Source organism: Candidatus Bathyarchaeota archaeon (assembly GCA_026014725.1).
In the GTDB taxonomy this organism is placed as follows: domain Archaea; phylum Thermoproteota; class Bathyarchaeia; order Bathyarchaeales; family Bathycorpusculaceae; genus Bathycorpusculum.
This window is the reverse complement of sequence record JAOZHV010000044.1, coordinates 57,672-173,014: the sequence shown is the minus strand read 5'-3', so window position 1 is coordinate 173,014 and position 115,343 is coordinate 57,672. Positions and strand designations below refer to the sequence as shown.

The 115,343-nt window shown below is 43.7% G+C and carries 116 protein-coding genes and 3 tRNA genes (2 of these 119 cut by a window edge); 58 read left to right on the top strand and 61 right to left on the bottom strand.

Translation table 11 applies throughout. From position 1 onward, the window contains the following. From NWE95_08385 to NWE95_08370, 4 genes are all read right to left on the bottom strand, one after another. On the bottom strand, positions 1-498 hold the 5' end (the start) of the coding sequence (locus NWE95_08385; protein ID MCW4003912.1) for an inositol-3-phosphate synthase. It extends 546 nt beyond the left edge of the window; the window shows 498 of its 1,044 coding nt (coding positions 1-498); it begins with the start codon at positions 496-498; the stop codon falls past the left edge of the window. A gap of 86 nt (positions 499-584) precedes the next feature. Then, entirely contained in the window at positions 585-983 is a 399-nt protein-coding gene (locus tag NWE95_08380) for a Zn-ribbon domain-containing OB-fold protein (GenBank protein ID MCW4003911.1), read from the bottom strand. Next, positions 983-2,158, bottom strand: a complete 1,176-nt coding sequence (locus tag NWE95_08375; protein MCW4003910.1) for a thiolase domain-containing protein — start codon at positions 2,156-2,158, stop codon at positions 983-985. The genes NWE95_08380 and NWE95_08375 overlap by 1 nt, the downstream gene beginning before the upstream one ends. A gap of 118 nt (positions 2,159-2,276) precedes the next feature. Then, positions 2,277-3,077, bottom strand: coding sequence for a hypothetical protein (locus tag NWE95_08370; protein ID MCW4003909.1), 801 nt, complete (start codon positions 3,075-3,077; stop codon positions 2,277-2,279). Positions 3,078-3,288: 211 nt separating this feature from the next. On the opposite strand from NWE95_08370, the gene NWE95_08365 reads away from it, so the two are divergent. From NWE95_08365 to NWE95_08355, 3 genes are all read left to right on the top strand, one after another. Continuing rightward, positions 3,289-3,651 carry a hypothetical protein gene (locus tag NWE95_08365; GenBank protein MCW4003908.1) on the top strand — a complete coding sequence of 121 codons (363 nt, stop codon included), beginning with the start codon at positions 3,289-3,291 and terminating at the stop codon, positions 3,649-3,651. Between the two features lie 256 nt (positions 3,652-3,907). Then, positions 3,908-4,237, top strand: a complete 330-nt coding sequence (locus NWE95_08360) for a hypothetical protein (protein MCW4003907.1) — start codon at positions 3,908-3,910, stop codon at positions 4,235-4,237. Between the two features lie 14 nt (positions 4,238-4,251). Continuing rightward, positions 4,252-4,710: a YkgJ family cysteine cluster protein gene (locus tag NWE95_08355; protein ID MCW4003906.1), complete on the top strand. Its 459-nt coding sequence runs from the start codon at positions 4,252-4,254 to the stop codon at positions 4,708-4,710. Here NWE95_08355 and pyrI read toward each other — a convergent pair. Continuing rightward, positions 4,707-5,171 (bottom strand): aspartate carbamoyltransferase regulatory subunit, encoded by a 465-nt coding sequence (gene pyrI / locus NWE95_08350; GenBank protein MCW4003905.1) that lies wholly within the window; start codon positions 5,169-5,171, stop codon positions 4,707-4,709. The genes NWE95_08355 and pyrI overlap by 4 nt on opposite strands. Positions 5,172-5,228: 57 nt before the next feature. After that, positions 5,229-5,951, bottom strand: a complete 723-nt coding sequence (locus NWE95_08345; protein MCW4003904.1) for an RDD family protein — start codon at positions 5,949-5,951, stop codon at positions 5,229-5,231. Between the two features lie 168 nt (positions 5,952-6,119). Between NWE95_08345 and NWE95_08340 the strand changes: the two genes are divergently transcribed. After that, entirely contained in the window at positions 6,120-7,019 is a 900-nt protein-coding gene (locus NWE95_08340; GenBank protein MCW4003903.1) for an AarF/UbiB family protein, read from the top strand. Here the strand turns inward: NWE95_08340 and NWE95_08335 are convergent. The 5 genes from NWE95_08335 to NWE95_08315 form a co-directional block, all read right to left on the bottom strand. Further along, positions 7,016-7,261: a ribonucleoprotein gene (locus NWE95_08335; GenBank protein ID MCW4003902.1), complete on the bottom strand. Its 246-nt coding sequence runs from the start codon at positions 7,259-7,261 to the stop codon at positions 7,016-7,018. The genes NWE95_08340 and NWE95_08335 overlap by 4 nt on opposite strands. A 184-nt stretch (positions 7,262-7,445) precedes the next feature. Next, positions 7,446-7,700, bottom strand: coding sequence for a hypothetical protein (locus NWE95_08330; GenBank protein ID MCW4003901.1), 255 nt, complete (start codon positions 7,698-7,700; stop codon positions 7,446-7,448). Positions 7,701-7,770: 70 nt separating this feature from the next. Next, entirely contained in the window at positions 7,771-8,280 is a 510-nt protein-coding gene (locus tag NWE95_08325) for a hypothetical protein (GenBank protein MCW4003900.1), read from the bottom strand. Continuing rightward, positions 8,277-8,747: a hypothetical protein gene (locus tag NWE95_08320; protein ID MCW4003899.1), complete on the bottom strand. Its 471-nt coding sequence runs from the start codon at positions 8,745-8,747 to the stop codon at positions 8,277-8,279. The genes NWE95_08325 and NWE95_08320 overlap by 4 nt, the downstream gene beginning before the upstream one ends. Before the next feature lie 423 nt (positions 8,748-9,170). Beyond that, on the bottom strand, positions 9,171-9,773 hold the full coding sequence (locus NWE95_08315; GenBank protein MCW4003898.1) for a hypothetical protein: 603 nt from the start codon (positions 9,771-9,773) through the stop codon (positions 9,171-9,173). Positions 9,774-10,049: 276 nt separating this feature from the next. Between NWE95_08315 and ligD (NWE95_08310) the strand changes: the two genes are divergently transcribed. From ligD (NWE95_08310) to NWE95_08290, 5 genes are all read left to right on the top strand, one after another. Beyond that, complete coding sequence (gene ligD / locus NWE95_08310) at positions 10,050-10,931, top strand: non-homologous end-joining DNA ligase (GenBank protein MCW4003897.1); 882 nt, start codon at positions 10,050-10,052, stop codon at positions 10,929-10,931. A gap of 2 nt (positions 10,932-10,933) precedes the next feature. Next, on the top strand, positions 10,934-11,755 hold the full coding sequence (locus NWE95_08305; GenBank protein MCW4003896.1) for a Ku protein: 822 nt from the start codon (positions 10,934-10,936) through the stop codon (positions 11,753-11,755). Continuing rightward, on the top strand, positions 11,752-13,182 hold the full coding sequence (gene ligD, locus NWE95_08300; GenBank protein MCW4003895.1) for a non-homologous end-joining DNA ligase: 1,431 nt from the start codon (positions 11,752-11,754) through the stop codon (positions 13,180-13,182). Before NWE95_08305 ends, ligD (NWE95_08300) begins: the two co-directional genes overlap by 4 nt. 120 nt (positions 13,183-13,302) lie before the next feature. Then, entirely contained in the window at positions 13,303-14,550 is a 1,248-nt protein-coding gene (locus NWE95_08295; protein ID MCW4003894.1) for a cell wall biosynthesis glycosyltransferase, read from the top strand. Between the two features lie 11 nt (positions 14,551-14,561). Continuing rightward, positions 14,562-15,176: an MBL fold metallo-hydrolase gene (locus NWE95_08290; protein ID MCW4003893.1), complete on the top strand. Its 615-nt coding sequence runs from the start codon at positions 14,562-14,564 to the stop codon at positions 15,174-15,176. Here NWE95_08290 and NWE95_08285 read toward each other — a convergent pair. Together NWE95_08285 and NWE95_08280 are read right to left on the bottom strand one after the other, a co-directional pair. Beyond that, positions 15,160-16,071: a matrixin family metalloprotease gene (locus NWE95_08285; GenBank protein ID MCW4003892.1), complete on the bottom strand. Its 912-nt coding sequence runs from the start codon at positions 16,069-16,071 to the stop codon at positions 15,160-15,162. The two genes, NWE95_08290 and NWE95_08285, sit on opposite strands and share 17 nt — an antisense overlap. Positions 16,072-16,356: 285 nt before the next feature. Next, on the bottom strand, positions 16,357-18,972 hold the full coding sequence (locus NWE95_08280; GenBank protein ID MCW4003891.1) for a hypothetical protein: 2,616 nt from the start codon (positions 18,970-18,972) through the stop codon (positions 16,357-16,359). A 233-nt stretch (positions 18,973-19,205) separates the two neighbouring features. Between NWE95_08280 and NWE95_08275 the strand changes: the two genes are divergently transcribed. Further along, a complete protein-coding gene (locus NWE95_08275; GenBank protein ID MCW4003890.1) occupies positions 19,206-20,558 on the top strand; it encodes a hypothetical protein in 1,353 nt (450 codons plus the stop codon). Between the two features lie 21 nt (positions 20,559-20,579). On the opposite strand, the gene NWE95_08270 is transcribed toward NWE95_08275, so the two are convergent. Together NWE95_08270 and tuf are read right to left on the bottom strand one after the other, a co-directional pair. Further along, positions 20,580-20,729, bottom strand: coding sequence for a hypothetical protein (locus NWE95_08270; protein MCW4003889.1), 150 nt, complete (start codon positions 20,727-20,729; stop codon positions 20,580-20,582). A 170-nt stretch (positions 20,730-20,899) separates the two neighbouring features. Continuing rightward, positions 20,900-22,204 (bottom strand): translation elongation factor EF-1 subunit alpha, encoded by a 1,305-nt coding sequence (gene tuf, locus NWE95_08265; protein MCW4003888.1) that lies wholly within the window; start codon positions 22,202-22,204, stop codon positions 20,900-20,902. A 197-nt stretch (positions 22,205-22,401) separates the two neighbouring features. Here tuf and NWE95_08260 point away from each other — a divergent pair, with 197 nt between their 5' ends. Together NWE95_08260 and NWE95_08255 are read left to right on the top strand one after the other, a co-directional pair. Beyond that, positions 22,402-24,888 carry a glycoside hydrolase family 2 protein gene (locus NWE95_08260; protein MCW4003887.1) on the top strand — a complete coding sequence of 829 codons (2,487 nt, stop codon included), beginning with the start codon at positions 22,402-22,404 and terminating at the stop codon, positions 24,886-24,888. 91 nt (positions 24,889-24,979) lie between these two features. Continuing rightward, entirely contained in the window at positions 24,980-25,417 is a 438-nt protein-coding gene (locus NWE95_08255; GenBank protein MCW4003886.1) for a hypothetical protein, read from the top strand. A 5-nt stretch (positions 25,418-25,422) separates the two neighbouring features. On the opposite strand, the gene NWE95_08250 is transcribed toward NWE95_08255, so the two are convergent. Both NWE95_08250 and NWE95_08245 read right to left on the bottom strand, forming a co-directional pair. Continuing rightward, positions 25,423-25,809, bottom strand: a complete 387-nt coding sequence (locus NWE95_08250) for a VOC family protein (GenBank protein ID MCW4003885.1) — start codon at positions 25,807-25,809, stop codon at positions 25,423-25,425. 53 nt (positions 25,810-25,862) lie between these two features. Next, entirely contained in the window at positions 25,863-26,288 is a 426-nt protein-coding gene (locus NWE95_08245; GenBank protein ID MCW4003884.1) for a ribonuclease HI family protein, read from the bottom strand. A 145-nt stretch (positions 26,289-26,433) separates the two neighbouring features. On the opposite strand from NWE95_08245, the gene NWE95_08240 reads away from it, so the two are divergent. After that, complete coding sequence (locus tag NWE95_08240; protein ID MCW4003883.1) at positions 26,434-26,775, top strand: winged helix-turn-helix domain-containing protein; 342 nt, start codon at positions 26,434-26,436, stop codon at positions 26,773-26,775. 4 nt (positions 26,776-26,779) lie between these two features. Here NWE95_08240 and NWE95_08235 read toward each other — a convergent pair whose 3' ends face one another. Continuing rightward, a complete protein-coding gene (locus tag NWE95_08235) occupies positions 26,780-26,989 on the bottom strand; it encodes a hypothetical protein (protein ID MCW4003882.1) in 210 nt (69 codons plus the stop codon). 45 nt (positions 26,990-27,034) lie between these two features. Beyond that, positions 27,035-27,952, bottom strand: coding sequence for a class II fructose-1,6-bisphosphate aldolase (fba, locus tag NWE95_08230; GenBank protein ID MCW4003881.1), 918 nt, complete (start codon positions 27,950-27,952; stop codon positions 27,035-27,037). A 395-nt stretch (positions 27,953-28,347) separates the two neighbouring features. Here fba and hcp point away from each other — a divergent pair, with 395 nt between their 5' ends. The 6 genes from hcp (at position 28,348) to NWE95_08200 (ending at position 33,997) form a co-directional block, all read left to right on the top strand. Next, the gene (gene hcp / locus NWE95_08225) at positions 28,348-29,949 is read left to right on the top strand and encodes a hydroxylamine reductase (protein MCW4003880.1); all 1,602 of its coding nucleotides are present in this window, start codon (positions 28,348-28,350) and stop codon (positions 29,947-29,949) included. Positions 29,950-30,038: 89 nt separating this feature from the next. Beyond that, positions 30,039-30,965, top strand: a complete 927-nt coding sequence (locus tag NWE95_08220) for a DMT family transporter (GenBank protein MCW4003879.1) — start codon at positions 30,039-30,041, stop codon at positions 30,963-30,965. A gap of 59 nt (positions 30,966-31,024) precedes the next feature. Beyond that, on the top strand, positions 31,025-31,858 hold the full coding sequence (locus NWE95_08215; GenBank protein ID MCW4003878.1) for an ABC transporter substrate-binding protein: 834 nt from the start codon (positions 31,025-31,027) through the stop codon (positions 31,856-31,858). Positions 31,859-31,874: 16 nt separating this feature from the next. Further along, positions 31,875-32,528, top strand: coding sequence for an ABC transporter permease subunit (locus NWE95_08210; protein MCW4003877.1), 654 nt, complete (start codon positions 31,875-31,877; stop codon positions 32,526-32,528). Positions 32,529-32,532: 4 nt separating this feature from the next. After that, positions 32,533-33,315 carry an amino acid ABC transporter ATP-binding protein gene (locus tag NWE95_08205; protein ID MCW4003876.1) on the top strand — a complete coding sequence of 261 codons (783 nt, stop codon included), beginning with the start codon at positions 32,533-32,535 and terminating at the stop codon, positions 33,313-33,315. A 4-nt stretch (positions 33,316-33,319) separates the two neighbouring features. Beyond that, on the top strand, positions 33,320-33,997 hold the full coding sequence (locus NWE95_08200; protein MCW4003875.1) for an amino acid ABC transporter permease: 678 nt from the start codon (positions 33,320-33,322) through the stop codon (positions 33,995-33,997). Between the two features lie 10 nt (positions 33,998-34,007). Here the strand turns inward: NWE95_08200 and NWE95_08195 are convergent, their stop codons facing one another. From NWE95_08195 to NWE95_08180, 4 genes are all read right to left on the bottom strand, one after another. Continuing rightward, positions 34,008-34,583 carry a flavodoxin family protein gene (locus NWE95_08195; protein MCW4003874.1) on the bottom strand — a complete coding sequence of 192 codons (576 nt, stop codon included), beginning with the start codon at positions 34,581-34,583 and terminating at the stop codon, positions 34,008-34,010. 57 nt (positions 34,584-34,640) lie between these two features. After that, positions 34,641-35,579, bottom strand: coding sequence for a hypothetical protein (locus tag NWE95_08190; GenBank protein ID MCW4003873.1), 939 nt, complete (start codon positions 35,577-35,579; stop codon positions 34,641-34,643). Further along, positions 35,579-37,204, bottom strand: a complete 1,626-nt coding sequence (locus tag NWE95_08185; protein MCW4003872.1) for a 4Fe-4S binding protein — start codon at positions 37,202-37,204, stop codon at positions 35,579-35,581. Before NWE95_08185 ends, NWE95_08190 begins: the two co-directional genes overlap by 1 nt. Before the next feature lie 227 nt (positions 37,205-37,431). After that, positions 37,432-37,544, bottom strand: a tRNA-Leu gene (locus NWE95_08180). Between the two features lie 153 nt (positions 37,545-37,697). On the opposite strand from NWE95_08180, the gene NWE95_08175 reads away from it, so the two are divergent. Together NWE95_08175 and NWE95_08170 are read left to right on the top strand one after the other, a co-directional pair. Beyond that, positions 37,698-38,321, top strand: coding sequence for a hypothetical protein (locus NWE95_08175; protein ID MCW4003871.1), 624 nt, complete (start codon positions 37,698-37,700; stop codon positions 38,319-38,321). Between the two features lie 263 nt (positions 38,322-38,584). Then, positions 38,585-39,166 (top strand): hypothetical protein, encoded by a 582-nt coding sequence (locus NWE95_08170; GenBank protein ID MCW4003870.1) that lies wholly within the window; start codon positions 38,585-38,587, stop codon positions 39,164-39,166. On the opposite strand, the gene NWE95_08165 is transcribed toward NWE95_08170, so the two are convergent. Genes NWE95_08165 through NWE95_08155 form a run of 3 tightly spaced genes read right to left on the bottom strand, consistent with a single transcriptional unit; the run spans position 39,163 to position 40,095 of the window. Next, on the bottom strand, positions 39,163-39,339 hold the full coding sequence (locus tag NWE95_08165) for a hypothetical protein (protein ID MCW4003869.1): 177 nt from the start codon (positions 39,337-39,339) through the stop codon (positions 39,163-39,165). The genes NWE95_08170 and NWE95_08165 overlap by 4 nt on opposite strands. 22 nt (positions 39,340-39,361) lie before the next feature. Continuing rightward, a complete protein-coding gene (locus NWE95_08160) occupies positions 39,362-39,763 on the bottom strand; it encodes an arsenate reductase ArsC (GenBank protein MCW4003868.1) in 402 nt (133 codons plus the stop codon). A gap of 38 nt (positions 39,764-39,801) precedes the next feature. After that, complete coding sequence (locus tag NWE95_08155) at positions 39,802-40,095, bottom strand: 4Fe-4S dicluster domain-containing protein (protein MCW4003867.1); 294 nt, start codon at positions 40,093-40,095, stop codon at positions 39,802-39,804. A gap of 75 nt (positions 40,096-40,170) precedes the next feature. On the opposite strand from NWE95_08155, the gene NWE95_08150 reads away from it, so the two are divergent. Further along, positions 40,171-40,926 (top strand): DUF169 domain-containing protein, encoded by a 756-nt coding sequence (locus NWE95_08150; GenBank protein ID MCW4003866.1) that lies wholly within the window; start codon positions 40,171-40,173, stop codon positions 40,924-40,926. Between the two features lie 16 nt (positions 40,927-40,942). Here NWE95_08150 and NWE95_08145 read toward each other — a convergent pair whose 3' ends face one another. Together NWE95_08145 and NWE95_08140 are read right to left on the bottom strand one after the other, a co-directional pair. Then, positions 40,943-41,230, bottom strand: a complete 288-nt coding sequence (locus NWE95_08145) for a ferredoxin family protein (GenBank protein ID MCW4003865.1) — start codon at positions 41,228-41,230, stop codon at positions 40,943-40,945. 15 nt (positions 41,231-41,245) lie between these two features. Beyond that, positions 41,246-41,569 carry a hypothetical protein gene (locus NWE95_08140; protein MCW4003864.1) on the bottom strand — a complete coding sequence of 108 codons (324 nt, stop codon included), beginning with the start codon at positions 41,567-41,569 and terminating at the stop codon, positions 41,246-41,248. An 87-nt stretch (positions 41,570-41,656) separates the two neighbouring features. Here NWE95_08140 and NWE95_08135 point away from each other — a divergent pair, with 87 nt between their 5' ends. The 3 genes from NWE95_08135 to NWE95_08125 all read left to right on the top strand — a co-directional run bounded on the left by NWE95_08135 (position 41,657) and on the right by NWE95_08125 (position 44,359). Continuing rightward, entirely contained in the window at positions 41,657-42,001 is a 345-nt protein-coding gene (locus tag NWE95_08135; GenBank protein ID MCW4003863.1) for a metalloregulator ArsR/SmtB family transcription factor, read from the top strand. A 1-nt stretch (position 42,002) separates the two neighbouring features. Beyond that, positions 42,003-43,046, top strand: a complete 1,044-nt coding sequence (gene arsB, locus NWE95_08130) for an ACR3 family arsenite efflux transporter (GenBank protein MCW4003862.1) — start codon at positions 42,003-42,005, stop codon at positions 43,044-43,046. Positions 43,047-43,573: 527 nt separating this feature from the next. After that, a complete protein-coding gene (locus tag NWE95_08125) occupies positions 43,574-44,359 on the top strand; it encodes a hypothetical protein (protein MCW4003861.1) in 786 nt (261 codons plus the stop codon). 484 nt (positions 44,360-44,843) lie between these two features. On the opposite strand, the gene NWE95_08120 is transcribed toward NWE95_08125, so the two are convergent. Continuing rightward, complete coding sequence (locus NWE95_08120) at positions 44,844-45,398, bottom strand: metallophosphoesterase (GenBank protein MCW4003860.1); 555 nt, start codon at positions 45,396-45,398, stop codon at positions 44,844-44,846. A gap of 127 nt (positions 45,399-45,525) precedes the next feature. On the opposite strand from NWE95_08120, the gene NWE95_08115 reads away from it, so the two are divergent. Beyond that, positions 45,526-45,843, top strand: a complete 318-nt coding sequence (locus NWE95_08115; GenBank protein MCW4003859.1) for a winged helix-turn-helix domain-containing protein — start codon at positions 45,526-45,528, stop codon at positions 45,841-45,843. Positions 45,844-45,958: 115 nt separating this feature from the next. Here the strand turns inward: NWE95_08115 and NWE95_08110 are convergent, their stop codons facing one another. The 7 genes from NWE95_08110 to NWE95_08080 all read right to left on the bottom strand — a co-directional run bounded on the left by NWE95_08110 (position 45,959) and on the right by NWE95_08080 (position 57,960). Further along, positions 45,959-47,245 carry a winged helix-turn-helix domain-containing protein gene (locus NWE95_08110; protein ID MCW4003858.1) on the bottom strand — a complete coding sequence of 429 codons (1,287 nt, stop codon included), beginning with the start codon at positions 47,243-47,245 and terminating at the stop codon, positions 45,959-45,961. Between the two features lie 115 nt (positions 47,246-47,360). Continuing rightward, positions 47,361-48,866: a PQQ-binding-like beta-propeller repeat protein gene (locus NWE95_08105; protein MCW4003857.1), complete on the bottom strand. Its 1,506-nt coding sequence runs from the start codon at positions 48,864-48,866 to the stop codon at positions 47,361-47,363. Positions 48,867-49,089: 223 nt separating this feature from the next. Continuing rightward, positions 49,090-49,509: a NusA-like transcription termination signal-binding factor gene (locus NWE95_08100; GenBank protein ID MCW4003856.1), complete on the bottom strand. Its 420-nt coding sequence runs from the start codon at positions 49,507-49,509 to the stop codon at positions 49,090-49,092. Positions 49,510-49,549: 40 nt separating this feature from the next. Beyond that, positions 49,550-49,855: a 50S ribosomal protein L30e gene (locus NWE95_08095; protein MCW4003855.1), complete on the bottom strand. Its 306-nt coding sequence runs from the start codon at positions 49,853-49,855 to the stop codon at positions 49,550-49,552. Continuing rightward, the gene (locus NWE95_08090) at positions 49,852-53,685 is read right to left on the bottom strand and encodes a DNA-directed RNA polymerase subunit A' (protein MCW4003854.1); all 3,834 of its coding nucleotides are present in this window, start codon (positions 53,683-53,685) and stop codon (positions 49,852-49,854) included. Before NWE95_08090 ends, NWE95_08095 begins: the two co-directional genes overlap by 4 nt. A gap of 1 nt (position 53,686) precedes the next feature. Beyond that, entirely contained in the window at positions 53,687-57,043 is a 3,357-nt protein-coding gene (locus NWE95_08085) for a DNA-directed RNA polymerase subunit B (protein MCW4003853.1), read from the bottom strand. Between the two features lie 743 nt (positions 57,044-57,786). Continuing rightward, positions 57,787-57,960 (bottom strand): hypothetical protein, encoded by a 174-nt coding sequence (locus NWE95_08080; protein MCW4003852.1) that lies wholly within the window; start codon positions 57,958-57,960, stop codon positions 57,787-57,789. A gap of 436 nt (positions 57,961-58,396) precedes the next feature. Here NWE95_08080 and NWE95_08075 point away from each other — a divergent pair, with 436 nt between their 5' ends. Next, positions 58,397-58,855, top strand: coding sequence for a PAS domain S-box protein (locus NWE95_08075; protein MCW4003851.1), 459 nt, complete (start codon positions 58,397-58,399; stop codon positions 58,853-58,855). 64 nt (positions 58,856-58,919) lie between these two features. Next, positions 58,920-59,972: an ATP-binding protein gene (locus tag NWE95_08070; GenBank protein ID MCW4003850.1), complete on the top strand. Its 1,053-nt coding sequence runs from the start codon at positions 58,920-58,922 to the stop codon at positions 59,970-59,972. Between the two features lie 48 nt (positions 59,973-60,020). Here the strand turns inward: NWE95_08070 and NWE95_08065 are convergent, their stop codons facing one another. Both NWE95_08065 and NWE95_08060 read right to left on the bottom strand, forming a co-directional pair. Beyond that, positions 60,021-60,743 (bottom strand): matrixin family metalloprotease, encoded by a 723-nt coding sequence (locus NWE95_08065; GenBank protein MCW4003849.1) that lies wholly within the window; start codon positions 60,741-60,743, stop codon positions 60,021-60,023. 270 nt (positions 60,744-61,013) lie between these two features. Beyond that, entirely contained in the window at positions 61,014-63,569 is a 2,556-nt protein-coding gene (locus NWE95_08060) for a hypothetical protein (GenBank protein MCW4003848.1), read from the bottom strand. Between the two features lie 199 nt (positions 63,570-63,768). On the opposite strand from NWE95_08060, the gene NWE95_08055 reads away from it, so the two are divergent. Then, a complete protein-coding gene (locus tag NWE95_08055; GenBank protein ID MCW4003847.1) occupies positions 63,769-64,734 on the top strand; it encodes an Lrp/AsnC family transcriptional regulator in 966 nt (321 codons plus the stop codon). Positions 64,735-65,016: 282 nt separating this feature from the next. On the opposite strand, the gene NWE95_08050 is transcribed toward NWE95_08055, so the two are convergent. Continuing rightward, entirely contained in the window at positions 65,017-66,009 is a 993-nt protein-coding gene (locus NWE95_08050) for a hypothetical protein (GenBank protein ID MCW4003846.1), read from the bottom strand. A gap of 330 nt (positions 66,010-66,339) precedes the next feature. Continuing rightward, the gene (locus NWE95_08045; GenBank protein MCW4003845.1) at positions 66,340-67,224 is read right to left on the bottom strand and encodes a site-specific DNA-methyltransferase; all 885 of its coding nucleotides are present in this window, start codon (positions 67,222-67,224) and stop codon (positions 66,340-66,342) included. Positions 67,225-67,503: 279 nt separating this feature from the next. Here NWE95_08045 and NWE95_08040 point away from each other — a divergent pair, with 279 nt between their 5' ends. The 5 genes from NWE95_08040 (at position 67,504) to NWE95_08020 (ending at position 70,538) form a co-directional block, all read left to right on the top strand. Continuing rightward, positions 67,504-69,285, top strand: coding sequence for a M3 family oligoendopeptidase (locus NWE95_08040; GenBank protein MCW4003844.1), 1,782 nt, complete (start codon positions 67,504-67,506; stop codon positions 69,283-69,285). Positions 69,286-69,341: 56 nt separating this feature from the next. Beyond that, a tRNA-Leu gene (locus NWE95_08035) sits at positions 69,342-69,462 on the top strand. A gap of 78 nt (positions 69,463-69,540) precedes the next feature. Then, positions 69,541-69,771 (top strand): hypothetical protein, encoded by a 231-nt coding sequence (locus NWE95_08030; protein MCW4003843.1) that lies wholly within the window; start codon positions 69,541-69,543, stop codon positions 69,769-69,771. Beyond that, complete coding sequence (locus NWE95_08025; protein ID MCW4003842.1) at positions 69,755-70,012, top strand: type II toxin-antitoxin system RelE/ParE family toxin; 258 nt, start codon at positions 69,755-69,757, stop codon at positions 70,010-70,012. The genes NWE95_08030 and NWE95_08025 overlap by 17 nt, the downstream gene beginning before the upstream one ends. 187 nt (positions 70,013-70,199) lie before the next feature. After that, positions 70,200-70,538, top strand: coding sequence for a metalloregulator ArsR/SmtB family transcription factor (locus NWE95_08020; protein MCW4003841.1), 339 nt, complete (start codon positions 70,200-70,202; stop codon positions 70,536-70,538). 4 nt (positions 70,539-70,542) lie between these two features. Here NWE95_08020 and NWE95_08015 read toward each other — a convergent pair whose 3' ends face one another. After that, positions 70,543-72,675, bottom strand: a complete 2,133-nt coding sequence (locus tag NWE95_08015) for a cation-translocating P-type ATPase (GenBank protein ID MCW4003840.1) — start codon at positions 72,673-72,675, stop codon at positions 70,543-70,545. 150 nt (positions 72,676-72,825) lie between these two features. Here NWE95_08015 and NWE95_08010 point away from each other — a divergent pair, with 150 nt between their 5' ends. From NWE95_08010 to NWE95_08000, 3 genes are all read left to right on the top strand, one after another. Further along, entirely contained in the window at positions 72,826-73,062 is a 237-nt protein-coding gene (locus NWE95_08010) for a heavy-metal-associated domain-containing protein (protein ID MCW4003839.1), read from the top strand. Between the two features lie 125 nt (positions 73,063-73,187). Beyond that, complete coding sequence (locus tag NWE95_08005) at positions 73,188-73,355, top strand: hypothetical protein (protein MCW4003838.1); 168 nt, start codon at positions 73,188-73,190, stop codon at positions 73,353-73,355. A gap of 200 nt (positions 73,356-73,555) precedes the next feature. Then, positions 73,556-73,939 (top strand): hypothetical protein, encoded by a 384-nt coding sequence (locus NWE95_08000; protein ID MCW4003837.1) that lies wholly within the window; start codon positions 73,556-73,558, stop codon positions 73,937-73,939. A 16-nt stretch (positions 73,940-73,955) separates the two neighbouring features. Here NWE95_08000 and NWE95_07995 read toward each other — a convergent pair whose 3' ends face one another. Continuing rightward, positions 73,956-74,837, bottom strand: a complete 882-nt coding sequence (locus NWE95_07995; protein ID MCW4003836.1) for a hypothetical protein — start codon at positions 74,835-74,837, stop codon at positions 73,956-73,958. A 272-nt stretch (positions 74,838-75,109) separates the two neighbouring features. Between NWE95_07995 and NWE95_07990 the strand changes: the two genes are divergently transcribed. The 7 genes from NWE95_07990 to NWE95_07960 all read left to right on the top strand — a co-directional run bounded on the left by NWE95_07990 (position 75,110) and on the right by NWE95_07960 (position 81,344). Beyond that, positions 75,110-75,481 (top strand): response regulator, encoded by a 372-nt coding sequence (locus NWE95_07990; protein MCW4003835.1) that lies wholly within the window; start codon positions 75,110-75,112, stop codon positions 75,479-75,481. A gap of 27 nt (positions 75,482-75,508) precedes the next feature. Further along, complete coding sequence (locus NWE95_07985) at positions 75,509-76,075, top strand: chemotaxis protein CheD (GenBank protein MCW4003834.1); 567 nt, start codon at positions 75,509-75,511, stop codon at positions 76,073-76,075. Beyond that, complete coding sequence (locus NWE95_07980) at positions 76,072-76,749, top strand: chemotaxis protein CheC (GenBank protein MCW4003833.1); 678 nt, start codon at positions 76,072-76,074, stop codon at positions 76,747-76,749. The genes NWE95_07985 and NWE95_07980 overlap by 4 nt, the downstream gene beginning before the upstream one ends. Before the next feature lie 19 nt (positions 76,750-76,768). After that, positions 76,769-77,617 (top strand): protein-glutamate O-methyltransferase CheR, encoded by an 849-nt coding sequence (locus NWE95_07975; protein ID MCW4003832.1) that lies wholly within the window; start codon positions 76,769-76,771, stop codon positions 77,615-77,617. 140 nt (positions 77,618-77,757) lie between these two features. Beyond that, on the top strand, positions 77,758-79,758 hold the full coding sequence (locus tag NWE95_07970) for a methyl-accepting chemotaxis protein (GenBank protein ID MCW4003831.1): 2,001 nt from the start codon (positions 77,758-77,760) through the stop codon (positions 79,756-79,758). Between the two features lie 27 nt (positions 79,759-79,785). Next, positions 79,786-80,292, top strand: coding sequence for a chemotaxis protein CheW (locus tag NWE95_07965; GenBank protein MCW4003830.1), 507 nt, complete (start codon positions 79,786-79,788; stop codon positions 80,290-80,292). A gap of 47 nt (positions 80,293-80,339) precedes the next feature. Then, positions 80,340-81,344 (top strand): chemotaxis response regulator protein-glutamate methylesterase, encoded by a 1,005-nt coding sequence (locus NWE95_07960; protein ID MCW4003829.1) that lies wholly within the window; start codon positions 80,340-80,342, stop codon positions 81,342-81,344. 3 nt (positions 81,345-81,347) lie between these two features. Here NWE95_07960 and NWE95_07955 read toward each other — a convergent pair whose 3' ends face one another. Together NWE95_07955 and NWE95_07950 are read right to left on the bottom strand one after the other, a co-directional pair. Beyond that, on the bottom strand, positions 81,348-82,550 hold the full coding sequence (locus NWE95_07955) for a PAS domain S-box protein (protein MCW4003828.1): 1,203 nt from the start codon (positions 82,548-82,550) through the stop codon (positions 81,348-81,350). Continuing rightward, the gene (locus NWE95_07950) at positions 82,505-83,779 is read right to left on the bottom strand and encodes a response regulator (protein ID MCW4003827.1); all 1,275 of its coding nucleotides are present in this window, start codon (positions 83,777-83,779) and stop codon (positions 82,505-82,507) included. The genes NWE95_07955 and NWE95_07950 overlap by 46 nt, the downstream gene beginning before the upstream one ends. 158 nt (positions 83,780-83,937) lie before the next feature. Here NWE95_07950 and NWE95_07945 point away from each other — a divergent pair, with 158 nt between their 5' ends. Together NWE95_07945 and NWE95_07940 are read left to right on the top strand one after the other, a co-directional pair. After that, positions 83,938-84,261, top strand: a complete 324-nt coding sequence (locus NWE95_07945; GenBank protein ID MCW4003826.1) for a PadR family transcriptional regulator — start codon at positions 83,938-83,940, stop codon at positions 84,259-84,261. A 107-nt stretch (positions 84,262-84,368) separates the two neighbouring features. Then, the gene (locus NWE95_07940) at positions 84,369-84,512 is read left to right on the top strand and encodes a hypothetical protein (protein MCW4003825.1); all 144 of its coding nucleotides are present in this window, start codon (positions 84,369-84,371) and stop codon (positions 84,510-84,512) included. Positions 84,513-84,584: 72 nt separating this feature from the next. Here the strand turns inward: NWE95_07940 and NWE95_07935 are convergent, their stop codons facing one another. Both NWE95_07935 and NWE95_07930 read right to left on the bottom strand, forming a co-directional pair. Next, positions 84,585-85,088 carry a 4Fe-4S dicluster domain-containing protein gene (locus NWE95_07935; GenBank protein ID MCW4003824.1) on the bottom strand — a complete coding sequence of 168 codons (504 nt, stop codon included), beginning with the start codon at positions 85,086-85,088 and terminating at the stop codon, positions 84,585-84,587. 5 nt (positions 85,089-85,093) lie between these two features. Beyond that, on the bottom strand, positions 85,094-86,950 hold the full coding sequence (locus NWE95_07930) for an aldehyde ferredoxin oxidoreductase family protein (GenBank protein MCW4003823.1): 1,857 nt from the start codon (positions 86,948-86,950) through the stop codon (positions 85,094-85,096). A 216-nt stretch (positions 86,951-87,166) separates the two neighbouring features. On the opposite strand from NWE95_07930, the gene NWE95_07925 reads away from it, so the two are divergent. Continuing rightward, on the top strand, positions 87,167-87,454 hold the full coding sequence (locus NWE95_07925; protein MCW4003822.1) for a MoaD/ThiS family protein: 288 nt from the start codon (positions 87,167-87,169) through the stop codon (positions 87,452-87,454). A gap of 62 nt (positions 87,455-87,516) precedes the next feature. On the opposite strand, the gene NWE95_07920 is transcribed toward NWE95_07925, so the two are convergent. Then, a complete protein-coding gene (locus NWE95_07920) occupies positions 87,517-87,888 on the bottom strand; it encodes a hypothetical protein (protein MCW4003821.1) in 372 nt (123 codons plus the stop codon). Positions 87,889-88,136: 248 nt separating this feature from the next. Between NWE95_07920 and NWE95_07915 the strand changes: the two genes are divergently transcribed. Then, entirely contained in the window at positions 88,137-88,544 is a 408-nt protein-coding gene (locus NWE95_07915; GenBank protein ID MCW4003820.1) for a hypothetical protein, read from the top strand. A 71-nt stretch (positions 88,545-88,615) separates the two neighbouring features. Here NWE95_07915 and NWE95_07910 read toward each other — a convergent pair whose 3' ends face one another. Both NWE95_07910 and NWE95_07905 read right to left on the bottom strand, forming a co-directional pair. After that, entirely contained in the window at positions 88,616-89,134 is a 519-nt protein-coding gene (locus NWE95_07910) for a 4Fe-4S dicluster domain-containing protein (GenBank protein MCW4003819.1), read from the bottom strand. A 1-nt stretch (position 89,135) separates the two neighbouring features. After that, positions 89,136-91,007, bottom strand: coding sequence for an aldehyde ferredoxin oxidoreductase family protein (locus tag NWE95_07905; protein ID MCW4003818.1), 1,872 nt, complete (start codon positions 91,005-91,007; stop codon positions 89,136-89,138). A 219-nt stretch (positions 91,008-91,226) separates the two neighbouring features. Between NWE95_07905 and NWE95_07900 the strand changes: the two genes are divergently transcribed. Both NWE95_07900 and NWE95_07895 read left to right on the top strand, forming a co-directional pair. Next, positions 91,227-92,279: a Xaa-Pro peptidase family protein gene (locus NWE95_07900; GenBank protein MCW4003817.1), complete on the top strand. Its 1,053-nt coding sequence runs from the start codon at positions 91,227-91,229 to the stop codon at positions 92,277-92,279. Positions 92,280-92,314: 35 nt separating this feature from the next. Further along, complete coding sequence (locus NWE95_07895) at positions 92,315-92,905, top strand: cysteine hydrolase (GenBank protein MCW4003816.1); 591 nt, start codon at positions 92,315-92,317, stop codon at positions 92,903-92,905. Here the strand turns inward: NWE95_07895 and NWE95_07890 are convergent. Continuing rightward, positions 92,902-94,050 (bottom strand): hypothetical protein, encoded by a 1,149-nt coding sequence (locus NWE95_07890; GenBank protein ID MCW4003815.1) that lies wholly within the window; start codon positions 94,048-94,050, stop codon positions 92,902-92,904. The two genes, NWE95_07895 and NWE95_07890, sit on opposite strands and share 4 nt — an antisense overlap. Before the next feature lie 211 nt (positions 94,051-94,261). Beyond that, entirely contained in the window at positions 94,262-96,709 is a 2,448-nt protein-coding gene (locus NWE95_07885; protein MCW4003814.1) for a right-handed parallel beta-helix repeat-containing protein, read from the bottom strand. A gap of 162 nt (positions 96,710-96,871) precedes the next feature. Here NWE95_07885 and NWE95_07880 point away from each other — a divergent pair, with 162 nt between their 5' ends. Beyond that, complete coding sequence (locus tag NWE95_07880; protein ID MCW4003813.1) at positions 96,872-97,597, top strand: isoprenylcysteine carboxylmethyltransferase family protein; 726 nt, start codon at positions 96,872-96,874, stop codon at positions 97,595-97,597. Positions 97,598-97,608: 11 nt separating this feature from the next. Here the strand turns inward: NWE95_07880 and NWE95_07875 are convergent. Then, positions 97,609-97,683, bottom strand: a tRNA-Ile gene (locus tag NWE95_07875). A gap of 177 nt (positions 97,684-97,860) precedes the next feature. On the opposite strand from NWE95_07875, the gene NWE95_07870 reads away from it, so the two are divergent. Both NWE95_07870 and NWE95_07865 read left to right on the top strand, forming a co-directional pair. Continuing rightward, positions 97,861-99,267: a hypothetical protein gene (locus NWE95_07870; GenBank protein ID MCW4003812.1), complete on the top strand. Its 1,407-nt coding sequence runs from the start codon at positions 97,861-97,863 to the stop codon at positions 99,265-99,267. A gap of 32 nt (positions 99,268-99,299) precedes the next feature. After that, positions 99,300-100,796 carry a hypothetical protein gene (locus NWE95_07865; protein ID MCW4003811.1) on the top strand — a complete coding sequence of 499 codons (1,497 nt, stop codon included), beginning with the start codon at positions 99,300-99,302 and terminating at the stop codon, positions 100,794-100,796. A gap of 120 nt (positions 100,797-100,916) precedes the next feature. Here the strand turns inward: NWE95_07865 and NWE95_07860 are convergent, their stop codons facing one another. Together NWE95_07860 and NWE95_07855 are read right to left on the bottom strand one after the other, a co-directional pair. Then, on the bottom strand, positions 100,917-101,777 hold the full coding sequence (locus NWE95_07860) for a hypothetical protein (protein MCW4003810.1): 861 nt from the start codon (positions 101,775-101,777) through the stop codon (positions 100,917-100,919). A 4-nt stretch (positions 101,778-101,781) separates the two neighbouring features. Then, on the bottom strand, positions 101,782-103,896 hold the full coding sequence (locus tag NWE95_07855; GenBank protein ID MCW4003809.1) for a GTP-binding protein: 2,115 nt from the start codon (positions 103,894-103,896) through the stop codon (positions 101,782-101,784). Positions 103,897-103,975: 79 nt separating this feature from the next. Here NWE95_07855 and NWE95_07850 point away from each other — a divergent pair, with 79 nt between their 5' ends. Both NWE95_07850 and NWE95_07845 read left to right on the top strand, forming a co-directional pair. After that, positions 103,976-104,734: a serine/threonine protein kinase gene (locus NWE95_07850; GenBank protein MCW4003808.1), complete on the top strand. Its 759-nt coding sequence runs from the start codon at positions 103,976-103,978 to the stop codon at positions 104,732-104,734. A 45-nt stretch (positions 104,735-104,779) separates the two neighbouring features. Next, on the top strand, positions 104,780-105,316 hold the full coding sequence (locus tag NWE95_07845; protein MCW4003807.1) for a DUF2283 domain-containing protein: 537 nt from the start codon (positions 104,780-104,782) through the stop codon (positions 105,314-105,316). Between the two features lie 20 nt (positions 105,317-105,336). On the opposite strand, the gene NWE95_07840 is transcribed toward NWE95_07845, so the two are convergent. The 5 genes from NWE95_07840 to NWE95_07820 form a co-directional block, all read right to left on the bottom strand. Beyond that, a complete protein-coding gene (locus tag NWE95_07840) occupies positions 105,337-106,422 on the bottom strand; it encodes a formate--phosphoribosylaminoimidazolecarboxamide ligase (protein ID MCW4003806.1) in 1,086 nt (361 codons plus the stop codon). Next, positions 106,419-107,516 carry a formate--phosphoribosylaminoimidazolecarboxamide ligase family protein gene (locus NWE95_07835; protein ID MCW4003805.1) on the bottom strand — a complete coding sequence of 366 codons (1,098 nt, stop codon included), beginning with the start codon at positions 107,514-107,516 and terminating at the stop codon, positions 106,419-106,421. Before NWE95_07835 ends, NWE95_07840 begins: the two co-directional genes overlap by 4 nt. Beyond that, positions 107,513-108,571: a phosphoribosylaminoimidazolesuccinocarboxamide synthase gene (gene purC, locus NWE95_07830; GenBank protein ID MCW4003804.1), complete on the bottom strand. Its 1,059-nt coding sequence runs from the start codon at positions 108,569-108,571 to the stop codon at positions 107,513-107,515. Before purC ends, NWE95_07835 begins: the two co-directional genes overlap by 4 nt. Positions 108,572-108,921: 350 nt before the next feature. Further along, positions 108,922-109,263 (bottom strand): hypothetical protein, encoded by a 342-nt coding sequence (locus NWE95_07825; protein MCW4003803.1) that lies wholly within the window; start codon positions 109,261-109,263, stop codon positions 108,922-108,924. A gap of 262 nt (positions 109,264-109,525) precedes the next feature. Further along, complete coding sequence (locus NWE95_07820) at positions 109,526-109,900, bottom strand: PRC-barrel domain-containing protein (protein ID MCW4003802.1); 375 nt, start codon at positions 109,898-109,900, stop codon at positions 109,526-109,528. 141 nt (positions 109,901-110,041) lie between these two features. Here NWE95_07820 and NWE95_07815 point away from each other — a divergent pair, with 141 nt between their 5' ends. Next, positions 110,042-111,655: a S8 family serine peptidase gene (locus NWE95_07815; GenBank protein MCW4003801.1), complete on the top strand. Its 1,614-nt coding sequence runs from the start codon at positions 110,042-110,044 to the stop codon at positions 111,653-111,655. A gap of 60 nt (positions 111,656-111,715) precedes the next feature. Here NWE95_07815 and NWE95_07810 read toward each other — a convergent pair whose 3' ends face one another. Further along, on the bottom strand, positions 111,716-111,976 hold the full coding sequence (locus tag NWE95_07810; GenBank protein MCW4003800.1) for a hypothetical protein: 261 nt from the start codon (positions 111,974-111,976) through the stop codon (positions 111,716-111,718). Positions 111,977-112,637: 661 nt separating this feature from the next. Here NWE95_07810 and NWE95_07805 point away from each other — a divergent pair. Continuing rightward, positions 112,638-112,886: an antitoxin VapB family protein gene (locus tag NWE95_07805; GenBank protein MCW4003799.1), complete on the top strand. Its 249-nt coding sequence runs from the start codon at positions 112,638-112,640 to the stop codon at positions 112,884-112,886. Positions 112,887-112,892: 6 nt separating this feature from the next. After that, positions 112,893-113,276, top strand: coding sequence for a type II toxin-antitoxin system VapC family toxin (locus NWE95_07800; protein ID MCW4003798.1), 384 nt, complete (start codon positions 112,893-112,895; stop codon positions 113,274-113,276). A 272-nt stretch (positions 113,277-113,548) separates the two neighbouring features. Here the strand turns inward: NWE95_07800 and NWE95_07795 are convergent, their stop codons facing one another. Further along, positions 113,549-115,343: the 3' portion of a collagen-like protein gene (locus NWE95_07795; protein ID MCW4003797.1), read on the bottom strand. Its footprint extends 533 nt past the window's final position; only the last 1,795 of its 2,328 coding nucleotides appear in the window; its start codon lies off the right edge, out of view; its stop codon occupies positions 113,549-113,551.

Here is a 115,343-nt window from a genome sequence, read left to right as displayed (position 1 = left end):
TGCGGGGTCGCTTGCGATAAAGTTTGGTGTGGCGTTAACGAAGGCACATCCTGCTGTGAGGGCTTGTTGGGCGTACCATTCTGTCGCCTGTGAGGCTCCGCTTGGAAGCAAATTAATCACAATTTCAGCACCTGAGGCTTTCAGGACTTTCGCTACGTCAGCGTCTGGTGCGTTGCTGATTTGGATTATCTTTTTGGTTGATTCGCCTACGCCGTCCAAGAGTGGCCCTTTGTTGACTTTAACGTTCAGGCTGGGTACGTCGCATACTTTTGGAGCGTTGTTTGGCTTTGCAAAAATGGCTTGTGAGAGGTCTAATCCAACTTTACGCGCGTCTACGTCGAAGGCTGCAACCACTTCGATGTCTTTTGGGCTTAGCCCTGCCAGAGTAGGGTTGCGCAGTCCCACATAATCTTGCGCTTTTGTGTAGTACTGGATTCCTTGGATGAAGGATGAGGCGCAGTTTCCAACGCCGATTAATGCAACTTTAACTTTGGGCATTTGTGGCACCTTGCTTGGCAATGGTATTTGCTGTTGCCTTATAAAAAGCTACGCTGGATTTCTGCGGTTACATCAGCGTTGTACATTCAAGGTTTAAAACAGTACCTTCCCCATTGCGGCCACTGCTGAGGCGTGCTACACGAAGCGAAGTCTACAGTTAGTTCCATGCCGATTTTTAACTGCTCCTGAGTTACGCCCTGTATCATACCGGGAATTTTTAAGCCGTTTTCTAGCTCCACGATGCCAACGGCGTATGGTGTCAGGGTTTGGAATTGTTGTGGTGCAACATGAATTACGGTGTAGGTGAGCAGTTTGCCCTTTCCAGAAACTTGTATCCAGTCGAATTGTTGTGAGAAGCAGTTGTCGCATAATGGTCGTGGTGGCAGATGGATTTTGCCGCATTTCTGGCATTTTGCCGCCATCAGCTTGCCATCTTGCAAAAACTTGTAGAACTGCTCTATGATGAAAGGCTCTTGAGTGCTCATTATGCGTCTCTCCTGTAAATGTGCACCGCTGCGGTGGCGCCTGAACCGCCCACGTTATGAGTTAAGCCGACTTTAGCGTCTTTTACTTGGCGGTTTCCCGCTTGACCAGTAAGCTGCAAGTAAATCTCATAAGCTTGTGCTGTGCCTGTTGCGCCTACTGGGTGACCTTTGGCTTTTAAGCCGCCGCTAGTGTTAACTGGGATTCGCCCACCCAATTTGGTTTCGCCGCTTTCGATGAGTTTTCCGCCTTCACCCTCTTTGCAGAAGCCAAGGTCTTCGTAGTCCATGAGTTCTGCGAAAGTGAAACAATCGTGCACCTCAGCTAGGTCCACTTGCTGTGGGGTAATTTGTGCCATTTCGTAGGCTGTTTTCGCCGCCAGCCTTGATGATGCCAGCGAAGTGAGGCTTTTGCGTTCATAGAGTCCTATGGTGTCGCTTGCTTGTCCACTGCCAACAATATGCACTGGCTGGTCAGTGTATTTGCTTGCGAGTTCAGGTTTAGTTAAAATAATACAGCTTGCCCCATCGGTTATAAGCGAGCAATCGTAGAGTTTTAGTGGCCAAGCAACATAACGCGAAGCCATTACGGTTTCAAGCGTGATTTGTTTTTGCATGTGGGCTTTCGGGTTGAGGCTTCCGTGGTAGTGATTTTTTACTGCGACCAAACCCATCTGCTCTTGGATTGTGCCGTAAGCGTTCATATGCGCGGTCGCCATCAAAGCGAATAAGCCTGGGAAGGTGATTCCGTGCCACTGTTCAAAGGGGTAATCTGACGCCATAGCCAAGTATTCGGTAACCTCAGCCGTGGTGCGGTGAGTCATTTTTTCCACGCCGCCTACTACGACCACATCAGCAAGCCCAGACATAACCGCGTAAATTCCTGTTCGCAGTGCTGCGCCCGATGATGCGCATGCGGCTTCTGTTCGGGTAGCTGGGATACCTGTTAATCCTATCCAGTCAGCGATGGCGCTTCCAGTGTGTCCTTGGTGTTCGTAGGCTTCGCCCATGTGCCCGATGAACATGGCTTTAATGTCTCTTTTTGGCTCCAGTTTGGGGCATCGGCTGAATGCTTCACTGGCTGCTTCTGAGAAGATTTCTCTTGCAAGTAAGCCGTCTCGTTTGCCGAATTTGGACATGCCTGCGCTGATTATGCTGACTAATGGTTTTCCATTCAAACCCAAGTAGCCTCTCTCTTCCTATGTATTGATGGCGCGCTAAAATAAAAACCTGCAAGGTAAAGAGAAAAAGTGCTGAAAAGATTTCATTTTACAATAGCAGATTGAGAGCCGTTGACTAGGGCTTTTTCTGGATATTTCGGCGCCTTGTTAAGAGCAACAGCGATAGGGCAATGATTAGAACTAAGAAGACTGCGGTTATTAGTACAGAAGTGGTCATGGGCAGGGAGATTGTATCGCTGTTTGAGTCAATCGGAGTCGCCGTGGCTGTTGGTGTTACAGTTGGACTCATCGTTGAATCTATTGGACAGGTTGGATCAGGTGAAGTTGAGCTTAAAGGCATGGTTATTGTTTGTGTGTTGCTCCAATCGCTTTCCTCGATAGTGGTAAAAACAGCACTTTTATCCCAGGGCCTGTTATAAGGATCGTCAACAAGTGAATAGTAACCGATTAGTGCCTTAACCTGAATGTCAACTATGCCGTTAGGCGATATTCCCCAAGTGCCCTCACCTACAATGAAAGAAACAAAGGTGTTTCCAGAGTCGGAGGATCGGACTATGTCCTCCTTTGGTGCAAAGATAGTGCTCCATTCTTCAAAATTGCCTTTGTGGCGTATTTTATAATACAGTTCCACGTCTTTGCCGTCAGGGTTTTTGTAAGGTGTAAACGGTTGGTTTTTAATCGTAAAATCAAACGTTTTGTTGTCTACACGACCACCAGCCCAAATGAGCATAGTCTGTCCAGTATAGGGGTCTGTTTGATAGGTGGGCGGTTCATCGTAAGAGCGGTCAGTTAGTTGTACAGTGAATTCTGGGATAACTGGTTTTGACTGGGCGAATGCAGATTGTAGGATTGATATGCTGGAAACTGCCAAAATGATTACAAATAGCACTGTAACCGTTTTGCATTTGGTGCCCATGATTAAAGTTGGTTGATGTTTAAGTTATAAGGGTTCTCGTAAAGCTTTCTTGACTGGGTTAAGTCAAATTCTCTTGACAAACCGTCTCTGCGTTAATTTTGACTATCAGTTTGCCTTGAAAAAACCGTTTCACAGAACTGTTTCAAAACTGTTTCAGCCAACTCTCAAACCACCCGCAAGCGCATATGTATTATTGAGGTGAAAAAACAGAATGAATAAAGCAACAGTCATTCTTGCCATCGTTGGAATCGCCCTGCTTGCCACGGCACTAGCAGGCGTAACTTACGCGCAGCTTGCAACACCAAACCATACTGCAACACCTGCCAACCCGTCTGCGGCGCCATGGTGCATTAACGGCAATCCTGATGTCTCTGCGCCCTACTGCTATAACGGCACAAACTCGGCTCCACCGTACTGCTACAACGGCACAAACCAAGGCTCGCCTTACCGCTATAACGAAGGATACGGATTTGGATGCCACGGTTACGGGTACGGAGCGCAAGGCCAAAACCAGTACCAGTACGGGTACGGCGGCATGATGGGCAGATGGAGCATGAATAGCCGCTTCTGGTAAACCAAAAAGAACTCTTGCCACTTTTTTTATCTTTTAAGATAATGCTTGTTTAGCCATCCCTTCTCTTTACTACACACAAGGAGGCTTTGTTTTTGAGGTTACTACGTACATGGAACCCTTGGTTGCACGTAGTAACAGAGCACCCTGGCAAGCACTTATAATGTACGTGGTAGAAACGTAATAGCTAATCAATCTCGCCTAATCGCCTTTAAATAAGGGGGCTATAGCTTCTGAGAACACATAGGAGGCAAAAGAGTTGCAGCTAGAAGAGATGAAAAAAGAAATCGAAAACCTCGTGATAACCAAAGGATTCTACAACAAACCTGAAGACATACCTAAAAAATTACTTTTCGCCTTCATCGAACTCGGCGAAGCCAGTGACGCATGGAAAAAAGGGTTGCCGCAAGAGAAAATCGCTGAAGAACTAATCGATGTCATCTTTTACGTTTTGGACGCAAGCCGATTAGCATGCCCAAACATGAACATGGACGAAGTATTCAAGAAAAAACTTGAAAAAAACCTCAACCGCCCCTTCCAGTACGGTGAAGGACACCGCAACAAAACACCTGAAAAAGTTACCAGATAACTAATGAAGCTTTTATGGCACGACCACACGAATATACGATGTTGACACCAGTGAACTTTACTTATCCTGCAAACATCAGCTTCGAATGCAACAGATGCAGCTTATGCTGTGGTGACACAAAAGAAAAAACAAGACATATTCTGCTCCTGCAGGCTGAAGCAGACCAAATCTCAAAAGCGACTGTCATACCAATCCAAGAATTCTCCACAGAAACAAATAGCAAGCCTTACGTCTTCGAGATGAAAAAGCCCAACCAAGGCAAATGTTTCTTTCTAAAAAACAATCAATGCACAATCTATAACCTAAGACCACTAATCTGCAGGTTTTATCCCTTCGAACTGAAGTATTCAGAAGATAAAGGAAAACATGTTTTCAGTTTCACACTTGAATGCCCAGCAATAAACAAGGGCAAACTAATGACCAAAAAAGACTTCGAAGAACTCTTTTTGCTCGCCCAAGAACGACTAGGCTAGAGTTGCTGTAAAATTTCGGTTTGCTCAAGAGTGAGGCCACAGTAGTGACATTTCAGCAGTAAGGGTTCCTCTTTTTGCACGTAGAACTTGGAGATTACAGGTTCATCACTGTTGCTTACGCAGCAAGGGTTGGTGCATCTAATTATGCCTTCGACGATTTTAGGTAACTTTACCTCTAATTTATCCACAACCGCATAATCATGAATTATATTAATTGATGCATGAGGCGCAACAAGCGCAATCCTATTAACATCGCGCGAACTGAGCGCTCTGCCCTCAATCTTTACAATATCCTTAACCCCAAAACGTTTGCTGGGAACATTGATGGCAATAGTTATAACACGTTTTTCCTTGCCTGTTACCCCCAAAATTTTGACAACATCTAGTGCAAATCCTCCTCGGATGTGATCGATAACTGTGCCATCCTTAATTTTTGAAACCCTCAGCTCGGTAGCATTCATACTCTCGCCACTACAGCTATGCAACTTTAGCAAATAAGATTTTAGTTAAAAAATTACTTATGGGAAATGAAAACGTAAGTCAATAACGGTTGTTCCTGCGAACTTGTCAAAGTATCTAAGGAACGTGCAGTTTTTCAGTCGCCACCCAACAATCAAGTCAAAGGGCAACAAAGGCAAAACCTTTCCGAAATTCCTCACTGCGGCATGGTCATAGGACATTTTCTTCCCATCTGTTCTGACGACCTTTAATCCCATGATGCGTTTGCCTAAGCTTTGTCCGTTAAATCCCTCAAGCAACGTTGAGTAGAGCCAGAGAAGACCAACCGTGATGAAAAGCATGGTGCTGATGCCAGTGCTAAAGAAATCCGCCATAGACAGCGACAGAAGTTGAGGGACAAGAGTAATAGCCAGTGTAATCGCCGCCATCATTGCAAAATCAACGAAAAATGCTGCAATTCTCTTTTTAAAAGGAGCAAGCGGAAGCTGGCTTGCTTTTCCTTGCATATCAGCTACTTCTGCCCAACCTTCAACATCATGGATTACTCTAACTGCACTCTCGCCTGCTCTGCTTAGCTTGTATTTGCCGTTAGGTGTTTGCTCAATGAAAGGTGCTAGTGAGCGAAGGTGGAAACTGAGTTTTCCCGTGTCAACTTTTAGCAGGTTAAGCAGGTCAGTGAACGATGACTCGCCATTTTCACTTAGATCAAGCAGTATTTCTCTTCGCAACGGATGTGATAGTACCGAAAGTACTTTCGAGACGTTTCCTTGATCTACTGCCATGGTGATGCCAAACCATCCGCTTTACTAATTAATGATTCTAATTTATTATACGGTTTTGACATATAGCCCATTACAAAATACCTTCTCCCATATAAGTCCAACCGAAAAAACCCCGATAATACCCACGGGAAACAGTCTTAATAGCTGAAGGCGTTCTATCCATACTGTATGTCAAGTGCTGATCAAGCAGTAAAAATATTTCGCCAACTAGAAAGCGAAGACTTTAGAATTCTCAACATCATCGAAGCCGCAATGAGTAAACGCGAATTCGTCCCAACTGAACAGATACAAAAATACGCAAAAGTTCCCATGGAACGCATACATTTCACCCTTGGAAAACTAAACAAGCTTGGGTTAATCTACCAAACAAAAGGCGCCTACATTGGACATACTTTGAACTATGCAGGATATGACTGTCTAGCAATAAATGCCCTATTCAAGGCTGGAGTAATTGCATCTTTTGGGCAACCATTAGGTGTAGGAAAAGAAGCTGATGTTTACGATGCATTGAGCCCATCGGGAACGCGTATAGCCGTAAAATTTCACAGGTTGGGCAGAGTCAGTTTTAGGCAAACCAGACGCAAAAGAGGCTACATACGCGAACACTCCACATGGCTTTTTCAATCGCACTTAGCTGCAGAGAAAGAATTTCAAGCCATGAAGTTAGTTTACGAAAAAGGTGTTGCAGTGCCTGAGCCGATAAGTCAAAACCGTCATGTTATAGCTATGGGGATGATTGAGGGCGGAGAACTATCTAAATACAAAGACATAGGCGAGCCCGAGAAAGTTCTAAAAGAAATACTGCAAAACGTTAGAAAAGCTTACTTGAAAGCCCATGTTATCCACGCAGACCTCAGCGAATTCAACATAATCCTCAAGCCTGATGGGCACATTCTCATCATTGATTGGCCGCAATATGTTAAAACAGATCACATCAACGCTGGTGAATTGTTGGAGCGTGACTTAAAGAATGTGCTTGCTTTTTTTAGGCGGAAATTTGACATAAAATTGGCTATTGAAGAAGCCTGTGCTTATGTGACTGGAGAAAATCTAAGCTTGCCGTTTTAGTGCTTGTTGGCATCCAGCACTATGTAGAGGATGTTGTTTCCGCGAAGCAACACGTTGCCATAGTTAGTCATTAGTTGGTCTTCTTTGCATTCTGTTGCGCCTTCCAAGAGGAGATTCATGTGGCCATCGCATTTTATCATTTTTCCCTTGTATTCGTAGCCGTTTTTTAAAACAACTTCGATGTTTCCGTGCAATTGTTTGATCAGTACATTCAACGGTTTTTTACTTGGTTCCATCATCATAGCCGTGTCCTCGTAATATTAGTGTAATATCCAAAACCCTGAATGCCATATAAAAGTCTTGTGAAAAAGATGGCTTCTCTAATTTGATAGAGAAGCATATTAAACGATGAAGAGGGGGTTATTTGAGAAAATCAAGCAGTAAACTTGGCTTTTTGGAAACAAAAAAGTAGTAAATAAGAAAGGATTAGAGTTTAGCCAGTATTGATAATGCTGCAACCACCAGGAAGGCCACGCCAGTCCAGAATAGGTCACCTGATGTGAGGAAATAAACTATGATGGCAACGATTATTGCGGGAATCAGCACTAAGAACAGTTTTATGAGGACTATTATTATCAAGCCAATGATGACCAAGACGATTAGGAATGTTAGATCAAGTCCGCCAAGACCTAAACTGTCAAGAATTGAATAAACTATAGCCATTAAAAGCATTAAGTTCATGCTTTCTCCTCAAGAAAAAACTGGAGTAAGAAGGTAATATATTTTTCCTATCAACTTAGGGCTCAATAGTTTAGTTAATTTTTGATTTTACTTTCGGGATAACTTCTTTTTGACTCTGAACAATTCCAAGGTTAGTTATTCTGTACTTATCGGCAGCCGTTCTTGCCACAAAATCGTTTTTTATCAATTCGCCCAGACGAGTGCTGGTAATTTTGCCGCTTTTGCCAAGTTTTGCTTGTAGTTCCTCTTTTGAAAGAGAATCGTTGTTTACTAAACATAGTTTGTTTCCAAGAAAGTGAGCTGTAAGCCAAATCATTAAAGTCTCATTATCAGTTAACTTATTTTTAGGCGCAAGCAAACTGATGCCGCCATCTGAGAAGGCAATTATGCCCTGCAGGTCTTTTGCAAGCTGTTGCAGGTCAATGTTGAGGGTGAGTTTTTGGGCGATTTCAAAAGAAGGGATGAGTTCTTTGAAGAATTTGTTTAGTAGAAGCCATGCTTCTTGGGGTTCAGCGGTGAACTGTTGTTCAGTGTCTTTGTATTTTATTTGAACGTTGACTTTTGGAGTTTTTTCGGTCAACTCATTTTGCCTCTGAGTTTGGTGAGGACTTCTTCTTCGACCCATTTCTCGCCTTGAATCGTAAGTTTAAACTCGGGTTTGTTTGGGTCTGGTTTGAAAACTTGTCCGCGTTTAGTCATTTCGTTTAGTCTTGCAGGAACCATACTTTTTATGCCGCTGGATTCGAGCAGTTTCTGGATTTGGGCTGCTGTGTTTTTGCGGTCGTCTGAGGCGTATAGAACTAAACCTACGGCTTCGTAGTGGGTTAGGTTTTCTCGTGTGACTATGACTGGTCCTTCTGTTGTGGGTTCAATGATGCCTTTGAGTTGTGCTCCTGAAGGTGTTAGTCTGTTGGATACGAAGTCGGATAGTTTTTCTACAAAGTTTTCAGGCATGCCTTCTAGCATTTCGAGGATTTCTTGTGGATTTTCGCCTTGGATCACAACTTCTCCGAAGCCTGTTTTGATGTGTGCTTCGATGCGTTTCATTTGGCATAGACCTCCGTTATATGCTATAGTCTGTGGTGAAGCCTTTTAGGATTTGTGGCTGAGGGGCTTGTCTGTTGCTTGTTCTGAGTTATTTTTTTGGTGATTTTTCTGTTTAGTAGTTGTTGAAAGGCGATTTGTTTGTACAACATCGACTTTGGTTTGTGAGGATTGGCATTGTTTTTGGTTTGGGGTTTGGTTTTTCTTGTTTCTAAAGTGATTGTTGCTCTGCGTTAGACCCTATCCCCCTATAAAAAGAACTGAATTTTCGGCATGCTATTGGCTTGAGAAACCGCCACTAGCACCTACCCCCTATAGGTTTCAACATAGAACCACTAATAGCATCCAAATATGCTGTATAATTTAGCTAATCGTTGATGGTGATTTATTTTCAGAAAATGATGTTGCTTCAAAAAAGTATGAGGTTTAGTTTTCTAGTTGTTTCTCAAGTTTAATGATGGTTCCGTTCTTGCCCAGTCTGAGTTGTTTTTCACCCTTAAACGTAGCCACGTGCGCACCCTTGACTTCGATGCAGTCGCCAACGGACACGGCGTTTACTTGGTTGTCCCAGAGGCAAAGCAGAACCTGTCCTGTTTCATCACCAATTAGCGCGTTAGAAACCAAGGCGTTATCCCTAAACTGCGTGTGAACTTTAGATGGTTCAGAAGTCTCCAGCACCTCCGCATGCACATTTACTTTTTTCATGCCTGACCGCAAATCACCTATCTTTATATGTGACGGTTCAGGAGTCTGTTTAGCGATTTCTTTTTGGACTCTGCCGCTGTCGAGCCAGTTATCAAAAGAAACATCCTTACTTGCCAATGTTTGTTCAGGTACTCTAAATTGTGCAACAACTTTCCCGTCTCGTGTTATCAAAAATATAGCTTGCTCATTCATGTTTCCACGGTATTCAACCGTTAAATCTAGACACCTAGCTTTACCGTGGTTTTTTGCCTCTATTAACGCATTAAACAACTCCGCTGGGTAGATGTCATTCTGAGCGGCAATAATTGAAAGTTGATCTTCCAATGTTGGTTTTTTTGACTTGATTTTAACTACCCTCCTTCTTAATCTAGCGAATTACCTCGAAAAAAGCAAACTGATAAGTCAAAATTTACTTTTTCTTGATTAATTCCGACAACTCATTATTTATGACATGTTGACTATATAGGTGTAACTGCAAGAAAACGACTTTTTCAACATGCAAACACGATATATGGTTCGTGAATCCAAAAAGGAAAAAGACTAGACTATATAATAGTATGTGGATTGCTTTCGTAAATAATGCGCTTTTGGGACAAAGTAATGACAGAACTCAAGGAATTAACAAAAGTTGAACTGAAAAACCTCGATAAATGCTTCTACCCCGAAATTAACGTAACCAAAGGCCAAGTAATTGAATACTACATTAAAATCGCTCCGAAATTATTGCCAATCATAGCAAACAGGCCGCTCGTCTTGACTCGATACCCTGAGGGCGCACAAGACCCTGAACTAGGCAAAACTAGTTTCTTTGAAAAGAACGCTCCTGAAGGCACCCCTGACTGGGTAAAAACAACAACGATTTACTCGCCAACTTCAAAACGGGATGTCGACTACATCGTTTGTAACGACCTTGACACGCTCATCTGGCTTGCAAACATGGCAGCCCTAGAAATCCACATGCCCTTCTCCCAGATAAACAACTTAGACCACCCTGATTTTTTGTTTTTTGACGTTGACCCTGAACCGCCAGCCACATTAAGCGACGCAGCAGAAGTCGCACTTTTACTAAAAGACAAACTAAACGATTTAGGACTCACACCCTTCATAAAAACCTCAGGCAAAAAAGGCTTACACGTAATTACCCCAATCGTGCCCGAACACACGTTTGAAAAAACCAGAGCATTTGTTCATGAAATCGGAAAAGCCCTGGCAAAAGAAAACGACATAGTGGTTTCTGAATTCAAAGACACCAAGAAACCAGGCAAGGTTTTCACCGATTACCTGCAGAACTCACCTTTAAGGACAATGGTGGTACCCTACAGCCTCCGACCTACGCCTCAGGCCACAGTTTCAACGCCTTTGGAGTGGAGTGAAGTTAAGAAAGGGATAAACCCCACGGACTACAACATTTTCAGTGTAGTTAAGCGAAAAGTCAATCCATGGGAGAATATTTTTGAAAAAAGATGTAAACTGGAGATATAGTTATGACTCAAAACCTTGAAAGAAATGAAATGAAAAAAGCAAGTGCCCCTGCACCAAGCAGGTCTATCTGGTCTGGAAGCATCACAATAGGGCTAGTTAACGTTCCAGTTAAGCTATACTCGATGGTTTATGACAAGGGCATTTCATTTCATTTTTTGCACAAAACTGACGGACACCCTCTAAAATACGTTAAAGTATGCACTAAAGAGGACAAAATCGTTCCATGGAACGAAGTAATCAGAGGATATGAGGTGGCAAAAAACGAGTACATCACATTTGATAAAGCGGAACTTGACGCTATTAAGCCAGAGTCAGACAAGCGCATTCGCATCAGCAAATTCGTTGATTACTTTAGTGTTGACCCAATTCACTTTGACAAAACCTACGCACTACTCCCTGACAAAAGCAAAGAAGCCTACAGTCTGTTGTTAAACGCTTTAGAGCGAAAAAACAAGGCAGGTGCTGCACGGATAACTCTGAGAACCAAAGAGTACCCAGCACTGCTACATCCGTACAAAGGCGCGCTAGTTCTTACAACTTTACGTTATGCTTATGATGTGGTGGACCCGCAGGATTTCGAAGTGCTCCAAAAGCTAGAGGAGCCAGATAAAACCGAGTTGGACATGGCAATAAAAATCGTCTCGCAACTTTCAGGCGAGTTTGACATAACAGAATTCGAAGACACGTATATGAAAAAGGTTGAACAACTCATAGCGCAAAAAACGAAAGGCGAAATAATAAAAGTTGAGAAGCCCCCAGAAATAGAAGCCAAAAGCCTCATGGTTGCCCTGCGCGAAACCATCAAGCAGTTGGAAAAGAAATGAATCGCCGCATCTACAAACCCATGCTTGCACGGGTTGCCCCTGAACCTTTTTCCGATAAGGACTGGATTTTTGAGGTTAAATGGGACGGGTTTAGAGCAATCGGCTACATAGAGGGGCTCTACAGTCTGAGGAGCAGAAACCAAAAAGAGCTAAAAAACAACTTCCCAGAATTCAGCGAACTAACACGGTTGGGCACTAACATAGTGGTTGACGGCGAAATAGTGGTCATGCGCGAAGGTAAACCCGACTTCCAAACACTCCTCAAGCGAGGTCAAGCAGTCTCAAAAGGCGAAATCCAAAGGCAAACCAACCGTGCACCAGCAATCTATGTAGTGTTTGACATTTTAGAGAAAGATGGAAAACCGCTGACTTCATTGCCCTTGATGGAGCGCAAAAAAATCTTGGCGGATTCACTAAAAGAAGGCACAAATGTGCTTTTGAGCGATTTTATAGAGGATAAGGGTGAGGCTTACTTTGAATCAGCTATAGAAAAAGGCTTAGAAGGCATAGTTGCTAAGAAAAAGGATAGCCACTACGAGGAAGGTTTACGGAGCGGGAGTTGGGTAAAAATCAAAAAACTCAAAACGTGTGATTGCGTAATTTTCGGCTACACAAGAGGTAGCGAATCCAGAGAGGCAACTTTTGGAGCCCTACTTTTGGGGCTCTATGACAAAACTGGTCAGCCAGTTTACGTTGGCAAGGTTGGCACAGGCTTCACACAAGAAATACTTGGAATCTTAACTGGCAAGTTCGAAAAAATAAAGACCGCTGTTGCTCCTTTCAAGCCTGAAGCTGGTGACGTGGTAACTTGGCTTGAACCCAGACTCGTTTGCGAAGTTACATACCAAGCGGTAACAGCAGATGTTAAGTTGCGAATGGCGCGTTTTAAGCGTTTAAGGGAAGATAAACCGCCGAAAGAGTGTACCATTGACCAAATAATTGAGGACAAAAAAGCAAGTACACCATCGACGGACAAGCTTTCAGAGTACACATCAAAACGTGACTTCCAGCAAACGCCAGAGCCAAAAGGCGGGGTTCAACAACAAGAAAAACTAATCTTCGTCATTCAAGAACACCACGCCCGCAGGCTCCACTATGACTTAAGACTCGAAAACGAAGGCGTTTTGAAAAGTTGGGCGGTGCCTAAGGGAATCCCTGAAGACACCAAAGAACGGCGGCTTGCCGTAGAAACCGAAGACCACCCCTACGATTACGCCACCTTTGAAGGCGAAATTCCTAAAGGGCAATATGGCGCTGGCACCGTAAAAATCTGGGATAAAGGGCATTACAAGCCGAAAGTTTGGGAGAAAGATAAAATCGAATTCACGCTTGATGGTGAACGCTTGAAAGGACGCTATATTCTTGTGCGGCTAAAGAAGACGGAAGACTCAAAGGACTGGTTACTTCTCAAGGGCAAAGAGCAATGAACTATTTTGATTAGCCTAAACTTTAGTCCAAAAATTGCACTGTCTATAGTTGGAATTCTGTTTTAGAAAGCGAATCATTTTTTTACCATAAAAACATTAAAATGAAGAAGTGCAAAAAAAATGGCGTGTTGCGACCCCAGCTGTGAATCCGCGTTATCACTTGATGCTCGTGTTTACCTGCATGACATCGAAAAAGCCGACATCCTTGTTGGAATCCCATCGTTCAATAATGTGCTTACAGCAAGTTATGTTCTCTCCCAAGTAGTCAAAGGCTTAGACACCTATTTTCCAAACATGAGGTCAGTAATTTTTGTTTCCGACGGGAACTCCACTGACCAAACCTTGACCTCAGTAAAGAAAGTTAACTTACCCTCAGCTGTGAAGCTGATTCCAGCCATCTACATGGGGTTATCAGGTAAAGGAAGAGCCATTCGAGCCATATTTGAGGCAGCCAGCTACCTAAAAGTCAAGAGCGTAGCACTGGTCGATTCTGACCTTCGCAGCATAACTCCTGAATGGATGCGCCTTCTAATCAGCCCCGCACTGGCGGGAACAGGCTTTGTAGCGCCCTACTATAACCGCCGCAAATACGATGGAACCATAACAAACTTCCTATGCTACCCCGTCATCACCAGCCTTTTTGGCAAAGATATCAGACAGCCAATAGGCGGAGACTTCGGACTCTCCATTGAACTAGTGGAAGACTTGTTAGCTTCACCAATGTGGAAGCACCCAGATGTTTGCCGCTTCGGCATCGACATCTTCGAAACTATCACCGCTGTCGCGAAGGACTACAAAATTAAGCAAGCATTATTAGGAGTCAAAAATCACGACGCCAAAGACCCAACAAGCCAGTTAGCCTCAATGTTTCGCCAAGTCATGAACGTAATGTTCACATGTATAGAGCAATATGAATCTGTATGGAAAGAAATCAGCGGCGTTGTCCCCACTCAAATGTTCGGGGAGGCAATCTACAGTGAAACACCTGAACCTATTCAGGTTTCACTACCAGCAACTGTACAAGCCTTCAAAGACAACTACGACAAACACCGACCCATATACAAGTCATTTCTAGACCAAGAAATCCAAAACGCCTTTGAGCAAATAAAGGAAATTGAAAACAAAAAAGTTGATTTCTCATCGGAAATATGGGCAAAAACAGTCTACTCCTTCATCGCAGAATTCCACAAACAAAAAGCCAACGGCAGAGAGAAACTCCTTGATGCACTGCGAATTCTCTGGATTGGAAGAGTAGCAGTTTTTCTAAAGGACACTTGGACACTAAGCCGCGAAGAATGCGAACAACTGATAACGACAGAAGCAAAGGTCTTCCAAAAACTAAAACCCTATCTCATTGAGAGATACTAAGGGAGCAAATCATGTTTTTTAAGCAGATACAACAGCACGGCGACAACTTTTCATACATAATCGCAGATGAAAAAACCAAAGAAGCAGCGGTTGTTGATCCAAGCTATAACGCTGGAGAAATAAGCCGCCTCCTCAAAGCAGAAGACCTCCAACTAAAATATGTTATAAACACTCATGGGCACTCTGACCACACCGCTGGCAACACAGAACTCCTCTCAACCTTCCAAGCCAAACTAGTAGCGCACAAGCTTTCCAGATTAAACCCAGACCTGCCAGTCGAAAACAACGACACCGTAACCATCGGCAGAATCTCCATACGAGTAATTCACACGCCAGGACACACAAGCGATAGTATCTGCCTCTTAATCGATAACCAAATCGTCCTGACAGGCGACACGCTATTTGTCGGCGAATGCGGAAGAACAGATTTGCCAACTGGCAACTCTAAAAGCATGTACGACAGCCTATTCAATAAACTCTTGAAACTCGATGATAGCGTGAAGGTTTACCCAGGACACGATTACGGCGCTAAGCCATCCTCGACAATTGGCGAGGAAAGAAAAACCAACTACACCCTAAAACCAAGAAGCCTTGACGATTTCATCGAGTTTATGCGGCAACCTTAGGTCTCTTTTTAGTCGGAATAAATGCAATGATAACAAAAATAACAATTACCACGATAACGCTGACTAAAACCTCCGGGTGAATAAGAATTTGCCCAATCAAAATTAAGAATTGAACAACTGGATTGTCGGCAAGTGTTGCGGGTCTAACGTTCTCAGATGACACTGGTAAATACCCATAAGGCACAGTTGCAGGTAAACTAACAGATTTTTCTTTCAGCCATGCCCTAATCGGATAAAAGCTAGATTCAAGTTTCCATACAAAAACTGTGGCTACGCCATAAGCGTCAAGCGTTGAGATGTCTTGAGCAGAACCTTGCAAAGTATACACGGGGTACATCAAATCTGCGGTGTAATTGCAGTGACCTAACCCTAAACTATGCCCCAACTCATGGAGAGCAATATTTTGAGCGTCTCCCTCACTTATAGCAACACCATGATTGGTGCTTGCTGCAAGGTTAATGGTGGAATTTATAATTGCTCCCCCCTTATCGACAACAATTTTTGATAATCCTACTTGGTCTTCGGTTTCAATCAATGGACTTTGAGTCCAATTAATGTATATATCAAACCCAGGTTGGGTTTCATTAGAGATCGCTGATTGAATGCTTAGGCTTGATAAGTAGGCGTAGTCCGAGTAATTTGAGGCAAAAACAGTAATAGCGTCGTTCCATTGGCCGATGGCGCGGAGCACACAATTAGAGTAAACTGGGTTCCACCATGATTCGTTGGTAGGGGTGACTATTAGAACATTGAGTGTTGTTTGGTTCCAAGCGAATCCTTGAAGTTGCAGGATATACTGGTCTTCGGTTTGTGCCTTTGCTTGATTGTTATTTAAAAAATCGTATGATAAGAATAAACTTGAAACCAACAGAAGTAGCAAAAGAAGTTTTCGCATAATTTTTCTATAATAAACAGAGGTTTACTCTCCTTTAAATTTACCTACAAGCGATGTTTTGAGAAAATGCCGTTTTGTGTGAGCTTGGTTTGTTTTTTTGGTAGTTGTTGTGTGTGAGTCCCCTTCCCTCTTACAACAACAAGCAGTGATTTGTGTGGAGCGTTGATTTTTGTTTTCTATTTGTTTGTTAGGTTGCTTGCTGGTTGTGGATGATGCACAAGTAGCACGGTTAAAAAGGATTTGAATCTACTGTCAAATAGAGTTGGGGGTAGTTTTATGGGGGGGTTAATATGTGTGTTTGCTTTTTAGTTTAAGCGTCACTGCCGCAATCGTTGCCACCGCCACTACGGTTGCCACAATCGCTATGTAGATTGGCCACTGCCTATTGGATGTATCGTCGGGACTGTGGTCGGTTGGTTCTACAGCACTACCGATTGTTAGGGTTACTCTGTGTATGCTATGCGAGTAGGCGAATGAAATTAGCCAAGAATCTGAAACTGATTGGCTGTTAAACGAAATTTCCGTATCATCCATGAAAGCTTTGAGTTCTGAAACATCGCCTAGAATTGCCTTTGGAATGAAGATGTCAACGTATCCTGTTGTGCCTGTTGCGCCTTCTACGGTGAAACTTAATTCTTTACTTTCTGGGTCGAATTCGAATTGGCGTATTGTCGAGTTAGAATTAATGGTAAACAAGTTATTTTCAGGGTCAGGTGTAATGGCAAGATTAACAGTTTTTGTAGCAGTATTAATCGTTGATGTCGCTTCTACTGTGGCTTTAACTAGGAAATCGCCTGTGACATCAGGTATCCAAACGGCTGAAAAACCGCCGTTGGAGAGCGTCCGTACTAAGGTCAAGCTTTTCCATTCAGTGCCGCCTGTTACACTGTAGGAGATTAGGACTGGATGGTCTACAAGAGGGGCTCCATTGAGTGCTAATTCGCCGTTGATTTCAACTTTAAAACCGTTCCCTACAGCACTGCTCTTGCAGGAAACATCAATAGTAGGTGTTGGCAGAGAAGGATTTGCTGTAGGTATCGGGGTTGGTGTTGGCGAAGCAGTTGGAGCAGGAGTACCTGTTGGAGTTGGACTAGGACTAGTAGTCGGTGCCAAAGTAGGAGTTGGAGTTGGGGTAGGTTCAACTACTGGGGCATTAACGTTTATTATAACAATCAGCCTAGTTTGGGAATCTTCAATCGCTAGAAAGTGTTGCCCGCCGCTGGCTGATGGAATGGTAACGGTTGTTGAGAAGGAGCCCGAGGTGCTGGCGGTTGTTGTACCGATGACCTGAGCGTTTAACCATTCGTCCCCTGTGACTGTGCCCACTACATTAAAACCATCAAAACGCACATAAACGACGCCTGGATGGAACCAATTGCCAGAAATCACCAAGCTACTTCCAGGCGCAACACTTACGCTTGAGGACAGATTTGTACCGTTACCGTACAGACCGTAGGTTGGAAATTGGTTTCCTACTCGACTTAATCCTCTCCAGAACTGGGTATAATCGACATAAGAGTGCGGAACTCCGCCGACTTCTGTTCTAAATGAGAGCGTTGAGGAAGCGTTCGCAAATTCACCATTAGAAGTTTTCATCAAGTCAGGGATTTCTGTTGAAACGGAAATTTGACCTTGCAAGTTTGAAGTTGTAGTAGTCCAAACGTTCCATCCGCCAAAGAAAGAATCGAGGTATGAAATTGTAACAGGTGTTGAGGCTGGGTAACCTGAACCCGTGAATTGTACTATTGCCCCACCTGGACCAGATGAGGGCGTGAGTTGCAATGAGGCAGAAGACACAGAGATTTTAACGATGACACGGGTCTGAGAATCTTCAACCGCAACATAATGTTCACCTGCATTTGCGTTTGGAATGGTCACAGAGGTACTGAACGCTCCGTTTGAATTAGCAGTCGTTGTTCCAATGATATTCGCCGTCGCCCACTGATCGCTTGTGACGGTGCCAACAACGTTGACACCATCCCAGCGGATGTAAATTGCATCATTAGAGTGGAACCACTTACCGGAGATTACAATTTCATCGTCAGGCGTAACTCTAACATTTGAAACTAAATTTGTGCCATTACCGTACAATCCGTAGGCAACTGAATTACCAACTTGTTTTAGCCCTCGCTGATATTGTAGGTAATTGGCATAGCCATAAATGTAATTACTTCGCTCTGCGCGATAGGAAATTTCAGTGTATATTTCCGAAGAGTCATAAGCGCCCATAGCTTTCTTTAAATCAGGAGCTTCCGAAGTTACCGAAATTTTTCCCGTCGAGTCAGCGGTCACTGATGTCAAATAATGCCATGTGCCAAAGGTTGGGTCACGATATGAAATTGTGACTGGTTGCCCAGGTGGGTAGTTAGAACCCGTGAAGGTAATTGGAACGCCGCCTGGCCCCGAAGAGGGTGAAACGGTTAGTGTTGAATCATAAAGTATGGGGGTGATAACGATGTATGTATCTGTTACAGCAACTGCCGAGCCAATTTGGTCGACTGCTTTGATGTAATGATTGCCTCCGCTTGAAGTCAACGGTATGGTTCCGTTAACCCAGTTACCACCAGTAACCCAAACCCCATTAGTGCCATTATACACATGAGTTGTTGTTGCATCAGCGACATCGTAGACTGAAAATATTGGTGTATATACACTTCCTGACATTTGTGGTGAGCCATCAGTGCTCAGGAACAACCAAAATTGTTCACCTGACCAAGTTACGCCTCCAAAGTAAAGGTTCACGTTTTCTCCTGCTTGTACCTGTTGACCGGGAGTACTTGCGGTTTTGCTGTTTATTCTGATAAAACCGCTTGAAGATGAAACGGATGACATGAAAGCTGGAATAACAAGTGATAGCAGAAGAGCGAGAATTAAAAAGACTTTCATGTTATGTTTTAACATGTACCTACACCTTGGGCAATAATGTGATTAGCGCTTATTAACATTTACGATTGCTAACTATTGAGTTTAAGGCATCGTTGTGCTCAAAACTGGAGGATTTCTGATGAAATTGCTTGCTTTTTGTATTGATCAAAGGTAATAATCTAAATTGTCTGATAAATGCTAAATACGCCGTATTGGAAGAAAATTTATCTAGTAAGCCAGATGAATAATCACAGGTTTGAGGGCAGGAAATGAAGAAAACCTACATTGGGGTTGTAGCTGTTTTTGTCATTGTTATAGTATTGCTTTCTGGGTTACTGCTCACTGGTTACAACTTCTCGCCCAAGCCTAAAACACCCACAGCGTATGTTGGAATAGCGTACTGCGGAGACAATGTCGCCCAAGGAAAACAGTTAATAGACAAAGTTAAGGGCTACACGAATCTCTTTGTTTTGCAATCAGGTCTACTTCAAAGAGATTTGGCGAGCGTTAATGAATTGGGGGATTACGCGGTTGCCGCTGGAATGTACTTTTTGCCATATTTTGGAGTGCTTATTCAAGAGTCATTTTCAGTTTGGCTTGAGTCTGCTAAAGCAAAATGGGGAGACCACCTGTTAGGAGTCTATTATGGTGATGAACCAGGCGGCAAAATGCTAGACGACTACGTAGAATATGAGGATGTAGCAACTGGCGATTCCATAACAAAGACCAAGTACGGCGACATAGTAGTCAAAAAACCTGATGGCATAGTCATTAATTATCAACTTGACGGCAACATACTTTTATCAGAACCTGCTCCAGCTAACAGCGGTTCAGACATAAACAGTGAGGCATTATTCTACGCCAATGGCACTGTCAAGGTTATCAGATCAGTACCTAACGGCTTTAGCTACCAAACATATCAACAACTCCAAAATATACGACCATTCAAAGACATAGACGAGACTGCCCAAAGGTTCTGCGCCCGCGATAAAGATAACATAGAGTTCCTAAAGAACTTGACTAAGGTGTTTACTTCAGATTATGGGTTATATTGGTTTGACTATCTGGCTGGCTATGATGTGGTGCTGGGGCAACTTGGATGGAATCTTAGCGTAACTCAGCAACTATCGCTTATGCGCGGAGCCGCAAATACACAGCAAAAAGATTGGGGCGTATTCATTACTTGGAAATATCAAACGCCACCGTACCTTGACAACGGCACCGAGATTTTTAATCAACTTAAAACATCCTATGAGTGTGGAGCAAAATACTTTGTCAGTTTCAACTACTATGACTCAGAAGCAGGCACTTACGGCACAATGCAGGACGAACATTTTCAAGCGCTCAATTTGTTTTGGCATGACGTAGTTGAGAATTCTCAAGTAACTCAAGGGTCACTCAAAGCTGAGTTCGCAGTGGTATTCCCGAAAAATTATGGTTGGGGAACCCGCTGGGCAGAAGACAAGGTTTGGGGAATCTTCAAAGCTGACGAAGAAACCCAACGGATATGGGAGTTAATGCAAGCAACCCTCAAAGAGCATGGATTAAAGGTAGACATTGTTTTCAGTGATTCCGAGTTTCCTGCGGCTACCCGCTACCAGAACATCTATTCTATAGAGTGAAAAGCCGACGACTCCATTTTACTATTCATATCTGGTTAAGAACAGCGGTTTTTCTGCTTCCTTTCGCCTATCTTCCAAAGGTACATCCTTCAGTGAAACGTTCTCCAAGCTTTCATCTTTCAACTTTATATTTTGGAGAAATCGGTTCAGTTTCCCCTCTTGGGAATTCATTAAGCTACACCTTATTTAAGCCACTCTCTACCATGGCATATATAGAATTGTGACTGTCACTATACAACAACTATTCTTTGACACGATGAATAGAAAACAATGTAATTTATCAGTAACTAAAAACTATTATTTTAAAACAATAAACAACGACAAAAATAAAGTGTAAGGGTTTATGGACCCTTTTTAGTGACTTCTTTGACGACGCCGGCAGCTACTGTTGTACCCATGTCTCTGATTGCGAAGCGTCCGAGCTCTGGGAATTCTTGATAGGGCTCTACTGCGATAGGATGCAGTGGTTCCAATCTGACCCAAGCTGCGTCCCCTGTTTTGAGGAAGCTCGGGTGTTCTTCAGTTACTTGGCCTGAGCGTGGGTCAATTTTCTTTAGAAGTTCTGTGAATCTGCATGCGATTTGTCCTGTGTGATAGTGTAGTACTGGTGTGTATCCTGCTGCGATTGCTGTTGGGTGGTAGATGATGATAATTTGACCAATGAACTCTTTCGCTACGGTTGGCGGGTTGTCAACTGGACCAGCGACGTCTCCGCGGTGAACCTCGTTTTTGGCTATGCCTCTTACGCTCATGCCGATGTTGTCGCCTGGCTCTGCAACTGGGATTGAGGTGTGGTGCATTTCGATTGATTTAACTTCCGCAGTCTTGTTTGAGGGCATAAAGACTAGGTTTTGACCAGGTTTGAGAACGCCTGTTTCAACTCTGCCCACTGGGACTGTTCCGATGCCTGTGATAGTGTAAACGTCTTGTATTGGAATACGTAATGGCTTGTTAGTTGGTTTAGCTGGGACTTCCAGTAAGTCTAATGCTTCAATCAGCGTTGGACCTGTATACCAGGGCATTTTGTCGCTTTTCTTTATCAGGTTGTCGCCTGTCCAACCAGAAACTGGTACAAAGTTGATTTTTTCAACTTTGAATCCGACCATGCGAACCATTCTGGAAATTTCATTCTTCATTTCCTCATAGCGGTCTTTGTTCCAGTTAACGGTGATATCATCCATTTTATTAATTGCAACAACGAGTTGACGAATACCTAGCGTGAATGCTAAGAACGCGTGTTCTCTTGTTTGACCACCTGGACCGATGCCTGCCTCGAACTCGCCTTTTTTAGCTGAGCAGAAGAGGACGGCAGCGTCTGCTTGGCTTGCGCCAGTAATCATGTTTTTGACGAAGTCTCGGTGACCTGGTGCATCAATGACTGTGTAGTTGTATTTCTTGGTTTGGAACTGTAGGAACCGAAGGTCAATTGTGACACCTCTTTCTCGTTCTTCCTTGAGGTTGTCGAGAACCCATGCAAACTTAAATGTTCCTTTGCCCATTTTTGCAGCTTCTTCTTCGAAGGCTTTGATTGTTCTCTCGTCGATGGCGCCTGCTTGGTATAGTAAGTGTCCTGTGGTTGTTGATTTTCCATGGTCAACGTGCCCCATGATGATGAGGTTTAAGTGGGGTTTATCGCTTTTGCTCATTTTCATTCCTTCTATTAATCTTACCTAATTTGTGAATTCGTTAACACATCAGTCCTTCCAATTATTTTAAGATTACGATGATGTCTCCGCCTGTATACCACTAAAAAGCCCTAAGTCCATGCTAAAAATCACACATGTTCACTGTTCAAAGTTAAGATTATTAGTTTAGGTCGTTATTGGTATTTCAGTGGCAGCTAATGTTTTTTGAGTTGTCATTAGATGGCTTTTGGGTTTTCAAAGGATTCTCCAACCTCAACGGCGAACAGTTAGGAGCACATACGCTTGAATACAATGATGATGATTGGTTTCCAGCGCATGTTCCTGGAACCGTGCACACCGATTTGATGGCGAACAACATCATTTCTGACCCTTTTCAAGGTGAAAACGAAAAGGATGTTGCATGGGTGGCTGAAAAGGAATGGTGGTACCGCAAACAAGTAGATTTGCCGCCTGAAGTGCCAAAGAAAGGCGTGGTCGAGCTTGTTTTTGATGGCTTAGACACCTTTGCCGCTGTCTGGGTGAACGGAATCAAGGTCGGCGAAGCATATAACATGTTTACGCCTTGGCGGTTCAACATCAAAACAGCCCTCAGAGAGGGCAAGAATGTTATTGCTGTTAGGTTTAAACCAATTTATACGGTTGCTTTAGAACTGGAGAGGAAATACAGCGGCAAGTACGGTTGCTTGCATGCTGAGAACTGTTCGGCTCGACCTTACGTTCGTAAAGCTCAGTACGCTTTCGGGTGGGATTGGGGGCCTACTTTGCCGACTGCTGGAATTTGGCGCGGCGCACGGCTTGTTGCTTACGATAAGGCAAAGATAGGATTTTTGGCAGCCTTGCCCATGCAGGTTTCAGAAGAGAAAGCAAAAGTCAAGATAGCCGTTGATGTGTATGTGGCTACTGCTTGTTGTGTCGAGGCCAAGTTTGTTGTGGAGGGCTTTGGGCAGAGAATTGAACAACAGGTAATCAAGCAGACTGATGCAGGGCATGATTCTCTCGAAAGTGAAGTGGAAATTGCTGAGCCAAAGTTGTGGTGGCCAAAAGGGTATGGTGCGCAAAACCTCTACGATGTCTCCGTTGAGTTGTACAGTAGCGGCTCTTTTTTGGATAAGGCAACAGCCAAGTGTGGCGTTAGGAGCGTGGTGCTTTTGCAGGAGCCTGATGAGGAAGGCAGGTGTTTCATTTTTGTGGTTAATGGTTTGAAGATTTTCTGCAAGGGTGCTAATTGGGTGCCAGCAGACTCTTTTCTTCCCAGAGTTACTTCAGAACGCTACAAGCAACTCCTTGGCCTGGCGGTGGAAGCGAATATTAATATGCTCAGAGTTTGGGGCGGGGGTGTGTATGAGGATGACGTTTTTTATTATATGTGTGACAAGCTGGGGATTATGATTTGGCAGGATTTTATGTATGCTTGCGCGGCTTACCCTGAAGAAGACTGGTTTTTGCAGGAAGCGAAAAGAGAAGCGGAAGAAGTTCTGCGGCGGTTACGCGGGCATCCGTGCATTGTTGTGTGGTGTGGCAACAATGAGATACAGTGGCAGCACCTTAGCCTTTGGAAGGACAGAACACAACCTCTTGGGTTGCCAATATTTAATGAGATTTTACCAGAGGGTCTCAGCAGGCTTGATGGCACGCGTCCTTACCGACCTAGTACCCCATACGGCGGAGAAGAACCCAACAGCGAGCGCGAAGGTTCGAGGCATAACTGGGTTGTCTGGAGCAAGGAAACGGATTACCCCGCTTACCTTGAAGACAAGGGACGTTTCTTAACCGAGTTTGGTTGGCAAGCGCCGCCTTCGCTGAAGCTTTTAGATGAGTATTTGGGTACCAATCTGCGGGTTGATTCGCCTGTTTTTTTGGCGCATGAAAAGCAAATTGATGGTATTAGAATACTAAAGAAATTGCTTTCACTGCATTATCCCGTGCCTGATGATTTTAGGCGCTTTGTTCGTTACGCACAGTTGAATCAGGGTGAAGCACTCAAAACGGCTGTTGCTTTTTGGCGAAGTCGCATGTTCAAAACTAGCGGATGTCTAATTTGGCAACTCAATGATTGCTGGCCCGCGGTAAGCTGGAGCTTGATTGATTACGGCTTGAATCCGAAGGCAGCGTATTTTTTTGTTAAGCGCGCTTTTCAGCCTGTCATAGCACCTTTAATTGTTAGAGACGGCAAGGTTTATGGTTATATTGTAAATGAAACGGCGAAAGAATTGAACTTGACTTTTAAGTTTGAGGTCATTAGGTTTAATGGTGAACTCTTGTATGCTGAGAGAACAACAACAGTCGTTTCAGCTTATAGGTCTCTTTTGGTTTTTGAGTCTGCTTTGGATAAGCTTCCTTTGACTGATGATTGTGTGTTATTGGTAAAGCTTGAGGAAGATGGCGTTGTTTTGTATGAGGATTTGAAAACTGTGGTTGACCCCAAAGACTTTAGGCTACCAGAGCAACAAATCGTAGTAAAACTTAACAAAGTTGCCGAAAGGACCTTTGAGATTTCATTGGTATCTTCTGTTTATGCTAAAGCGGTACATTTGGAATTAGAGGGGTTAGTGGGAAGGTTTTGTGATAATTTTTTTGACCTTGCACCGAAAGGTCAGAAAATCGTTAGATGCAGGTTGGAGCATGATGTAAGTCTAAGTGACTTCCAGAATGCTTTCAAGTATCAAGTTTATCCCTACGCTTAATTGTTTTACGTGGACTAGTTTTGCCATTGTTGCTTTCGACCAAAAAATATAACTTAAACGCAACAACTCTAGTAAATTTGGGTTTTTTGTTTTGTCTCAAGGCGATGCCGCTGTTCTAAAGAATCTCATGCTTTATCTGAAAACTAAGTCGTTGACTTCTGAGAATCTGTTTAAGCGGGAGACTAGAGAAGTTGATGACATGTTTATGGATCTGTTGAGTGTTTTTCAGCGGTACTACGACCAAGCGCCAGAAAGCGATAAACAGACATTAAGAAGCATGTTAGACCTAATAATTCTCTTGTCAGAGCAAGTTCATACATCACACAGGCAAGCGGAAAGCACAATTGATGATTTCAAAATTTACATTACAGCGCTTGAGGGTCGTTACAGGAATATTGATGGTGATTTTGACAAGACGGTTGCTGAACCAGCGGAGAAAGAAGCAAAAGAGCGTGACAAAGAGGAAGAGGAAAGAGCTAAAGCTATTGAGGAGTACAGCAAAAGAGCGAGACCTAAGTTTTATGAGTAGAATGGTTATTTTCGTTCGATTAGTTCAATTAGGGTGCCGTCTGGGTCTTCGATGAATGCTATGGTTGTGTTTGGATTTAGTTTGAATGGTTCATCGGTTATGGTTACGTTTTCCTTGCGCATGGCAAAGAGGGTTTTTTCCATGTCAGCTACTTCGAAGCCTAAATGGTCAAACAACCGCTCCTCATATTCAGGCTGGCTGAACTTAGTTTGGTTTCGGTAGAATGTGAGTTCAAGCGTGCAACCTTTGCCCTCTGCATCTTGCAGAAATGCAATTTCAGCGTTGTTCTGTTTGATTTCGCGGCGACTCTGAAGCTTTAAGCCCAGAAGGCGAGAGTAGAAATCGATGGATTTTTCCATGTTACTTGTGCGAATGCTTGTGTGTACAAACATGTTCTTTTCACTGTTGACTTTAGGATTATATGGTTTGTTATAAAGCCTTTAGTTTAGGGGCACTTTTTTGCTTGTTCATCAAGAGTTATATTCACAAGCGTGTCTGCTCTTTGTATCTGCGGATTGGTTCGTGGAACATTTACAAAGCAGATTTTTTTGAAAATTCTCTTAGCTTCCTGCACTTTTTGCCAGAGTTGTTGCAGTTGATAATTCTTTACGGTGTATTGTCCGTTTAGCTGTTTTACGACTAATTCGCTGTCGAGGTGGCAAACGATTTCTTGTGCTCCCTGTTCTGCGGCAAACTTTAGCGCCATCAAAAGCGCTTCGTATTCTGCTTGGTTATTGGTACGAATTCCTATGAAACGTGAATCCGCCTTTACGGTTTCGCCTCTCTCGTTTAGTGCTATGAAGGCTACTGCTGCTGGTCCAGGGTTGCCTCTTGCGCCGCCATCTGAGAAGATTTGGAGTTGTTGGCTCATTTGTGTTTTCACTTCTCTTTTAGTTGTGTTTGGTTATTAAAAGCGTTAAGGTGAGTCAGCGCTGTTTTGTTTGAGTGTTGCTGTTTGCGTACAGCCACATGCGTTTAAGAGGTAAGAATCTACTAATCAAAACAGTGAAAGGCTTTTGAGTAATAGTTTTTCGGGGTCAGCTAAGTTTAACTCGCATGAACGTAAGTTTGCTTTGCTTAGGTATGGAAGAGAACCGAGTGGGTTTAAGGGTTCTAGGAGAGGCAAGCTTGATATTATTGCTGAGATTTTGCTTTTTTGTGAGCAGCAGAAGACTAAAACTAGCGTAATGTATAATGCCAACCTCAATTATGCACAGTTGAAAACTCATATTGATGCTTTAGTTGCTCAGGGATTGCTTGCTAATAAGGCGAACAAATACACTACCACACAAAAGGGCTACCGCTTCTTGGAACTGTTTGCGCAACTAAACGATTTGCTTGACGAACTTAAGCCCTAGCAGTTTATCGGTCATCCCAAGCTGTCTTTAACTGGGCAATGAATCCTTCTTGGTCTTCTGCTAGGCGTTTCTTGATTTGTTTCCAAACCGCTGGGCAATCAGCTTCACCTGCAAGGTCATGCATTATTCTGCCCAGTTCCTTTCGATTGTCTCGTGTAACTTTTATTCCAGCTTTCTCAAATACGTCTGTTAGATGACGGAAATAACAAGTCATAGCGTTATGCCACTTCGTTTAAAATAAAGGGGTAAATGGAGTTGATTAGGCTTTTCCTGAGCTTCCGAAGAGGCGCATTTTTCCTTTGGCGACTTCTTTCATGGCGTCTTTGGCTGGGCCTAGGATTTTTCTCGGGTCGAATTCTTTTGGGTTGTTGGTTAGGACTTCGCGGACTGTGGCTGTGAATGCTAGGCGTAGGTCGGTGTCGATGTTTATTTTTGCTACTCCTTGTTTTATGGCTTGTTGGAGTTGGTCCTCTGAGACGCCTTTTGCGCCTTCTAGTGCTGCGCCGTATTTTGTGGCTTTTTCGGTTATCCATGCTGGGACGCTTGATGCTCCGTGTAGAACTAGTGGTATGGTTACTTTTTGGCTGATTTGTTTTAGGCGTTCTTGGTCAAGTTTTGCTTGGCTTTTGAATTTGTATGCGCCGTGTGATGTGCCTATGGCTACTGCCAGTGTGTCAATGCCAGTTTTTTCTACGAATTCTTGGGCGTTTTGGGGGTCTGTTAGGATTGCATCTTTTTCTTCTACGCTTCGTTCTTCTACGCCTGCGAGTTTTCCGAGTTCTGCTTCAACTGAGACGCCTTTTGGGTGTGCGTAGTCGACTACTCGTTTGGTTAGTTTGATGTTTTCTTCAAAGGTTAAAAATGAGCCGTCAATCATGACTGAGCTGAAGCCTGCGTTTATACATTTGATGGCTGTGTCGTAGTCTTCTCCGTGGTCTAAGTGTATGGCTAGTGGCACGGTTGCGGTTTGTGCGGCTGTTTTGGCTAGCGTAGTGATGTAGTCTAGTCCAGCGTACTTGATGACGCTCGGTGTTATCTGCATGATGGCTGGAGATTTTTCTTCTGTTGCTGCTTCCACTACTGCTTTTATGCTTTCTAGGTTTTGGACATTTAGTGCTGCGATGGCGTAGCCGTTTTTTCTTGCTGGAACCATTAAGTCTTTGTTTGTTACAAGCACTTGTTTTACGCTCCATTTTATTGGTTAACTGTATAACTGTGCGGAATATACGATTGTTATTAGTATTTAATACTTCTGAGTTGTTGGGTTGCGCTTGGATGCTTAATTACTTGGTTTTTATGAGTTGTTGCTCTGTCATAGACCCTATCCCCCCTATAAAAAGCAGTTTCGAGCATCCGTTCATGGGTTATATTGTTTGAACGTTTTCAACAATTATTGCTCTTTTAACTGATTTGCAGGCTAAATATTCTTTAAGTAAAGTTAATTAGTGGTCTTTTGCACATTTCTATTAACTGCTTTTAGCTACCTGTTTTCCCTAAAATATTCGGGGCAATAGCTATCTGCATACTCAACTCATTAAAATGTAAAGGTGTAAAAGAATGAGTCAAAACCAAATGTTCTGTTACCAATGTGAACAAACGGCTAAAGGGCAAGGATGCACAGTCATGGGCGTCTGTGGCAAAACCCCTCAAGTCGCCAACCTCCAAGACCTCTTAATTTACAAACTGCGAGAATTAAGTCAACTTGTTATCCAAGCAAAACAGTCGGGTTTGGTGGATGAAGCAACAAATGTATTCACTGCCGAAGCACTTTTTGCAACTTTGACTAACGTGAACTTCGACCCAGATGCAATCGTGGCTTACCTCAGAAAAGCAGAGCAGCTTCAAAAAAATCTTCAAGAGAAACTGCAGTCAAAAACCGCTTACTTACAACTTGAAAAAACAATGGAGGGTTTAATTGCGCAGGGCAAACAACACGGCATACAATCTGACACGACAATTGACCCAGACCTTCACTCGTTGCAGTGGCTACTAACATACGGGTTAAAGGGTGTCTCCGCCTACACGTACCACGCGTATCTTTTGGGCAAAAAAGACCAAAAAGTCTTCGACTTCATCCACGAAGGACTTGCTGCGCCGTTGGACAAGTCGCTTGGCGTAAACGATTTCGTCGGTTTAGTTTTCAAATGCGGAGAAATTAACATCCGAGCCATGGAACTGCTTGATGCAGGCAACACTGAAAGATATGGTCACCCAGTCCCCACCAAAGTGCCGCTGGGCCACAAGAAGGGCAAAGCAATTCTTGTCTCTGGACATGACCTTATAGATTTAGAGGAGATCCTAAAGCAAACGCGAGGCAAAGGCATAACAGTTTACACTCACGGCGAAATGCTTCCAACACACGGTTACCCAAAGCTCAAAGCGTACCCGCACTTCTATGGGCACTTCGGCACTGCGTGGCAAAACCAGCAACGAGAATTCGCTCAGTTCCCAGGCGCCATCCTAATGACCACCAACTGTCTCCAACGACCCATGGAAAGCTACAGTAGCAACATCTTCACCACCGGACCAGTCGGCTACCCAGGTGTGCCCCACGTGGAAAACAAGGACTTCTCAGCGGTAATCAATAAGGCACTTGAACTGCCAGGCTTCCCAGATGATGTTGAGGGCAAAAGTGTGCTGGTTGGGTTTGGAAGAAATGCTGTGTTAAGCGTAGCAGACAAAGTAATCGATGCAGTTAAAAAAGGTCGCATCAAAAGGTTCATTCTAGTTGGCGGATGCGACGGCGCAAAACCAGGCAGAAGCTACTACACAGAATTCGTGGAGAAGGCACCCAACAACACCATCATATTAACTCTGGCTTGCGGCAAATTCCGCTTCTTCGACAAAGAACTCGGCACAATCGACGAAATCCCGCGGCTACTCGATATTGGGCAATGCAACGATGCTTACTCAGCTGTAAAAATCGCTCAAGCACTCGCAAACGCATTCAATGTGGGTGTCAACGATTTGCCGTTGTCGCTGGTACTTTCGTGGTATGAGCAAAAAGCAGTCGCCATCCTGCTCTCACTCCTGTACCTAGGCATAAAAGACATCCGCATAGGACCCAGCCTACCAGTATTCATAACCCCAAACATACTAAAGGTGCTTGTCGACAAATTCAACATAATGCCAATCAAAACAGCCGACGAAGACCTCAAAGCGATAATGGCATAACCCCTCCCCCCAACATTTTTTCAAGCGCGCCTGAGCAAAAACGCTTTATTGATGGTGCCTGCCTATGAGAAGAGCAAGGAGACTAACAGTTGCCATCCCCCCTGCTGAGCAAGAAAGGAAAAGCGGTTTTCCTTACAATTCTGGCAGGCGTCCTTTGGGGCACATCTTTCCCCATCATCAAAATCGGGCTGGCGACCATTGACCCGTATGCGTTTGTGTTTTGGCGCTTCTTATTCTCCACGGTTATTCTTTTCGCTGTCATGTTAGTGCTTGGAAAATTAGATTTCAGAATAACAAACAAGAAACTGATAGTTTTCTTGGGAATAGTGAATGCGGCAGGTTACCTATTACAGTACGTGGGCATGCCCTACACCACATCGGCTAAAGCGGCATTGTTCATAAACCTCAGCGCCATATGGGTTGCAATCTTGAGCCCCAGATTACTTGGCGAGACGTTTTCAAGAAAGAAAATAATTGGCGTATTTTTCGGGTTAGGGGGCATCATTTTTGTAAGCACTAATCTGGATTTCTCCACCATGACGCAAGGACAGCTATTGGCTGACTTGATGCTCATAATTGCAGGGGTATCTTGGGCACTCTTCATACTCTATAATAAAAAAATGGTTACGAGGTCGACAACAGAAACTTTTCAGTTCATGACTTGGGTGCTCCTATTCACACTACTTACAATCGTGCCCTTCACTGTTCTGTCTGGACCGGGCTTTTTTGCGCTATCAGCATGGGCTTGGGTAGCCATCGTGTACCAAGCGGTTGTCTGCTGGGTTATACCGTACTACCTATGGCTGGAAGGTCTCAAGTACCTCTCTGCCTCCACCTCTACTATTTTGTTATTATCTGAAATAGTAGTAGCCGTTATCGCCTCTGTCATCTTGCTCAAAGAACCTGTGACCGTTTTCTCAACTGTTGGTGCACTTTTCATAATTCTTGCTATTGCGCTTGTGTCCCTTAAAGATAATAATTCACGCCAAGCTTTGCGAAATCAGCCATTTCCCTGATGATGCTTAAGCTTAAATACATAAAGCATTGAAATATGGGGGCTGGGGAGAAAATTAAGATGGCAAAAATAATAACTGTAGCTTTAGTTGTAATAATGCTCGTAGTAGGATTCGGAGTAGGCTTAATCTCGAGCCCATTCATTATGCCAACAAAAACTTCAGAAACAGACGCAGTCTGGGAAAACATACAGAGAACAGGAGTCATAAAGGTAGGCACAGACCCAACATGGCCACCATACCAAATGAAAGATACGGCGGGCAACATCATTGGTTTCGAAGTTGACTTGGCAAACGCTTGCGCGGAAAAACTAGGTTTAACAATTCAGTGGCATGACACCGCTTTTGACAACATTATTCTTTCCGTCCAAAATGGTCAACTCGACATGGGCGTCAGTGGCTTCTCAGTGACACCAGATAGATTAGAAGTGGTTTCCTTTACTTTGCCCCACAGCACAACAGAAGGACAAGTAGTAATGCTCAAAAGCACTATGACGGCGAAAGGCATAACAACCGTAAACTCGCTTGCAGACTTCAAAACATTAGGTATCACTGTTGGGGTACAAAGCGGAAACGTTCAACAGGAAGAGTTGCAAGCGGCGGGCGTGTCCGTAAGAACATGGAGTGACTCAGCAGCACCCTTCCAAGATATGATCAGCGCAAACCCATCCGTACAGGCAGTATATGCTGAAACACCAATCACTACCAATTGGATTGTAGAATTCGAATCACAAGGTATCGCGGCAGACGTTGTATATAGGCACCCATACTATCCAGTCTCATTCCTAACAGCTAAAGGCTCAACTACACTACTTGACAAGATAAATGGCGCAATGGCCGAGTTGATCTATGACGGAACCGTGGACCAATTAAAAGCAAAATGGCATGCAGAATAAACTTCCGTGATCGCCATTGGATGTTTGGCAACAGTTAATCTACCTCTTGGAAGGAGTACCCGTAACTCTTTCCATTTCTCTGATCTCTTTCTTAATGGGTATAGCCGTAGGACTGCCACTTGCGTTTATTAGAATTTATGAAAAAGAAATTGGCTTCGTAGTTGATGCCTACGAGAAACTGTGGAGAGGCATACCTGAAATAGTCCTAATGCTGTTATTCTTTTTCGGATTAGGCCCTTTTTTTCCAGTTCCATTCGGCAACCCATTCTTTGTAGCTTGTTTCGTATTAGGGCTTAGAAGTGGAGCCAATCAATCTCTAATTTACAGAGGCGCAATCCATGGCGTCGGTGATGAACAAATGATTGCAGGGGCATCGGTTGGTTTCTCTAAGTGGAGAGCAATTTGGAATATTATGGTTCCCCAAGTTTTCACTTACTCTACTCCGGGGTTGGGCAGTGAATATGCTTTGCTCATTAAAGATTCAGCTTATGTCTATGTGCTTGGGGGTGTACTAGAAGTAATGAAGCTATCAAATGATATAAGGGCCTCGACTCTTGATGTAGTAACACCCTACGTTTTGGCTGCCCTCATTTATATTGCATTAACCTTCCCAATCGCTTTTGTTCTTGACAGATGGGGAAATAAACGAAAGAAAAAGATAGGACTGTAATAAAATGACAGACTTTGTAATGGAAGCAAAAAATGTATACAAGACATATCGCATCAAAGGAGAAAAGAAGGAAGACCTAAGATTAGTTGAAGCAGTCAAAGGCGTCTCGCTACAAATCCGCAAGGGTGACATTAAACTGATTTTTGGCCCCAGTGGCTCAGGAAAAAGTACTTTTTTACGTTGTCTTGCAATGCTTGAAATACCTGATAAAGGAGAAATTTACCTTGGCGACCAATGTTTAACACAGAAAGGCGTTGACTTAAACAAAGCCCGTGCCAGAATTGGCTTTGTTTTCCAACATATTTACTTGTTTAGGCATCTCACAGCTTTAGGCAACGTGGAGTTGGCGCTTCGGCAAGTGCTCAAGTTGCCCAAAGAAGAAGCGCGCAAACGAGCCTTAGCCGCTTTAGAAGAAGTGAAAGTTCATGACTGCATATACAAATATCCATCCCAAATGTCAGGCGGACAAGCTCAAAGAGTGGGAATAGCGAGAGCGATAGCTCGAAACCCTGATATTATACTGCTTGATGAACCCACTTCCGCCTTAGACCCAGAACTTACTGGTGAAGTAATCGATACGCTGAGGGATTTAGCGAAAGAAGGCACAACAATGCTTATCGTTAGTCATGAAATGCCTTTTGCTCAGGAAGTCGCGGAAGAAATGATATTTTATGATGAAGGTCATGTGATTGAAACGGGACCGCCGTCACTATTCTTCAATGCTCCGAATACTGATCGTGCCAAACAGTTCATGACGAGAATCATTAAGCGAACTACAAGGGAATAGTTGAATGTTTGAGTTCCTCTTAGACCCCCGATATTACCTCGATATCATACAAGGGTTAACTCTGACCATAGAGATCACGCTATTCGGTGTAGCTCTTGGATTAATATTGGGAACTTTGTTGGCAATAGGGGATATTTATGGAGGAAAACTCATACGGGGAGCAATCGCAGTTTACGTTGAATTCTTCCGAGGAAGCCCACTGTTTGTTCAATTATTTATAGCGGTATACACGGTGCCAGCTATACTTAACGTTCAGATTGACCATTACTTGTTGGCTTTCTTGGTTTTCGGATTAAATAGTGCAGGTTACCAAAAAGGCTACATTAAAGGTGCAATGCAAACAATATTTGACGATCAAATGGCCGCGGGCATGTCAGTAGGAATGTCAAGGTTCCAGACACTTCGCCATGTAATTCTGCCACAGGCCTATAGGATAGTAATCCCATCTTGGACGAATGAATTCTGTTCTCTAACAAAAAGCACGGCTGTATTATCCTATGTAGGTCTCATGGACATAGTCGGTGCAGGACGCACAATTATATTTCAAACGATGCAGGTTTTGCCCGTTTGGATTCTAATCGGCCTCATTTATCTGGTATGGATTACTGGATTTTCCAAAGTAATGGATATAGTTTACGAGAAAAAACGAATCCCAGGCGTAGAACTCGCTATGCAATCTTAAAGACGCTTCTTCAGGTTTTTATTTTCTTGATTAGCCACGCCATGTTTTTCCCCAAGTCATCCATCGTTTTCATGCCCTCCTCATCCTTTTCAACATCGCCCTTGCCCAAGCCAATGCCCACGTTCCAGTAGGATGAGCCGGGCACAATCATTTGGCTGATTAGGAAAAAATGGTTAATGGCGTCAAAAGTGGGGATTCCACCTGCCCTGCGCACCGCAACCACCGCAGCGCCGACTTTACGTTTGAACAGGTCGCCGTTGGCTCTGGCAACGTATCCTGCGCGGTCAATGAGAGCTTTCAACTCAGGAGACATCATCGAAAAGTAAGTGGGTGAACCAAGAATTATGCCGTCTGCCTCAACCATCTTCTTAATGTATGCGTTAACGTTATCTTTTACAATCTTGCATTCCATGTTTTTGACTTTTCGGCAGGTACCGCACGCCATGCAACCGTGAATCTGCTCGCCCGCAAGCTGCACCAGTTCGGTTTGGATGCCTTCGCTTTCAAGAACTGAAAATACTCGACGAATCAAGAGGGCAGTGTTGCCGTCTTTTCTTGCGCTTCCGTTAAAACCAACAACCTTCAAACATCAAACCCTCTAACTTTACTTGAACGCTGAGAATAAAAAAGTGACGTTGCACGCTTAAGCCTTTTTCCTTCGTTTCAAAACCAAGAAAGCAACAACCACAAGCACGGGCGCTAAGACAACAAGAACTACAACCTCAAATGGAAATTTCGGTGTTGGAACTGGCAGCTTAGCAGGATTCTGCATCAACGGATAGCGGTCTTGGTTTTGGACGTCTATGACGTAGGGCGTGTCGCCTATGCCGTCATTGTTAGTGTCGGTTCCGTTATAGTCGCTCCAGTAATTGCCTCTCTGCCCATTATCCCACGCGTGCGGCTCCTCGTCCTCTGGGTATTCCTCGCACATGCAACCGTTAAGCTGCATAACGTTGCCCACAAAACTATTTTCCGCGATTATTATGTCGGTAGGTATTTGGTTTGGGTCGCCGTTGAAGCCAAAGAAGAGACCTTGCTTGTTGTTAGCAATGTAGTTTCGAATCACCGTGCAGTCTGAGCCTGAAATCATTATCCCCACAATGCATTCTGACACGGCGTTATCCATTATTGTGTTGTTTTGCGTCCAAATGTACATGCCTATGCTAAAATTTTTCACGTTAACGTTCTTTATGAGTACGCCTTGAACTTTTTTGTCGCCTATGTCTATGCCAAGCGTGTATTCATACTCTGCATTTTCAGGCATCTGGTCTGGTCCACTGCCCACGTCCCAAATGCCCTTCTGTGTTCCGTCATATGGTCCGCGAAGCGTGTAGCCTGCGCCATCGATAACTATGTCGCTTTTGAGTATCTTGATGGCAGCATTAATGTCACTTGTAAAGGTGTAGACATTTCCGCTTCGCTGAATAAGCGGCGTTTCAGGCGAGACAGTGCCGTCGGCGCGTATGAAAATTGTCTGCAAAATATCTTGCGAATTCGCTGGTTTTAGAAGAATGGGCATTGTCAAAACAGCAATACAAAGAACAGTAAGTATCAGTTTTTTGGTAAAGCTTGTTTTTTTCATTACTCAATCACCTTTAAACTGTTTGAGTCATTTAACCAGTTCCTTGATTTGCAAACCGTTTTCCCTGCAAACTTGAATTGCAAGCAATCCTCATAGGGACACATTTCGACACAGCGCAGGCAATAGATGCACTGTGAACTTGCAACATCACCGCTCTTTTGCTCATACACTTCCGTAACTTGGGTTGGGCAAACACGCTTGCACACGCCGCACTTGGTGCATTTCTCTTCAACCTTATTCAAGCGCACACCGCTTATCCACTTGAAGGGCGGGAACCTGTTAAACAGCGCGATTAGGGCGCCGAGTGGGCAGATTCTGCACCATGAGCGGCGAACAAAGAACGCTGCCAATGTAACTATGCCTAGAATGATGAGGTTAAGTGAGGTTACGTAAAAGCCCAGTTGATAAAAGTCGCCTGTGGTGGTTTCAAAAATCCACTCTGTACGTAGCAATCCAACGCTTGTCTGCGAAAGCATGCACAGTGGTTTCATGGGGCAGACTTGGCAGAACGGCGCTGAAAAGTACTGATAGACAAAACCGCCTTTTTCAGTTCCAGCCACAAGCTGGGTGCCAGTTAAGGTTTGAGAAGCGAAAAGCACACTTAGAATAATTATGACTGCCAATATGACGTAACCTAATTGGTGGAATTTACCGTTAAATTTCTCGGAGAGTTCCCTGCGTTTAATTCTGAGGGCTTTTCTTAGGCGAGTCATCAAATCAACATATAAGCCGAAGGGACAAATCCAGCCGCAGAAGAACCGCCCCAGCACTACTGCCGCCAAGATGATAACGCCGAAAACAACTGTCAACCGCAAAATGCCTGGCGAGTCGTAGTTTACTCCCCACCCGCGTCCAACATCAAAGAAGGGGTAAATGTAGGATTGGATTTCCCACAGAGCGCAAGTTACGGTTTTTCCGCATGGGTAGTAGCATCCGAAAAACGGCATCGGAATCCCATCAGGCATCGATACGCCAAGCACGTTGTTGCCGATTAAGGCTTCATGTGGCGCTATTTGCTCTGCAGGCACGGGTAGGCGTTGGTGGTCGATAAAGATGCCGAAGAAAATGAAAAAAATAAACCCAATCTGCACAAACAATCTCAAAGAACTGATTTTTCTTGTTTTGTTTTTTCTTCCCGCTACTAACGCGACTGTTCCAACGCTAAGGAAAGCCACGGCTGCCGCAATTACAGAATAGTTAACTTTCATCGCTGGCAGGTTAGGTGTCGGCGCTGTTGCTTCTGGATTAGTGGGGTCTGTTACTTCGGCGAATAGTCTGTCGCATATGTGCCCGTGAATGGGAAAAATGTTCCAGTAGCCGACCATGTCAAGCTGTTGAGTGACTGAAAAATTTCCTGTTTCTGGGTCGGTTAGAACATACTGTTCGATGAAGGTGTAGTCTGGTCTTGTAAAGGCAACCCTGATTGTTTTGTTTTCTTCTGCAGGACAAACCTGCCCTGTTACGGTGACGGTTTCGTTTATGTAAACGTAGTTTCTGTCGATCTCTGAGGTTATGTGGGGGCCATAACAAGAGTTGACTGGTTCAATGTACACTACGCTAAGAACGCTTACAGCGATTAGGACTCCTACGAGTAAGGAGAGGAAGATTCGCTGTTTAATAGCCAACCACACCCATGCTCTCCCATACGGCTTCATCATTCATATATTTTTTCAAACAGCCCCTAAACATTTGAGACAGCAACTTTGAGCACTTAGCACCAATTTTGTTCCGCGTTGTGTTTACTGATATCGCCATAAAGCCTTTTTTGTCAAGGTTTCTTGACAAACGAAAATGATACCCAGTCAAAGTTTCTTGACTAGAACTTGCTAAGGAGGTAGTGACCAAAAATAAGTGGTGCAGGGGATGGGATTTGAACCCATGAACCTCTACAGGATAGGCTCCTGAAGCATGCGCGACGCTTTTTAAGGCGGCTCTACGCCTTTGACCATGCTCGGCGACCCCTGCCTGCAACAGTGAGTTGCGGTGTTATCCAAAATGATTCTTACTCATAAATATTTGCGCTTGATTTTTCAGCTGTTTCTTTGAATGCAAAAGCAAAACTATAGCAATATTCATATATTACTATAAACTTAACTCGCTACCTAACTTGGTGATAATTTGAGCCTCAGCTGGAAAGATTGGAAAAAAACTGACATACTCTACGGAATCGTCGCCCCCTTAATTGTTGTCTTAGCCATCGTTGGCATCTCAGTGCTTAACTCACTGATTGGTTTTTCCGAGTCCACAGGATTCATAATAGGAATCACCATGCAAATCCTCGAACTCACCGTAATCGTGGCTGTGCCGCTTCTGCTTGGGCTGGTTTGGAATCGGTGGGCAGGCGGCGCTTCAGGCTTCTTGATGGGCAGCCTCTACTCTTTGTATTGGGCAGACCAGTTCAGGGGAGGTGGAACCTCAGGATTCCACTTTGGCGTTGGCACCATACTGCTTGCCTACACCCTTAGCGCCATGCTGATTGGCTACATGGCTGGAGCGTTAAACAAGCGTTCCGAAGACTTCCGCAGAATGGCCATCTCTGGGGTAATCGCAACAGCCATCGGCGGAGTGTTGCTTTTTGGGATTTTTCAGCTTTCGCCCTCAAACGTGGTGACTGGTTGGGATGGTTTTCTGCTTAACGTGTTGCCCCGAATTCTTTGCGGAGTCTTGATTCCTGTGATTGCTAAAGTGTTCTTCTGGTACGGCATGGGCGTAAACAAAAAACCTAAAGATTACGCCGCCTAGAGTATTTAGTTGGTGTGTTGCTGTTGGATTATCCTTCTTGTAACCAGAATACTTGTATAAACTGGAAAGAGGGGCACTGCACTTTGAAAAGCCCTGAGAAATACGGTGATTCTTGTCTTGATTTTGAAGACGCGATGGATTTTCTGAGGCTGAAAGCTGACGCAATCAAAGGAACGCTAAGCTAAATATAACTTGTAAATGGCGATTTATTCTCAAAAGGCTAATTAAGCTTTTACTTCAAAAAGGTACTGAGCTGAGAAATCTTGTTTAATGGTTTGATAGAGGGCAAAGTAGTTGACGCAGTATTCGGTGTAGTTATCCCTACCTTGGTTGCATTCTTAATTGTTGGCGTTTCGTTGGCATCATCACCAGCTCTTATAGGACTCAAGTATACCTTGCTAGAAGCGATTGTCGTTGTCAGCATCCCCATGCTGCTCGGATTAATTTGGAATCAATGGGCTGGCGGAGCAACAGGATTTATTTTAGGCAGCCTTTATGCGCTCTACTACTCGGATCAACTTTATGCCGCTCAAGGTGGCGGTGACATAAGTTTATTGAGTAATCTTGTTAGCGCTATGCTGATAGGTTATATTGCGGGGGCTTTAGGTAAACGTTCAAGCAGTTACCGCCACATGGCGCTGGCAGGGATTATAGCTGGGCTTGCGGGGTCGCTGTTGCTCTCTGTTGCCAGCCAATTCTCCCCTATTCTTGGTGGGGATGCCTCTGGTGCCTTGTTAATCTTTATACCAAGAGTGCTTGCAGGGTTAATAGTTCCATTAGTTGCAAGAGCTTTCTTGCGTCACAAAACACAGACAGGTGCTGAGCTTGGAAAAAAATTGGTTTAGCCTTCCCCGCAAGCTAGTCCGCCCATAGCATCAATATATCGTTTCGCGTCATCAAAGGTTCTAAAAGGACCATACACGAAATCGTATTTTGGGTGCGTTTGCTTGGTGGGCTGGTTTTCTGCTTCAAAGATTTCAGGTGCTGTTTTCTCTTTCATTCCTATGTAAACTTTCATTTTCTTGCTTACCTTCTATCTATTAACTTTTCAGGTTTTCAGCTATCAGGTTCTGGATTTTTCGCTCTATTTCATCACGTATTTCTCTAACTTTTTCTATAGGCTTCCCTTTTGGGTCTTCCAGCGCCCAGTCTATCACTGGCTTAAAGAATGGACCTGGGCAAAGGTTTTGAGCGCTGCAGCCCATAGTTACAATTAAGTCTACGTCCATTGCCATCTTTGCGGTTATCATTTTAGGCTTGTTGTTTGAAATGTCGATGCCCTTCTCTTTCATGACTTCAACCACTACTGGGTTCACCTTGTCTGCGGGTTTGTTGCCGGCGCTGGAAACATCAAACTGGTCTTTGCCGTATTTTTTGGCGAATGCTTCTGCCATTTGGCTTCTGCCTGCATTTTCAACGCAGACAAACAAGATTTTTTTCAAAAACGCTTCACTGTCCAGTGATAGTGTTTGGGTTGGTATTACGCTTTAGCTTTTTTGAGTTCGTCAATTATTTTTTGCGTTTCCTCTTCTGACGGATGCGAAATTGCACCAGCAGGGCAGATGTCTTCGCAACCTCTGCAGAATACAATGCATTTGTTTGGGTTTACTACAGTTTTCTTTTTGCCGTCTTTTTCTTCAAACTTGAAAGCACCAACATGGCAATAGTCAACGCATTTCCCACAGGCAATACATTTCTTATAGTCTATTTGTGGATCCCAAGGTATTTTTTCGCGAGGAACTCCCTCATATGATTCTTCAGCCGTTTTCTTCACAACCTTTATTACTATTACTAAATATAACAATATTTAAATATTGTTCTGAATAGACTGAATCTACAGGGTGAATCTGTGGAAAACCAAATTCTCAGTCAAAAAATCGAAAAAATCTTGGGCTTAGGTTCTCCGCCATTAGCCATAAAAATCATCAAAACTGAAGACCCCTTGCCCAACATCAGATTGCCGACTCAAAATAGCCGTTACTGCCAGTTTCTTATGCTAGCCAGAAAAGGACAAACTTTAATACTAAACGCTGAAAAGTTGGCGTGTCCAGCAGCAAAAGCAGCCTTAGGACTAGGGTCATTGGCAGAAAAAATCTCAACAGGAGAAATGCTGTGTACCCTCGGATTATTCGCAAACAAGGAAGCAGCAGCTAAGACGATGCGTATGATGCCAAGAATAAAGGAGGGCACGACGAAAGCTGTTGTTGCAGGGCCTCTAAGAGATTTCCCAATGGAGCCAGATGTCGTCATTATAGAGAGCATTCCTGAACACATAATGTGGATTGGTTTAGCTAGAAATTTTAAGGAAGGCGGGCGGCTTAACTTTAACTCATCCATTTTCCAAGCTGAATGCGTTGATGTGACAACTGTGCCTTACATAACTGGCGAAATAAATATGACTCCTGGCTGTTATGGGTGTCGCCAAGCTACCGATACCCCGCCTGAACATATGTTCATTGGCATTCCAGCAAAGCTTCTGCCTGAAATCGTCGAATCCTTGGAAGTCTTAGCACAAAAAGCAATGCCTCCGGTCAGAGAAAAAGGCGTCTACGCATTGTATAGTAAAGGGTTAACACACAATAAAGAAAATATTAATCGCGTCTAAGCGATTGATTGGTTCTTTATTCCATTTTTTTTCTTAGTTTGCTGATGATTTTGCCTGTTTCCAGTTTTGAAGGATGGCTAATGGCGCCTGAGGGGCATACGGCGTCACAACAGTTACAGTATACAATGCAGTTGTCAGCTTTTTTTACGAAGGGTTTTCTTTTGCCTTGTTTCTCCTCAAAGCCATAGACACCATGCTTGCAGTATTCCACACATTTTCCACAGGAGCCACATTTTTCATAGTTGATAATTGGATACCAAGGTATCATACATCTGGGAACGCCGTGAAATGCTCTTTCAACCATTCAAACCACCTTTGCCTACATTGTCCAGAACGAGTAAACTTCTAGATTTGCAAACTGTTTTTTCAGAAAAGCCTTGACTTCATCCTCATCTAAATTTAGGATACCTTTCTTATCAGGATGCAATGGTATACCCGTTTGTCTTAGGTTTTCGCCTTTTGGGAAGTCGTAGAAGATGTAGTAGCGTTTGTCGTGGAGCATTATGAGTTTTAGGGTGGAGAGTTCTTTGTTTTGTGAGAAGCCGTTTTGTTCAAGGATGAACACGATTGAAGCGGGCTTCTTTTCGGCGACTGCCTGTTTGAATTCTTCGAAGCTTCTGATTCTGATGTGCCCCTCAGTCAACTTTTATCACTTGGTATCTTTTGGACGCTTGTAAAACAACTCTTCTATGCAAATATTTAAATATTGTTATAAACAATATTTCGAACCATGGCACAACAAGCAGCAGCTCAACTCAGATTCAAAGCTCAAATATTCCATGCCCTCTCAGCCTCAGACAGACTCGAAATACTTGCGTTCTTGCGTGACGGCGAAAAATGCGTCTGCGAAATAGTGCCCCACCTCAATTTGATTCAGCCAGTTGTTTCTCGTCATCTAAAAATTCTGCGGGATGCGGGAATAATCAGGTGCCGCAAGGACGGAACAAAAAGAATGTACTCTATCGTTGATGCGCGGGTGTATAAAGCGGTTGATGCCTTAACTCCTGACTTCATTAGCACGTTGCAGAAAGAGGTTATGGAACAGATGTGTTGTAGTCCTTCAGGAGAGGAATAGTTTGGAACCAAAAGAGGAGCACTTAAAGAAAGAGTTGTCGTTGGGGCTTTGGGAAAAGTACCTTACGCTTTGGATAGCAATCTGCATTGTGGTGGGTTTGCTTGTGGGCAGGTTCTTTCCCGCCTTTGGCGAGTTTATGGATTCGTTAAAGTTTGCACAGCTATCAATCCCCATTGGTGTGCTTTTGTTTTTTATGATGTATCCAACCGTTGTCGGCATACAGTTTAGTGATGTGAAAAAGGCTGCAAGAAATCCAAAGCCGCTTCTTGTCACGATAATTGCTAACTGGGTTATCGCTCCGCCACTGATGACTTTTTTGGCAAACACGTTTTTCGCTGGCAACCCCCAGTACATTGCAGGTTTGATTCTTCTGGGCTTGTCGCCTTGCACGGCGATGGTTATGTGGTGGATGTATCTAGCCAGAGGCGACATGGCTCAAGGACTCATAAATACCGCGTTTAACGCTTTGCTTATGCTTGGGCTGTATGCTCCGCTTGCCGCACTCTACTTGGGCGTTAGTAGCATCCCAGTGCCGTGGGATTTAATCGCTATTAGCGTTTTAGTGTTTATTGCGTTACCTGTCACTTCAGGGGCAATATCGAGGCGGGTGATCATCAAAAAGAAAGGTGAGGAATGGTTCAAGGATAAATATAATCCAATTGTTGGTAAAATTTCCATCGTTGCGTTACTGTTAACATTGATTGTTTTGTTCTCATTTGAAGGACAAACAATTCTCAACAATCCGCTTCTCGTCGGTTACCTCGCCATACCCAACCTGCTACACTACGTCATAATGATTGGTTGGACGTATCCGCTGGGTTACTTTTTAGGATGGAAGTACGAGAGCGCCATTGATACCACCATCATTGGTAGCAGTAGCCACTTCGAAGTCGCCATCGCGGTGGCAGTCACTCTCTACGGAATCGGTTCAGGAGCAGCGCTAGCCACCGTGATTGGTCCACTTTTAGAGGTGCCCTTGATGCTTTCGCTGGTAAAGCTTGGCTTGAGAACTCGTAAATATTTCCCAAGAAAAAAGCGTTTGTAGCAAATGGAACATTATTGTGCAGCCCTGTGCCAGATTTGTCACAAACTATATACGAGGCGGATGCAGAGTAGGTTATTGCAGGTCAAGGAGCAAGCTTTAGATGCATTGCATTGAGGCATAGAAGCGTGCTAATCCAAACAGCGAAAGATTAGTGTGCGATTAAGACTTTGCCTCACTGGGCTGAACATGCATTATGTTGGCATCTAAGCTATGAGCAGCAGGTTTCAAACGGCGATATGGATCTGCAGCGCTAAAAACATCGCTTAGATGGAGCCGCAACAACAATAAGGCTCAGACTTGACCTGCCCGAAAAAAATAAAGTGGAAGAAAAATACGGAAAACCGTAAACTCCCCACTTTTTTGTTTTAGAACAACCTGCCTTTCTTGCATGGTGGTTAATAAACAAAATAGAACCTTATACACTGATTATCTATAACAAAGCTTTGACTAATTTTTGATTAACAGGTTAGTCAAATAATCTTAAATTGCCAAATTCAAACTTAACGGGTAGTAAAGGTAGTTAGTCTATGGGTGTGAGCTTTGAAACCTTTCAAGATGTTCTCAAACACCCTATCCGCCGCAAAATCGTCTTAGCCTTAAACAGAGGTCAAAACTTGTCTTACATGGACCTAATGGGGGCTGTTCAAGCCGCAAACACTGGGAAATTTAATTACCACCTAAAAATTCTCGCTGATTTAATAGAGAAAGATGAAAGCGGTCGGTACTTACTAACTGAGAAAGGTCGTTTGGCTGCGCAATTTCTAGAAACGTTTAAGGAAAAGAAAGAAGAGGCATCACCTTTGCGCGGGTTTGATGCTTTGCTTATTGGGTTCGCTGGGTTTGTAGTAACCATGGGTAACCCATTTTTTTGGACTTTTTATGTTTTAGCGTCGATGAATTTGAAAGCTATTCCTCTCTTCTTTGGGCTTGTGCTTTTGGTGAGAATCTTTGGCGTTGTAGTGCCTGGTGCTGTAATGTGGAGGTTAACTGTAAAAAGAGCCAACTCGCATGATATATACGATTTATTCAAATCTTCACTCTTTGCATTTGCCATGCTTCTTGCGGTATTGATTATTATCATAATTTTCAATGTTAACGTTTTAGCCGAAGCCAAGATTCAAACTAGCCCAACAATCAGTTCAGGAAACATTACGCTCCCAGATGGAGGAATGGGTTCTTGGTCAAAATCATCTTTTGTGGTTATCCCATTGAGTTTGCTACAGATAGTTTTTCCTGGCTTGTTCTATTCTTTTGTGGGTGTTGCTATTGCGGAAGGAGTTAGTCGTATAAGGAAGAAAAACGCACTCAAATGATATACTGTTGATTTGAGACTTTCCGCTTTCTATTGGCATTAAACTCACCAATATGCCTATCCATCACGTAATAGAAGAAAATTTAGTCTTTGGCGAGCATATTTGGATGCTATTAGTGGTTCTATGTTGAAACTATAGAGGGGTAGGTTGCGCGAACCTATTTGCCGCCTATTAGAAACTCATTGCAGAAACTATAGAGGGGTCTATCGTGTTGGTGCATTTTCAAGCCAAAAGCATGCTGTTTTTACTGCGACCATTGGCTACTACGACCATTACGGTTAACTGTTGCCTTCACAGGGGTTGGTCGTGGTAAAAACTGCTAAGACTGCGCCAGCCAGCGCCTGATGGTCGTAGTAAAACCGCCACTGTAACCCAACATCCAAACTGCTTTTTATAGGGGGATAGGGGTAGTGGCAGAGCAACAAACCACGACCATTTATAGTATAAATAAGGGGGTCTATAGTTTTCGTGAGGCTTGTTCGAGTTAGAGTTCAATTATCTCTGCCTCATGCTTCACAGTATCAAGCAATGCAATTGTGGGTTTTCCAGTCAGGTACCCACAGACTTCGCCAGGGTTAATCATCAAGGTTTTGCCTCTGCGTTGTATACCTTTCAAGTGAGAATGTCCATGCACTATAGCGTTAAAGTAGCCGCTGTCAGCCAACGCATTAAGCAGTTCAACTTCATCGCCATGAAGCAAAGCAACTCTATAGTTGCCGTCCACCGTTACTGCTGCAAACCTGTCATGAATTGTGCAATTGCTGGTTTCGCTGAAGCGTTTCTTTAATAGTTCATGGTCTCCATCGTTATTGCCAAAGACACCAACGAGCTTGCAGGTTAATGCCTTGAATTTTGGGATAACAAACCCCGCAACGTAATCGCCAGCATGAAGCACTAAACCGACCTTCTGCTCATTTAGAGTTTGCACGGCTCGCTCTACAAGAGGTAAATTATCATGTGTATCCGAGATTACGCCAACTATCATACCAATCACGTGGTGTTTTTCTCGCGGACGCAATAAAGGCTTTCTATTCCGCATCGCAAATGCCGCTAGTATAACTGAACACTTAGGCACGATTGATGCAAGAACAATGTTAAAATATGGAATATGATAAAAGATATAAGACACAAGACACACTAGCTCATACTTTACAGAGAAAGGAGAAGTGAAAGCAACGCTAGCAAGTAAAACAAAGCGCAGAGACCAATTTGGAATTATGGCAAAAATTCTTGAAATTACAAAAAAGGGTGCACGAAAAACTCAAATAATGTACAAAGCCAACCTGAGCTTTACACAGCTAAACGATTACTTACCATACCTATTAAATAAAAAATTAATTTCCTTAACCTGCAACGGCGACGTAGAAATTTATGTAATAACCAAGAACGGCATAGACTTCCTAAAAAGACACAACGAATTAATTCAACTCCTAAAAACATGCAGCACCATTCAAAAAAGCACAATACAAACCCATATCGTCTAAAGACAACTTAACGCAACTTAATCCAAAATAAACAGTTAAAAGTAAAAGCTCATAGCGAAGCATCTAAACAACCAATCGCCAAAGTTCAACCGCTCTACATGTAGCGCTTATGCGTCTATGCTGCTCCGCTTAGCATTTGTACATCCGATACCTGACCTGTGTCAGCGTAGATTCCAATTGCAACTTCATTTATGCCTCCCACGTAAATTCTGTCAAGACTTAACTTCACATACCAATAAGGTATCAGTGCTACAGAGTTACTACGGGTATGAGGAACAAGCTGAACAGACAAAGGCGTATCTAAAACATTAAATCCAGAAACCTGTTTTCCCTCAATAGTCCAAGTCAACGTTTTAACGTAATTCTTAGCAATATTCACTGCCTGTTCTGCCGTAACAGTCATGCCATCATCTCCTTTAGTGTAGAGGAAATAGCCATCACTCATGGTCGTTAAAACGTTACCTTGAAAAGTCATTTGCAAGCCTTTAGCTTGATAATCAATGTTATTCTCTGTATACATCCAAAACAGCACAACAGTGTTCCCTGAAACAGTTATCTCCAACTTCATATTACCCTTAGTTATGGCCAAGTTGCGAGTTTCGTTAACGGTGGCTAAAAGGTCGCTCATTTCTGTCAGGTACGCATCGCCTGAATAGACTCTGTATCGGGCAAGGATACCTCTAGCGTTTTGTAAAATATCGTAAGGTTCAACTTGAGTAAAAATAGGATAACTCTCAATCATAGTAAGCTCATACCGTGAGAAGTGACCGTTCCTAAACCGTAAATCAATATTCAAATTGCTGGTGCTGCTTTTGAAAGAATACTGCGATTCTTCTTCAGAGACTCCGCCTAAATCAGTCCGCCACTGTACTGTGCTACTTAGCAAGGAAATGGTGTATCGTCTAGTATCTATGTGAGTTATGTTTCTCACAAAATTAGCCATTTTGTCAGTACCTACACCCCAAGCCACCAATTGCTGGTTTTCTTCCAAAAGCGCTTGTTGAGAGCTGGAAAGCTGGTTTATGGTGGCAAATTGAAAAACGGATACGCTTGCCAAAAGCACAATCGTCGCCAGCATCATGCCAAAAATTGCTTTCCCCTTAAAATTAGTCTGATTACGTTTAGGCTCAACTTCACGAACATCCTCTACACCCTTCATGGCGCTCACGGTGGCTAAGCCAAACGCTGACAGCTTATACTTGCCATTATCCAATTTTGAAACTAGTTCGCCTAGGCTTTCAAGGTGATAAGTCAGATGGGGACTAGAAACTCCAAGTTCTTCAACCATTTCCATAAATGTCATGGATTTGTTTCCGAGCATACGGAGAATTTTGCGCCTAACTGGATGCTTAAGTGAAGCGAACATGATAGAGTAGATTTCTTCTTCGTGTGAGTCCGCCATGCCAACCAACTCACAATATTATGTATAATCAAGCTTTAAATTTTACATAAGAAATTAGAAAAAAAGGGCAGGTTAGCATGTTCTTCAGTAGCTACTCAAGGTCTATCTTTATCTGTTAATTGTCGCCTTCTGCTGGATTAAAGATACCTTCCTTGCTTATTCTGAAAATGCGGAACAAGGACACCACTGCTATGATGGCTGTCGCGATAATTATGCCTAAGAGAACAAAGTTTCCAATCCACGACTCTTCGAGTATTGGATTTGTTATCGGTTGAGTTGGAATCACCCGAGTTGACTTTGTCGTTAAGTTTTGACCTGAATTGTCTGATTCTGGGTCTTCAGTAGCCGCGGGGGTGGAAGCAGCAGTGAGTATGACTGTCGACGCAGGTGCAGACGTTAAAATCGGCGCTGGTGAGGGAGTTGCCGTCAGTTGGGGGATAGGAATAGGTGGTGGAGTAGTGGATGGGGTAATTGCGGTGCTTATCGCGTAGATTTTTCCGTCAAACGAGCCAAGGTAGACCACACCATTGGCTACTGAGGGCGAAGAAAATATGAACCCTCCAGTGCGATAGGCCCAAACTAATGAGCCGTTGCGAGTGTTCAAACCAAAGATGTAGCCGTCGCGTGAACCAACGTAAACGGTATTGCCAACAGTTGCAGGAGACGAGTACACATAACTTGAATAGTTTGCCATAGCATACGGATTACTAAACAACCAGCACTTTGAACCCTCATCAGCGCTCAAAGCGTAAACAAAGCCGTCACCAGAATTAACATAAACTTTACCGCCTGCAACAGCAACAGACGAATCGACAAAGCCGCCAGTACGGTAGCGCCAGATTAAAGAGCCATCACAAGCCCTCAATGCGTACACATAGCAATCATGTGAACCAACAAAGACAGCACCGTCAACAACTGCTGGCGAGGAATAGACAGCGCCTCCGGTGCAAAATGACCAGATCAATGCGCCATCGCCAGCGCCCAAGGCATAGACGTAGCCGTCTCCCGAACCGATATAGACGACGCCGTCAACCACTGCAGGAGAAGAAAATACAAAGTCTCCTGTAAGGTAAGACCAGATTTTGGCACCATTAGTAGCATTCAAGGCGTAAACGTAACCAGAATATGTGCCAATGTAAACAACTCCGTTAACCACTGTCGGAGAGGACTCAACTCCGCTGTTAGTTGTAAATCGCCAGATTAACGAGCCATCAGCAGCATCTAAAGCGCAGATGTAGCCGTGTTGACCATCCCATAAGATTCCAATGTACACAACACCATTAACCACTGCAGGAGACGACTCTACCTGACTTCCACTATTATATCGCCAAATTACACTGCCAGTGAACGCGTCAAAAGCATAAACGTAACCGTTATTTGAGGCATCATACACAACGCCGTTAACAACTGCGGCAGACGAACGTACTTTATCGCCAGTGTCAAAACACCAAAGCAACCCGGTCTCAGAAGAGGTCCCAGAGTGCTGTGGGTCATGACGAAACATTGGCCAGTCACCAGAGATGTTTTGTGTGCTTGCCTCAACAGGGTTTAAGCATAACAATGCGGTAGTCAACAATAAGGTTAAAGTAGCAAAAAAGATAACGCCTTTTTTATTTTTCATTCGGTCGTCACCACTTACAACCGAATAAGCTTTGAAATAAAACGGTTCTCGTTAAAGTTTGTTGACTAAATTTAGTAAAGGTTTCTTGACTAAACCCTTTGAAACATTATTTTGGTAAAAGCCTAAAATGCTTAGAGCAGTATCTAGGCTTTGATATATTTAGGTTCAACAATAATCGATGAACACAACGTGTCATCGCCCAGTTAGCCAGCGAAGGCGTAACTTAGGTGATGCTTACGTTCTGAATGTCAAAGTATCGTTTTGCCAAAAAGCGCAGACGTTCGGCGTTCTTGCCGTTCTTACCTATTGCGACGCCCTTGTCTTTAGGGTTGACTGTAATGACTGCCATTTTTTTGCCATCGGTGCGTTCGGTAACCCGTATCTCTCGGACTGCTGCAGGTTTTAGGGCGTTTTTCATGAATGTTACGGGATCTTCGCTGTATTCGATGATTTCGTGTTTTTTGCCTGTCATGCGCTCAAGGGTATGGATGTTTCTGCCGCCTTTGCCTATGGCAACGCCCACTTGGCCTTGGTTGACTATGAAGATTGCGCGTTCTTGTTCTTCGTCGATTATGCAGTCTTTCACGCTGGCGCCGCTTATGCTTTCAAATAAAGCTATGTATCGCATTTCGTCGCAGGTGATTTTTATGCCAGTTGTCAGTTTTTTTCCTCCATTTATTTTTTTATTGTTGTTCAGTTATTTTGAGAATATCTGAGTCCCCAGTTTCACGGATGGTTAAAGCTGAAATAATGAAAAGTTTGTTGCAGACTTCCGCTAAATCCATTGAGTCACCTTTGTATGTTATCACGGGGACGTTAGAGATTTCACCATAGTATTCTATCTTTTCTTTTAACTCTTTTGGACAGTTTGCGGCTAAAACTATCATCTTAGCTTTGCCTGTTTTGGCGTTCTGCAATGCAGCATTGGTTCCAAAGGACACCTTACCTGTTTTCACTGCTGATGCTAACGCTTTATCAATATCTATCATGCTTCTGTTTTTCCTCCTTGCTTTGCTTGCTTCTCGAAAGTTGACATGTACAATTCAACTAAGCCTGTGCCGATTGGTATTGATTGCCCAACTATAACGTTTTCTGTCACACCAGCCAAAGGATCACTTTCACCTTTAACCGCTGCCTCAACAATGTTAGGCACAGTAATCTCGAATGCGGCGCGCGCAAGCACACTGGCTTTCTTGCCGCTGATTCCGTGTCTGCCGATTTGCTGGACATCACCTGTAGTGGTCATCATGTCTGCCACGAGCATAACGTGACGCACATCAACATCTAAGCCTTGATCTTCCAAGACACCTTTAGCTTCATGAACTAACGCATTTCTTGCCGCTTCAACGCCTAGTGTTTTTGCGATTTCGTGAATGTTGTTGGTGGTTGTTCTTGACGTGTCTACTCCAGGAACCTCTAGGACTTTGGCAAGGTTTGACCCGTCAGTGCGGATAACCCATTCGCCACTCTCTTCGGTTACAAGAACACGTTTAATGTCAGGCACCCCTTTAACTTGGAAGCCTGGAATCTTTGCAAGCATCCTCTTGATTTGCTCAGCCTTCTTTGGCTTAATTTCCACTGTATTATCAGTTATTGTTATAGTAGCATTCTGCAACTCTAACCGCTCTTTGAGCTCATCCATTGTTATGTTTCGATCATCCATCATTTGCTTGTTAAGCTCGATTATGATTTCTTCGCGAACAGGGTCTTCGTAGATTGCTGAAGCGAGGTTCTCAACCGAAGTATAGATGATGTTTCGTGCAACTTCAACTGCCGCTTCCTTGCTCTTGGCATGTTCACCTGTCAAGTAGATAGTCATAATTGGCGTTGATGGAATTCTACGTGCGTCTACAATTTCGATCAGTCTTGGTAAACCTAAGGTAACGTTTTGTTCTTTGACACCTGCATAGTGGAAGGTTCTAAGGGTCATCTGAGTGCCAGGTTCACCGATTGATTGCGCGGCAACTATTCCTACTGCTTCACCGGGCTCCATCAAAGCACGTTTGTATTGTTCTGCAGTAAGAGTCGCTGCACGTTCAACACTTTTCTCTGTGAGCTTGTTTTTGGCAAAACTTTGTTTTAATTGGTTTAGTAATATAGGTGTTAGTTGGTTTTCTACAGCTTTGAGTTGCTTTTTGATGAAGTCAGCTGAAGCTATCTCGCCTTTTTCTTGACCAATTTTGATTTGTTCAATAAGTCGACTAACGTTGACGGCTTTTCCGTGGTCACTTTTTGCTGGGTCAACACCATCTTCGCCATAACGGAACTGAATAATGTCCCCTGCTGAATCACGAACAGTACTATCATATTCCAGTCGGATGTGTTCAAGTGCGTTAATTAGCCTTCGCTGCATGTAACCACTTTGTTGTGTACGAACGGCAGTGTCAACTAGACCTTCTCTGCCACCCATAGCGTGGAAGAAAAATTCTATCGCATCCAAGCCTGTTTGGTAGGAGTTGTAGACGAACCCTCTGGCTCTTGGTCGTGGGTCATTAGGTGTGAAGTGGGGAAGTGCACGGTCTGCATATCCCCTGAGAATACGTTTGCCTCGGACGGATTGTTGACCAACACAAGCCGCCATTTGACCGATGTTTAAGCTTGAGCCTCTTGCACCAGTTCTTGTCATGACAATGCCTGCATTTTCTAAGGTAAAGTCGTCGTCTGCTATTTTGCCTGATTCGTCTCTGGCTGTTGCTAGTTCGTGCATAACATAGATTTCAAAGGATTCTTCGAGTGTTTGCCCTGGCAAACGTGGAAGGGTTCCGTTGCGGTAGTTTTCGATGTGTTCATCGATTTTTTTCTGTATGCGATCCATGGTTTTTGCCATGCGGTTACGAGCCTTGGGCGAAAGAACCAGTTGGTCATAGGTGTAGCTAAAGCCCCTCATTGAAATGAACGTTTTAAGCATGTGAGTTATGTTGTTTAGGAATTCTCGTCCTGCCTGAGTGCCGTAATCTTTGATGATTCTGTGAAGTAAGCTTTCGGATTGCTCAGAGCCGATTGAGCGCCTGTCAATGATGCCTGAGACGAGTTGCCCATTTTTAACGACAACATATGCGTCGTGCTTGCATTCTTGCTCTTCACATTTTGCGCAACCTTGGCAAATGTTTGCCTTCAAAACATAATTGAGCGTTTTCGGCAAGAAGAGACTGAATATTTGTTTGCCTGACCACATAGGCACTGGCTCTGTGATTTCTGGCTCTGGTAAATCGCCTGTATAGTTGGTTGTTGTAAGCAGCCTGTCAATTTGGCCTCTGGTTAGGTAATTGCCTTTCCTTGTGAAATAGTATGCGCCAGTGATAAAGTCTCTGATAGCGCCGATGATTGGCCCACCGAATCTGGGAGATAAGATTTGATCTTGAACCTGCATGAGCAGAAGTGATTCTGTTCTTGCTTCTTCGCTTTGTGGAACGTGAAGGTTCATTTCGTCTCCGTCAAAGTCTGCGTTGTAAGGCGGGCACACACATAAGTGCATTCTGAACGTCTTGTATGGTAAAACCCTGACATAGTGAGCCATGATTGACATGCGGTGGAGTGATGGCTGTCGATTAAAGATGGCGATGTCACCGTTTTTGAGATGCCGTTCAACAATGAATCCTAATTCGACCGCTTCAGCAATTTTGGTTCGGTCAACCACGAATTCTAACCTGATGCGTTTGCCGTCTGGGCGGATGATGTAGAGTGCGCCTGGATAGTTTTCTGGACCGTTAATGACAAGTTTCTTCATTTCCTCAATATTCCAAGCAGTAACTTTTTCTGGAACAGAAAGCCGCATAGCAACATCTATTGGAACTCCGACCTCGTTTATGTCAAGGTTCGGGTCAGGTGAGATAACGGTACGTGCAGAAAAGTCGACACGTTTGCCTGAAAGGTTGCTTCTGAAGCGTCCTTCCTTGCCCTTCAACCGTTGCGACAGGGTTTTTAGGGCTCTGCCACTGCGGTGCCTAGCTGGCGGGATACCTGAAGCTTCATTGTTAAAGTAAGTGGTAACGTGATACTGCAGTAATTCAGAGAGGTCTTGTATGATGAGTGTTGGTGCGCCTGCTTCCATGTTTTCTTTCAAACGTTGATTGATACGTATAATGTCTACGAGCTTGTGTGTTAAGTCATCTTCAGAGCGGATACCTGATTCAAGAGTGATTGATGGTCGCACATACACAGGCGGAACAGGCAAAACCTGCAATACCATCCATTCTGGGCGTGCAACCTTCGGGTTAAAGCCCAAAATTTCAAGGTCTTCGTCTGAAATACGTTCAAGCCTTTCTCGTATCATGCTGGGTGTTAATGGTTCAGAGCCCGTTTCAGTTTGCTCTATGAATTTGGTTGGCTTCTCAAAAGTTATCTTGTACTGCACAGATGCGCAGTAGGGACATTGTTTAGCTTTGATTTCAGCCATGATTTCCTTGTAAACTTCATCAGGGATAGTTCCCAAAAGCTCATTGAACCGCTCAATTCTCTGTCGTGCTTTTTTGGCAGCGTCCTCAGAGAGGAGAATCCGACCGCAAGTACGGCAAGTTGATTTTAAGAGGTCAAAAATAATTTTTGTGAATTCAATGTGCACGATTGGTACAGCAAGTTCAATGTGGCCAAAGTGTCCTGGGCAACGGATGGCAGTGTTGCCGCATGTTTTGCATCTTTGCCTAGGTTCCAGCGTTCCTAGTCTGCCGTCCATTAAGCCAGCAGTGATTGGTGCACCGTCTTCGTCGTATGTGTCTGGGGTTTGGATTTCAACGACTGATTGTTTTCTTAGGTCTTTTGGTGAGATTAGTCCGAATGAGATTTCATCAACTACTTTGTGGATTAATTCTTCCTGTGCCATGTTAAGCCTTCTCCTTTAAGCGTAATTTGGGTGTAATACACAAGCTCTGAAGCTCCTGCAACAAAAGCTTGAAAGCGTAGGACACGATTACTGGCGCAATCTTTGCTTTCTCGTCACATATCTTGCAGACATAACGCCTCTGCTTCATGTCAAAGTAAGCGATTTGCCCACAATTCTCGCAAATGTAGAGCGTGTACTTGTCAGATTCTTCCAACAGCCTGTCACGCAAAAGCATGGCAGCTCCGTGACCAATGAGGCAGTCTCGCTCCATTTCTCCGAATCTGAGACCACCACCGCGGGCACGTCCTTCAGTTGGCTGTCTTGTCAGCATCTGCACTTGACCGCGAGCTCTGGCATGGATTTTGTCAGCAACCATGTGGTGAAGCTTCTGGTAGTACACTATACCGACAAAGATGTCTGCGACAAATTTCTCGCCGGTGGTTCCGTTGTAGAAAACTTCGCTTCCTGTTTGGCTAAAGCCAAGTTTTACTAGGTTCTTGCGGATTTCGTCTGGTCCTTCGTTTGAGAATGGTGTGCCGTCCCCTGGTTTGCCTCTTGCGGCTGCGGCTTTGCCTGCGAGCGATTCGATGAATTGGCCGATGGTCATTCTTGAGGGAATAGCATGCGGGTTAATTATCAGGTCTGGAACTATGCCATCTTCTGTGAAGGGCATGTCTTCTTGCGGAACAATCAAGCCGATGACTCCTTTCTGTCCATGCCGGCTTGCGAACTTGTCGCCGAGTTCTGGGACACGTTGATCTCGGACTCTGACTTTAACGAGTTTACTACCTTCGCCAGATTCAGTAATGAATATGCCGTCAACAATTCCTGTTTCCGATGGTCTCATATCAATTGAGGTGTCACGCATAGAAGGCCCTTTGACTTCAAATTCTTTGTATTCTTCGAGGAATCTTGGCGGGCTAATTCTGCCGATCAAAACATCTCCGCCAACAACTTGAGATTCAAGGCTGATGATGCCGTCGGGTTCAAGCAGGCGGTAGTATTGTTCTCCGCGGTATCCACGTGTACCCGGCTCTGGAACTCTGAATTGGTCTTTTAAGCCACCGAGGTACTGGCGGCATTCGGCTTCGTAGATGCGGTAGAAGGTTGAGCGTGCTAGGCCTCTTTCGATTGAGGCTTTGTTGAATATGATGGCGTCTTCCATGTTGTAGCCTTCGAAGCTTAGGACTGCGACGACACAGTTTTGTCCTGTGGGGCGTTGCTTGTAGCCCATGACTTCCATAAGCTCGGTTTCAACCATGGGTACTTGCGGATAATGCAGTATGTGTGAACGCGAGTCAACTCGGTGGTGGAAGTTTGTGCCGTAAACGCCTAGAGCTTGTTTTGCCATTGCTGCTTGGTAGGAGTTGCGTGGTGACTGGTTGTGCTCTGGGTAGGGAATGGTTGAGGCGCAGATTCCAAGAATTGTGTAAGTTGCGATTTCAACATGGGTGTTTTCAGGTTTGACTTCGTCGTAGGATATTGCGATGTAAGCGTTTTCCTCTTCTTCAGCGTCAAGGTATTCGACTAGACCGTTTTTGATGAGGTCTTCCCATGTCCATTCGCCTAAACCGATTTTTTCAAAGTGCTTGCTTTGGAGCTTTGGAACTCCGTTTTCTACGATTATGAGTGGGCGTCTGACTCTGCCTTCGTCGCAGTTAGCGTGAACTTCTTCGGTTTCTGTTTGCTGCTTTGAGAAGTATGTTATGTTAACTTCGGTGGATATTTCGCCTGATCTTCTTTTTTGGCGGAATGATTCAACCATTTCTTTCGGGTTGTTGCAGTATCCAATGATGTTTCCATCAACGAAAACTTTGGCGCCTGAAATCCGTAAATCAGTGCTGGCTTCGTAGGCGGGTACAGTACCCATTTCGAAAAGTAACTGTTTAATTTTATCAGGGTTTACGCCGACTGCGATGGATGCTGATAGTGCTAGGTTTTTGACTAGGCCACAGTTTGAGCCTTCAGGGGTTTCGTTTGGGCATAGTCTTCCCCAGTGTGTTGGGTGTAAGTCTCTGGCTTCGAAGTTCGGTTGACTTCTGCTCAAAGGTGACTGAAGCCTGCGCAGGTGACTTAGGGTTGAAATATAGTTTGTTCGGTCGAGGAGTTGGGTGATGCCGACTCTGCCTCTGCCCCAGTTGCCTGTTGCCAGAGCATGTTGGAATCGTTCGGTTATGATTCCGGGGCGGACTGCGGCTGAGACGGTTATGATTGGGCCTTTTACGCCGATGCGTTCGAGTTGGTATTTTATGTCGCGTGTGAGGTTGCGGAATGATACGCGGAAGAGGTCTGCTAGGAGTGGCCCTCCGAGGCGTAGTCGTTTGTTTTTGAAGTGGTCTTTGTCATCTGGTTGGCGTCTGCCCATTTTTAGTTGGATGACGCGGTATGCCATTTCGCCGAGGAATATGGCTTTTTCTTTGCGGTTTTTGTCGCTTCTGCCTAGGTGGGGGAGGAAGTTTTTGTCTAGGGCGGTTTCGGCTTTTTGGAGTCGGTATTCTTCGACTTGTCCGTGTGCAACGCGGTTGCCGATGAAGAGGATGGCATCTTGGGGTGTGTCTACACCGATTGCTTTTTCGAATGAGGCTGCAAGTTGGGTTTGGATGTCTGGGTCGAGTGAGACTGCTTCGGCGATGTCTTTGTCTTTTTCTAGGTTGAGTGCGCGCATGATGACAACGAAGGGGATTTCTGTTGGGACTCCTGGCATGGTGACGTAGATTGCGTCGTCTGATTTGAGTTTGAGTTCTATGCGGGCTCTGAAGCCGACTGTTGTTGAGAAGATTTTTGCTTGATAAACAGGCGCTGTGCCTTTGTCATCTATGTCGACGATTACGCGGTTTGGTGCGAGGTCTTCCATGGCGACGATGACTCGTTCGGAGCCGTTTACGACGAAGTATCCTCCTGGGTCGTCTGGGTCTTCGCCTGCTGCTATGAGTTCTTCTCTGCTGAGTTGGCTGAGGAAGCAGAGTTTGCTTTTGAGCATGACTGGGATGTTGCCGATGTAGACGAGTTCGGTGTCTTGTTCCCTGCCATCGATGACTGGGGTCATTTCCAGCGCGATGGGGGCTGCGTACGCCAAGTTTCTTAGGCGTGCTTCCATGGGGTAGATTTCGTGTTTTGTTCCATCTACTTCAGTTGCGTATGGTCCTGTTATGCGTGATTGTGGGTCGATTACCCAGATTTGGCCTAGTTTGACTTTGTAGGGGCTTTCTGGGACTTCTATGGGGATTTCGCCTACTTCGTCAACGACCTCTTGGAGTCCGTGGTCGATGAATTCGTTGTAGCTGTCGAGGTGTTGGCGTACTAGGCCTTTTTCGTTGAAGAATGTTTTGAGGAGGTAGTGGATGTCTTCTTTTTGGATTTTTTGGGTGGTTGTGGTCACGTTTTTAGTTCTCCCGTGAGTTTGTTGTTTGTGAGTTGATAATTATGTTTAGTTGAGTGGGGGTTTTCAATTTTTTAATTCCTCCGAGGTTGGACATCCGATTTGAAAAAGGGTTTTAACTTTTCTAAGAGCACAAACACATGCTACGTACCTATCATATAAACTTTTTTATGTGTATTGGTTGTAAAGTGTAGGGTTGTTAAAGTTTCGTAGAGTTGTTGGTTTAATTTTTGTTTGTTGAGTTGCGTTGTGCGGTGTAATTGGTGTTTTGCGGCAGGGAAGCGGTTGTGATGTTTTTTGGGTTTGCCTGTGGAGTGGGTTTACGTGAATCGCCCAAAAGTAAGGTTGGTTTTAGCCGTCTTTTCACCTCGAGTTTGGCTTAGTTAGCTTTTTTTAACACTTAAAATACCGAATAGTGCTTGCCTATAAGCAATTTGACCACTCAAAAAACACATTAAAAAAGCAATAAAACAACAACGCAAAAGCCTAATTCTCAACGTCTCTGGGAAACCTATACCCCCTTATTTATACTACCAATGGTCGTGGTTTGTTGTTGCTCTCCAGCTACCCCTATCCCCCTATAAAAAGCACTTACAAGGGTTCTGTAAAGTCTTTGTCTGTTTTGGGGTTCATGTAGACTTTCGTCTGTTAGGTGCTATCATTAGAAAATTTGGCAGAGGTTTTGATATTTGTCGACTTAGGGCTTTTCGAAGAACTAATTTTCATGGAACTTGTTTTTTGTGGCATTTATCACATTCATAATCTGTGAATGCTTCGCTGAGTCCATATTGAGGCTTTTCAAGGGGTTCAGTAAATCCTGCTTTACCTTCAGGGTAAAGTTTTCCTTTTCCACAAAATGGGCAAGTTTCGCCTGTTCTATCTTTTACAATATCCATTTGTTTTACCTGAAATTTAATTCATGTGAAGGGCTATTTAAAACACGCGAGGAATGGTATTTCATAAGAGGGGAGGGATAGTTAAAGTGAAGTTGTTTATCCGCTACCCTTTCTCTCGATGGGTCACAAATTTTTTAGCATGCTTTTGGCTTGAAAAAGCATCAATAGCACCTAACCCCCTATAGGTTTGTACATAGAACCTCTAATAGACTACAAATATGCCCGCAAAAACATAGACCCCCCTATAGGTTTCTGCATAGGTTGAATATTAGGATACAAATATAGTCGCTATTCGTTTAGTCTTAAAACAGCCGCAACTTGGAAATGTTTTCTTCTTAGACGACAGCATATTTAATCAGCATGTATTCATAATTCTTATTTAGAATCCAAAAGTTACTTTATTCACGAGCCGTTTGTTAACTAGAAAGTGTACTGAATGGCTATTGGAAGTAAGAACCAAGGAAGCCCAGCTAAGGGATTAAAGGTTAAAAGGCAGGAAAACGGGCAACCAAACGTGTTCCAAGAACCAGTATTTAGGCTTGCTGTCAACTTATCTTTAGACGGGATAATTCTCACAAATTTAGATGGCTTCATTTCTTATGTTAACGAAGCCGTTTTGAAAATCTATGGGAGTGATGATAAAAACGATTTGTTGGGGAAGCATGTTCTGGACTTCCTTGCTGAGAAAGACCGCCAGAAGGCAATGCGCATCTCAATTGAATGTCTGACTACAGGAGAAGGGAAATTTGACGAATTCACTGTCTTAACAAAAAAAGGGTTTGAAGTACCTGTAGAGATAACAAAAGCCATCATAAAGATGAATCTGGCGAAAGAATCGGGTTCATCGACATCATTAGAAACATATCTGAACGAAAGAAAATTGAAGAGAGGCTAAAAAATAGTGAAGAAAAATATCGTTTGCTTTTTGAGAACCTTTTAAAGGGTTTGCATACTGTAAAATGATTTTTAAAGACGAGCAACCCGTTGATTTTATTTATCTTGAAGCTAATGATGCCATTGAACGATTATCTGGAATTAAAAAGTCTGAAATTGTTGGCAAGAGCGCTAGTACAGCAACCCCAGAACTAATAAAGAAACATCCAGAGCTTTTCCAGATATGCAGTCAAGTTGCCCTCACAGGAAAGAGCCAAACGTTCGAGTTAATGTACAATTCGGATAGGTGGTTCTCGTGTTATGTTTTCAGCCCAAAAAAAGAGCATTTTGCATTCATAATCGAAAATATTACTGAAAAAAAGGAACTGGAAAAGAAGTTAGAACGCTCAGCCGTGGAATTGGACTCATTGCTTTCGGAAAGGACAAAGCAACTTGAAGAGGCGCACAAGCAACTTCTAAAATCTGAGAGGTTAGCGGCTATTGGTGAATTAGCAGGGATGATTGGGCATGATTTACGTAATCCACTTACATCCATGAAGAATGCTGTGTATTTGCTAAGGAAAAGGCAAGCTACCTTGGATGAAACAGGTAATGAAATGCTTGCTATACTGGATAAGTCAATTGAGTATTCAAATAAAATAGTTGAGGATTTGCTTGATTACAGCCGTGAATTGCGCTTGGAGCTTGAGGAATATTCTCCGAAATCTTTAATTGACTATTTGAGATTGTCGATTAAACCCCCCGAAGGAATAGTCATCTCAGTTAACGTTCAAAGTTTACCATTGATGCTAGTTGACGCAGCAAAGATTCAGCGAGTATTTACTAATCTTATAATGAACGCCTTTGAAGCGATGCCGCATGGTGGAACGCTTGAGATAAGCAGCCGTGCAAACGGAGATAATGTTGATTTTATGTTTAAAGATTCTGGGAAGGGTATGTCTGATGAGGTTATGTCAAAACTTTTTACGCCGCTCTTCACCACTAAAGCTCAAGGTATGGGTTTTGGGTTGTCTATATGTAAACGTATCGTTGAGGCACATGGCGGCAAAATTACTGTAACTAGCACCCTAAATAAAGGAACAACGTTTACCGTTACATTACCAAGTGGTAAGTTGTAAGTTAACCAATATTGCTTAGTGGCTGAGTAAGAAAAAGATAGGGATTGCTTATTGGCCAAAGACAGCTTTGATTCCTGCAATGTCTCCCGGTTCAAGGTCTCTTTTTTGGATGTCTCCTTCCCATGATATTCCATACATTGTTAGAGTATTCTTTGATGTGTCGTATATGTCGGCTAGATTAAAGAAGTGTCCTATTTCATGTGTTGCAATGTTTTGTAAATCCATTATTGACGGATTAATAGAGGCGTCTCCCCACTGAAAATCTGTATTGAACAGTATATCACATTCGAGTATTTCCTTAGTAACTCGGCTGTACCAATAGGAAGCCATTGCAATAACGTTGCTATCTGAATAGTCTGCAAAGAATACAGCGTTTTCCCCATTTAATTCGACTTTCGCTGTGCCTGTACCTATTACGACTGGATTGTTGTAATCTAATAGCAGGTTTACTGATGTTGCATCATCCCACGTTTGAGCGGCTGACGCGATTGCGTTTGTTATGAATTTTACTTCAAGCCCATCATAGGATGCGTATACTGTGAAGGTAACTGGTATGTCTGTTTTGGCTTTGTTTATGGATAGTTTGTAATCTGGGCTGTTTGGGACCGGTTTTCCTGGTGGTGATTGTGGTTTAGCGTTTTTTTCTCCAAGCCTGATTTCTTGTGTTACTTGAATTATATCTGATTCTGTTTTTAACAGGACAAAAGGCGTTGCAGCAGCTATTATAGTTACAATTAACAATATCGCGAAAATTTTGTTTAGGTGCTTCATAGTTTACTTCTATTCAGAACAGGTGGCTAATAAATTTTTATTAATGATTGAAAAACACTAAAATGAAGCAGGAACTTGAACATTATTTCACCAATGTCCCTTTGCTGTCTATTTCTTGGCGCTTGTTTCTTTCAAGCTACTCATACAGCTTTTTTCCTCAGGCAAAAAATTACTATGCTGTCTTGGTTGAGCCTTCTAAACGCATTTTTTTATTGATTTTTTTTAAAAAAAAAAGAGAGGTTTGTTAGCGTAGCTTATTTTGGTATGATGTTATGGTCGTTTCTTGAGCTGTATCACGACGATTAGGCCTACTATTGCTATTGAGATGATTATTGCGATTGTTGAGATGGCGAAGTACATTTCAGTTGGAGGCAAATTAACTTCAGGGTATGGGGATGCGGTCGGTTCTGGGTCAACCGTGAACGCGGTTACAGCATGCGAAGGCCAATATGATTTAGTACCGCTAAATGATGCATAAAGTGTGAATTGACCGGGAATGTCTGGTGCCCATGAGAACCTGAAGAATCCGTCCTCGTCAGTTGTAGCGGTTCCGATTTCTCGATAGTTATTGTTGGAGTCAATGACGCTTAAGGTGACTGTTACTCCTTCAATGTCTGTTGGGCGTGGGAACTGCTTATATACATATAGCATCCACGCGCTCATGCTCTCATCAGATACTGCTGCGACTCCATTTGGAAAGCGCGCCATCACTGAGGAATCTTTTGTGCCAGCAGATACGTCAGTCACAGTGCCCTTGATCATTACCGACTTTCCAAGGGTAATAGATACATCTGGTGCATTGATAGTTGTTGCACTCGGACCCTTGCCTATAGCATAGACGCGTTGGTCATATGTATCCATAGTTGCTATTATGCTGTCACCGATTACAGCGCGTCCACCCCAATCCGTTTGTCGGAACGCACCAGCAATTGACCAAACTTCTTCACCGGTTTCTGCATCAAGACAAATGAAAGGAGCACCGCGAGGCAAAGGATTAACAGGTGAGTGCTCAGTCTGACCTAGGTAAAGCTTCCCATCAGCAAAGAACAGCGGTCGGATAGACCAATCATTTGACCATAGAACCTCATTTAACGGGTCGCGGTAACTGTAATTCCATAGAAGCGCACCTGTCTTGGCATTGTAACAATAAACGTTTCCGCTCATGCCAACTGAGTAGTATTTTCCATAAGCGAAGGCTGTATGCATGCCAAAAATGTCAAGATACTTTTGCGGCGCAGTTGGACCCCAAATTTTTTCTCCTGTATCCATGTTAAAGCCGTAGTGTGTTCTTTCTTCTTTTGCCCATAGAGTGAAAACTCTATCTTCTGAACTTGAAGCAGCAAAGCTTAATGTTAAATCTGCGTGTGGCCGCGTCCAGTTTTTGTTATATAGCAAGGTGCCTTCTTGTCCTGGTTTGAGGTTTATTGCCCATATTGAGACAGGGTCATTTCCTACGAAAGTAAATCCGCCAGCATTGGTACCTACAAGAATGTCTTCGAGAAAAGTGGTCATTGTTGGGAAGGTTCCAGTGGCACTTCCAGGCAAGTTTCTTGGTATAGTTTTGTTCCATACGTAGCCGTTTTGACCGTCGAAGGTCTTTTGAATATTAGCAGCAGAGCCCCAGCTGCCCTCGGAAGCGATAACTTTGGTTGAGTTCCATAAAGCAATCCAGCCTTGGGCCAAGTTGACGTCGTATATGCAGATTTCACCGTTTGGACCGTATAATCTGTTGCCTTTAGGCACATTGCTTATGCTGTAAGCCCATTCACCAGTAAATGGATCATAAGCATTCCAAGTATGTTTTACAGTGAAGGTTGCGAAATCCATGCTTTCAACTATCTCCCAAAGATATGAGAAGACGCCGTGGTAGTTGTATGAGTCCCAATAGAGTGTTTGGCCAAAGGTTAATCGAGTGTTATTTCTGAACCATAATTCGTTACCAGTGCGCAGATCAACAGCTACAATTCCCTGCTGGTTCCACATTGATGGTACAAAGAAGTATGGCAGAATCGACCGATATGTGTACCTGTTGTAATAGAGAATCCCATTGATAATTACCGCGCTTCCTCCGCCCCATTCTGCGCTTTCCCAATCACCAAATTTGCCTTCATATGCATCTCCACTTTCAAATGAATGCTCCCCAAGTGACCCTCCAGCTAATCCTCCTGTTGTGAGCGGTTTTGCCCACAGGATATGCGCGGTCTCTGGGGCGTTATCATTGTAAGGTGCGACTAAATTAGTTGGGTAGGCAAGCCAGTTTGCTGAAATTGTTGCCCACTCCCTTAACTGCGCATCTATTGGGCGGCTCCAGTATTCTGTCGGGAGAGGAATACCAGACCAAACCTGTTGAGGCTCAGCAGTTACTATAAGGTCTATTATCTCGCTGTCACTTGCTTGGTACAAAACGGTTTTGCCGCCGAGTTCAGGGTTGAAAACTGGAGGCATTGTCCAAGTGTAATTTTGTGCTGGAAAGTGAGTCTGCAGTTTGTATGTACCCTGCGTTTCGGGGATGTATACGGTTCCTGTGCCACCTGTCGAGTCAGTTTTGAATGGACCCAAAGTTTCGGTGGTTCCATCTGGTTTAGTCACGGTCACCGTCAAACCTGTCCAGCCGTCTGTTACGATTTCCAAGCTGTCTGTGATTCCAACGTGAATCAAAGTCTCTTGACCGACACCTACCGGATTTGGTGTAGCACCTATGTAAGCATAAGTCCTTTTTGTGATGAAATTTTGAGAACTGACAATGGGCAGAGATGTTGCAATAATAGTCAGCATCAGAAGCAAAATAATCGTTTTAGAAATTGAAGTTATTTTTATCAATTTCAATTTTTTTCCCTATTTTCTAGTCTATCGATAGCATATTTAAGATTTTTGAAATATGATAAAATTTTCTGATAAAATCAATTTATTAAGAGGTAAAATTGTTTTTTTGTCAGAAAATAATGCTAAAAATAAAACGGAAACTATTTAAATTAGACTTCAGAAAACATCAAGTCAGGTTTGCATAACGAAAAAAATCGATAACATCGACGTCAAAATAATCAAAGAATTACTAAAAGACGGCAGAAAAAATTTTAGCGAAATTGCAGAAGCATTAGAAATATCAGATAGCATGATATGGAAACGATTTAAAGAACTCGAAGACGCTGGCATAATTGTTGGTTCATCTATTCAACTGTATTACCCCAGCATAGGGTATAACATAGTTGGCAACATTACATTCAAGATCGAACCGCATCTAGCAGATCGAACCGTAAAGTATGTACAAAAAATGCCGAATATCCATTCCGCTTGGCTGACAGTTGGAAAATCGCAGGTAAATGCAGTCGCAACAATGGAGCAAATAGAAGGATTAGAAAATTTAAAAGAAAGGATTAGAAAAATTCCTTCAGTCTCAGACATAAGAACCTACATCTGGATTGGTATAAGAAATATTAGAGAAAACTTGGCAATAGTTCCGACGAAGAAAATGCCGAGCAAAGATAATGTAGAAAAAAACGGTTATGTAACACTATATAAATCAGAGGGAACTAAACAGGTTGACCAAACTGATAGATGCATAATTGAAAAACTTTCAGCCGATGGTCGAGTTTCTTTTAGAAAACTGGCTAAGGAAATTGGGGTTTCAACAGATACTATTGCAAGAAGATACAGAAAACTAAAGGAAAAAGGCATAGTTAAGGTCTCAATTCAGCTTGATACAGCAAAACTTGGGTACCACGGTTTAGCCACTTTTTATTTGGCATTTGGGTCTCAAAGCGATGTGATTTCAGTGGTAGAAAAAATTTGCACAATCCCAGACATAGTTTTAATTGTTCAGACCAGTGGCAATTTTGACTTATTAGTAGAAGCCATGATAAAAGATGTTGATCAATTATTATCAATTCAAGACCAGCTTACAGACATGCCTGGCGTTACAAAGACTGAAATGCATATTATTAGACCTATTCCAATATTTCCCGTTTTCCGCGAGTACATATCAACATTCTAGAAAAATGTATTATTAGCCGTCGAGCTATAATGTCATAGTCGAGGTGTATACCTCATAAACAAACTGCCCTTCTGCATACGAACAAGCAATCGTCAGATAAAGGTGGGAATGAAAAACAGGATTTTTTGATTGAGCTCTGTTTTGTTTTTGGTTCAGGTAGCGTATCAAAAGTGTATTGTTTAGTTTTTTTAACATCAACCATTGTCTTGTCTCTAAGTTGCTGCTTTTTCATCACTATGACTTAAGCGGTTGCTCAAAATAAAAGGTATATGGCTAAAATTCTCAAAGGGGCGAGAGAGGCTTAACCGATTTGGAGGCTTGCCTCTTCTTAGATACGAGAGCAAAGATTGAAACAACAATTATTGAAAGCACAAGAACGAAAGACGAAAGTTCTGGAATGATTGGGGCATCAGGGTTTGGCGAAGTCAAAAAAGGAACAAAGGTAACTGTGCCTAACGTAAAATCGTTGTCGAAATCATAAATTGTCTGGTTAATTGTTTGTGTGTCTGTTGTTCCCCACCAGTTGTAGGTAGCATTAATGTCCGAACTACTGTATGACGATGGAGGCTCAAATTTCAAAAATACGTTATATTGATTGTTTAGGAAATTATTGTAAGTTATTATAGGATTTAATTGTCCGTTTATTTGTAAGGCATGAGAATTATTTGAGAACGTATTGTTTACTAAAACTGCCTTCGAATTATGCTCCCACCAAGCATCATAATGACCAAGTTCGATACCGGTAGTATTGTTAACCAAAAGGTTATTTTGAATTGTTATATTTGTGTCATAGGAATGAATCCCAATAATTGAACCATAAATAACATTACCGCAGATTGAACCGTAACCACCACCTGTGCCAATTCCAAAATCACAATTTATATTGTTATTGCAGATGGTCGCGTTACAAAAGTCAAGTTCTATACCGTAACCATTTGTGTGAATTGTACAATTGGAGATAACAGGCGATGTTGTTGATGATACCCCGTATGGGAGACCAAACGATGTGACTTGAATGGCAGTTGCGCTTCCTGCAAAGATGGTGTTGTTATTAATTTTTGGTTCTGCATTATTTATTTGAATTGCTGGAGTTGGACCCCATGTCGAGGTAATTATTGCATTTTCCATTATTGAGCCTGATCGAGTTTGTTCATTCCATGGCGTGCTGCCAGCCACAAATTGAATTGCTGATTGACTATCTGATGAACCGCTTATGACGAAATTAATTTTTTTATCTGATGAACCTCTAGCATCTAAAGTTCCGTTTATTCTCAAAAAGTAGCCGTTAAAATTGACTGTTACGCCAGGTTGAATTGTTAATGTTACATTGTTAACTAAAACATTTCCTGTAAAGGTGTATGGGCTATTGACTTCTGTCCAAGTCGTATCTGCGGCAATTATCCCCGATACATTTGTTCCACCTTGAGACTTGGCAACATTTATGGTGCTAAGAACTGTGATTATTAGTAAAAAAAATAAGTAAAAATGAAAAGGTATGTTTACTTCTCATAGTTCAATTCCAGCTATGGTTTTATTATTTAAAAAACTTATATATTTTTACTATTAACAAGGGTTAAAGCTTTAACAAGTAAATAATTTAGTTGCTTAGCGTTTTATTATCTGCACAGCAGGGCTTTCTTTGTTGGCGCTTATCTTTTTCTGAATCACAGAAAGCAACCGCGTGTCGGTTTCATAGCCGATGCTGTTGCGCTCGTTTTGCATGGCAATCTTTGTCGTTGTCCCTGAGCCAAGAAACGGGTCTAGAACTGTGTCCCCTTTGATGCTAAACATTTTGATTAGGCGCACCGCGATTTCTTCGGGGTACGCGGCGGTTCTGCGTTCCAGTTCGCTTGCGGTTTGCCGTATGCCTTTAAACGCCCAGATTTGGCTAAACCACTCATTCCTCTGAGCCTTGGTGAAGGCGCTCTCGTAGCGGAGTGCGTCTTTGGGTTGGAATTTACGAAGTTTCCCTTTCCTGAAGAGCAGGATGAATTCGCAGTCGAGTGTGACATAGGCGTTTGGCGGCAAGAACCCTGAGCCCAAGAATGCGCCTTTGCCCTTGTAGGTGGGTTTGGTCGTGGGTTTCTTCCACAAAATATAGGGCAGGGTCGTGAAGCCGATTTTATCACACTCTTCCATAATACGCGCGTGGTTTGGAAAAAGCTGGAATTTGCCGTTAACTGTGCGTGTGGCATCGCCGATGTTTATGGCTGCTATGCCCCCGTCGCATAGGACTCGGTGGGTTTCTCTCCAAACCGTCGCCAAGTTCTCATGCATAGCATCATAGATTTGCCGCACAACCGCTTCGTTGCCGTCAGCCTTTAGCTTCTGCCACAGCTCCGCAATTTTTGGGTCAGTTTTGCAGAAGAGTTCGTCCCACATTTGTATCATGGGGTAAGGCGGCGAAGTCACCATCAACTGCACACTGCCGTCGGCTAGTTCAGTCATGTGTTGGCTGTTGCCTAAGATTATTTTGTGCTGGGTTAACATGCGCTCCTACAGTAATCATCTGGCTTTGCGTTTTAACCTTTTTGCGGTTTTCTGCGTTAACTTGATTTGTATTAAGCACCGTGGTAACCTACCCCCTATAGGTTTCTGCATAGATATCCTAATAGCATTCAAATATGAAGATACGGTAATGCACCAAAAAAGAGCTAAAACCTTAGCCTCTACGCAACCTTTTCCCGCTAACCCTCAAAAAAGCATAAAACTAACGGGCAAAACTCAAAATAACCCATCCGCAACCTATCATAAAAGAGGCAACAAACCTTGACCACGCAACAAGTTACATGGGACTTAACCGAACTTTTCTCCTGCGCAACCGACCCAAAAATCAACCAAGCCATCGCACAAGCCACAGCCATGACGGACGCGTTCGAGAAGGCGTACCGTGAAAAAATTGCCCAGCTAACACCCGAAGGCTTGCTACGGTGCCTGCAAGAGGTAGAAACTTTTGAGGCAAAGTTTAAGGACATTACACTGTTTTCTAGCCTCTGCTTCTCAGCAAACATGACCCTGCCAGAAACGCAGGCACTAAACGATAGGATAAACAAGCTGGAAGCCAAAATCGGCAAACAACTAGCCTTCTTCTCGCTGGAACTGGGCAAACTGGTAAAAGCTAAACCTGAACTCATCCAAGAGCCCGTTTTGGCGAATTACAAGCACATGTTAGAGCGCGTGCACCGCCGAGTCGAACATCAACTCAGCGAAGTCGAAGAGCAACTTATCATTGAGAAAGACCAGTTCGGCGTCAACGCGTGGGAAGAACTGCAAAGCAAATGGCTAAACACACGCCTCTTTGAAGTCACAGTTCTGGGCGAAAAAAAGACGCTCAGCTACGGAGAAGCAAACGGACTTTTGCCCCACCCCGACCGTGCCACACGCGAATCCGCCAACCGCGCCATCTACGGAGTACTAGGCAAAGACGGCGAAATCTTCTCAAGCGCCCTGCGAAGCATATGCAACGACTGGGTAACCGTATCAAAACGCAGAAAATACCAATCGCCCATGGAAGCCAGCCTAATCAGCAACGACACCCAACAAAACATAATCAACAACCTCTTAAAAACCATCCAAGAAAACACAAACACATACCAGCACTACCTAAAACTCAAAGCCAAACTCATGAACCTCCCCGTGCTCGGCAACCACGACATAGTAGCCCCACTGCCAAACACGCCAGAACTCAAATTCACCTTCCAACAAGCACAGGAATTAGTCACAGAAGCCTACAGTCGCTTTGACACACAGTACGCAAACGCAACACAGGAAATCTTCCAAAAACGCCGCATCCACGCAACGCCGTGTTTTGGCAAACGCAACGGAGCATTCTGCGCATGCTACTACAACGGTAAATCCGCCTTCATCCTGCAAAGCTTCAACGGCACACTAAACGACACCTTCACGCTGGCACACGAGTTGGGACACGCCACGCATGACTGGTACGCGTCAAGAAGCCAAACACTCCTAAACATGAGCGTCCCCTCCATCGTGGCAGAAACCGCCTCAATCTTTGGCGAACTCCTCCTAACTGACCTGCTCTTGGAACAGGCAAAAACGCAGGCGGAAAAAAGAGCTGTCCTCTGCCATGTCCTAGACGAAGCAGGCATAACCACATTTCAAGTCACCGCACGCGTATGGTTCGAACAATCACTCTACAACGCAATCGAAAACGAAGAGTTCCTCGATTACCAAACAATCTGCAACCACTGGACAACCGCCCGCGACCGCATCTACGGAGACGCCGTCACATGGCTCCCAGAAATGCAAGCCGAATGGACCATGAAACCCCACTACTTTATGGCGAACTACCGCTTCTACAATTACCCCTACGTCTACGCCCAAATGTTCGTCTACGCGCTGTATGAACACTATCAACAGGAAGGCAAAACGTTTGTGCCCAAACTAAAACAAGCCCTCAGCGCAGGCAGCAGCACCTCACCGTTGGGCATTGCAAAAATCGTCGGCTTAAACGTTGAGGAACCAAGCTTCTGGAACAGCGGCATAAAATTCCTAAAACACCTAGTAGCGGATTTAGAAAAAACCCTCTAGCCACGGCAAATCATTAATAAGAAGGAAAAACGAAAAGTCTGTAGCCTAAAGCGTGTGCTACGGTAACCAAGCCAGGTCAAAGGTGAAGGACTCAAGATCGACGCTTTGACAAATGGCGCCTGATGGGAAATCCTTTCCCGCAGGGGTTCGCAGGTTCGAATCCTGCCCGTAGCACCAACATAATATAGACAAAGCATTTAGGGAAATTTTAATACCGTACATAGGTCTATTGTAACTATCAAGAATGGTGATTGGATGGTTGAAGCAGTTTTCACCGACGAAGATAAGAAAAACCTCAAAGTTATAGCTGAGGAACTGCCAAAGCTCCGCACAGTCGTTGAAGAACTTATGGAAACACTTGATGTTCTGAGCGACGAGAAAATGATGAAAAGCATTGACAGAAGCCGCAAAGACCTCAAAGAAGGCAAAGTGTTAAGCTTTAAAGAAATGCTCCAAGAGCTGAGCATTGATGAAAAAGAGCTTTGAACTAATCTTCACTAAGGAATTCGTAAAGAATCTCAAGCAGTTTGATAGGCAGACGCAAATTCGAATACTAAAAGAACGCAAGATTTTAGAAAACAAGCCACATGCTGGTAAACAGTTAGTGGGGCGTTTAAGCGACCTTAAATCCTTTCGCGTGGGCGATTACAGAATTATCTACCAAGTTTCTGATCAAACCGTCATCATCAGAACCGTTGGTCACCGCAAAAAAGTCTACGATAAATAAAGCAGTAATCCTTTCCTGCAGGGGTTCGCAGGTTCGAATCCTGCCCGTAGCACCCACTTAACATAAGCAAAACAGTCAGGGAAATTTTAAAACCTTACATAGATTTATTGTAACCATTATTCGTTTTTCCTAAATAAAATTAAATCTACACTTTTATTTACGGATAACTATATTTCAATTGAGCACTATGGCAGACAAAAACAAAGATGTTGAATACCCCGAAGAAGTCAAGGAAGCTATTGACGAAATCGGCGGATTAGACCGCATAAAAAAAGCTATCAATTCTGAGGAAATCAACCAAGAGGTCAAACTGTACAGAATTCTTTCAGACAAAACAAGACTAACAATTCTAAAAGCCATCCGTCAATGTGACTTATGTCCATGCGTCATAAAAGTCCTAATGAAAATCTCTGATTCTAGGCTCTCTTATCATCTTATGGTTCTAGAAGAAGCAGGTCTGATAAGCTCTTATAAAAAGAAGAACTGGAAAATATACAAGATAACAGAAAAAGGTAGCTCGATATAGAGCCTTACTGCTGTTTCTTGCGTGATTCCTCAAACTTATTTTTGGTAGTGAGCAGTCTTAAAGCATTTCCGATTACTAGCAAAGCACTGATTTCATTTAGCAATAAGCCCGTAACGAGACCTAAGTAGCCTAGTAGAGCAGCGGCAACCATAAAGGCGATGTTTATCAGTGAAACAGCAATGTTTTCTTTGATATTATTTACAGTTTTTGAACTTAGGTCTCGAACGTAGTTTAATTTTGAAAGGTCATCAGACATTAGCACAATGTCGCCTGCTTCAATGGCAACGTCTGTTCCGGCTGCACCCATTGCTATGCCAACATTAGACACAGCCATTGCAGGGGCATCGTTTACTCCGTCACCAACCATTGCCACTGAACCGTATTTTTCTTTTAGTTCTTTGATGACTCTAACCTTGTCTTCTGGAAGTAGCTGGGCATAGTATTCATCTACGCCTGCTTGAGCGGCGATTGCTTTTGCGGCTCTTTCGTTATCACCTGTTAGCATTACCGTTCGGGTTCCTTGCTCACGCATGATATTTAGGCTTTCTTTGGCACCAGGTCTTAGAGCATCTGCAATCGCTATTATGCCTAATAGCTTGCCATCTTGGCCTACGAGTATTGTGGTTTTTCCTTGGTTCTCAAGTTGGGCGATTTTATCTTGGTATTCCTGGATTGATATTTCGTTTTCTTGCACGAAGCGGGCGTTGCCAGCAAAACATTGAGCTCCCTCGACCTTGGCTTTAACGCCTTTTCCAGCGACATCCGTAAAGTCTTCTAAGTTGGCTTCGACTGCTATGCCATTTTCCTTGGCCTTTCTTACAATCGCATTTGCCAGTGGGTGACTTGATCTGCATTCGATGCCTGAGGCAAGCTTTAACAGGTCCCTATCAGATTGGCTGCCGATACTGATAACATCAGTGACTTCGGGCCTACCGATGGTTAGTGTGCCCGTTTTGTCAAAGGCGATTACTTTGACTTTTTTTGCTGCCTCAAAATAGGCGCCTCCCTTAAACACGACCCCTCTTCTAGCGGCATTAGCCATTGCTGCTACAACAGCAACTGGTACCGACAGCGCTAATCCGCACGAACAAGAAACGACAAACACAACCAAGCCTCTAAGGATAAAAGGCATCCATTCAGCCCCAAAAAATAAAGGTGGAATTACAGCGACCAAAATGCCCAGTACAAACATGGCTGGTGTATAAGTGTTTGAGAATTTGTCAGAGAAGCGTTGGAAGGAGATTTTCTTTGCCTGAGCTTCTTCAACTGAGTAGATAATTTTTGATAACATGGTTTCGTCGGCAGATTTGTCGACGCGTACTTCGATGAAGCTGTTCTGATTAATCGTTCCAGCAAAAACCATGTCTCCGACATTTTTCGACACTGGGAAGGATTCTCCTGTTACTGTAGATTGATCTACAAATGAGGAACCGTTCTGGACTGTTCCATCTACGGGGATTCTTTCGCCGGGTTTTACAATGACTATGTCTCCGGGATTGATTTCTTCGACAGGAAGCAGTTTTTCTTTGCCATCCTTTCGGACAAGTGCTTGTTTTGGCGCTAAATTCATGAGTGAACGGATGGCACCTCTTGCTTTATCGACGGCATATGATTCAAGAACGTCTCCTAATGAGTAAACAAAGATTAGAATGGCTGCTTCAGCCCACATACCCAGTACTAGGGCACCGATGGAACCGATCAGCATCAGAAGGTGTATAGTTGCTGTTAGGTTCATCAGGGCGATTAATGCTTTTCTTGCGGGGTAGTATATGCCGATTAGCACTGCGATTATGTATCCAATGAAAGTGTACTCTTGTGGAACTATTGTTAATCCAAGGAGGTAGGTTGCAATGGAGGTGATTCCGCATCCTATGAGAGCTAGTTGTTGTTTTTCTTTCCACCAAGCGCTGAATTTGCTTTTGGAACGGATAATTTGGGCTTTCATGCCTGTTTCTGAGATTGATCGTATGATGTCTTGGAGATTGATTATGGTTGTGTCGTATGTGAAGTTGATTTGTTGGGTTGAAGTGTCGATATTAAGGTCGCTTATTCCTGACAAGGCATTTAGTTTTCGTTCTATTATTTGGGCTTCTTTCTGGTCTTCCATTCCTTCTATTCGGATTTTGGCGGTTTCCATTTTTTCCCTTGCTCCACAGAACCTATTTCAAATTGTATTGAAATACCCTTTAGAGCAACTATAAATACATTACCGCCTAAAACCTGCAAAAGATATTTAAGCAAAGCCAAGTATTTCAAAGAGCATTGAAATAGATTGAGGAGAAAAACAATGGAAACCCCAAGTAAAGACCAAGAAGTAACTTTCAAACTCGAAGGCATGGGTTGCTCTTGCGAAGCAAAAATCGTAGAAAAACGCCTAAAAGCACTAAAAGGAATAAAAACCTACAACATCAATCCAATCTCTAACTGGCTAAAAATAACTTTTGATTCTTCCCTTGTCACAACAGACACTATCAAAAAAGAAATCGGCAAATGCGGAATCACTGCTTCACCAATCAAAAAATAAAACTTGAACCTTTTGCCCTACCCCCAAAGTTCCCTTTATTTGCATCTGTTTTTAATCTAAGAAAAACAGCTGAGTCTTCAAAATTAAGGACAGCTATAGTCAACTTGCTCAGGGGCTACTTCAAAATGCACGGATCACCACCCGCAACAATAGCAGAAGCAAAAAACAACCTTGATGCAATAAAGCTCTATCAGTATCTTCCAAGAATTGCCTACAAAAAATGTGGCGAACAAGGCTGCTTTGCCTTCGCTACCAAACTCTCTTCGGGTGAGAAAATCCCCAAGAGTTTATAACTCTTGCTACACCTGAGAATTCCTCGTTGAAAAATACGCTTCAGGAAATGTTGGCACCTATCAAACTATAGAAAAGAATACAATCGCTGAAGTCCATATCAATTTATTCAGTTTCGAAATGTTAACTACGCTCACTTCACAACATTTATTGACTCTAACCGACAAGTAACTTCCTACGCAAACATCAGGGACGCCAACACATGAAAAAACAAGACAAAGGACCGAGATTTGATGAAGTGCTATTAGAAACAATCGATGAAGTCTTTTGTTCTCTAGGCAACCCGATTAAAAACACCGTGTTTGCGTACCTCAAAAGCCTCAGCATAGAAAAAAGTGAAATCCCAAACCGAATCAGCGATTTTGCCGATGCATTGGACATGATGTTTGGATTAGGCGCGCAAGCTCTTAAAGAGCAAATCCTAAAAAAACTACATAATAAAATAGGTCTCGCTTACCAAGCACCTCAACCAGACAGGTTATCACAAGAATACATCGATTCAATCAAACTCAAACATCAACGAGGCACCAACGTTGAAATCGGCACCATTTTTCCAGAAGAACTCCCGTTATTGACAGACCATTAAATTATCAGTGTCACGACTAAACTGACACGCCGAGTTTCAAGAATAACATGCCAAAAATCGACACCACAGCGCCATAATTGGTCCAAATCGCCACATTCTTGCCCTTCTTTTTGTGCCCAAACTCATCCGAAGATACCTCTTCATCGAAGGCAACAATTAGCTCACGTCTGTCGGATATAATGAAACCTGGAAGACGCTGGCGCTCCACGATTATAAGCCGCTCTTTTGGCCACTTAATTTTTTCAAGAAAATACTGACTTCTCTGAGAAGCAACAGTTACAAAAGTAACCTCAAGCTTGGAACGCAGGTTCTTTAGTTTATCAAAAAAGTTACCGTAGTAAAGCTCCGCAATGTACTCATCGCTAATGAACATTTGTAACTCTTTTTGAGTTTTATCTAAAACCTCGTTTGCCTTAAGAATGATCTGTTGTTCGCCCTCAAGCTTTTGAAAAAGCTCTTTGGTTGTTGCTTGAAGACGCTTTTTAGGAATTGAAGCCCAGAGGTCAACGAGTTCTTCTTTTTGATTTTGAAGCATCTGTATTTTGGTTTTTTGGGTTTCAACAAGTATGTCTATGGCTTGATCGAGGGGCACGGCTGCAAATTTTAGGGGCTTTCCCAAGATAGCGTAAACTAAACCTTTCTTTTCTAAGTGGTGCAGTATACGGTAGGTTTCAGTGCGGTGGATTTTTATCATATTGCATATGTCTTTTGCTCTTTGTGGTTCTGCGTCTGCGAGGCTGAGGTATATTTTGACTTCATTTTTTAGTAAGCCAAAACTTTCAAGGGTTTGCTCGATTGTGGATAGTGTTTCGTCGGTAACGCTTTTTTCGTGAGTTGTTTGTGTGTATCGCTGGTTTCTGTTATTTTGGCAGTTGGGTTTGTGCATTGCGAGTTCCATGTTAGTTCTACCGTTTACGAATCTCTAATTTTGATTTTAGATACTATAGCCTTATGACCGAGTGCTCTTAATTTTGAGGATTTTAGATTCGTAATCCGAATATGAATACCAAATCAGTGCATGAAAAAGGCATACTTTTCATGTTATCTTTTAGTTTTATTCTAATTCCATACTGTAATGGTTACCGATAATGTCATCAAATCGTGTATATTACTACACAATACTTTTATGACTACAGAACCATCTCAGCATTACAAACAGAGGCAAAAAAAATGGGTAGCGTTCTATTAGTAGACGATGCATCGTTCATGCGAGCTGTCCTAAAAAAAATTGTCCTGCAAGGAGGACACGAAGTGATAGCAGAAGCATCAAACGGTGAAGAAGCCATCAATCAATACCAAAACACAAAACCAGACTTAGTCCTCATGGACATAGTCATGCCACCAACACCAAAAGCAAAAGACGGCATTGAAGCACTAAAGCAAATAATAACGACAAACGCAGACGCAAAAGTGGTAATGTGTAGTAGCATGGGGCAACAATCACTCATAACCGAAGCGCTAAAGGCAGGAGCAAAAGACTTCGTAATCAAACCCTTCCAACCACAAAAAGTCATAGAAGTACTCGCCAAATACATCGGTTAAAACGACAACCGAAAGGAAAGCACCAAATTGTCAAGCACAAAAATGTTTTCAACCATTCAAACAAAAAGCAAGCAAAGTGTTTGTGTAACCGAAGACGCTCAGGTTGCAAACAAGGAAGACTTAGAAGAAATTCGTGTTGATATGGCTGAAATGAAAGTTGACAATAGACCAGTACACTTAGTCGCCTGCGTTGGCTCCTGCATAGCTATTTGCATATACGACTCATCAAGCAGAATGGGAGGAATGGCTCACGTAATGCTTCCACAAGCAGACGTTTTCCCTCAAGAAGACTTACCAGCAAAGTTCGCTGACACAGCGGTTCCTGCTCTCACAAAAGCCATCAAAAACTCAAGAACGGATTGTGTGTTGTCAGCCAAAATCGCAGGAGGCGCCAACATGTTCCCTAACATAAGACAACAAAGCTTGGCAATCGGCACAAAAAACATAGAAGCTGTCAAAAACGCACTTCGCTTAAACAAGATACCTCTACTAGGAGAGGATGTTGCAGGAACGCAAGGACGCAAAGTCACTTTTAACGCTACCACAGGACGGGTGATTGTCCGCCTCTTAAACGGAGAAGTAAAACAACTATGAAAACTAATATCCAGAATAAAATTGGGCATATAGAAAGCCAAAGTATAGGGAACACAAGTCACTCAAATGAATCATTAGATTTAGCAATACTTTCAGAGCTAGCAAGCATAGGAGCTGGACACGCTGCAACTGCTCTATCAGACATCCTACAACAACAAGTCTTTATTACTGTGCCTAGAATCCACGATGCCCCAGCACACCTCTTGCCTAAGCTATTTGGATTGCATGAAATGCCTACAACAGCACTCTACATTCGGCTTGCAGTAGGACCCGAATGCGACATACTGGTAATGCTTGAAGCAGAAGAGGCAAGAAAAGTTGCCGCCATGATGACCATGGCACCATCTGTTGATGACCTAGACCCTGTGTTGGAAGCATCAGCAGTTGAGGAGTTAGCCAACATTATAGTAGGTTCTTTTCTTAGTGCAATTTCAGACTTCATATCCATGACGCTGGTTCCGGCACCACCAATTAGGATAGTAGATGCATTTGACGCCATTTTGGACGAACTTCTAGTTAAAAATTCCATGATGTACAAGCGAACCGTAATCTTTGACATCTCCTTTACGACAACAGCGCAAATCTCAAAATGCATGATGCTGTTCTTCCCCAGCCCCGACCTCGAGAAGCTATTGTTAGAGAAATCAAAGGTCCTAGTTGAAAATGCCCCGTAAAATGTAAAGAAGTGTAAAAATGTTAACTACAAACGCCGATTCACCCGTGGTGGTAACAGCAACTGATGTATTTGAGAAAGCAGCGTTTGAGCGCTTAAAAAAGATGGTTAACGATAAGTTAGGGCTAAATTGTAATGGGTACCGAGAGGAATATGTTCGAAGGAGATTTGATATCCGCCTCAAAGAGACAGGAACCTTAACCTACAGCAAATACGTAAATTACTTAAATAAAAATCCAGGCGAGTTCGATTTACTACTTAAAAATCTAGCTATCAACTATACAACTTTCTTTAGAGACCCAGATGTTTACGCGTTTCTCGAAAAGAACATTTTTCCCACTCTGTTTGTCCAACCAACTGTTAGAATCTGGAGCGCTGGATGCTCAAGCGGACAGGAACCGTATTCTTTGGCGATGTTAGCCCTCAAACTTATTGAACAACGTCAGTATAACTGTAAAGTAACAATCTTTGCATCCGACGTTGACAGGGAAACTTTGGCAGATGCCGTCAGAGGCGTTTACGGCGCCAATAATCTGGAGGGCGTAGAAAGATGGATGATAAGCAAATATTTCCTCAAAGAGGGCAACTTGTTTAGGGTTAAAGACTCCGTGAAAGCACTTGTTAAATTTGGCGTTCACGACTTAATGAAACAATTTGCTTACCAAAACCTTGACTTGGTATTATGCCGCAACGTCATGATTTATTTCTCAAGAGAAGGCCAGCAACACATCCACATGAACATTTTTAATGTTCTAAGACCTGGCGGGTACTTCGTGATGGGAAAAACTGAGTCGCTTAGTGGAGAACCAGCCAAACGGTTCAAGCCCCTAGATATTCAATGCCGAGTACACATTAAACCAGCAAACTAGCTTCTTTTATTGTTTGTACAATCTGCGACTTACACCAAGCGGTTTGTATAACGAGCAACTCACACACGGGATTATAGTTTTTCATTCAAAATAACTGCTAAAAAACACCCCACACCGGAGGAAAAAAAATGAGATTAAACTTGAAAATCAGTAAAAAACTTGTAATAGGCTTTGCAGTAGTTCTGATCTTGACTACGCTAATTTCAGTTATAAGCTACATAAACATGGGTCAATTAGCTACCACTTCAGAACTAGTAGATAACTCAGACCAGATTCAGGTAAAACTTTTGGACGCACGTGGTGAAGAAAAGCGCTATATGTTAACAAGCGATGCAGCATACATAGACACAACTAAAGCAGCAATAAAAGAAGCCAGAGATCTCTGTGCTAAAATAAAAACAATGGCAGTCGATGGAGCAACTATAGCACTTGTTAAGGATGTAGAACAAGGCTTGACCGATTACGAAGCCGCATTCGACGCATTTGTCGCAGCACAGAAAACATGCGATTCTACACTAACAGTGTGGAAAAAAGCTGGTGAAAGCTTCAACACACTGATGACCGCCATAAAGAGCGGCGCAGAGATGGGCAGTGAGGTTTATGTGCAAGCCGATGTAGTCGAAGGCGCAATCGCAGCTATGAGACCTTTAGGCGTATACTACATGAAAGATCCAGGAGAAGCAACATGGGCCGCCGAGATAGCAGCATTAGCCAAAACAGAGGGAGAGATAGCAACGTTGGTAAGCATGACTTCAGGCATGGGACAATTAAGCACTGATGCAAATACATTGCAGACGGACTTTTTAAACTACAAAGCTATGGGCTACAAATATAATGAAGCTGAACAGGCAAAAGCAGAAGCTGACGCCGCAATGACGGAGGCAGGAAATATTGTTTTAGGAAACGCTAACCAAGCAGACAAATACTATGGCGGAGCAGAGCTACTTCGAAATCAGGCAGTAGTAAATGCAGCATCAGTACAAGCAATGTCCAACATAATGGTCATAGGGTTCGCTGTAGCCGCAATCAGCATCAGCATACCAGTCGCATACTTGATTATTCGCTCGTTCCAGAATCCTATCAAAGCATTAATTGAAGACGCGAAAATAATTTCAGAAGGAAACCTTGGCCACACAATGCAGGCAAAAGTTACCAAAGACGAAATAGGAGAAGTCGCAGGCGCATTCAAGAACATGGTCACGGCAATAAGAGACTTAGTTGCAAAAGTCAAAACCAGTGCAGAAACCGTTGCTTCTATGAGTCAAGAAGTAGGTTCTACAGCTCAAGAAGTTAATGCAGGAATGCAACAAGTCACTACAGCCACACAAAATATAGCTCAAGGCGCACAAAAACTGACGAATCTTGCTCAAGAAGTGTCCAAGAACGTAAACACATTATCGAGCGTTTTACAACAAACAGGCGGAACAGCGGCAGAAGGAATGAAATTCGGTGAACAATCAACAGAAATCATGCGGCAAATCCAAAAAGACAGCGGCAAGGCAAGCACATCCATCGAGAACATGCAAAATGTCATGATGAACACAGCCCAAACAGTTGAATCAATGCATGCCTCACTGGCAAAAATAGGCGAACTAGCCAACATGGTCACAGACGTCGCATCTCAAACCGAAATGCTTGCACTCAACGCAGCAATTGAAGCAGCAAGAGCTGGAGAAGCAGGACGCGGTTTTGCAGTAGTCGCAGATGCAGTAAAAGAACTCTCCGACCAGTCAAGTAACGCAGCAAACGAAACGCTAGTGTCAGTGTCTCAGGTCAAAAAGAAAGGCGAAGAAGCACTAGAGGTCTCCAAAAAATCAACTGTAGAAGCAACCGAAGGCGCAGCAACTGTTAAAGCAGCAATAGATGGCACAAAGAGCGTTGCAGAGGCCATAGATAAAATCAACACAATGCTCACTGACGTAGGCAAAGGTGTCGAACAAGGAGTCCTAGCAGTGGAACAAGTTGTTAAAGCAATCGATGAAGTCTCAGCAATCTCTGAAGAATCAGCATCAGCATGCGAAGAAAACTCCTCAGCGATGGAGCAACAAGCAGCAAGCATGAACCAACTCGCACAGACATCAGGCAAACTCTCTGAAGTAGCATCTCAACTGCAGAAAGAAATCGACAAATTCAAGCTCTAAATAGCCACATCCAAGGAGACACAAAAAATGAGTAGCACAAAGGACATTGAAAAACAACAAATAATCATCTTCAAACTCGACGACAAGCACTACGGTGCCAGCATAGAACAAATCCGAGAAATCACCCGCGTGGGTGAAATCTCCCCTTTCCCCGGCGCACCCCCGTATATTTTGGGGGTAACCAACCGCCGGGGACAGGTGACCACCATCGTTGATCTGCGGATAAAACTAGGCATGACACCCAAAGAAATCGACCAACATAGTCGAATGTTGATCATTGAAAACAAATCAAGCGCTAAAGGCATAGTGGTGGATGCAGTAGAAGACGCAGTGATGCTATCAAAATCAGACATTGAAGAAACACCAGCAATCACAAAATCAATGGATGAATCATCAAACTTCATCAAAGGTATCGGCAAAAAAGGTCAACAACTAATAGTAATCCTAGACCTCAAGAAGCTCGCCGCTGATGAGGACGAAAACGTAGAAATGACGATGAACACCGATGTAATAACACAAACAACTCAACAATAAAATCATCTATCCATCTTTTCTTTTTTTAATTACCAGGAGGCGCAAATATGCGTGTGCTCGTAGTTGACGATTCAGCTTTCATGCGAAGAATAATAAGCGACATTCTAGCTACCGACCCACAACTTAATGTTGTTGGCACTTCATGCAATGGTTTAGATGCCCTCGAAGCAATACCCAAGCTTCACCCAGACGTCATAACAATGGATGTTGCAATGCCGAAAATGGACGGTCTAACAGCACTAAGACACATCATGACTGACCATCCAACTCCAGTTATCATGTTAAGCAGTTTAACTAAGGAAGGAGCAGATATAACATTAAAAGCCCTCGAGTACGGCGCCATAGATTACGTCTTAAAACCCTCAGGTTCAATCTCAATTGATTTACCTAAAGTACAAACTGAACTAATAAGCAAAGTCAAAACCGCAGCACATGCAAAACTACTCAGACCTAAAATCAAGCCAGTTCCACCCACCAGTATATCGTCAAAAACTAAGAGTGTAGTTCTTATAGGAGCGTCAACAGGAGGACCTGCAGCATTAGAAAGCATCCTTATTGCGTTACCACAGGAAATTCCACCAATCTTAATCGTTCAACATATGCCGCCAACCTTCACCAAATGCTTTGCTGACAGACTGGCTGGAATCTGCAAGTTTGAAGTGAAAGAGGCAGAAGAAGGGGACTACATAATCAGAAATCGCGTACTTATCGCGCAGGGAGGCTACCACATGACCATAACAAAAGAAGAACGCATCCACCTCAATACAGACCCCCCGATACATGCTGTTCGTCCAGCTGTTGACCCAATGATGCAAACAGCTGCAGAAGTGTTTAGGTCAAAAACTCTGGGGGTAATCCTCACTGGTATGGGGAGAGACGGCGCTAATGGCTTGAGAGCCATAAAACAAAAAGGCGGAACAACAATTGCCCAAGACGAAGAAACATCAACCATATTCGGGATGCCCAAAGCAGCAATAGACGAAGGCGTTGCGGACAAAACGCTACCACTTCAGAGAATACCTCAAGAAATCATGACACAATGCCAAAAATAACAATCAACAGATACAGGGCAATCTAACTATAAACACTGTCTCCTTTTCCTGAATATTACCCAATTTTACTGTACCACCGTTTCTTTCAACAAACCGTTTACAAATAGGAAGCGCCATCCCCAAAAATATATCATTAAACATGTAAAATGGTTTAAAGACGCTATCAAATCTCTCATGGGATATGAACATTCCAGAGCAGTCGAAGAAGACTTCAACAAATTCATCTCTTTCAACCGCCGAGACGGTTAAAATACCGCCTTCACGGTTGAATTGAGCACAGAACTCTATTAATTTACTGAAGGCACAAACAACATCCTGTCTATCCGCTTTTATTAAAGGCAACTCACCTTCGCGCATGTCAATCTTGACGTTTTTTGTCGTGCCAACTGCACTTACAGCATCTTCCAATAACGCTTTAATGTCAAGTGGTTGCAATTTTACTGGTTTATTATCTGTGTATTCTAAAAGAGTTTTGACTGCTTTGTCTGCCCGATTAATCGCGTTATCAACAATTTCCAGTATTTTTGTAGCTGTATCGTAATGACGATAATACTCTTGATTAGCTCCATAATGATATTGTTGAGTGCCCCTTAGTTGCTGCGAAAAATAGTACGTCGCGTTTTTTACAGATTGCATTGGATTTTTAAGATTTTCAGCTACAGCATGTACTAGCATAGTCGTAGTTGCCAACTCTTCTGAAGATTTTTCATGCTGCAATGCTTCTTGCCTTAAATCACGTGCAACCACAAGAAGCGCTGGCTTGTAATTGTATTCTATTATTGCGGTTTTTGGTTCTACAGGTATTAACTCGCCGCTTTCAGCAATAACTGGAATCGTAAGATGCGACATGGACCTTCCAGATAATACCTCAGGGTACGCATTAATAGTCAACTCTTGCGAGGATTTTTCTACTCGTTTTGCAACGAGATGTTCAACCCTTTTACCTATTGTGTCGTCATTAGTATACCCGAATTTTTCCCAGCCCTTCTTGTTTATGAATACAATTTTTCCATCTTGAATAATCAAAATTGGGCTATCGATTTCTTCAAACAAGAGGTTAAACGCCTCAATGCCGACCGTTGCTACAAAGTCTTCATTTTTGGTTTTCACCGTTGATGGAAAAGACTGTTTTTTTGAGCTTACTGTACTTTTTTTAGCTGCTAAACTCTTGTTTTTATCTCTTCCAAGCTCGTGCTTTTGTGCCATAGTGCGTCAAACGCTGTTTTTACTAATTGAACATGATACGGAAGATTAGTCCAAAGGCAACTGCCATCTTCATTAACATTAAACTTTCCCCAAATCACTTCAGCATCGTCAATGAGAACCACATGAAACGGCATTTCATCAATGAAACGTAAATCAACCAATTTAGCTATATCTAAGTTTAAAGTGTCATTTTTTATAGCGGTGTTAATCCAAGAAGAGCAGGGCGCAATTGCAGTCTTATCGACGATTATTCGGACTCGAATTTTTCGCGCAAATAGTTCAGAGATCAAGTAACCAATATTAAGCTGACCAAACTGCAAGATTCCCATAGGCACCATAACATCAATGCTATTTTTTGCCGTGGAGGCAGATTTTTTAAATCGTTCTAACAGTTTTTCTATATCTTGAATGCTCTCTATTGACTTTGTCTCTTTGCTGGAAGATACTTCCAACCGCTTCATGTGGGTAACTAAGATGTCTCTCTTATTGGCCAAGTTGTTTAGCTCTTCAGTCGCTTTCTTGAGTTTTGCTTTCATCAAAATCTCAATGCTATTCTCTGGCGGCATAGCAAAATAAGATACTGGATTCCCTATTTTTTTTGAAACTATCCCCAGCTTCAGCAAATCAGGTAAGACACGGTAAACCTCCTCTCGCCTAATTCCACAAACAGCTGCTATTTTCGATGCAGGGGCAGGTTCAATCGCTACCAACGTAACATAGACCTTTGCCTGATTAGCTGTTAAGCCAAAGCTGATTAGTTGCTCTACCATGTGCTCTAGATAGTGTTTAAACTCGACAGGGTCAATTTTTTTTGAAAGCGAATCGCTTAACCATTTCTTATTTTCTAGAGTGAAATCTATATCTTTGATGCGTTCATCAAGTTTTGTTCGGATGGTTTTTAGTAGGTCTTCAGGGTCAATAGGCTTAACTATGTAAGCGTCAGCACCTAAGGCTAATGCTTGAGTACTAGTGAATTTAGAAGGGTAAGCTGTTATCATAATTTTTATCGTGTCTGAAGCAAAATCGCCTAAGGATTGCAGACGCGCATGGTCTTTTCCTAAAAGTTTAGTTGCCATTATCAAGACATCGAAACGTCTGTTTTTAAGAACAGCTAATGCTTGGTCAACGCTTGATGTAGTAGTAACATCGTAATCTTTTGACTTTAATATAATGGATAACGTTTCACGTGTAAAATCGTCGTCCTCAACCACTAGCACTGACGGTAACAATCTCCCGGTGTTCCCCTTTCAGCAGATTACCCAGCTTATCGGTGTGTCGCTTGCTGCCCAGACACGACATTGGTTGTGTAACTGTAGTGCTACATACACACCACCTTATAAATCAACCCTAGTAATAATGCAAACAGTCACAGGGCAGAGTGAATGAAATGAAACTGCGACACTGCGAAGATTTGAAATCTAGAACAATAAAAAGCTTCGCGGACATCCTAATTCTAAAATATTTGAAAGAGCACTCGCTTAGCAGTGGTTACCAGATTCTCAGGCACTTGCATGAAGAATTTGATGTCCTATTTAGCCCTGGAACAATCTATCACCAAATCTACCTGCTTGAGAGAAAAAACCTCATTAAAGGTGAGGGAGACGATAACGGTAGAATTTACTGTTTAACCGAGGAAGGAGAAAAAAAATTAGTCTCAACTGTGATGGCGAGCAGCCAGATACAAGAATTGGTATCAAATATTTTATCGTAATTTGAACTTCGCCTTTTTATGATTGTTTGGTAACAGTCACATATATTTAAAAATTTTTTACCGAATAAAAAATTAGTTTTTCAAAGCGTTTTTGGAGGTGATTGATTTTGGAGTCTAAACGGTCGAATATTCCTGAGCCAGAGAGGACTGCAGGGGGCAAATTCAGATGCAAAGCTGACAACCAAGAGTACGACACCAGAGAGGATTATGAGGCGCACTGCATGGAAGAGCATTCTGAGAGTACAATGTAAAAAAGGGATTACTGCTTTTTCTTTACTCTTTTTAGAGCTAAATTAAAAGTTTGGGCGAAAAACTGCCCTTGTCTATTGCTTTTCCTTTTTTGACTCTTGGAATAGTTTGCGGATTGCGCCAATTCTTGCTTTTTGAGCTAAAGTATCGCTTGTAACAATCGTCAAGGCTTCTTCAGGACACCATTTGACGCATTGAGGACCATCAGCCTTGTCTTTGCACATGTCACAAACATACACGATTTTTGTTTCTGGATGCAACATCATGGCGCCGTAATCGCAAGCTTCAATGCACCAGCCGCAACCGTTACACTTGTCCTTATCGAGAATTATGGTGCCTGTTTCTTCATCTTGCTTTAGAGCATCTCTCGGACAGGCGGCTACGCATGCTGGTTCTTCGCAGAGTCGGCATGTTACTGCCATGTTGGCTAACTGGTTAACTCTGACTACGCGGATGCGTGATTTGAGCGGGTTGAAGGCTTTTTCTTTGGTAAATGAGCAAGCGTACTCGCAGATTTGGCAGCCTACGCATTTTTCGGGGTCAGCGGAAACAAATTTTCTCTCATGAATCTTTACCATTGCTTTTATGCCTCGTTTGCTTTGATTAAACTTGAATATTCTTCTAGACCTAAGTCGTTGAGCTTAGCTTTAGTCGGCACGCCTTCCAGCGTCCAGCCTCTGGCTTGGTAATAATCGTCCAAGAGCAAATCCAGTTCCTCTTGAGTTACTACGGCGCCTTTGACTGGTCCATCATCTGGAATGGGTTGATTCATAACCTTCCAAGGCAGGGTGTCATCTTCGCGTGTTAATCCTTCTCGCAGGTTGATTAGTTTGGCTAAGGTGTTTATGCGTTCGCCAGCAACGCTGAGTTCTTCAGCAGTTACCTCTGCGCCTGTAACTAGGCTGTAGAGTTTTGCCATGTCGGCGAGTTCTTTGTAAAGGGTGCCTTTGGCATTCTTGCAGATAATGAATGAATCAATCAATGCAAAGATATCTTCCGCTTCTTTAACAAGTTTGCCTCGTCCTTTTTCGGCTTTGAGGCGGTTAACTTTGCCTTTCAAGTCTATGGTGTATGCGGCGCTTCGGTTGTGGTCTGCTCCACGGAAAGAAACAGCGGCTGCTAACGCGGTGGTTTTGAGGCAACGCAGGTCATAACCTGTGACTTCTAAACCTTTGATGTGTTGTGCAAGCTCAGTTGAGTTCTTGCCGATTTTTTCCGCTGCAACCTTGACGCCGTCAGCAAGGGTTTCTCCGATGCCTTCACGTTTGCCCATTTTCTCAATTAATTGGATAAGTGCTTCTGAATTGCCAAAGTGAGGGTCGATGCCTTCAAGTTGCCCATGTGTAAGTAGACCTTTTTCGTGGCAATCCATTAGGAAACTGATGGTAACTCCAGTGCTCTGGGCGTCCAAACCATAGTAGTTGCAGAGTTCAGCAGCTTTGATTATGGCGTCTAGCTTGTCTATGCCGCAGTTTGGTCCAAGCGCCCAAATATTATCGTACTCCATGCGTGCTAGCGTGCCCTTGTAGGGTCCTTCGCGGATGACGGCTTCGTGTTCGCACCGCATGGCGCATGAGTTGCAAGCGATTATTTTTGCTATGTAGCGTTCGTTTAGGGTTTCTCCGCTAACGTTCTCGGCTTTCTCGAAGTGGGCGTTGTTGTAGTTACGGGTTGGCATACAGAACAGAGCGTTTTGAATCATGATGTTCTCAGGTGTGCCCAAGGTGCGGTATTTCTGCGCGGCTGGTCCCTTCATGCGTTCATGAAATTCCTTGACCATTTCTATGAATTCTTCTGGTTTAGCTACGGTTATGTCTTGTGTTCCTCTCACCGCGATTGCTTTGAGGTTTTTGCTACCCATAACAGCGCCAAGACCAGTTCTTCCTGCCGCTCTAGTTTTCTCATTAATTATATTGGCGATTTTTGATTGTTTCTCGCCTGCTAAACCGATTGACGCTACACGGATGTAGTAGTCGCCGAGTTCGTCTTTGAGGGTGTCCTCGGTTTCTGAGGGTGATTTGCCCCAAACATTTGAGGCGTCAAGTAACTGGACTGAGTCATCGTCAATCCAGAGGTAAACAGGTCTGTCAGCTTTTCCTGTAAAAACTATGGCATCGTACCCTGCGCGTTTTATTTCTGCTCCAAAGGTGCCGTGGCTTACTGCTTCGCCGACACCGTTTGTTGCGGGTGATTTTGATATGAAAGTGTGTCCGTTTCCGCCTGTTGGGAACATTGTTCCTGATAATGGTCCAACGGCTAAAACTAATGGGTTTTCAGCGCTTAGCGGGTCTACGCCTGCTTTTGAGTTGGATAAGTAAAGTTTCATGGCTAAGCCGATTCCGCCAACATATTTTCTGGCGACTTCATCGCTTAGTTTTTCTGTTTTTGCCTTGCCTGTGGATAAATCAACATAGAGGATTTTTCCTGCGTAACCGAGCAACCTTCTTCCTCCAATATTTTGAGTATTTAGTCAGTTGAATGCTATATTAAGTTAATGGGATGTTTATCTTAGAATCCATGGCTTTCCTGAACGCTCAGTTTCATCGTCATGTATAAACAGTCACAACGATTCCTTAATGTAAAACTCAAGTTGAAACTGTTTCGTAAAGAGAAAAGACATATGAGAAGCCCATAGCAATCAATAATTTGAGAACCCATGCAAATCAAAGTGCACTACATCAGCCTAGTAAAGACATACACAAACAAAAACCAAGAAGACATAACACTAAACGAAAATGCAACCGTAGGGCAACTGCTCGACCAAATCGCCAACACCTACGGCAAACAATTCATCCAAGAAGTCTACGACCCCGCCAAGAAAGAAATGAAGTCAACCTTCGTCACCATGGTAAACGGCGTTTTAATGGATCAGCTTCAAGGCGTAAACACACCGCTAAAAAATGGCGACAACATTATTTTGATGTCGCTCATGACAGGCGGCTAAATTTAGCAGTCCAATAATTTTAAGTTTTATTATCTGTTCTTAGAAACTGCTTTTTTCTACGCTCAGTAGCACCTATCATACTCAACCGTTCTAGCAGTAGCATTAACATGCACATTAAAGTAGTGATTCCCGTCCCATAACAAATAAACCGTCCAAATGCCATCACTGTTAGATTTGGTTTCCTTAACCGCATATTCCTTATCGTTCATCTCATGCTCGAAAAGTGCAATTGCCACCAGCGTTGCTTCAGAGCTATCCATCCCATCGTTCAAATTAACCCCGACCGAAAAATCAAAAGCATACTTAGTACAAGCGTTGCAGGTAAAGGTAGCTTTAGTTGAATTGTTAAATAAACCTGCAACAACTACTGAAACACCAACAATCGTCAACACTAAAGCAAGTGCCAAAATTGCGATTTTGCTAATTCGTAACATTCAAACTTTCCTCTTATCTGCTACTTAACTTTCTTTGCGTTAATATTACTATTTTTTAGAACAAGCCGTTCGATGTCTTTGATGACAGGTGGGTAGCTTACAAGTCTTTTGATTAGGTTGCTTTTTGATCAATCAGGTCATTGATTTCTTGTTTGTTACTGCTTTGCCACAATCACATTTCTTTAAAAGCACCAATTTTGTTATTTAACTTATTTACTGTGAAATTTAACGAAAGAAAGGTTGATTATATGTCTAAAAGTAGTGTTCAGAAGACGGATGGGCAACATCACGAAGAAATTGTCAACGGATTGTACACTCAACTGAAAGAAATTTTAGATGCTTCAAAGCAACCTATCTATATCTATTTAGATGACAACCACAAAATCTGCAACCAAAGATTCGCAAGTTTCTTAGGATACAAATCGCCGCAAGAATGGGCTAAACCCTCAGGATTTTTGGATTTATATGTTGATGAGAAAAGTCGAGAAAAAGTGGCAACCGCTTACTGGAATGCAACAGACAATTTCAACGCTTCTACTATCAACGTTACCTGGAAGAAAAAGGATGAAACCACTGCAAATTCAACTATGGTTATCTGCCCAATGGCTTACAAAGGACACATCTTAGCGATTCATTTCATAACAAGCATAGCCTGAAGAAGCACATCTATTTAGAACTTAAATTAAAAATAGAAGCGCTATAAAAAAAGCGCTAGAAGTTTTATTTTTTATTTTGTTTTGGCTTTTTCTTCAGCTGTTTGGAACAGGTTCTTGACAGCTTTCTGTCGGTACTTCTGCGCCAATGTCTCTGCCGTGACGTATGTTAGTGCTTCTTCTGGGCACCATTTGACACATTGAGGCCCTTCGTCTTTGAACTCGGTGTCTGTGCAACTGTTGCAAGTGAATACGACTTTCTTTTCTGGATGCATGTTCATTGCACCGAATTGGCAGGCGCTGATGCACCATCCGCAACCGTTGCAGGCATTTTCGTCTACTCTGATAATGCCGGTGTTTTCTTCTTGACTTAATGCATCTCTTGGGCAAGCGGCTACACATGCTGGGTCTTCGCAGTGTCTGCAAGTGATGGCTAGGTTGGTTAGTGGTCCGATGCGCATAGCTCGGATGCGGGATTTAGTCGGATTGAAAGTTTTTTCGTTAACCATACTGCAAGCGTATTCACAGACACAACAGCCTATACATTTTTCTGGGTCTGCTGTTACGAATTTTCTGTCTTGTGGGCGTACCATTTTAGGCGCCTCCTTTAGCTGCGTTTTCAGCAATGTATGCTAAGTCGCCAAGACCAAGTGATTGGAGTTTCTCAACTGTGGGCACTCCGTCAACTGTCCAGCCGCGTGCTTTGTAGTAGTCATCTAAGCCGATTTGGAATTCTTCTTCGCTTACGGCGACGCCTTTTGCTGGTCCCTCGTCTGGTACTGGGCAGTTCTTTATCTTCCATGGTAGTGTGTCGTATTTTCTTGTGCCTTTGCCTTCGCGTATGTTGAAGAGTCTGGCGAGGTTTTCGATTCTGTCACCGCTTTGGGTCATTTCTTCAGGTGTAATTGGGATGCCAGTTGCAAGCGTGTAATAGTTGGCAAGGTCTTTCCAACCGTCGTAGTATGTTCCTCTGCTGAACTTGCAAACAATCAGCGAGTCGATGATGTTGTACATGTGGCTCTCGTCAGTAATCATCTTGCCGCGTCCTGGTTCAATCTTGAAGCGGTTCACTTTGCCTTTGACGTCTGGGGAGTAGGCGCCGTTTCTTAGGTGGCATGCTCCACGGAACGAGACACTAAAGCCTAATGCCGCGGTCTTTAGGGTTCTGAGGTCGTATCCTGGAAGTTCTAAGCCTTTAATGTGGCAAGCGTACTTGTAGGCGTCTCCGCCGATGATTTCTGCGGCTTTTGCGACACCTTCAGCTAGGGCGTTTCCGAGCCAGCCTTCACGTTTGCCGATTTTGTGGATTATGGCGATTAATGCTTCAGCGTTTCCGAAGCGGAGGTCTATGCCGTCGGTTTGTTCTTTGGTGATTACGCCATGCTCATAGCAGTCCATTGCGAAAGCTACCACGACGCCGATGCTGATGCCGTCCATGCCGTACTCGTTGACTATGCGCATAGCTTCGATAATTGCGTCTAGCCGGTCAATACCGCAGAGTGGACCCATGCTCCAGAGGCACTCGAACTCTAAGCGTGAAGTTGAACCTTTGTAGGGTCCTTCTGGTACCACAGCAATGTGGTCGCAACGCATACCGCAAGTTGCGCAACCCACGATTTTCTTTACATAATGTTCGTTTAGGTATTCGCCACTGACTTTCTGTGCACCTTCAAAAGTTGCGTTGGTCCAGTTTCTTGTTGCAAGGGCTGAAAGCGAGTTAAGAACTAGTACGTTTTCGGGTGTGCCCAAGGTCTTGTACTTCTTGGTTGCTGGACCCTTCATACGTTCATGAATCATTTTGATGTATTCTTTGAAGCCGTCGAGGTTTGCAACGTTTACGTCTTTGGTTCCTCTTACAGCAACTGCTTTGAGGTTCTTTGAGCCCATGACTCCGCCCATTCCAGAGCGTCCGATAGCACGGAACTCGTCATTTATGATGGCGGCGAACCTGCAAAGTTTCTCTCCAGCTTCACCGATGGCTGAAACACGGACGTAAAAGTCGCCGAGTTCATCTCGAATCTTGTGGTCAGTTTCATTAACGGTTGCGTTTTTTAGGTGTTCAGCGTTTCGGATTTCAACCTTGTCATCGTCAATCCAAAGGTAAGATAGTTTTGGTGCTTTGCCCTTGATTACTACTGCATCGTATCCTGCGCGTTTGAGGTCAGGACCAAAAAATCCGTGGGCTTTAGCTTCGCCGACTCCTCCTGTGGAGGGCGACTTGGAAACAACAGCATAGCCGTTTCCAGCTGTTGGCCCCATGGTGCCGCTGAGTGGCCCAGTGCAGTAAATCAATGGGTTATCTGGGTCGAAGGCATCGGTACCTGGTTTTGAGTTATCCATAAGTAGGCGGATGCCTAAGCCGATTCCGCCGATATAATTTTTTGCCATTTCTTCGGTTAATGGCTCTGTTTTGGTTTCTGCAGTTGTGAGGTTAACATGCAAAATTTTTCCTGCGTAAGCAAACATGCTTTTTTTGTCCCCTCAATGCTTGTTATGGGTAGTTAGTCATTTGAAAGCTATATTAAGTTAATGGCTGATTCATTTAAAAAATCACGGTTAATATCGACCTGTGTTTTTATACATAACGCACCTGTAAACAGCCAAAATTACCACCCTTTTCTCACTCCTAAAGCAAAAACTTAAACCAACCTTCAAAACAATCTGCTCTCAGATAGGCGAAAAACCTTGAAACACATCAACGCCCTAAAACAGTCAGTTGAAAAACAGGGCAAACCATCCAACTTGGCAATTTTTAATCCGATTAACATAATCTATTTTTCAGGTTTCTCTGAGGCAGTAGCACTCTTACTCACTGAACAAAACGAGGGCATTCTCTACGTCTCAACAACTAACTATGAGCGTGCAAAAGCAGAAGTCAAAAACTTTACTGTTGAACCCATAAAGCGTGGCGAGAAACTTGTTGATAAAATTTCCGAGCAAATCCAATGCAAAAAGCTTGCCGTTGACACCCTGCCGATTGAAAGCTGGCGTGCTCTCGCCAAAGCCGTCGGTGGAGAAGAAAAGCTCGAACCCGTCAACAATTTAATCGTTGAATTACGAAAAATTAAGGATGAGCAAGAAATCAAACTGATTCGTCAAGCCTGCAAGTTAGCTGATATCGGTATGCAAACCGCTGCTGAAATCATCCGTCCAGGCATGAAAGAAAATGAAGTTGCTGCCGAAGTCGAATACGCCATGCGCAGGGCAGGCTCAGACGGCACAGCTTTTGACACGATTGTTGCTTCAGGCTTTTGTTGCGCCTACCCACACGGCGCCGCTCAAGAGAGAACCATTGAGGAGGGTGATTTTGTTGTGGTTGATTTAGGTGCAAAGTACAGGTTTTATTGCTCAGACATTACCCGAACATTAATCGCTGGGAAACCTTCAGAAAAACAAGCAAGAATGTTCCAGACAATCCAGCGGGCGCAACAGAAAGCTATCGAGGTAATCAAGCCAAGTGTAGCGGCAAAAGATGTTGACGCAGTAGCTAGGCTTGTGGTTGAGGAGGCTGGGTTCTGTGACTATTTCGTTCATAACTTGGGGCACGGTGTTGGTTTGGAGGTTCATGAAGGACCCGTGCTGAGCCCTGACAGTAAAGACGTGTTGGAGGCGGGTAACGTTGTGACGGTTGAGCCTGGGATTTACCTGCCCGGCTTTGGCGGAGTCAGAATCGAAGACACTGTCTTAGTGACGAAGAGCGGTGCTGAAAAGTTGACGAGCGCGAACTGTTCAGTTTAACATAAAGCTAAATAGAATCTCTGGCGTCCTTTCTAGTGAGAGTGATAGTTTTGATTAATCCAGCTGTCATACTTGTGGATGTTCAAAACGATTTCTTCACTGGGCCTCTAAAAATCAAGAGAGTTGGCAATATCGTTGAGCCGTTGCAGCGTCTGGTTGTGGCTGCACGCAAAAAAGAGGTGCCGGTTATCTATAGTATAGACGCTCATTACCCTCAAGATTTTGAGGTTATAAGGAAATGGGGTAGCCACGCCATCAAAGGCACCAAGGGCGCCGAAGTCATCCCTGAGTTGGAGCCAGATAAAACAAGCGATTACATCGTGGAAAAGCGAACTTACAGCGGCTTTTTTGAGACTGGATTAGACCCGCTGCTTCGCAGTCTCTACAAGGGCGATGGTGCGAAAACGGTGGTGCTGGGCGGGTTGCATACTAATATTTGTATTAGGCATACTTCAGCGGACGCTTTCTTTCGTGGTTACCGTATAGTGGTTGCCAGTGACGGCGTTGAAGCGTTCACCAAGCAGGACCACGAGCAAGGACTAAAGTATCTGGAATACGTTTACGATGCTAAGGTAATGTTGGTCAACGATATAATCAAAGAGATAGTTGAGTTTGAACGTGTTTAGGGAACTGTGCTATTCCAAAAGTAAACTTTTGCGTATTTTGTGTTGTAATCGAATGCTTTGTCTTCATAGATTATGTCCAGTTTTAAGCCGTACTTATCCAGCAGCATTTTCGTGTTTTCAAGAATGACTGGTGCTTTTTCGTCTTCAGGCCAGATGCCCCAGATGTGGTCTTGCGTTATGTATTCTGAGCGTCTCATGCCCCAGCCGTAATCCTTGGGTAAAACCAGCGCCACTTCAGCCTTCACGCTTCCGTCGTTTATTCGGGGGTTAGCTTTGACGTAATTCCAGAACTGCTGCATAGCTTCAAAATGCTCTTCTGAGAGGATGCCGTACGGGTTGTCTTCAGGGTACTTTGGATGATTAAATACAACAACGTATTTTGCTCCTGCACTGTAAGCTAAAACCATGTCCTCGTAGATTTCTTGGGCACTTGCCAAGTACGGAGGCTCATAATACTTCCACACGATGATGGCGCCCCAGTCTTTGCCCTGCATGTTTGCTGCGCCTCGGCAGAGCGCTATCTGCTGGGTTGAGCTAAGGTTCCAGCCTAACTCCACAAAAACGGTGTCGTAGCCAGCCAGGTACACCCACCAGTAGAGGGCATAATCCGATGTGAACATTGGGATGCTCTTGGCTTTGGCGTCTATGGTGCTGTTGTATGAGGCAATGTTTGAGATAAACTGGTTTGCGGCATCACTGTAGTCAACCGCGTTTGTAACGGTCATGTTAGCGCCGTCAATTTGTTTGCCGCCAAGTTCATCTCTTAAATGAACGCCCAAGAATTTGTCGCCCCACCGTGTCGTTGCATTGTCAAGCCATGCCTGATGCCAGGGATAAGCAATTCGAGATATGAAATCGAAGTAGACTACAAATTTCAGGTTGGCTTGGGCTGCGTAGTCACACACTTCAGTTAGCGCGGTCTGGTTTATTGTTACGTCATGCGAGTTTATGAGGATGAAGTTGGTGTAGTTTTTGACCTTATCGATTTCGCGTTTGGCTTCTTCTGCGGTTTCTTGACCAAACGAGACTCCGAAGTAAAATTCGTCCTGCTCAGCACTTGCTTTCCAAGTTAGGCTTTGCGCATAGATGATTGCTAAACTTGCGATGAAGATTATGGCTATTAAAAGCAAACCTACACGTTTCATCTTTATCTTGACATTTTAAACGGTAGTCAACTCAAATAAAGTTTCTTAATTTCGATTTAAAATGTAGCTCGAGGTATCCAGCAAACGGCTTTTCCTGGTCATCTGCAACGACGGTTACCCCTATCAAGACTTTATGCCTAAAGCTATGATTACTCACCCAAAACACCATCCGTAAAAGCAGTGAAAAACAAGTTAGCCATTGTCTGGTTGCTTATTGGTTTGCTTTTTTTGACAGGTTTAGTTTGTAGATTGCTATGGCTGATATGGCAACTGCAAAAACGATTACGATAATCAAAACTGAAGCCCACATGGGAAAGCCTGCTGTTGCTGATGCGCTTATTTCAATTGTGCCTGTTGTTTGAGTGCTGGTAAAGTAGAGGCACACGTTATTGTCGTCTTGTATGATTTTCGGCGTGATTGTTTCACCGTTGATTTGAACAGTCAAACTATCCGAAGATAGAAGAGCTTTGGGGATTGCGATTCTAAAGAAGCCCGCTACACCTTTAGCTATTGTTAGGCGCAGACTGGAGCTTTCAGGGTCAACTTGCAGGCCTGAAACCATCGAGTTGCTCACCACATAAACAGAGTAGCGAGTGCCGTTTAATGTGCCTGCGTCAAACCAGTAGATTGGAGCCATAAGCGGGTAGTTGTCTTGGTTGTTTGCGTCAGTGACGTATGGCGTGTCGCCTATGCCGTCGCTTCCCGGCTCATCTTGGTTTGGTCCTGAGAACTCGTCAACTCCAGTATAGTCAGCCCAGTAGTTTCCCCCAGAAACATAACCGTTATCGAGCGCGCTGGTGGTGTCTGATAGGCGGGTTTGGATTGTGTTGTTAATCAGGTTGTTGCTGTAAGCGGTGTTATAGAGTGAATCGTACATGTGGATGCCGTCAAAGCCGCTGTTTGTTATAGTGTTTCCGTAGATTATGTTGAAGGCGCCGTGCAGTCCAATGGCGTCGTAGCCGCTGTTGGCTATAACATTTCCAAAAATATCGTTATACGCGCCGTGTACACACATGCCGTCATAGATGTTGTCAGCTATGGTGTTTTCGGAAATTGTGTTTGCTGACATGTTCCAGAAAAAGACGCCTTTGTAATTTTGGGTTATAGTGTTTTGTGAGATTGTGTTGTTTTGTGAGCAGTAGATGTAGATGCCGTCATTGCCGTTGCGTGTTATGGTGTTTTTTGTGATGAGGTTGAAGTTTGAGTCGTCGTACATGTAGATGCCGTCATAACGATTGCTCGCTATGGTGTTCTCTGAGATGATGTTGTAGTTGGCTGCGTCGTCAGCGTGTATACCGTCGTAGTAATTGTTTGTTATTGTGTTTTTGGTTATGGTGTTGTTGGTTGCGCTGTCTATGTTTATGCCGTGATAGTTTTCTTTGATTGTATTGCTTGATATGGTGTTTTGGGAAGAACGGAACAGGTAGATGCCGTCATAATCGTTGCCTGTTATGGTGTTTTCTGAAACAGTGTTAAAGTCTGCTGAGCCTTGCAGTGCGATGCCTTGATTATTTTTGGTTATGGTGTTTGCAGTAACGGTGTTGTTTAGCGAACCGTCGATGTAGATAGCTCGGTTACTGGTTGTTATGGTGTTTGCAGTAACGGTGTTTAGTTGTGTGGAGCTGTCTAGGTAAATGCCGTCGTGGGTGTTTGTGATTGTGTTTTCTTTGAGAGTGTTTAGTTGTGAGCCTTCATGTATGTGGATGCCTCGGGTGCTGTTTGTTATGGTGTTGCCGCTGATGATGTTTGAACTGGATGAGTCGTGGATGTGGATGCCGTGGTAGTTGTTTGTCAGGTTGTTTCCAATGATTGTGTTTGTTCCTGAGGCGCCGTAGAGGTAGATGCCGTCGTAGTTGTTGTTTGCGATGTTGTTTGCTGAGATGGTGTTGTTGTAGGCGCCGTAGAAGGCGATGCCTTCGTAGCTGTTGTTTGCTATCGTGTTTTCTGCAATAGTGTTGTTGTAGGAAACTGAGAGCCAGACGCCTCTGAACGCGTTAATTAAAGTGTTATCTGAAATCATGTTGAAGTCTGAGGAACTGTAGAGTTCGATGCCTCGCAGGCGCAGGTTTGTTAGTGTGTTTTTTTGGATAGTGTTGCCGTAAGAGCCGTGGAGGAAGATGCCGTGGTAATCATCATTTAGAATGTTCTCTGTGATAGTATTTTGGGATGAGCCGTGGAGGCGGATGCTGTGGTAGTTGTTTGTTATGGTGTTTTTTGTGATTTTGTTGTTGGAAGAATCTTGTAGGCGAATGGCGTCATAGGCATTGCTTGTTACGGTGTTTCCAGTAACGGTGTTACCTGACGAGCCTTCAAGGTAAATGCCCGCTGTGAAACCTTCAACATGGACGTTTTGGATTGTGACGCCTTCAACGCCAAGCAAATAAACCCCGTTTCCGCTCCCTGAGCCCTTGAGAGTGTAACCGCTTCCATCCACCACAATGTTGTTTGCCCTCACAACGATTTGGCTGTTAATATTAGCGGTGAACTTGTAGTTGTTGCCGTCTCGTTGAATCGGCGCTGTTGGAGGGTCAATTGAGCCGTCGGTTGCAATAAGAATCATGGTGTCGGTGGACTTCACGGGTTGGATGTTGAATGCAAACATTAACATGCTGGTTGTTAATATTGCCAGCATCATTGCTACAAGTGATTTCCTAATCAAACTCATCAACCTATCTTACTATAATAAGATTCTTTATTGTTATTATAAAATTTGTCCAAAACAGCTCTTTACGGAAATCCGTCATTATTCTTCTGAATTTAGGCAAATTTTATATTTGAATACGCCCATTTTTTATTAAAAGACAGTTTTGGGAGTAAAGAAGTGCAGATAACAAAACACGTAATAAAAGAAGTTGTTCTATTCATAGTCTTAGTCATACTAATTGCTGTTCCGCTCTACTTCCTCACCCTCACCGATGCACAATGGGGCACAACTGAAAAATGGATTCTAATCGCTCTGAACGTGGTTTTTCTGGGGCTCTTTATCGCTTTCATTCCGTTTAAGAAGAAGCTCTCACGGCTACCAAGCAGCGTCTACATTGCTTTCGTAGTTGCGCTTTTTGTTGAGATGTATGGCATTCCACTCACTATGTACATGTTCGCAACTGTTGTAGGTAAAGACAACATTTTCTCCTTAGAGTTCCTATTAACAGGTGTCTTTGGCGAGGAGCCATTCTACCGCTTCTTTAATTCATACATTTTCCCAGCATCAAAAATAATCATGGGCATAGGCATACTCTTAATCATTTATGGCTGGAGAGCAGTGCATAAAGCCAGACGCGAAGGCAGACTCGTCACTACAGGACTCTACAGTTACATACGTAACCCTCAATACGTGGGTTTCCTCATTATCACCTTGGGCTTGAACGTTATGTACCTCACAGTGATAACCCTGATTTTATGGCCGATTCTAGCAGTCCTCTACTGGAAATTGGCAAAAAGAGAGGATAAAGAAATGGAAGAGCAGTTCGGCGAAGAATTCCTAGAATACAAACGCAACGTTCCAGCCTTCATCCCGCGCCCATGGAAAAAATGGAAAAAGTCATAACTTGGAAAAAGTGGGCCCGGCCGGATTCGGACCGGCGACCAACAGGTTATGAGCCTGGCGCTCTGACCTGGCTGAGCTACGGGCCCGTGTTTTGTTTCTCTTTTAGTATTGCTGTTTCTGACGAGATTTAAACATTTTCCGCGTTTCATTCTACTTTTAAGTTACTCGCAAAAATTTTAGAGCTCAAAAGGTTCGATTTGGGAAAAGGTAATAAACGTTTGAGAGAAATCAATCGAAAGTAAACTGGAATAGCTAGTGGCAAATTGAAACGTACATTACTGCTTGCCGTAGTCGTAGTGGTTTTAGTGTTAACTGTGTTAACGGCAGTCTTCATAGTTAGCCATGCACCGCCAACGCATGCGGTTATTGATGATGGCAAGTTCTATGTTGGCGTTACTTACTGCGGAAACACAACCGCCGAAGCCAAACAGTTAATCGACAAAGTCAAGAATTACACTAACCTGTTCATCCTGCAATCTGGAACTTTGCAGAACGATACAGCCGCAATTTATGAAATAGGAGATTATGCTGTGGAATCTGGTTTGGATTTTATCACTTTTTTTGGGGGGAACAGTGGAGGGTGGATGTTGAGTTGGCTTTCGAGTTATGATGAGCGTTGGGGTGAGCATTTTTTGGGGGTTTACTTTGCTGATGAGAGGGGAGGAAAAATGCTGGACAATGAAATGCGCTTCTATGATTCGCAAACTAAGAGTTCATTTTTAAAAATTGCTGATGGCAGCATCTTAGACTATATGATAGACAAGAATACCAATGTTACTTACAAGGGCGATGGAACAATAGTAGCTAGGTCAGGGTACCCTACGGTTTATTCTGAAAATTATAACATAACAACATACTACTCTAACGGAACAATCACATTTTTGACTCACCAAGAAGCAGGCAGTGGTTCCTCAAAGATAGTGGAGGATGCTTCGAGTCTACCTTATACGTACGAGGAATTATGGAGTGCGCGACCTATCAAAAGCTATGATGAAGCAGCAGAAAGATTCATCGACAGTTTGGATGAAATGTATCGGGTAGTACCAAATAATCAAACGGTCAAAACTTTTACATCTGATTATGTGCTCTACTGGTTTGATTACCTATCAAGCTATGATGTTGTTCTAGCTCAACTTGGCTGGAACCACAGCGTAACTAAAGACATTGCTCTTGTTCGGGGAGCGGCAGACATGCAGGGTAAAACTTGGGGTGTCATAATAACTTGGAAGTATACACAGGCACCCTATTTGGCGAGCGGGCAGGAAATCTATGAGCAGATGCGCATGGCTTACAGGAGCGGTGCTAAATACGTTGCAATCTTTAACTATGCAGAGGACATGCAAGGTTTCGAGGGCACACTGCAGGAGGAGCATTTTCAAGCGCTTGAGCGGTTTTGGAACGAGGATGTTCAGAATCCAAACGTGACGCGTGGAGAAGCCAAGGCTGAGGCAGCTTTCGTTTTGCCCAAGAACTATGGCTGGGGCATGAGAAAACCAGATGACACTGTTTGGGGTTTGTGGCAGCCACCAGAGGAGTACCGGCATCTCTGGACTAAGATAGAAGAAGCATTGGCAACTTACGGGGAAAGATTAGACATTATTTATGACGATTCAGCCTACCCAATTGGCGATAGGTACAAGCAAGTTTACTATTGGAACCAAACGAACTGACCAGAAACCATGAGAGCACGCGGTGTGCGATTTTGGCAAAATTTAATAAGCCACCCCGTGGGATGCTGAGTAAAAATCTCTTGGAGATGCGACTGGTGAAGCGGGTTGTGGTGCTTTCAGCGGTTGTGGTGTTCATTTTGTTGGTTGGATTAATCACTGCCATCAACTACACTGCCTCCTCAAGCACTAAGAAAGAACCGTTCTATGTGGGCGTCACTTACTGCGGAAACTCAGTAGCCGAAGCGAAATTGCTTATTGATAAAGTGAAAGGCTACACTAATCTTTTCGTGTTACAATCAGGACAGCTACTAATTTATCCTTCTGCCATCAACGAAGTCGGCGACTACGCAGTGAACGCGGGAATGAGCTTCATCATCTATTTTGGAACAGACAGTATGTGGACAATAAAGTTGTGGATGGATACCTATGATGGCCACTGGAACAACAGTTTCTTAGGCATATATTTTGGTGACGAACTAGGCGGAAAAATGCTTGACAGTAACAGAAACTTCCATGACAAGCAACCCGATACCATCATTACCAAATATGCTTCTGGCGGTCTTCAAGTAAATAAAAACGGAACTTGGACGACTTATGACCCAGATGGAACAATCATGGTAAGTGGTACACAGTCATACGATAATGGAAATCCAACAGCTGTAACGATAACCTACTTTGTGAACGGAACAATTACAGTTACAACTCAACAAATGAAACCGTCCCATGCCACAGACGATTCTAATATTACAATATGGGAATATGGAGAGCCGGTTACTGTGGTAGTTGAAGACAAATCTACCTTAGAGTACACCTACGAGGAATTGTGGAATGCGCGCCCCTTTCAAACCTACGATGAAGTAACCAAAAGGTTTGTTGAAGAAGGCAAATCAGAGCTAGACAAACTTAGACCACTCAATTACACTTTAATCACATCTGACTATGGCCTTTACTGGTTCGACTATCTATCAGGTTACGATGTGGTGCTTGCTCAGTTAGGCTGGAACCACAGCACAACACAAGACATCGCCCTTGTGCGCGGCGCAGCAAACTTGCAAAACAAGAGTTGGGGCACGATTATAACGTGGAAGTATACTCAAGAGCCATACCTAGCAAGTGAGCAAGAAATTTATGACCAAATGCGCCTCTCATACGAATGCGGCGCAGAGTATGTGGTCGTCTTCAACTACGCTGAGAACATGACTGGGCCTTATGGTACATTACAGGAGGAACATTTCAGGGCTCTTGAGCGTTTCTGGAATGAAGTGGTGCAAAACCCCTTTGTAGCTCATGGAGGAGTGAAAGCTGAAGCCGCGTTTGTTTTGCCCGAAAATTGCGGGTGGGGTTTGAGAGATATAAACGACACTGTTTGGGGATTGTGGAAACCGACAGCGGAGTATCAGCAGTTCTGGCCCCGACTGCAAGATGCACTGGTGAGGCACGGGCAGAGGCTGGACATAATCATTGATGACTCAGCGTTCCCAGTTGCTGGAAAGTACTCGCAAATTTACTATTGGAACCAAACAAGTTAAGCAGAATACCAAGGAAAATGTGACTTAGAGCCTAGAAAACAACGAAAAAGCCTAAAAAAGACCTAAATTGCATTTGCAATAACCAAAATGGCAGTTAGGCGATTGCTGTTTGAAAGGATTTTAACGTTGCGTTCTCTCGTAATGGTAGAGGTATTCTTGGGCGTACCCAGCGTAACGCCCAAAGTAGCTTCTTGCGAAAGCACCGATTTTCTCGTACTCACTGTTCGTTAAGGAGTCGTGGCTTCCCATTCTCTTAACCAGCGCCTCCGGGAAATGGTCGCAGTAATGGTTCAAAATTACCCGTTTAACCCACACATCCACTGGGAAAGCCTCCAACTTCTCAAGCGAAAACAGCAACACGCAATCCGCCACTTTCAAGCCGACCCCAGCGAACCCGAGAAGCGTTTTCCTGGCTTCCATATAGGGCAGGGACTTTAAGCTTTCCAGATTTATTTTCTCTTCATGTATCTTTTTGGCTGTTGCCTGCACGTACTTTGCCCTGTAACCTAAACCACACTCACGCATTCCACGCTCACTCGCAAACGCCAAGCGCTCCACTGAGGGAAAAGTGTAAAATTCCAACCCGGCAAACACCCGTTTTTCGCCAAACTTTACCGAAAGCTTTTGCAGCATCAGTTCGATGGCGGCTATGCTCTTGTAAGTGGCGCAGATAAAGCTGATTAGGCATTCCCAAGGGTCTTGGCGAACAATCCGCAAACCCTCAAACTTGCGCAACGCCAGTCGGATGGTGTCGTCTTTTGCGATGCACGTGCTGATTTGCGCTAAATCATCGTCCAAACCGAAATAGAACCGCACAAAGTGCTCGTCAACATTCTCAAAATCCAATTCAGCACCGTTCTGCCGAACCTTAAAGACACGTTCGCCGACAACGCCATACCACCACTCGCCAACCTTGCGCCACCTAAACACTTGCCCACAACACAGCGAAAAATCCAAGTCAAATGCAACTTCAAGCCGCATGGCACTATTGCTCCAGAAACCTGTCTGGCTTAGGCACCTCTGACGCAAGCCCTTTCCGCTGACGCAACTCACTGATTGTTTGCGTTTCTAGTTTTTTAGGTATTTTTTCCCAGTGATCAAAGAATGTTTGCCAGATTGCCTTTCCCGAAGTTGCTGAGCGAATTTCCTTAGCGAAGCCAAAGGTTTCTGAAACCGGGATGCTGCCGCTGATGCAGGTAAGAAGCCCTTTCTGTTCATATGAGGTAACTTTGCCCCGCCTTGTGGTCAGTATCCGTGTGGATTCGCTTGCAAGCTCTGAGGCAACGGTAACGATTATTTTGTAGATGGGTTCAAGCAAGACGGGCTCAGCTGTTAGAAAACTGCCAAAGACTGCTTTGCCGATTCCACGCATGACCTCTGAACCGTCAACCTCATTGCCAAGTTGGAAATCAACCAAGTTCACCCGCACCCGCTGCACTGGCTCACTGCATAAGGGTCCTGCTTTGCAAGCAAACTCAAACCCGCTCAAGATTGCATCTAAAACTTCCGCGGAAACCGACCTCGCTTTTCCGTTACAATCCACAAGTGTGTTGTGGTGCTCGTCAACCCTGAGAGTTTTGCCCTTTTCGGCTTTTGCTGGTTTCTCTGCGTTAGGTTCCACTTGCACCCAGAAACTGTTCTGCTTGTTTGGGCTTTTCGCCAAGGCTACTATGCCGCTTTTCTGTATGCTTTCCATGTAGAGAACTCTTGGCGAAGAAATCGCAACCTCAACATTGCGTTCGCGTTTGAGTTCGTTGACGGCTATCTCTAAGTGCAACTCGCCCATGCCGCTCAAGAGGTATTCGCCAGTTTCCTTATCAATAGTCAGCTTGAGGTTTGGGTCTTCGCCTGCAAGCCTCTCAAGCCCCTTTAGTAAGGCGGGAATGTCTTTGGGGTTTTTTGGCTCAACAGCCACAGTCACCACAGGCTCAGAAACATAACGGATACCCTCAAAAGGCACCATCTTCTCTTGGTGCTCCAAATCAACAAGCGTCTCGCCTACCTTAACGGTTCCAGCCAAAGTTGCGGATGCCAAGTTGCCAGCCGAAACATCGCTGACGTCTTCCCTAAACAAGCCCATCTCAAGAGCAACATCTATAACTTCAGTTTCAGCGGCAGCGTTCATGAGGTGTAGTTTGTCGCCTTCTTTTATGGTGCCTGAGAAGACTCGCCCTGTGGCTATGGTGTCACCGTTTAAGTCGGTACGTACGCAGGTCACAAACAACACTTTAGGCGCGTCATCTCTGCATTCAACCAGAGCCTTACCAACATTGGAACCAACGCTTCCACCCCAAATCTTCTCAATTCGGTAACCCTGCGCTTGCTGGGGATTTGGAAGGTGCTTGATTGCCATTTCAAATATTGCTTTGTAAACAGGCAAAGGCTTCTGCAACTTTTCCTGCTTCTTGGCAGCGTACGCTTTTATGATGTCTGAAAACTTTATGCCTTGCTTTTTCGCCATGCCAAGCGTGAAGCCCCAGCCGTGCAAGGCCGCGCCGAAAGCCACATTGCCCAAAGAAGCACTGATTTTCCACCGGGCTTTGAATTGTTCCTCAGCGTAGAGTTCTATTAGGTCGTTGAAGCGGCTGATTATGTGGTCTAGTTTGTTTTGGATTTGCGCCTCGCTTAGCTGCAGTTCGGTGATTAGGCGGTCAACTTTGTTTATGAAAAGCACTGGGCGCACACGTTCCTCGAGAGCTTGCTTGACTAGGATTTCGGTTTGAGCCATAATTTCCTCCACAGCATCTACTACGACCACTGCGCCATCGATCACGCGGAGTGCTCTTGTGACTTTGCCTGTGAAGTCCACGTGCCCCGGCGTGTCAACGAGGTTTATTATGTAGTTGCCGTTTTGGGTTTTGTAGAGTAGGGACATGTTGGCTGTTTTGATTGTGATTTTCCGCTTCTGCTCTTCTGAGAGGTAGTCTAATACTCTTGCGGAGCCTGCCATTTGAGGCGACAGCATGCCTGCGCCAGCCAGCAACGAGTCGGCAAGCGTGGTTTTTCCGTGGTCAATGTGCGCTATTATGCCTAGGTTTCGGATTAACTCTTTTTGGCTCATGAGCTGGTGAATTTGTGTTGTCTGTTTGAATCTTGGCATTGCTTGACCCTTTTAGGATAGGTTTATGTTTGAACTAAAGGTTTCTATTAAACCTAAAAGACTTGCTGAGGCTAAATAAGTGAAAATTCCCACGACAATACCACTTGAACAGCTAGACAGCGAGCCTTATGCATCTATCTTGTGTTACCCAAGGACAACAGCAACGGAGATACAGAATCGCGTCAGTGAACTGCGTGCACTGGGCATAGAAACTTTAGAATTCTCTGGTAAAACCTCAGCTTTCAACGTTCCCGTGCTTGGTAAAGGCTATGTCGGCATAGTCGTAGTAGCGCATGTACGTAGTGAAAGGTTCGCATTGAAGATACGCAGGGTAGACGCCGACAGAGTTAACCTTAAGCACGAAGCAGAAATGCTGCAAAGAGCCAACGCGGTCGGGGTTGGTCCACAATTTGTTGCTGTCAGCGATAATTTTCTTTTGTCACAGCTTGTTGATGGTGACTTACTTGGGGATTGGCTGGGAAAACACAAAACCTCAGGGGCCGTGCGCAGGGTTTTAGTTGACATCCTTGAGCAGTGCTGGCGCTTAGACGAAGCAGGCTTAGACCACGGCGAACTCAGCAAAGCGCCCAAGCACCTTCTCGTAGACAAGTCAGGTAAGCCGTTTATTGTGGATTTTGAAACCGCCAGCACACAACGCAACGCATCAAACGTTACATCCGTTTGCCAGTTCCTCTTCCAAGGCAACAGCAATACGGCTAAATCTATAGCTCAAATCCTTGGAGTGAGAAACAAACAAGAGTTAGTGAATGCATTGAAAAATTACAAGAAAAATAGAACCCGAAGCAACTTTGAGGCTCTGCTTCAGTTTTACGCTTGATTTCTTGGTTTAGCTTAAATATCTAGACATTTAAAGATGCTTTTCATGAGTACTGTTGCTTTCGATGGAACAAATGTTGCATTAAGACAGAAGCGGTGGCGACACATTGTTCTGAGGCATCCAGAGCTTAAAAACGCTGTTGCGTTAATTTTGGATACTGTTGCTCACCCTGACGAGGTGTATGTTGACCCAACTGGTGCCTTTCATGCTCTAAGGCGAGTGGGTGATGTTTCGGATTTTCTTGTAGTCATTTACAGTATAGAAGATGAAGGCTATAAGAACCGCATACTATACAAGTACCACAAGAAAAACAAGGAGGTACAGAACATTCAGAAAATTAAAACTCTCCTAGAAATCGATGCGCGAGAAGTACTGGAGCGTATGGAAGCAAAATACAACGTAAAGTTACCTAGAAGAGTGATAACGCTAGACTTCGATGAGAATGTTGGTGACCTCTACATACGATTCAAAACTACTGAAGTAACCGAAGGAGAACCTACAGAAGACGGAAAAGCAATAATTCACTATGACAAAAAAGGCAAAATAACCGCAGTAGAAATCACTGACATATCTGCATTATAAAAACTGTATAAAAAATGTTTTTAAGCTACAACATCATGTAGCCTTTTCTGCTTAATTGCATGCTTAATTTCCACTGCTATGCGTCTGCCCATGTACATGTTCTCGCCGTACCGCAAGTAAGCATAAGGTGACGTGCCGATTCCAACGTTCGTGCCTGCAACGATTCGTGCAGAAATTTCAAACGTAAAGATTCTCAGGTCGTCTGTTATTACGGTTTCGAGACAGAATGGTCCGATGATGCCTGGGGGAGCGAGTTCTTTGGCTTTCTTTTGGACGTTGTCACCCATGCGCATCATCTCGGGCAACAGGGATTCTCGAAGCACAATTGGGAAGTTGCCTACCACAGTGTACGTAGGGATAATGTCGATTTCGAGTTGCTCGCTTGCTGGAATTTTGCCGATTGAGTCCACGGCTGATTCGTATCGTCTGTCCATTGCCAGTAGCTCTACATCGTCGTTTATGGTTGAGCTGAAGTAGCTTGGGTAAACGTTCACGCCAAGCGCGTATTCTTGCAGGTGCACTTTATCAATGTCCTGTTTGGTGAGCAAGCCGCGTTTTATCATTTCGTTGGCTTTCTTGTAGAAGCCCTTCGGCGAGTTGGCAAGGAAGTAGCCTCTGCCGCCTTTTGCACCCTGCAGTTTAGCGATAATTAGTCTGTCGATGTCGTCTGGTGACTTGAAGGTGGCTGGCAGTCGGAGTCCTGCTTGTCTTAGCCATTCTTCTTGGCTTTTGCGGTTGGCTTCCCAGTGGAGCAGTTTGCGGTTGCCCATCATTGGCACAAAGAGGCTGTCAGTTAACTCTTTTGTGCTAAGGTAGGCGGTGAATGAGCCGTGTGGAATGAGGACAACGTTTAGTTTGCGTAGTCTCTCCTGCAACTGCTCGTTGAGAAGCTCCGTGAAGTCTTTAACAATGATTAACTCGTCAACGAGTGGGTACTTTTGGTACATGATGACGTCTTTTTCTTTACAGATACAAACGGTGCGAAAGCCCTCTTCTTTGGCGCCTTTGAAAATGTTTAGCGAACTGTGCGAGCCTAAAGTGCCAACTGCCAACTTACTTGTGTCATATTTCTCTAAGATTTTGGCAATGTCTTGGCTTTCAATCATGTGACCACTTCTGCAAGTCTACCTTCCGCAACCGCGCGCTTAATCTCCATGGCGACTCGTCTGCCTGGACCTACTTCGAAGCCGTACTTGTATTTCATGTAGGGTGAAGTGGGCTCAACGCAAGGGCACCCTGGCACACGCGGGCTAACATCAAACACGTAGAATTCCAAATCTTTCGTTACTGCTCCCTGCAACGCGAACAAACCAATCATCCCAGGCGGATACTCTTTTTTGCATGTAGCAACAAATTTTTCTGCTGCATCAAAGATTTTTTCGATTTGGCTCTCCCGCATTGTGGCGCCCATGTGCCCGATTTCAATATTTTGTGAGGCGATTTTCAGTTCTAATTGCTCTTGCGCGGGCAAATCTAAGACGCCGTCAAGGTCAGTTTGGATTCGCCTGTCAAAACCGAGCAGGTCGATTTCGTCTGTGAGAGGTGACCAGAAGAGGTTAGCATTAAACTTTGCGCCAATAACATACTCTTCTATTAGGGCTTGGTCGAGGGCTTCTTGGGTTATTATGCCCTTTGCAATACGCTCGCTAGCCATCTTGTTGAATTCGCTGGGGTTTGAGGGATAAAAGAAGGCGCGTTCTATGGCACGTTCTTTCTCTGCAACTTTCACTATAGTTAAGCGGTCGATATCTTGGGCGGACTTGAAAGTTTTAGGCGTTGCGATGCCAGCTTTCTGGAGTAGGTACAGTTGGTTTCTTGGCGTGTTGCGCTCTTCTGTGCGTAGCATGGCGCGGTTGCCAAGAATGGGCACGGCGAATTGTTGTTCTATGGCTTCGTAGCCAGCGTAAACGGAGAAGGAACGGTTAGGAACAAAAACAGTGTTTAAGTCGGTGAGTTTTTTGACGTTTTCTTGGTTTGTTATCTGAGAGAACTTGTCGAGCATTAAAACGTGGTCAAAGACACTTTTGTAGTATTTTGTGTAGGTTTTGTCTCTGCCCCTTTGGCATACAACTACGGTTTCTAAGCCTTCCTGTTTGGCGCCTGAAGCAATTTCCAAAGCACTGTGACTGCCTAAGACGCCTATTCGGATGTTCTTTTGGTCGTAGTTGCTGATTACTTGTTTTATTTTATCGTTCATCATGCCGATTCACTCATATATTGCGTATATTCTTTAACAACAGTAGCAAGCTTGGGTGAGTCAAACATGCGCTTGCTTGCCATTTCGTTTGCGGTTGCCATGTACATTTGGCTGATTATTCTTTTAAGTTTAGGGTCAAGTTTTGGAGGCTGTGATTTGGAGAGTGCTTTCCAGTCCTGAATACCTTGGGATTCCGCCTCTTTCTTGGCTTGCTCAACGTGGTCATACCAGCTTGTTTTCTTGTAAAACTGCCTTGCAACTTCTTTGCTGACATGCACACCCTCGTATGTGAACCTGCACTCGTCAAGCGTTCCCACCACATCCACGACCATGAGTCTCCTTTGCTCGTCAAAGGCTAACTCTATTTTGCCATCCTCATTTTTTAAGCCAGCTTTCGAGGCAACCTCAGTTATGGTTTCATCAGCTTTTAACAACACAGCCTTAATATCAGACAATTCTTGTTCTGATAAACCAGCGATTCTCTGCGCTTCCGCCCAAGTAACATAGCGGTCAGTTTCCTCAAGCTTTGTGCTAACATCAAATATAGGTTTGGCTAACTGTTCGCCTGGCTTTGGCTGGTGGTCTAAACCAAGGTCTTTCAGGGTCACTTTGCCTTGTTGTAGCCGTTTAAAGACTGAGGAGCCTTCGGGCAAACCGTTGCGGTAGATGATTTCAAGTGGAATGAGACAATTTTTGAGGGCAGGTGTGTATGCACTGTAGTCGTAGATTATTTTGCTATTGACCACGCTTGTTTTTGGTTTGTAAACGTTAACCAGAGCCACTTCCATGATGCTGGAGGGCTGCTTTAGTTCTGCAACTCTAACCGCTTTTCCGTTTGAGTCCACTAAGCCTCTATAGTGAGTTCTAACTCCTAACTGCTCTAGTTGTTCAAAGCAGTAAGCACCCATAAGACACAGTGCCGCGCCTTTAGCGTCAATGTGGTCAGGCATTTCACCCCAGTCAAAAACGCTGTAGCGGTCAGAAAAGTGGAATCTGCCAATACCCATGGTGGTTTGGGTTGGTTTCTGGATTACTTCTAAGTCTTTTACGCTACCCATTTGCGGCTCCCTTCTGGTGCTGTCATTATTTGTTTTTGTCCTTATATCGCTTTATCTGTTGCTTTCGCGGATTGCCAACTTGTGCATGCGTTAGCTCATTTTTCTGCTCTTTTTCACCACGTACATCGAAGGCTTTACTACGTACAATACAAGCAGATTGGAATGCTAGAATGTACGTAGTAAATTGAACCCAGAACCCTATATACGTAGCAAGGCAACAATATAGAAAAAGGGATTTACGTCCTTTAATAGGGGGATGGGCTCTAAGGCAGAGCAACAAAATTTCTCATTATTGCTCATAAGCGTCTTGAATGAGAAGTTATGTTGGGTGAGGATGACTGCGTTTTTTGTTATGGTTTGAAGCAGTTTTTTGTTTCTTGCAGTTCCCGCATAGTTCTTTTGAGCGTTTTGGTGATGTCTTCAGCGTATATTCCGTGGTTTTTTATGCCTTGTTGTATGACCCCAGCAGCCATGACGCCTGCACCTATGATTTCGCATACGGGTGTTGGTTCTGGGAAAACGAAAATGGCTGCGCCAAGCTTGATGAGATTAGATTTGTTGCCTTCGCGCCACAGCTTTCTAGCTGAACCTGCGCTCTGAGCAGTATTTTTTATTGAGCAACCAAAATCTTTACTGCAATCACCAAGTTCATGCAGACTTTTAGCTTGAACTTTAGCTTCCTCAACCTTCATCAAATATTCATCCTTACCGCTTATACTGCATGTATTACACAAAAACTTTCATTGCCAAAAAACCAAGAACAAACAAGTGTTTTCAACGTTAAACATGCATTAGTTAACTAAAAACCTTCAACTGCAATCGTTCAGCTACGTGTTTTTGTCACGAAAAAAACAATTATGACAAACATATTGCGCCAAACTGCGTGTTGACCTATCCATGTTGCTTAAATATAAGCTGTAAGACGATAAAAATTGGGTAAAAATGAAGTTGGGGCTAAACGTATTTTTTGTCGTTATAGCAGTACCATCGCTGGTATTGTGGAATCCACGTCAACGGCCTGTTGCATGTTGGACAAAGCGGTTGACTGCTTTGTTGCGTCGCGGTTTGGGCAGTTTGCTGTTGCTGTGGTTGGTATGTGCTCTGTGCTGTTTGCTGTGGCTTTAGGATTATGAAGTCTGAGGCGGCTTGAACTTCTTCCCAGCCGATGTTTTGGATTTCGCCCTCCTTATTTTCCACTGTTAGTGAGATGCCCATTTTGCCAACTGCGAAGGCAACGTCTTTTACTTTTCCTATTAAGCGTCCTTGTGCATCGATTACTTGCATTGAGACAAGTGCATCTCTGGTCAGCGGTTTATCTGTTCTTTCCATATGGTTGTATTCTCCTCTGGTTTGAATAGTTTTATCTGATTTAAAGAATTTTCGTTCTCTATTCAGCTTTTGGTTGTTTGGGAAAGAATTGGCAAAACTTTTTATTAATACATAGTCTTGTGTGTCTGTCTGGGAACTTGGATGGCGCATCGAAATATTATTGCAGCAGTTCTGGTTTTGACAGTTCTCTTAAGTTCGCTTGCTATTACCGTCGTTCCCGTTGGTTTAGCTAATCTTGTTGATGTTATCATTGGTTTCACAAATCAGCCAGACCTTGAGTTGATAGAGAAAAGCGGTGGCGAAATCCACGATGTTTACTCTATTATTCCAGCGGTGCACGCTTCTTTGCCCAAGACAGCCGTTGGAACGTTAAGCAAAAATCCCGAGATAGCTTACATTCAAACCGACAACAAAATAGAAGCAGACGCTCAGATAATGCCGTGGGGGGTTGAGCGTGTTAATGCGCCTCAAGCTTGGGCGCAAAGTACGGGTAGCGGAGTGAAAGTTGCCGTTTTGGATTCGGGTGTTGGTCCGCATGATGATTTGACTGTTTATGGTGGGTATGATTTTGTTAATAATGATGCTGATCCGAGGGATGATTTTGGTCATGGTACGATGGTTGCTGGGATAATTGCGGCTAAGTCGAATTCTATTGGTGTTGTTGGTGTGGCTCCTGATGCTGAGATTTATGCTGTGAAAATTATTGATAGTAATGGTGATGGGAGTTTGTCGCGTGCTATTTTGGGTATTGAGTGGGCAGTGAATAATAGTATGGATATAATTTCGATGAGTTGGAGTTTGAATGATTTTCCTCCTTTGCTTAGCGCTGTTCGAGCGGCGTATAACAGTGGAATTTTGCTTGTTGGTTCGGCTGGGAACACTGGTAATAGTCAAATTGCGTTTCCTGCTAAGTATGATGAGGTTATAGCTGTTTCGGCTACTGATGAGAATAATGTTAGGGCATCATTTTCTAGTGTTGGGTCGCAGGTTGAGCTTGCTGCGCCTGGTGTGAATATTTATTCCACTTATTTGAATAATGGTCTTGGAGTTGGTAATGGGACTTCTATGTCCGCGGCTTTTGTTTCGGGTGTTGCTGCATTGGTGTGGGCGAAGAATCCGAGTTTGAGTAATGTTGAGGTTCGGCAGATTTTGCAAGAAACGGCTGTTGATTTGCAACCTATTGATGGCAAAGATAGAGATATTTACTATGGTTTTGGTTTGGTTGATGCTTATGCAGCTGTTTTGGCGGCTTTGGGCTTTGTAGGGGTCGATTTTTCTTGGTCTCCTTCTACTGTTCATGCTGGTGATATTGTGAATTTTGTTGTTTTTGGGCAACTTGACGGTTTAGTTGAGTATGCTTGGGATTTTGGCGATGGGACTCAGGCAAAGTTTAATGTGTCGTATGCTGTTCATACTTTTTTTGTGAGCGGCAGTTTTAATGTGAATTTGACGGTTAGTAATGCCTTTGGAAGCGTAAACAGCACGGTTAAGAACGTTGTGGTATTAGGTGTTGAGCCATCGCCGTCTCCAACGCCGTCAGCGACACCGACGCCAGTGCCAACTGTTCAGCCGACAGCAACGCCTTCGCCGACACCAACACCGACTGCGACTGCGGCGCCTACGCAGACGCCGAAGCAAACCACAACTCCGCCAATAGAAAACGGTTCAAACGCATTCTATTTGTTGGTTGTGTGCGTCTTGGTAGCGTTGGCGATTCTTGTGGTCTTGGTGGTTCTGCGTCTTAAGCGCAAATAAAAATTATGATGTTTATATTGGGGAAAGTTTTGTTGCTTTGCAGGTAGACCTATCCCCCTATTAAAAGGGCTTTTTTCTTTGTGTTTGCAATTGATTGGCATAATGCAGTTTGGGCACTAGCATGGCCCGTAGGGTTTTTTTCTTTCGCCCGTCACCCAAGCCAAGCCTGAACCCGCCCCTATAAACAATTTTGTGACTTAAAATGGCGATTAAAAATGGCTGATTATTGAAATGCGCTTGCACAAACATACCCGCAACACTGGGCGGTTTTACTACGACCATCAAGGAGCTGTCGAGCGCATCCTTAGCGTTTTTTACCACGACCATTCCTAAAGGGCAATAGCTCCGTAATGGTCGTAGTAGCATATGGTCGCAGTAAAGTCAACATGCTTTTGGCTTGAAAATGCGCCAACACGATAGACCCCTTTAGGTTTACTGCATAGGTTGAATATTAGAATCCAAATATGCCCGCGCTGCAACTGTGCAGACGCAGAAAACACCTACCCCCTATAGGTTTGTGCATAGAACCTCTAATAGGCTCCAAATATGCTTGCTCCATAACGGTGCAGGGCGCAGATTTCACCTACCCCTCTATAGTTTCTGCATAGAATTCCTAATAGAATACAAATAGGCTCCTAATAGACGCCAAACAGGATGGTAAGCTACCCGAAATTGCGTACAGCCACTTGCCAACGTGCCAGCGTTTCAATGTACCGACCTGACGCCAACTACATACCCACTAATATGAAAACTAACCCAAAACCCAACCCTATAGACAATTTTGGCATTCAAGGATGCAAATACGTTGGGGGTATCTTTCAAAAGAGAATTATTTTTTTCGGAGGGTCTAAGGTAATTGAGATTGGAGGAGCCCTGTCCCTCCCTCTTTTGAAGCAAAAATTTTGAGGTTATTTTTCTGATTGTTAGTGCCACCGCCATCATTATATACATGTATATATACATATATTAATCAGGGATTCAAATGGTAAAAATCATCTCAATATCCGACGAAGTCTACGAAGACCTCTCTCGAATGAAAAACGGCAAATCCTTCACCGAACTCCTAAAAACTCTCATCTCCGAATGCACAAACAAAGGCGACCCAAAAAGCATACTTACCTTTTTGGATGCTAACGAACCCCTAAGCGACGAAGCCGCAGACGCAATACTGGCTACATCTGAAAAAGGTCGAAAGAGTGCATCCGCCCGAAAATCTGCTTCTTTTGCGTGAGCCCCCATGGTCATATTGGACACTTCAGTAATGGTTGATGTATCACGAAAGAAAAAATATGCCCTAGACCTCATAGCGTCGTATCAAGAAAAAGAGCGAGTCTCAACTACGATAATTACTCAATATGAAATGCTCAGGGGCGCCCCAGAATCGTACATCAACTACATCACAGACCTCTTAAACAGGTTTGTAATTCTTGATTTTGGAACCGATGCTTTAGATGAGACAGTCAAAATATACAAGAAACTCAAGGAAAGGGGTACACTGATAAACGAGTTAGGCATTATGATTGCTGGAATTGCAGCGACAAGCAATCAGACTCTCATAACCAAAGACAAAGACTTCCTAAATCTTGAAAGCGACAAGATAATTGTACTTCAAAAAAGATAACGAAGGGTTAGCTTTAAAAAACAGCTAAACCTACCCGTTGAGGTTTTGACATAGAAACTATCAGGATACAAATATACTCGAAAAAACAGACTCTTCTATAGGTTTTCTGCGTAGGTTGACTGCTAGGATTCAAATATGTTTGGTTGCCTTGCAAAATAGGGATTGTTTTTCGAGTTTTTAGGAGTAATGAGTCTGTGGTTTTTGGGAGTTACCTAAAGAAAAGATTTTTAGTTTACAAAAAATAAAAAAGGAAGGGAAGTTGTTTTGGTTTTTTAGACTGCTATTTTTTTGCGGAGAGTGAAAGCAACAAATGCTGCTAACAGACCAATTATGAGTGCAACAACTGCCAATGCTAGTGAAGCAACTGGCATTGATGGACCACCCACAAATTCTGCGTCTTTACCGTCTGCGCCTGCTGGACCGGCTGGACCTTGTGCACCAGTTGCACCAGTGTCACCTTTTGGACCTTGTGCACCTGTAGCGCCTGCTGGACCTTGTGGACCGGCTGGACCTGTAGCACCTGCTGGACCGGCTGGACCTGTAGCACCTGCTGGACCGGCTGGACCGGCTGGACCTGTTTCACCTTGTGGACCTTGTTCTGGTAATGGCTTTGGTTCGACTTCGAATACGCCGTTAGCTGTAACATCGCCGAAGTTTGCTTCCCATGTCCAGTTGCCGATTTCAGCATCACTTGATAGTGGTGATTGTGTTAAGCGTTGAGGACATATGAAGTTGATTCCGTATGGTGTAGTAATCGCGATGACCAATATATCGTAGGGGCGTGCGCTTGGGTCATATATTGTAACAGTGCCTGTGATTACCAGATTGCTTGTTGCAATGAAGGAGAGTGTGTCGCCTTGGTTGTATGTTGTTGCTGCTGTGTTAATGTTTATGACTGGTGTTACGATTGCGAAGGGCAATGTGAGTGTGAAGGTTGAATCGTCTGTGACTATTGTCATTGTGTAGGAGCCTATAGCCCATGCAGTATCAACGGTGAATGTGTCCACGAAAGCTCCAGTGGAATTAGTTGTATCATCGAAGATTAATTCTTCGAAACTGTTTGCTCCGCTGAGCGTTGCTGTAAAGTCTGCGCCAGCTGGGAAGTTTGTGATTGTCAAGACTACGTCGTATCCTTTTGCTTGCGCTGCTGGGCTGAGAGTTGCTGTTGCTGCTGCTGTTACGGTAAAGGTTGCTGTAGTGTATTCGCTACTAGTGAGGTCTGTGATTGTTACTGTCTTTGCGCCTGCGGTTACTTGTGGAATAATGAATGTTACTGTACCTGCAAGCAAGTCTGTGGTTGTGAAGCCGGTGAAGTTTATGTTTGAGATCGATATTCTAGCGGGATGACCAGCGGTGAATCCATAAGCTGCAACTGTAACTACTGTGCCTGTTGGACCTGAGCTAGGTGTTAATCCAACGAAGATGTTTGTTACTGTGAAAGGCTTAGTAGCTACTAGTGCATTCTCGTCAGTGGCTGTTACTGTGTATGAACCTGTCGGCAGGTTTGGAACCACAAATGTTCCAGAGAAAGAGCCTGAAGCGGTAGTCACGAATGATCCAACTGTAATTGCGCCGAATGTTACTGTTACGACCTCGCCTGCAATTGCGGTAAAGCGTACACCACTAATTGTAACTGTGAAGCCTTGTGGACCAGTGGTTGGAGTTAAAGTAATTGTTGTTACTGCTCCAGTAGATATTGTGTAGGTAGCTGTGGCGGTATATGTACCGTCATTTGCTGAAACAGTTTGTGGGCCAGCAGTAAGTGATGGAATGATGATTGACCCGGTGAATGTTCCGTCTGCCAAAGTTACTATGGGAGTAACTTCAACAACTGGAGTTGCACCTATTGTGAATGTCAGTCCAGTGCCTGCTACTTTAGTGAAGCCTCTACCAGAGACTGTAACAACTGCTCCTGCTGGACCTGAGGTTGGTGATAGCGCTATGGTAGCGCCGATTGTAAATGGAGCGGCGTCTGCAGGGTCTACAGCTGCGTCAGCGTCATCTGCGATTACATCATATGTACCATAAGCGAGGTCAGGGACCTCAAAAGTGCATGTGAAATAACCG

Coding starts and splice junctions, on each gene's coding strand:
- NWE95_08380 (MCW4003911.1), bottom strand. CDS start 983: ATGAGCACTCAAGAGCCTTTCATCATAGAGCAGTTCTACAAGTTTTTG.
- NWE95_08370 (MCW4003909.1), bottom strand. CDS start 3,077: ATGGGCACCAAATGCAAAACGGTTACAGTGCTATTTGTAATCATTTTG.
- NWE95_08365 (MCW4003908.1), top strand. CDS start 3,289: ATGAATAAAGCAACAGTCATTCTTGCCATCGTTGGAATCGCCCTGCTT.
- NWE95_08355 (MCW4003906.1), top strand. CDS start 4,252: ATGGCACGACCACACGAATATACGATGTTGACACCAGTGAACTTTACT.
- pyrI (MCW4003905.1), bottom strand. CDS start 5,171: ATGAATGCTACCGAGCTGAGGGTTTCAAAAATTAAGGATGGCACAGTT.
- NWE95_08345 (MCW4003904.1), bottom strand. CDS start 5,951: ATGGCAGTAGATCAAGGAAACGTCTCGAAAGTACTTTCGGTACTATCA.
- NWE95_08340 (MCW4003903.1), top strand. CDS start 6,120: ATGTCAAGTGCTGATCAAGCAGTAAAAATATTTCGCCAACTAGAAAGC.
- NWE95_08335 (MCW4003902.1), bottom strand. CDS start 7,261: ATGATGATGGAACCAAGTAAAAAACCGTTGAATGTACTGATCAAACAA.
- NWE95_08330 (MCW4003901.1), bottom strand. CDS start 7,700: ATGAACTTAATGCTTTTAATGGCTATAGTTTATTCAATTCTTGACAGT.
- NWE95_08320 (MCW4003899.1), bottom strand. CDS start 8,747: ATGAAACGCATCGAAGCACACATCAAAACAGGCTTCGGAGAAGTTGTG.
- ligD (MCW4003897.1), top strand. CDS start 10,050: ATGACAGAACTCAAGGAATTAACAAAAGTTGAACTGAAAAACCTCGAT.
- NWE95_08305 (MCW4003896.1), top strand. CDS start 10,934: ATGACTCAAAACCTTGAAAGAAATGAAATGAAAAAAGCAAGTGCCCCT.
- ligD (MCW4003895.1), top strand. CDS start 11,752: ATGAATCGCCGCATCTACAAACCCATGCTTGCACGGGTTGCCCCTGAA.
- NWE95_08295 (MCW4003894.1), top strand. CDS start 13,303: ATGGCGTGTTGCGACCCCAGCTGTGAATCCGCGTTATCACTTGATGCT.
- NWE95_08290 (MCW4003893.1), top strand. CDS start 14,562: ATGTTTTTTAAGCAGATACAACAGCACGGCGACAACTTTTCATACATA.
- NWE95_08285 (MCW4003892.1), bottom strand. CDS start 16,071: ATGCGAAAACTTCTTTTGCTACTTCTGTTGGTTTCAAGTTTATTCTTA.
- NWE95_08280 (MCW4003891.1), bottom strand. CDS start 18,972: ATGTTAAAACATAACATGAAAGTCTTTTTAATTCTCGCTCTTCTGCTA.
- NWE95_08275 (MCW4003890.1), top strand. CDS start 19,206: ATGAAGAAAACCTACATTGGGGTTGTAGCTGTTTTTGTCATTGTTATA.
- NWE95_08270 (MCW4003889.1), bottom strand. CDS start 20,729: ATGAATTCCCAAGAGGGGAAACTGAACCGATTTCTCCAAAATATAAAG.
- tuf (MCW4003888.1), bottom strand. CDS start 22,204: ATGAGCAAAAGCGATAAACCCCACTTAAACCTCATCATCATGGGGCAC.
- NWE95_08260 (MCW4003887.1), top strand. CDS start 22,402: ATGTTTTTTGAGTTGTCATTAGATGGCTTTTGGGTTTTCAAAGGATTC.
- NWE95_08250 (MCW4003885.1), bottom strand. CDS start 25,809: ATGTTTGTACACACAAGCATTCGCACAAGTAACATGGAAAAATCCATC.
- NWE95_08245 (MCW4003884.1), bottom strand. CDS start 26,288: ATGAGCCAACAACTCCAAATCTTCTCAGATGGCGGCGCAAGAGGCAAC.
- NWE95_08235 (MCW4003882.1), bottom strand. CDS start 26,989: ATGACTTGTTATTTCCGTCATCTAACAGACGTATTTGAGAAAGCTGGA.
- hcp (MCW4003880.1), top strand. CDS start 28,348: ATGTTCTGTTACCAATGTGAACAAACGGCTAAAGGGCAAGGATGCACA.
- NWE95_08215 (MCW4003878.1), top strand. CDS start 31,025: ATGGCAAAAATAATAACTGTAGCTTTAGTTGTAATAATGCTCGTAGTA.
- NWE95_08205 (MCW4003876.1), top strand. CDS start 32,533: ATGACAGACTTTGTAATGGAAGCAAAAAATGTATACAAGACATATCGC.
- NWE95_08200 (MCW4003875.1), top strand. CDS start 33,320: ATGTTTGAGTTCCTCTTAGACCCCCGATATTACCTCGATATCATACAA.
- NWE95_08190 (MCW4003873.1), bottom strand. CDS start 35,579: ATGAAAAAAACAAGCTTTACCAAAAAACTGATACTTACTGTTCTTTGT.
- NWE95_08165 (MCW4003869.1), bottom strand. CDS start 39,339: ATGAAAGTTTACATAGGAATGAAAGAGAAAACAGCACCTGAAATCTTT.
- NWE95_08145 (MCW4003865.1), bottom strand. CDS start 41,230: ATGGTTGAAAGAGCATTTCACGGCGTTCCCAGATGTATGATACCTTGG.
- NWE95_08135 (MCW4003863.1), top strand. CDS start 41,657: ATGGCACAACAAGCAGCAGCTCAACTCAGATTCAAAGCTCAAATATTC.
- NWE95_08125 (MCW4003861.1), top strand. CDS start 43,574: ATGGGTGTGAGCTTTGAAACCTTTCAAGATGTTCTCAAACACCCTATC.
- NWE95_08120 (MCW4003860.1), bottom strand. CDS start 45,398: ATGCGGAATAGAAAGCCTTTATTGCGTCCGCGAGAAAAACACCACGTG.
- NWE95_08110 (MCW4003858.1), bottom strand. CDS start 47,245: ATGGCGGACTCACACGAAGAAGAAATCTACTCTATCATGTTCGCTTCA.
- NWE95_08105 (MCW4003857.1), bottom strand. CDS start 48,866: ATGAAAAATAAAAAAGGCGTTATCTTTTTTGCTACTTTAACCTTATTG.
- NWE95_08095 (MCW4003855.1), bottom strand. CDS start 49,855: ATGATAGATATTGATAAAGCGTTAGCATCAGCAGTGAAAACAGGTAAG.
- NWE95_08090 (MCW4003854.1), bottom strand. CDS start 53,685: ATGGCACAGGAAGAATTAATCCACAAAGTAGTTGATGAAATCTCATTC.
- NWE95_08080 (MCW4003852.1), bottom strand. CDS start 57,960: ATGGATATTGTAAAAGATAGAACAGGCGAAACTTGCCCATTTTGTGGA.
- NWE95_08075 (MCW4003851.1), top strand. CDS start 58,397: ATGGCTATTGGAAGTAAGAACCAAGGAAGCCCAGCTAAGGGATTAAAG.
- NWE95_08070 (MCW4003850.1), top strand. CDS start 58,920: ATGATTTTTAAAGACGAGCAACCCGTTGATTTTATTTATCTTGAAGCT.
- NWE95_08065 (MCW4003849.1), bottom strand. CDS start 60,743: ATGAAGCACCTAAACAAAATTTTCGCGATATTGTTAATTGTAACTATA.
- NWE95_08045 (MCW4003845.1), bottom strand. CDS start 67,224: ATGTTAACCCAGCACAAAATAATCTTAGGCAACAGCCAACACATGACT.
- NWE95_08030 (MCW4003843.1), top strand. CDS start 69,541: ATGGTTGAAGCAGTTTTCACCGACGAAGATAAGAAAAACCTCAAAGTT.
- NWE95_08025 (MCW4003842.1), top strand. CDS start 69,755: ATGAAAAAGAGCTTTGAACTAATCTTCACTAAGGAATTCGTAAAGAAT.
- NWE95_08020 (MCW4003841.1), top strand. CDS start 70,200: ATGGCAGACAAAAACAAAGATGTTGAATACCCCGAAGAAGTCAAGGAA.
- NWE95_08015 (MCW4003840.1), bottom strand. CDS start 72,675: ATGGAAACCGCCAAAATCCGAATAGAAGGAATGGAAGACCAGAAAGAA.
- NWE95_08010 (MCW4003839.1), top strand. CDS start 72,826: ATGGAAACCCCAAGTAAAGACCAAGAAGTAACTTTCAAACTCGAAGGC.
- NWE95_08005 (MCW4003838.1), top strand. CDS start 73,188: ATGCACGGATCACCACCCGCAACAATAGCAGAAGCAAAAAACAACCTT.
- NWE95_08000 (MCW4003837.1), top strand. CDS start 73,556: ATGAAAAAACAAGACAAAGGACCGAGATTTGATGAAGTGCTATTAGAA.
- NWE95_07995 (MCW4003836.1), bottom strand. CDS start 74,837: ATGGAACTCGCAATGCACAAACCCAACTGCCAAAATAACAGAAACCAG.
- NWE95_07990 (MCW4003835.1), top strand. CDS start 75,110: ATGGGTAGCGTTCTATTAGTAGACGATGCATCGTTCATGCGAGCTGTC.
- NWE95_07980 (MCW4003833.1), top strand. CDS start 76,072: ATGAAAACTAATATCCAGAATAAAATTGGGCATATAGAAAGCCAAAGT.
- NWE95_07975 (MCW4003832.1), top strand. CDS start 76,769: ATGTTAACTACAAACGCCGATTCACCCGTGGTGGTAACAGCAACTGAT.
- NWE95_07965 (MCW4003830.1), top strand. CDS start 79,786: ATGAGTAGCACAAAGGACATTGAAAAACAACAAATAATCATCTTCAAA.
- NWE95_07960 (MCW4003829.1), top strand. CDS start 80,340: ATGCGTGTGCTCGTAGTTGACGATTCAGCTTTCATGCGAAGAATAATA.
- NWE95_07955 (MCW4003828.1), bottom strand. CDS start 82,550: ATGGCACAAAAGCACGAGCTTGGAAGAGATAAAAACAAGAGTTTAGCA.
- NWE95_07945 (MCW4003826.1), top strand. CDS start 83,938: ATGAAACTGCGACACTGCGAAGATTTGAAATCTAGAACAATAAAAAGC.
- NWE95_07935 (MCW4003824.1), bottom strand. CDS start 85,088: ATGGTAAAGATTCATGAGAGAAAATTTGTTTCCGCTGACCCCGAAAAA.
- NWE95_07925 (MCW4003822.1), top strand. CDS start 87,167: ATGCAAATCAAAGTGCACTACATCAGCCTAGTAAAGACATACACAAAC.
- NWE95_07920 (MCW4003821.1), bottom strand. CDS start 87,888: ATGTTACGAATTAGCAAAATCGCAATTTTGGCACTTGCTTTAGTGTTG.
- NWE95_07915 (MCW4003820.1), top strand. CDS start 88,137: ATGTCTAAAAGTAGTGTTCAGAAGACGGATGGGCAACATCACGAAGAA.
- NWE95_07910 (MCW4003819.1), bottom strand. CDS start 89,134: ATGGTACGCCCACAAGACAGAAAATTCGTAACAGCAGACCCAGAAAAA.
- NWE95_07905 (MCW4003818.1), bottom strand. CDS start 91,007: ATGTTTGCTTACGCAGGAAAAATTTTGCATGTTAACCTCACAACTGCA.
- NWE95_07890 (MCW4003815.1), bottom strand. CDS start 94,050: ATGAAACGTGTAGGTTTGCTTTTAATAGCCATAATCTTCATCGCAAGT.
- NWE95_07860 (MCW4003810.1), bottom strand. CDS start 101,777: ATGCGGCTTGAAGTTGCATTTGACTTGGATTTTTCGCTGTGTTGTGGG.
- NWE95_07855 (MCW4003809.1), bottom strand. CDS start 103,896: ATGCCAAGATTCAAACAGACAACACAAATTCACCAGCTCATGAGCCAA.
- NWE95_07845 (MCW4003807.1), top strand. CDS start 104,780: ATGAGTACTGTTGCTTTCGATGGAACAAATGTTGCATTAAGACAGAAG.
- NWE95_07840 (MCW4003806.1), bottom strand. CDS start 106,422: ATGATTGAAAGCCAAGACATTGCCAAAATCTTAGAGAAATATGACACA.
- NWE95_07835 (MCW4003805.1), bottom strand. CDS start 107,516: ATGATGAACGATAAAATAAAACAAGTAATCAGCAACTACGACCAAAAG.
- purC (MCW4003804.1), bottom strand. CDS start 108,571: ATGGGTAGCGTAAAAGACTTAGAAGTAATCCAGAAACCAACCCAAACC.
- NWE95_07825 (MCW4003803.1), bottom strand. CDS start 109,263: ATGAAGGTTGAGGAAGCTAAAGTTCAAGCTAAAAGTCTGCATGAACTT.
- NWE95_07820 (MCW4003802.1), bottom strand. CDS start 109,900: ATGGAAAGAACAGATAAACCGCTGACCAGAGATGCACTTGTCTCAATG.
- NWE95_07815 (MCW4003801.1), top strand. CDS start 110,042: ATGGCGCATCGAAATATTATTGCAGCAGTTCTGGTTTTGACAGTTCTC.
- NWE95_07805 (MCW4003799.1), top strand. CDS start 112,638: ATGGTAAAAATCATCTCAATATCCGACGAAGTCTACGAAGACCTCTCT.
- NWE95_07800 (MCW4003798.1), top strand. CDS start 112,893: ATGGTCATATTGGACACTTCAGTAATGGTTGATGTATCACGAAAGAAA.